This is a genomic window from Agrobacterium sp. CMT1 (assembly GCF_037203725.1).
Lineage (GTDB): Bacteria > Pseudomonadota > Alphaproteobacteria > Rhizobiales > Rhizobiaceae > Agrobacterium > Agrobacterium pusense.
On the sequence record NZ_JBBCAR010000017.1, the window covers coordinates 228575 to 343917 of the forward strand.

Genomic DNA, 115343 nt, shown 5'->3' on the forward strand with positions numbered 1-115343 from the left:
CGCCTTCCTTGAAGGTCAGGGTCGAGGTGTCGGACATGTGACCCTTCAGCGCCCGGATCCAGCCCTTCTGCGAGATAACGATGGTGACCGGTTCCTTCTCGATCATCGCCTGCTGAATGGCCTCGATATCGGCATCCGGAGCGTCGGCAAACTGCGTGCGACGGCGGCCGAGTTCGGTCGCCTTGGCATATTTCTTTTTGACCTCGCCGATTTCCCAGGCGATGGTTTGCCACTGTTTGTCATCAGAGGCGATCAGCGCTTCGATCTCGGCCTTCTCATTCGTCAGTTCGTCGAATTCCTTGCGGATTTCGAATTCCTCGAGCTTGCGCAGGTTGCGCAGCCGCATGTTGAGGATGGATTCGGCCTGCAGGTCCGTCAGCGACCATTTCGCCATCATCACCTGTTTCGGCTCATCCTCCTCGCGGATGATGCGGATCACCTCATCAAGATTAAGATAAGCGACGAGCAGGCCGCCCAGAATTTCCAGTCTGCGATCAATTGCCGCCAGACGATGGCGCGAGCGGCGGACCAGCACGTCCTTGCGGTGCGCCAGCCACTCCGTCAGCACCTCGTTCAGCGCCATCACCTTCGGCACCTTGCCGAGCGACAGCACGTTCATGTTGAGCGGCAGGCGGCTCTCAAGATCGGAGAGACGGAAGAGCGATTCCATCAACAGCGTCGCATCGACGGTGCGGCTCTTCGGCACCAGAACGATACGCACATCCTCGGCGGATTCGTCTCTGACATCCTCCAGAAGCGGCAGCTTGCGGGCAATCAGCAGCTCGGCGATTTTCTCGATCAGCCGCGATTTCTGTACCTGGAACGGAATTTCGGTAATGACGATCTGATAACCGCCACGGCCCAGATCTTCCGTTTCCCACTTGGCGCGCACGCGGAAACCGCCACGTCCCGTCTTGTAGGCGTCGAGAATATTTTCGCGGCTTTCAACAATCACGCCGCCGGTCGGCAGGTCGGGACCGGGAATGAATTCCACCAGCTTTTCAACGGTCGCATCGGGATGCTTGATGAGGTACAGCGCCGCGTCACATAGCTCATGTGCGTTGTGCGGCGGGATCGACGTCGCCATGCCCACAGCGATGCCGGAAGCACCGTTCGCCAGCAGATTGGGGAAAGCGCCGGGCAATACCACGGGCTCGGAATTGGATTCGTCATAGGTGTCGCGGAAATCGACCGCGTCTTCCCCGATACCTTCCAGCAGAAGCTCGGCCACCGCCGTCATCTTGCTTTCGGTGTAACGCATGGCGGCGGGGCTATCACCGTCAATGTTACCGAAGTTGCCCTGCCCGTCGACCAGCGGATAACGCAGCGAGAAATCCTGCGCCAGACGCGCCAGCGCATCATAGATCGCCTGGTCGCCGTGGGGGTGGTAGTTACCCATCACCTCACCGACAATCTTGGCACATTTGCGGAAGGCGGAATTGGGTCTCAGGCCCATTTCGCTCATCGCATAAACAATGCGGCGATGGACCGGCTTCAGGCCATCGCGAACATCCGGCAGCGCACGATGCATGATCGTGGACAAGGCGTAAGCGAGGTAGCGCTCTTCGAGCGCTGCCTTCAAATCGACCGGATGAATATTATCGTCTCCGCCGGACGGAGGTACAAGATTTTTTCCCATGGTGCTTGACTAGCGGAAATGGCGATTCCCGGCAAGAAACACAGGGGTCGCGGCTGTGGATGAAACCAGCCCTTCCATGCGGTTTTTTGTTAACCGCGCTGCAAATGCCGCAATGCCGCCGTCATGGGAATCGATCTAAATACCCTAGACCTTTGATTATCAGCGAATATAAGTATCACCATTAGCATTAAGGCTCGGTTTGCAGCCGTACGTTGAGGGAAGAAACATCATGAGACTGAAATCCACCCGGCAGGTTCTTTTTGCGAGCGCCGCGCTTCTTGCCCTTTCCGCGCCGGCTTTCGCGCTGGATGGTGGGGATGTGCTGAAGAAGATCAATGCGGCCTATGCCGCGCAGGGCGGTCAAATTGATGCAGGCTCCGTCGCCGTCAACGGCTCGACGGTCACGCTGAACGACGTGACCCTCAGTGCCGCTGCCGACCCGGCCAAGAAAATCCCGGTTGGCAATATCACGCTTGATGGCGTCGAGGAAAACAACGGCGGCTACAAGATCAAGAACGCCCGCTTCGACAATATCGACTACAAGCAGGACAAGGTCGAGATCAAGGCCAGCGACATCTACATGTCCGGCCTTGTCATCCCCGCTGATGCCACCACCGGCACGGTCGATGCGTTGATGTTCTACGACGAAGCCCATAGCGGCCCGATTTCCGTGTCCGTCGACGGGAAGCAGGCTTTCTCGCTCGAGGAAACCAGTGCGACGATGTCGGTCAGCGACGACAAGAACTCGATCGGCTTTGACCTCGACGCCTCCGGCTTCAAGGCCGACCTCAGCGACGTCACCGACCCCGCCACCAAGGATGCAATCGAAAAACTGAAGCTGCAGGCGCTTTCCGGCGACATGACCATGAGCGGCAGCTGGGAAGTGGCTTCCGGGACTGTCGATGTCGAGGAATACGCGATCGACCTCGATGATGTCGGCCGCCTGAACATGTCGTTCGGTTTCTCCGGCTACACGCTCGCCTTCATCAAGTCGATGCAGGAAACGGTGAAGGCGCAGGCTGCCAACCCGAACAAGGAACAGGCAGACCAGGCCGCGAGCCTTGCCATGCTCGGCCTGATGCAGCAACTCTCCTTCGTCAACGCCGAGATCAGCTTCGAAGACGCCAGCATCACCAAGCGCGCGATCGATTATGCAGCGAGCCAGCAGGGTATGACGGGCGACCAGCTTGCACAGACCATCAAGGGCATGGCGCCGATCATGATGGCCTCGCTCAACGTTCCCGAATTGCAGAACATGGTGTCGGCGGCGATCAACACCTATATCGACGATCCGAAGAACTTCTCGATCACGGCAGCGCCGGAAAAGCCGGTCCCCTTCCCCATGATCATGGGCGCTGCCATGGGCGCGCCGAACACCTTGCCGAAAATGCTCGGCGTCACGGTGACGGCAAACGAATAGGACGAAAGAGCCCCGGTCCATTGCACCGGGGCTTTCCTTTTGTGCTCAATTAACATCCGGGAATGTCGTCAGCTCCCGATAACTTATCTCACGATCAACGCCAAAAGCGGGTCGCAGCTTGCGTCCCGCTTTTGGGGGCGGCAGTGGCGCTCAGGCCGTTTCGCCCTGTGCGATTATCCTGCCCTCACCTGCAGTGCCCGCTCCCGACCAGTCAACGCGGCGCGTCGCAAACATTGTGGCGGTTATGGCGATGAACGAGATTACCGCGCCGGCCAACAGCGCATATTCATCTTCATTCAGCACCAGATACATGACGCTGTAGGCGAGTGAGAGCACGCCGAACAGGGCAATGCCGTTCCTTCGGCTACGGGTTGCGCTGCCGAGATAAAAGGAGATCAGGACCGCTGTTGAAAGTGCGGCGGCGACATAAGCAATGGTGAATCCCGTGTGCTCCGAAAGCGCCAGGAGAAGTACATAAAAAACGATCAGCGCCAGCCCTGTCAGCACATATTGTAGCCAGTGCACGATGGTGCCGCCCTTGAGTTCGACGATAAAGACGGCAAGGAAAACGAGAGAGATGAACCCGATCGAATATTTCAGTGTCCGCGCGATGATCTGGTAAAATTTCACTGGCTCTACGAGATTGATTGTCATCAGACTGTTGGAGAGCGGCAATCGCGGGCCTTCAACAACCCGATCCAAGCCCCGTGCGAGATACGGAATGGTCCAACTGGCACTGAACTCCGTGGCGGTGATCGTTTTTTCCTCCGGCAAAAACAGGCCTTCGAAACCCGGATGTGGCCAATTGGCTTTTGCGGCAAAACTCGTCGTCTGACCTGCCGGCGCGACGGCGAAACTGCCCGACCCGTTCAGCGAAAAGGCGATATCGAAGGCAAAGCCGGTTTCAATGAGGCTTCTGTCTATCTGCCTATGCACTCCGGCATCGGACATCATTCGCGCCTGCGGGTCGTCATGCGTTGCCGTTGCGGACATGTCCCGCATGCCGGGATCAAATGGCAGAACGGGCCCGCCGTCTATCCGGACGCCTGCGCTGGACCGGATGCCTGTCATGTCAGCGATATTGAGAACCAGGACGGCGTTATCGAGACGGGGCGTGCCAGCAAAACGGGCGAGATCCGTCAGGATGCCGGAACCAAAGCGACCGGCAAGCGCGAGATCGCCTTTATAAACGGGCAAGCTATAGATCGACAGCTGCTTTTCCTCGGTCTCGAGATCAGCCGTGACCTTTAGTGTTTCCGGCATGACAAGCACCCATTCCGTCACACGATCAACGACGCTTTGGCCATTGACCTCGCGGCGGCGTTCCACATCGAAGGGCACGGCAAGATAAGGTCCATTCACCACCTGATCGCCACCCCATCCATGGGCGATCCGTCCGGATACCTCTTGTGCACGCGAGGCGCGTTCTTCCGTCAATGCCCAGACCAGCAGGAGCGGCACCAGCAAGACCATCGAAATGAAGCCGATCATGACAAATTTCGCGCCCGGCGAGCGCAGCCCGGCCGCGAAATGAGTGCGGTGCGTGGCCGGATGCATATGCCCGGCCGCGATGGCAGAATCTTTTTCCGTTTGATGAACCATTCTGAAATCCTCACCAATATTATCGCGCGAACCGGATTCAACGTTCGGTCGGCGCCGTCCCAAGTTTAAAATCTGCGTTAGACTTGCATTCTCCTGGTGGACGCAGGGCTATACTGGGATCGGATTTCGGCTGATTATGTGCGGAAGTGGGTTCGACTCGCGGTAAAATTGTGTCTTTGCCGCGTTCGCGAGAAAAAGACGGAAAATTCCTCATCCACCAGTGGTGACGGCTAGAGTTTCAGCCGTTCGCGAAAGAAGACCAGCGCTACGGTGACACCGGTCGCGACACCCACGATCACGTCGATGAAGCGGACAAGGCCGGCAACCTGCGGCCCCATGAGGAGCACGAGCATGGCGGAAGCACCAGCCTGTATCGGTACGACTGGCGGCAGGCCGAACATGGAGGCGAGGATCATGGCGATGAAGGTCGCCGAGGCCAGCCTGATTTCGGCGAAATCATGCGGAACCAGGAGGGCTATTTCCCCGACGAGAATGCCGACGGTGACGCCCACCATCAAGCCGAGGCCCTGACGAACATGGCTTGGAATTCCCGGCGCCAGACAGATGAGCGCGCTGATTGCCGCGAAGACGGGTTGCGGATGGCCTAGCCAGCGATGCGCGACCCAGAACGCAAAAGCGGCCGCAAGTGCGGCCGCCAATGCACGGGTGAAGGCTGCGCGAACACGGTCGAGCAGCGTCTTCAACACGATCAGTCTTTCTTGGACGGAACGACGCGCAGCGCCAGTTCGCGAAGCTGCGTCGGCGTTGCCGGCGACGGCGCGTTCATCAGGAGGTCCTGCGCCTGCTGGTTCATCGGGAACAGCGTGATTTCGCGCAGGTTCTTCGCACCGACCAGCAGCATGACCACACGGTCGATACCGAAAGCGCAACCGCCATGCGGAGGCGCGCCATACTGGAAGGCGCGGTAGAGACCGCCGAAGCGCTCTTCAACGTCTGTCTGCGACAGGCCAACCTTTTCGAAAGCCTTGACCATCAACTCGGGCGACTGGTTACGGATCGAACCGGAGGCGATTTCGAAGCCGTTGCAGACGGCGTCATACTGGAAGGCCTTGATGGAGAGCGGGTCCTGCCCTTCCAGCGCTTCCAGACCACCCTGCGGCATGGAGAAGGGGTTGTGGGCGAAATCGATCTTCTTTTCTTCTTCGTTATATTCGAAGAAGGGGAAGTCGACGATCCAGCACATTTCGAAGCGGTCGCGATCGATCAGGTTCAGTTCATCGGCAGCGCGGGTGCGCGCCTCACCGGCAAACTTGTAGAACTTGGCGGGATCACCGGCGACGAAGAAGCAGGCATCACCTGCCTCGAGGCCGAGCTGCTGACGCAGCGCCTCGGTGCGTTCCTCGCCAATGTTCTTGGCGAGCGGGCCAGAGCCGCCGACCTTGCCGTCCTCTTCCTTCCAGAAGATGTAACCGAGGCCGGGCTGACCCTGAGACTGCGCCCAGGCGTTCATGCGGTCGCAGAATGCGCGCGAACCGCCGGTCTTGGCCGGAATTGCCCAGACCTGAACCTTCGGGTTGGAGGCGATCATGTTCGCGAAGACCTTGAAGCCCGAACCATCGAAATGCTCGGTCACGGCCTGCATGACGATCGGGTTGCGCAGGTCCGGCTTGTCGGAGCCGTATTTGCGGATCGCTTCATCATAGGGAATGCGCGGCCACTCTTTGGTGACAGGCTTGCCTTCGGCAAACTTTTCGAAGACAGCAGTCATCATCGGCTCCATCGTGGTCCAGACATCTTCCTGGGTCACGAAGCTCATTTCGACGTCGAGCTGGTAGAATTCGCCCGGCAGGCGGTCGGCGCGCGGGTCTTCATCGCGGAAGCACGGCGCGATCTGGAAGTAACGGTCGAAACCCGCCACCATCAGAAGCTGCTTGTACTGCTGCGGCGCCTGCGGCAGCGCGAAGAACTTGCCCTCATGAATACGCGACGGCACTAGGAAGTCGCGTGCACCTTCCGGCGAGGAGGCCGTGAGGATCGGCGTCGTATATTCGGCAAAGCCGGCATCGGCCATGCCGGTGCGCATGGCGGAGATGATCTGCGTGCGCTTGACAATGTTCTTGTGCAGCGTTTCGCGGCGCAGGTCGAGGAAGCGGTACTTCAGGCGAACGTCTTCCGGATAGTCAGGCTCACCGAAAACCGGCAGCGGCAGTTCCTTGGCGACGCCGAGAACCTCGATCTCCTGAGCGTAAAGTTCGATCTCGCCGGTCGCCATGCCCTTGTTGACGGTGTCTTCCGAACGCGCCTTGACGAGGCCGTCGATGCGGATGACCCATTCGCCGCGCACGGTTTCCGCAACCTTGAAAGCCGGGCTGTCAGGATCGGCAACCACCTGGGTGATGCCGTAATGGTCGCGAAGGTCGATGAAGAGAACGCCGCCATGATCTCGCACGCGATGAACCCAACCGGAAAGGCGAACGGTTTCGCCGACGTCGGACTTGCGGAGAGCGGCACAGGTGTGGCTGCGGTAACGATGCATTTTTTTATCCTGGAACGTGTCGTGGGCCCGTTGGAGGCCAGATGGGCGGCACTGTCGAAATTTGCCGGAAAAGCGCATGGCCAGCCTGATTTGTCAAGGCAAAGCGCAACAATGTCGCCTTCAGCCTGTCCTTTCCCCCGCCTTGGCTTTAGATAGTGCATATTCAGCCCGCCAAACCGAGTCGGCCCGCAATGAGCCAGATCAGACCCCTCATCCCGCTTCTCGTCACCGCCGGCATCCTGATCGGCGGCAACGGCCTGCAGGGAACCTATATTGCCCTGCGTGGCATCTCCGAAGGTTTTTCCGCCAGCACTATCGGCGTCATCAGCGCCGCCTACAGCATCGGATTCGCACTCGGCTGCATTTCAGTGACGCGGCTTCTGCGAAAGATCGGTCATATCAGAACATTTGCCACCATGGCAGCGGTCGCCTCGGCCGCTTCCATCGCCATGCCGCTCATCATCCACCCGCTATTCTGGATGCTGATGCGTTTCGTCATCGGCATTGCCGTCGCCTGTCTTTTTGCGGCCATCGAAAGCTGGATCAATGCGCAGGTGACGAATTCCAATCGCGCGCGGACGCTTTCCATCTATCGTTTCGTCGATCTCGGCTCCGTGACACTGGCGCAATATGTCATTGCCGTGATGGGTGTCGAAGGCCCGGTGGTGTTTTCGCTGATCGCAATAGCACTGGTGCTGTCTCTGGTGCCGATCTCGCTTGCCGACAAATCCAACCCTGCCCCGCCGAAGCAGATTCCCTTCGACCTTTTCGCCGTCTGGCGCATTTCCCCGCTTGCCGTCGTCGGTTGCGTGGCAGTCGGCCTCAGCATGGCGGCCTTCCGCAATATTGGCCCGATCTATGCCGAACAGATAGGCTTTTCCGTCACCGCCATCGCCACATTCATGAGTGCGGGCATTATTGGCGGTGTGGTGCTGCAATATCCGCTTGGCGTTTATTCCGACCGTTATGACCGGCGCATCATCATCCTCGCCACCACGGCGGCCTCTGTCGTCGTCGGGCTCTTTCTCGCTTTCTTCGCCGGTACTGATGAATGGAGCAATATCATCGGCGTCTTCATCTTCGGCGCCTTCGCCCTGCCGCTTTATTCGCTGAGTTCGGCGCATGGCAACGACCACGCCAGGGAAGGCGAACATGCGATGATGTCAGCCGGACTGCTGTTCTTCTGGTCGGTGGGCGCAACCGTGGGGCCGCTTCTCGCCTCCGTCCTGATCGATCAGTTCGGTCCGAAGGCACTCTTCAGCTATACCGCCGCGATCCAGATCGTTTTCATCGCCTACACCATATATCGGCTGCAGGTGCGCGAGGGCGTTCCGCTTGAGGAGAGGAACTGGCGTTTCAGTTCGCTGTTGCGCACCTCGGCCTATTTCCAGAAGCTCGCCGCACCCGCACCACCTAAAAAGAATGGGTCGGAGCCCAATCCGCCGGAGAAAAACGATCGTTAGGCCTTCAAAAACGGGCTTTGTATTGACATGCGCCCGGCAAAGGGAAAGTAAGACGGATAATTTTCACGAGTGGCCATTTGCAATGATTGAAACGACTGCCGCCCTCGCCGAGGCTTGCACGGAACTGGCGAAATCGGAATTCATCACCATCGACACCGAATTTTTGCGGGAAACCACCTTCTGGCCGGAACTCTGCCTCGTGCAGATGGCAAGCCCGACTCTCGAGGTGCTGGTCGATCCGCTGGCGAAGGGCCTCGATCTTACGCCGCTTTTCGAGTTGATGGCCAATCCCGACGTCGTGAAGGTTTTCCACGCGGCGCGACAGGACATCGAAATCATCTACCATCTCGGCGGGCTTATTCCGCATCCGATCTTCGACACGCAGGTCGCCGCCATGGTCTGCGGTTTCGGCGATTCGATCTCCTACGACCAGCTGGTTCAGAAGATCAAAAACGTGCAGATCGACAAATCCTCCCGTTTCACCGACTGGAGCCGCCGCCCGCTGACCGAAAAGCAGCTGGATTACGCGCTGGCCGACGTGACCCATCTGCGGGATGTCTATCTCTCGCTGAAAGCCCAGCTCGAGCGCGAAGGCCGCTCGCTGTGGCTGACCGAAGAGATGGATATTCTCGAGTCTCGCGACACGTATGACATGCATCCCGACGATGCCTGGCTGCGGCTGAAATCGCGCCTGCGCAAGCCGACCGAGCTTGCCATCCTCAAATTCGTCGCCGCCTGGCGCGAGCGGGAGGCGCGCTCCCGCAACGTGCCTCGCTCGCGCGTGCTGAAAGACGATGCGATCTTCGAAATCGCCCAGCAGCAGCCAAAGGATGCCGAGGCGCTGTCGCGGCTTCGCACCATTCCCAAGGGCTGGGAACGCTCCGCGTCCGGCAACGCCATCGTCGAGACGGTGAATGCGGCGCTGGCGCTGCCGAAAGAAGAAATGCCGAAGGCACCGCGTCACAGCCACGCGCCGGAAGGTTCGGGCGCTGCCGTGGAACTCTTGAAGGTTCTGCTGAAGCTGACAGCTGACAAGCACGGCGTCGCCGCCAAGGTCATCGCCAATAGCGACGATCTGGACAAGATCGCCGCCGAGGGCGAAAAGGCAACGGTGGCAGCACTGACCGGTTGGCGGCGGGAGCTTTTCGGCAATGTGGCGCTGAAGCTCATCAATGGTGAGGTCGCCCTGCGTTTTGCCGGCAAGAAGGTCGAGGCTGTAGAGGTTGCGGCGAACGAGTCGTAACGCTCGCTCTTTCCGCGACCTTCTCATACCGCGTGTCGCCTCATTCGCTAGCGCTGCATCTGAATGGCGCTGGCCGAACACCCGAATCGCCCGACAGCGCGTCGGGCGACAAAATCGGTGAAGCCATCGAATACACAATATAAACTTAGGCGGGGTGCGGGCCCCGTCCGTTGCGGCAACCGGGCAACAGGCTTTCCGATCCTTTATGCAACCTTACCGATTGCTCACTTTTTCCAGCGCTTTTTCCACATTAATGTCGCATATGACCTGAACAGAAGCTTTGCCCGCAAGGAGCGACGGGCCTGCCCTTCCCGAGATCAAGAATCGACATGAGAAAATTGCTGCCCATTCTGGATTACGTGGTGCTCTTCGTTGCCGTGGCCGGCAGCGGCGTGGCCTACGCATTCCTGGAATATGGCGGTGGCGCGCTCATCGGCGCGACCTATGCGCTGTTTGCCTGCGCGCCAATCCTCGCCTTCGAGCGCGGTTACATCATGCCCGGCCTGTCGCGGCAGGTCAGCGCCCTGCCGACACCGGTTTACATTGCCGTCGGTCTTGTCATCTATGCTGTTCTCGTCTTCTGCGGGTTCGGGCTGGGCGGCACGATCCTGTGGCTGAGTGGCATCTTTCCCGGCACCTGGAAACGCGCCGTTCATGCCGAAGTACAGACGCTGGTCTTCACGCTCATCGTCTGCGGCATCATCGTCTTCATCATGCGCGTGCGTGAACTTCTTGGCCGCGATATCTTCATCGACCTCATTCTCGGGCGTTATCGCAGACCGGTGAGCGAAGACCGTGTCTTCATCTTCATCGACCTTGTCGGCTCCACCTCCTTCGCAGAAACCCATGGCGACCTGAAGGCACAGGAGTTTCTCGGCGAAATCTTCGCGAGCTATGCCGCACCGGTCAGGAAACACGGCGGCGTCATCGACGATTACATCGGCGACGCCGCGATCATCACCTGGCCATACCATAGGGCGATACGGCGCGCCGCCTGCGTGCGCTGCGTTTTCGATATTCAGGCGACCATCGAGGAAAAGCGCGACATGTGGCTTTCCCGCTTTGGTGAAGTGCCGCGCCTGCGCTTCGCCATTCATGGCGGACCTGTCATCACTGCGGAAATCGGCGTTGACCATCACAAGATCACCTATTTCGGCGATACGGTGAACACGACCTCCAGACTCGAATCGCTGAGCAAGATGCTTGGCCACCCCGTGCTGATTTCCGCCGACCTCGCCCATCAGCTGGTGCTGCCCAAGGGCGTGCGCAGCGAATATCTCGGCGAGCACGCGGTCAAGGGCCGTGGTCAGACGCTCGGTGTCTGCACGCTCAGCCAGTATCAAGCCCCCGCCGCTTAGGGCGAAGCAACGTCGCCGTCACCTTTGCCAGCGGCCGCCGTCATCAAAATTCATCAAAGCTTCAAACGGCAATCACCTCTCTGTCATGTGCTGCCCCTATCGCGTCAATCCTGTCTTCAACAGGTACTGAGAGGGGTCTCAACATGAAGCACGTTCTTTTCGCCTCTTGCGCGGTTCTCGCGCTCGCTTCCGCATCGCAGGCAGCGGAAAAGGAGTTTCCGGCAAAGCTGGTTTCACATGCCATTCTGCCGGCCAACACCATCATCGCCGCGCCTGCCGATGCGCCGGCACATCTCAAGACCTCCGCCAAGTTCACCACAGCCGACCGCAAGCGCGCCGAAGGCCTCGGCACCGTGCCCGGCAAGGACGGCGCGCGCCTGACCGGCCTTTCCATGCCGTTCAACGGCCAGCCCATGCAGGGCTTTTCCGGCATCAAGGCCATGCCGGACGGCAGCTTCTGGAGCCTTTCCGACAACGGTTTCGGCTCCAAGCTCAATTCGAGCGACGCCATGCTGATGCTTCACCATCTGAAGTTCGACTGGGAAGCCGGCAAGGTCAATGCGCTTGAAACCGTGTTTCTCTCCGACCCTGACATGAAATCGCCCTTCCCCATCGTTCTGGAAGGCACGGAAAAGCGCTACCTGACGGGCGCCGATTTCGATGTCGAATCCATTCAGCCTGTTGCCGACGGTTTCTGGGTGGGTGAGGAATTCGGTCCTTACATCCTGAAATTCACCCGCGACGGCAAGCTGACCGATGTGATCTCCACCAAGGCCGGCGATATCGAGGTGAAGTCTCCCGACCATCCGGCTCTCACACTGCCTGGCAACCCGACTCAGAAAATGCCCGCTTTCAACCTGAAACGCTCCGGCGGTTATGAAGGCATGGCGCTCTCCAAGGACGGCTCAAAGCTCTACGGCCTTCTCGAAGGACCGCTCTATATGGCGGACGGGCAGGTAGAAAAGACCGAAGACGGCGCGACCGCGCTGCGCATCATCGAACTGGACACCGCCAGGAAAGAGTGGACCGGTCGCAGCTGGCTTTATCCGCTGGCGGAAGGCGGCGAGGCGATCGGTGACTTCAACATGCTGGACGAGACCACTGCCCTCGTCATCGAACGCGACAACGGCGCCGGCACGGCCGACAAGGCCTGCGCCGACCCGAAGGCTCCCACTGCGGACTGCTTCGCCCGCCCAGCCAAGGTCAAGCGCATCTACAAGATCGAATTCAACGACGCCAATGTCGGCAAGGCCGCCCGCAAGATCGGCTACATCGACCTGATGAAGATCTCCGACCCTGATAACAAGAAGCGCCAGGGCGGCGGCAATGGTTTCTACGACATGCCTTTCGTCACCATCGAGAATGTCGACCGCGTCGATGCCACGCATATCATCGTCGGCAATGACAACAACCTGCCTTTCTCTGCCGGGCGGGCGCTGGACAAGGCTGATGACAACGAATTCGTTCTGCTTGAGGTCAAGGACCTGCTCGAGGCGAAGTGAGGCCACGGCTGCCGTCATTTGCATTGACGGTCACCAATGATCCGGACGGAGCGCTGGCAGACACGAACGTCTGCGCGGCGCTCCTTTCCGATTTTCCGGCCGCGACAGAAACATGCTTGCGGAAAAGAAGACGTTTCATGCAGGACCATGCCGAAAGACTGTACTACGCCCTGAAGAGAAGCTGGTCGGGCGAGACCAGCGGCCTCTGGTCGCGCGAAAATCCAGCCAGGGGGCAAGGAAGCGTCACTGCCCTGGTGGTTCAGGACATTTTCGGCGGCGAACTTGCGAAAACCGCTGTCAGCGGCGCGCAACACTTCTACAATATCATTGATGGCGTCCGCTGGGATTTCACCTTCACCCAATTTGATCTGCCGGTGGGTTATCAGGATCATCCCGCCAATCGGACCGAAGTCATGGCGACGATAACGCCGCTGCAATATGCCTATCTCAGCGCCTGCATTCGAAAGGCACTCGGCCACGGCTGAACGGCTTGCAAAAAGGACAGCCCATTGCTGTCGATCCGCACGGCATGGAGGTCAACCGGCGCGCTACACTTCAAGACCAAGATTTATGTTTCCCGCAAAGCGGACACAATCCACGCGATAATATTGCTTGGCGAAATGGCTGTACCGACAGGAGAGACATTTAATGAGCGAGAGTTGTCCGGTTCTGACACCGGCAGAACGGCAGGTTCAGGATATATTGGAACGCAACGAAGCGGCGATGATGGCGAGTGTTCATGCAGCGGTTGAGCGCGCCAGCAAAGAAGTCGCCGAAGCATTCGAGGCGACCGGGTCAGACATGCAGCCACCACCCCGGGATTATTTTGCCGCGGTCGCGCATCAACAGCTCTTTTTGTTGTTATGCGGGGCCGACCCGCAGACCTTTGAGGGCGGCGACCCAGAAATCGCCGGTCATATCATTCGGAATGCTCAAAACATAACGGAGCACTATTGGAAACGATAATGCGCCCGAATGTCGCCGGCAGGTGACGCCGATCTGTAAGGAGAGAATGTCACACGAAGCAGAGACGTGGTCTGAACTTGAGAGGGTATGCCGGTCACGGACGGACTGCTCCGCCGTCTCACGTCATAGGGCCTTCATCATGCCCGGTTAAGCAGGCGCAGAATCGGGAGACTGCAATGGATTCGACCGCACAGATCAAGCGCCCTAAGCTCGCAGAGACCGTCATTCATGCAACAGCCAGCGCAAGAGACTCGAGCATCGGCAGATGCTGCGAGATTTTGGCCGATACCTCGCTGCATAATGTTGAGCTCGGAGACTACTCTTATCTTGGTCCCCGCTGCATGGTGGGGGATGCGATCATCGGGAAGTTCTGCGCCATCGCGGCGGAGGTCAGGATAGGCGCTCCCAACCATCCGATGGACCGGCCATCCATGCACCGTTTCAGCTACTGCCCGGAATATTACTCGGTCGATGCAGTGCGCGACGATGCCTTTTTCGCGCAGCGGAAGCAGGATCGCGCCGTTATCGGTCACGATGTCTGGATCGCGCACGGGGTCATCGTCCTGCCGGGCGTCAAGGTGGGACACGGCGCGGTGCTGGCCGCCGGCGCCGTGGTGACCAGGGACGTGCCGCCCTATACCATCGTCGGCGGCGTACCCGCAAAAATCATTCGCGAGCGCTTTTCACGATCGATTGCGCAGAAGCTTACCGCTATTGCCTGGTGGGACTGGCCCTTCGAGACGATCATGGCGCGGCTTGGCGACTTTCAGTCAAACGATATCGAAGCGTTCTGCGAGCGCTGGTCCTAGCACGGGGCCAATGTCGTTTCTGTCGTGAACAGAAACTCCGCCGCTCCTTATTCGAACACGAAGGCCAGCCGCTTGCCCGTCAGCTTCGCCAGTTGCTGCAAACGTCCGTCCAGCCGCTCGCCGGCAAAATCGCAATAATCATGCGGCACCACAAATTCCAGATCGAGATCCGGATTATCTGTCTTGCGGAATTTCAGGTGATCCACGACACCCGGCATGGAGGCTGAAAAAAGATATACGACGCGCAGCAGGCCGCCCAGCAGTTTGGCGAGTTCCTGCAGACGCTCCCCCGCCATGGCGGCAAGCGGCTCGGTGGTGCCGTTGTCGTTCAGGCCTTCAAAGCGGTAATAATTGGCAAGTGCAATATAGGCGCGCCCGGGATGGGTGATCGCCACGAAGGACGAGTGGGCGATGATATTGAGCGCCTGCAGACCGCGGTAATCGGGATGCGCGCGCCAGCTGATGTCGGCCAGCAGGCAGGCGGCCTGCCGATAGCGGCTTTCCTCTTCCGTCTCGTCGATGCCGAAAACCGGGAAGGTGCGACCGCTCCAGTCCGCCAGTTCTCGCGCATGCTCCGGAGAACGGGCGCGCAGAATGGCAAGTTCGTCGGCGGCCACCAGCAGCGGATCGGATTCGCGCTCCGCCTCCGTCAGCAGCGAATAAAGGTAACCCTCGCGTACGCCCTGTGCGGAAAAAGCGATCCTGGCCGGCTTCATCATCTTCAGAACTTCGCGCATGGCGATGGCACCGAATGGCAGGAGCGAGCGGCGGTTCTTGGAGACCGCCTGCCAGGCGGGATCCTTGCTATCCCGGGAGACGATGACCTCCTCGAGGAAATTCAGCATTTCCTCTAGCGGCAATTCATAACCCTGCATCATGTGCAGGGGATAACCGGATATCTCCATATGCAGCTTGGCGATATTTCGCCAGGTGCCGCCGACGGCGTAAAAGGTGCGCCCCTCACCCGCCGCCAGAAGTTTGCCGAAGGATTTGACGTGTTTTCTGGCAATAGTCGCCGCTTTTTCCAGCGAGCCGTCCGATTGCTCCGAAAGCCTCAGACCGCCAAGCGGCAGGGTGATGCCTTCGCCGCAGCTCTTGCCCTTGATGTCGATCAGCTCCAGCGAGCCGCCCCCGAGGTCGCCGGCGATGCCATCAGGATCATGGAAACCGCTGATCACGCCATAGGCCGAATAAAGCGCTTCCTTCTCACCCGACAGAACCTCGATCTCGCAGCCGAGGATGGCTTCGGCCTCACGAATGAAATCGGGACCATTTTCCGCTTCTCGGGCCGCGGCCGTGGCCAGCACATAAAGCTGCTGCGCCTGCGCCTGCTCGGAGAGGGCGTGAAAACGCCTGAGCGCCAGGAGCGCGCGGCTCACACCCTCCTCATGCATGCGCCCCGTCAGCGCCAAACCTTTGCCAAGCCCGCAAAGCACCTTTTCGTTGAACAGCACCGCAGGCGCGCGGGAAAGACCTTCATATACGACAAGACGAACGGAGTTCGAGCCAATATCTATGACGGAAACGGGGGCAAGGCCGGTCAGCCGCCCCTGTGCTTCTGATCGAGTCATTCAGCCTGTTTCTTGCGGGACGAAATCAACCCGGCAATCAATTTGGGCGCACTGGATTTCAGGGCTTCACCACGTCCGGAAAGGCTGGGATTGGTCATGAAATAGTGCTGCGCGTTGAACGGTTCTTCGCCTTTACGCACCTCGATGCGCCTCGACGTTCCGTCCGCAAGTATCTCGTAGCTCTGCTGGTTGTCAATGAGATTGCCCAGCATAATCTGTGAAAGAACCTGCTCATGCACGGTGGGATTGGTCAGCGGCACCAGCGTCTCCACGCGGCGGTCAAGATTGCGCGGCATCATGTCGGCGGAGCCGATATAGACCAGCGCCTTGTCCGACGGCAGGCCGAGACCATTGCCGAAGCAGAAGATGCGGCTGTGCTCCAGGAAGCGGCCGACGATGGATTTGACGCGGATATTGTCCGACAGGCCGGGCACCTGCGGGCGCAGGCAGCAGATGCCGCGCACGACAAGGTCCACCTCAACACCGGCGGCGCTGGCATGGTAGAGCGCATCGATGATCTCCGGATCGACAAGCGAATTCATCTTCATCCAGATCGCCGCCGGCGCGCCGCGCTTGGCGTGCTCGATTTCCTCGTGAATATGCTTGAGGATGCGCGCGCGTAGCGTATAGGGCGAGACCGCCAGCTTCATGCCCTCCTCCGGTTCGCCGTAACCCGTGATGAAGTTGAAGATATTCGCCATGTCGTGGGCGATCTTCGGGTTGCAGGTGAAGAAGGACAGGTCGGTATAGATCTTGGCCGTGATCGGGTGATAGTTGCCCGTGCCAAGGTGGCAATAGGTCCGGAGCTTGCCATCCTCGCGGCGCACCACCATCGACATCTTGGCGTGGGTCTTGAGTTCGATGAAGCCGAACACGACCTGCACGCCGGCGCGTTCCAGATCGCGCGCCCAGCGGATATTTGCTTCCTCGTCGAAACGCGCTTTGAGCTCGACCAGCGCGGTGACGGATTTACCTGCTTCCGCGGCATCGATCAGCGCGCGAACGATCGGGCTGTCGTTGGAGGTGCGGTAAAGCGTCTGCTTGATGGCGAGTACTTCGGGATCGCGCGCAGCCTGCAGGAGGAACTGCACCACCACGTCGAAGCTTTCATAGGGATGGTGAACCACCATGTCCTTTTCGCGGATAGCAGCGAGGCAATCGCCGGCATGTTCACGAACTCGCTCCGGGAAACGGGCATTGTAGGGCTCGAATTTCAGGTCGTCGCGCGGGGCGCGCACGATTTCCGAGATCGTGTTGAGCGCGAGAAGACCGGGCAGAACCGCGACGCGATTATCCGGCACACCGAGTTCATGCACCACGAACTGCCTGAGCGACTGCGGCATTTCACTGTCGGTCTCGATGCGGATGACGGAACCGCGGCGGCGGCGTTTCAGCGCGCTTTCAAAGAAGCGCACCAGATCTTCGGCCTCTTCCTCCACCTCGATATCGCTATCGCGGATGATGCGGAACGTGCCGGAACCGCGAACGGTATAGCCGGGATAGAGCCGGTGAATGAACAGACCGACCACATCCTCGAGCGTGATGTAGCGGATGGCGTTCTTCTCATCCGGCAGCCGCACGAAGCGGTCGAGCGCCGGCGGCAGGCGCAAAAGCGCCGTCATCGGCTCGCGGCCGTTGACGCTGTCCAGCTGCAGCCCCATGGAAAAGCCGAGATTGGGAATGAAGGGGAACGGGTGCGCCGGATCGATGGAGAGCGGCGTCAGCACCGGGAACATGCGTTCCTCAAACTCGGTCTCCAGCCAGTTGCGATCCTCATCCGAAAGCGCAGCCGGGCGTACGATGTAGATTTCTTCCTTGGCAAGATATTGCTGCAGAACGGCAAGCGAGGCCTGCTGCTCCATTTGCAGGTTGTCGATTTCCTTCAGAATATCTTCGAGCTGTTCTGCCGGGGTCTTGCCGTCCGGGGTCCTGACGGTGATCTTCTGGCGCACCTGGCCTTCGAGGCCGGCGACGCGAACCATGAAGAACTCATCGAGATTGGCCGCCGAGATGGACAGGAAACGCAGCCGCTCCAGCAGCGGGTGATCGGTGTTCAGCGTTTCCTCAAGGACACGGCGGTTGAACTGGAGCCAGGAGAATTCGCGGTTGATGAAACGCGCGGGGCTATCCCAGAGGTTCTCGCCCTCGGTCTGCGGCTGAACCTTGTTGAAATCTTCCTGCGCGACAGCGTCCATGCCCTGTTCCATCCCCTGACCAATTTCCAATCCGTGATCCTGCTGCATCCCGCGATCGTCCTTCTTGCCCGTATAACAGTTTGACGACGGAACTGTGACAGTCAATCGTCGTCCGGTCCGTTATGTATCTCGGCATTGTCCATCGCGTTGAGGACTTCCGCCACCAGTGGGCGGGTGATCCTCGTTCCGCGCGAAAGCGCCAGCCTGTCGATCCGCTCTACGATCGTCTGCGCCGTATCGAGCGAACGTTCCATTCTGTTGACGATGTAGCCTATGAGTTTGTCATCCATGTAAAGCTGCCGGTCAGCGAAGAGCTTCACCAGCACCTGCGCCAGCAGCGCCTCGTCCGGTTCACCCGTTTCCACCACCGTCACGGCCTTGAGGCGCGAGCGCAGATCCGGCAGCGCGACCGGCCAGGCCGACGGCCATTGTCGGCTGGTCATCAGAAGCGTCGTGCCATTCTGGCGTACGCTGTTGATGACATGGAAGAGTTCGGTATCGTCAAAATCACGCCGATCGGCATCCTCGAACAGCACCGCCCCCCTTTCGGCCGCGCGCGCGGCATCCGCGCCCGCTTGCGGATGAATCTCGCGGGCCTCGCTGATATTTTTCCAGATATTGGCAAGGTGCGATTTTCCGGAACCGGGCGGCCCTGCCAGCACGACCACCGGCGAGGGCCAGTGCGGCCATGCGTCAACGAGGCTGACGGCGGCCTCCAGCGAAGCCGACACGAGGAGATCGTCCCGGCCGGAGGCGGACGGATGCGAAAATGCGAGCGGCAGCTGCTCGGCCTTCGACCGGGCGTTGTCGGTTTTGATTGGGTCAGTCATTGTCAGCTCTGAGAGTCAACCTTGCCGGAGGACGTTTCCCTTTCTTCCAGGGTGAGGTTGGCTTCCCAGGGAAGGTTGGCGGCGTGCCCGTGGTAAAGATCGCTTTCAAGATACCGCGACAAGGCGAAGCGGACAAGCACGCCGACCGCCGCCGCAGCCGGCACCGCGACGAGAAGCCCGACGAAGCCGAAAAGCGCGCCGAAAGCGAAGAGGGCAAACATCAGCCAGACAGGATGCAGGCCGACGCTGCTGCCGACAAGTTTCGGCTGCAGGATGTTGCCTTCGATGAACTGGCCGGAAAAGAACACGACCAGGGTCAGTACGACATAGAGATAATCCGGCCAGAACTGCACGATGGCGACGCCAACCGCCAGGATCAGGCCGACCATGGAGCCGATATAGGGAATGAAGCTGATGAGGCCCGAAAAAAGGCCGATCAAAAGGCCGAAATTAAGCCCGACCAGCGACAGGCCGACGGCGTAATAAACCCCGAGAATGAGGCAGAGCGAGCCCTGCCCACGCACGAAACCGGCAATGGTCTTGTCCATGTCGCGGGCGATCTGGCGCACCGTGTGCACGTAATCGCGCGGTATCCAGCTGTCGACCTTGTCGATCATCCGGTCCCAGTCAAGCAACAGGTAAAAGGCGACGACGGGGGTGACCACCAGGAGCGACACGACATCGACCAGCGATTTCCCGGAATTCCATATCTGCGTCAGCAATGTGCCGATGAAACCCGCACCTTCGGTGAGGAGTTTCGAGAAGTTCTCCTTTACCGCATCGATCTGGCTGCTCACCCAGTCCGGCAGGAGATTGGTATCGGCGCCGGCGATCAGCTGCTGCAGCGACGAGATATATTGCGGTATGCGCGTGATGAATTCCGAGGCCTGGGCGGCGATGAGCGGAATGATGATGATGAGCGACAGCGCGAAGACCAGCACGAAGGAGATGAGAATGACGACTGTGGCCATCAGCCGGCTGAGGCCGCGCCTCTCCAGCCAATCGGCCACCGGATCGAGAAAATAGGCTAGCGCCATGCCAGCCACGAAAGGCAGGAGAATGGAGCTGAAGACCATCAGGAAGAGGATAAAGACGGCAAGTACGCCGATCCAGAAAAACACCTGCCGGCGCAGGCTGGTACCGCTTACATGGGGTTGCATCCGTTCATCCTTCTGTCACCGCATCGTCATCCCGCATCATGGAGATAGGATGGGCGTGGGCACATGGTCAAGACTGCGTCGGCAAAGGGATAAGGGGACTGAAAAAGCCGACAACGCAGAATATCCGGTCCCACCTTCGCCGCATTGCGGCAAATGCTGCCGAGAGCGACCATCGCGGAACGTCAAAGCCGTTAAAAACCGGAGGTTTTGCCACGCAAACCCTTGCATCAGGCCCCGTCCCGTGCGAATGGCGACGCCAAAGGAACCAGCGGAGACGAGAGCCATGAGCCAGTCGGGCAAGAACGGTCTTACCTATAGTGACGCAGGGGTGGATATCGACGCCGGCAATCTGATGGTCGAGAAGATCAAACCGGCGGTGCGTTCCACGCGACGTCCCGGCGCGGACGGCGAAATCGGCGGCTTCGGCGGCCTGTTCGATCTGAAAGCCGCTGGCTTCACCGACCCGGTTCTGGTGGCCGCCAATGACGGCGTCGGCACCAAGCTGAAGATCGCCATCGACGCAAACTATCACGACACCGTCGGTATCGATCTCGTCGCCATGTGCGTCAACGATCTCGTGGTTCAGGGTGCAGAACCGCTGTTCTTCCTCGATTATTTTGCCACCGGCAAGCTCGATCCCGACCAGGGCGCTGCGATCGTTTCCGGCATCGCCGCCGGCTGCCGCGAATCCGGTTGTGCGCTGATCGGCGGCGAAACCGCTGAAATGCCGGGAATGTACTCAGATGGTGATTACGACCTCGCGGGCTTTGCCGTGGGCGCGGCCGAACGCGGCCAGCTGCTGCCGGCCGGCGACATTTCCGAGGGCGACGTCATTCTTGGCCTGTCCTCATCCGGCGTCCACTCCAACGGCTTCTCGCTGGTGCGCAAGATCGTATCGATCTCCGGGCTCGACTGGGATGCACCTGCTCCCTTCGCCGATGGCAAGAAGCTGGGCGAAGCGCTGCTGACTCCAACCCGCATCTATGTGAAGCCGCTCCTGAAGGCGATCCGCGAGACCGGTGCGCTGAAGGCACTGGCACATATTACCGGCGGCGGTTTCCCGGAGAATATTCCGCGCGTTCTGCCCAAACATCTCGCCGCCGAGATCGATCTCGAAGCGATAGAGGTTCCCGCCGTCTTCTCCTGGCTTGCGAAAACCGGTGGTGTCGAAGCAAAGGAAATGCTGCGCACCTTCAATTGCGGCGTCGGCATGATCGCCGTGGTTTCGGCTGAAAATGCCGAAAAGGTCACCGAAGTTCTCACGGCCCAAGGCGAGACCGTCTTCCCGCTCGGCCGCATCGTCGCCCGTGAAGAAGGCGCGCATGGCACGATCTACAAGGGCGCCCTCGCCCTATGATGCCCGCCGCCCTGTCGTCCGGCCGCAAACGTGTCGTCGTTTTCATCTCCGGCAGCGGCTCCAACATGGTGTCGCTGGTAAAGGCCTGCCAGACGGCGGATTTTCCGGCGGAGATCGCCTGCGTGATCTCGGACAAGGCAACTGCCGGCGGGCTGGAAAAGGCACGGGGTTTCGGCATTCCGACCCTCGTCTTCGAACGCAGGACCTATGCGAGCAAGACGGAACATGAGGGCGCCATTCTGGCCGCTCTTGGGGAGATTGCGCCTGACATCATCTGTCTCGCCGGCTATATGCGGCTGATCTCGGGGGATTTCATTGCCCCCTATGAAGGCCGCATCATCAATATCCACCCTTCCCTGCTGCCGCTTTTCCCCGGTTTGCATACGCATGAGCGTGCCATCGACAGCGGCATGAAGATTTCCGGCTGCACGGTCCATTTCGTCACCGAAGGCATGGATGAGGGCCCGACGATTGCGCAGGGGGCTGTGCCGGTTCTTTCCGACGACACGGCCGATACCCTGGCTGCGCGGATCCTCACCGTCGAGCACCAGCTCTATCCACTGGCGCTGAAATTACTCGCCGAAGGCAAGGTACGGATGGAAGGCGGCAAAGCCGTTTTCGACAAGAGCGAAAGTAAAACCGAGTATTCCATCCTTGTTTCTGCCTCGTGATATAGCCGTTCCTAAAGTACATAGATAAATCAGAATTGGTATCTTCGGTGAAATAAACCGATCATTTACCATAATCGTCTTTAATGACCGCAACGGCCTCTACTTCAGGCCCTCCGGACGTTCAGGAGCGATTATGCGATTTTCGAGATTTCCCCTGCCGCTTTCTGCGGCTTTACTGATGGGTACCTGCCTGCCACTCGCCGCCGAACAAAACGGCATTACGGCTTCACTGGATGCCGGCGTTCTCAATCTCCGGGCGACGGAAACTGTTAATCTCGGTGGCCGCAAGGTGAGCGAACTGGAATGGGAAACGAAAAACGCCGTGGCGTTGCGCGGCTCGCTCGGCCTTGAACTAGCGCCCGGCTGGCGCGTCAAGGCGGAAGGCCGCATCGGTTTTGAAGGCGATGGCTACATGACCGACTACGACTGGGTATGGCCCTTTTCGAAAGACAGCTCCAAGGAGAATTGGAGCGATCGCTCCCAGCATGATGACACACGGCTCGACCATTATTTTTCGGGAGGCCTCGAACTCAATCGCACATTGCTGGAGGATCCGCAGCAATATCTCAGCGCGGGCGTCGGTTTTCGCTACACCGATGTGCAATGGTCGGCCTATGGCGGCAACGCCGTTTACAGTGTTTTCTCCCGCCGCGATTTCTCAGGCAAATTCAAGGATGGCCTCAAGGGAATCACCTATCGCCAACAGATACCGGTTTTCTACGGCAACCTGACGGGCGGCCAGAGATTCGGCAACTGGTCGCTCAATCTCGGTCTCGAAGGTGGCGCCATGGTCTACGCCAAGGCGACTGACGATCACTGGCTGCGCGACATGCGCTTCACTGACAAATTCGACGTTGCCGGCATGTTCGGGGTGAAGGCAGGCGTTGCCTATGACGTGACGGAAAACGCCTCGATCTACCTCGACGGCGCTTACGACTATACCAGCCTCGGGCGCGGGAACACGCATTATAGCGGCGCGGGCGCCGGAAGCCTGTCGTCGGAGAAGAACGCTGGTGGCGGCGACTTACAGTCGATTTTCGTGGGTGCCGGCGTCAGAGGGCGATTTTAGCGTTGATGGCCGTATCCGTGGGTTAGTTCACTGGATATGCTCAAGCCGCCCCGCCTTTAAAGCCGGTCGCGATTAAGCATCGCCCATTGCAGCAGAATGATCGTCTTCGAATCCGTGATTTCACCCGAGGCGATCATTCCGAAGGCTTCGTCGAGACCGTAAGTCAGAACCTCGATATCTTCGCCTTCATCCTCCAGTCCGCCACCGCTGCCGGCCTGCACGTCGAGATCGATGCGGGCGACGAAGAGACTGACCTTTTCAGTCAGCGTGCCAGGGCTGGCATACATGTCGAAGAGGTATTCAACCTTTTCGACGGCGTAACCGGATTCCTCCATCGCCTCACGGCGGATTGCATCAGCGGCATCGTCGCCATCGAGAAGCCCTGCCGGAACTTCGATCATGAAGTTCGGGTCGCCGTTGACGAAGGCGGCGGGGCGAAACTGGCGTACCATTACCACGCTGTCGCGTTTCGGGTCATAAAGGAGAATGGCGGCGGCGAGGCCGTGATCATGGACCTCCCTCACAATACGGATCATCTTGCCGTCAGGCATGCGCTGGTCAAAAACGAGCTTCTGCAAATGCACGAAGCCCTTCCAGACGGTTTCCTTTTCCACCAGCCGGATCCGGTCAGTCGCGGCAGCGGGCGACTTTAAGAGCGACACATTCATAATAGTCTCCGAAAGATGATGAAATCTCAGGCTGTCAGCGAGGCGCGGTTCAACGCCGCCCATTGCAGCAGCATGATCGTCTTGCCATCGCATATCTCGCCCGTCTCGATCATCTTCATGGCGTCGTCCAGCGGGATTTCCACGACCTCGATATCCTCGTCCTCATGGGCCGCACCGCCGCCTTCTTCGACACGATCCGAAGATTCGACAATCGCGGCGAAGAAATGAATGATCTCGGTGACAGAACCGGGCGACATGAACGATTTGAACAGGAACCGCACGTCCCTCACGACGTAGCCCGTTTCTTCCGTCACCTCGCGGCGAATGGCTTCGGCCGGGTTATCGCCGTCCAGCAGGCCAGCCGGGGCTTCAAGGAGCCAGCCGGGATGACCGTTCACATGGGCCGGCATGCGAAACTGCCGTACCAGAACAACCGTCTGGCGTCGTGGATCAAACAGCAGGATCGTCGCGCCGTTGCCACGGTCATAGGCTTCGCGCCTGATGACTTTCGTTTCGCCACGGGAATTGGTGTAATTGTAGGTTATGTTGCGGAGGTGATACCAGTTCTTTGAAAGCGTTTCGTCTTTCAGAATTTCAATTTTCACGTTCTCGAACTTCGTCATTCAAAATCTTCCGTCAGCTCTTGCGCAGCCAAACCTTGTTGTCGTGAAATGCCGCGCCGCCATAGGGAGCGACGGCGTCGGCACCGGTCAGCACGTTGATGCCCTCGCCGTCCAGATGCGCCTTGTTCGGCCATAGCCCTTCGGCAATGAGCACTCCCGGCCTAGCACCTTCCACGATTTTCGCGTGGAGCCGGACCTCGCCTCGCCCGTTGCCGATGCGGACGATGTCGCCATCAGAAATGCCGTTGATGGCGGCATCCTCAGGACAGATCATCAGTTCCGGGCGCCCTTCCTTCTGCACGGAGGTTTTGGTTTCCGCGAAAGTGGAATTCAGGAAGTTGCGCGCCGGCGATGTCGCCAGTCGGAAGGGATGGTCAGCATCCGCAACCTCGATGACATCGACCTGATCCGGGAATTTCGGAAATTCCGACACCGGCCCCATCACGCCGATGTTCTTCGGCGGTTTGTTGGGAGACGGCCCTGTTGCCCAATCGGGGCTGAAACGGAACTTCCCGTCACCGTAACCGAAGCCTTCAAGATAATGCGCGACCTCGAACGGTGGCTGCGCATCGATCCATTTCTCTTCGGCGAGCGTATCGAAGTCGCCCCAGCCACTGACTTTCAGCATATGATCGACATGATCGCGCGCTGAAAGGCCAAAGCCCGGCATGTGGTCGATCCCGAGACGCTTTGCCAGCTCCTCGATGACGAAGAGGTTGGTACGCACCGTTTCGGGCGGCTCCACCAGTTTAGGACCAAGCAAGATGTGATTCTGGCCGCCGGCGCGGTAAATGTCGTCATGTTCGAGGAACATGGTGGCGGGCAGCACGATATCGGCAAGCTCGGCCGTTTCCGTCATGAATTGCTCATGCACGGCGACGAAGAGATCATCGCGCAGGAAGCCCTGCTTCACCAGCCTCTGTTCGGGAGCGACATTGACCGGATTGGTGTTCTGGATGAGCAGCGCCGTCACCGGGCCGCCGTGGCGCAGCGCTTCGGCGTCCCCCGTCAGCACGCGGCCGATCTGCGACTGGTCGAGCTGGCGCACGTCGGGGTCGGCATAGGCCGTTCCCATGAGCTCCGCCTTGTTGAGCCGGAAGATGTCGCCATTATTGTGGAACGCGCCGCCGCCCTCATATTGCCAGGAACCGAGCACCGTGGCGATCGAAAGCGCTGCATGCATGGCGACCGCGCCGTTGCGCTGTCGGGCAAACCCATATCCGAGCCGGAAGAAGGTCTTTTTCGTGACGCCAACCAGCCTCGCGAAATCCTCGATCTCGTCGACCGAAAGGCCCGTGATCTCTGATGCCCACTGCGGCGTCTTCGTCTTCAAATGCGCCTCGAGCCCGGCCGGGTCGTCGGCGAAGCGCGCCATGTAACCACGGTCGGCGTAACCGTCGCGGAAGGCGATGTGCATTACGGCGCATGCCAGCGCCGCATCCGTGCCGGGTCGGACGACGAGGCGCATATCCGCCTGTTTCATGGTCGGATTGTCATAGATATCGACCACGACGATCTTCGCGCCGCGTTCCTTGCGGGCCTTGACCGCATGGGTCATGACATTGACCTGCGTGGCGACCGCATTGGTGCCCCAGATGACGACGACATCGGCCTTGCCGATCTCGCGCGGATCGGGGCCGCGCAAGGCGCCCGTGCCCATCACATAGCCGGTCCAGGCCATGTTGGTGCAAATCGAGCCGAAGAAGCCCGAATATTTCTTGGCGTGGCGCAGCCGCTCGATGGAGTCGCGCTGCACCTGCCCCATCGTGCCCGCGTAGAAATAGGGCCAGATGGCCTCCGCGCCGTGCCGGGCTTCTGCCTTCACAAAAGCGTCGGCGACCTCGTCCAGCGCCGCTTCCCAGGAAATTTCCTGCCAGTCGCCCGCCCCTTTTGCGCCCTTGCGGCGCTTCGGGGTCAGCAGACGACCGGGATGATAGATGCGCTCGGAATACCGCGCCACCTTGGCGCAGATCACGCCGGCGGTATAGGTGTTGGCATTGGCGCCGCGCACACGACCGATGCGGCCATCGGCATTGATATCGACCTCCAGCGCGCACGCGCTCGGACAGTCATGCGGGCAGACCGTGTGTCCGATACGGACTTCGGCCTTCAGGGTGGCTTTTTCAGCGGAAATCGGGGTCGCAACGTTCATGTCTTTTGTATATTGCATCAACGATGCGGCAAAAAGGCCGAAGTGACGTCCATCAAGAATATTCATCCTGACCATTCATCCGGATAAACGGCAAGCGAGACACATCCATGAACTACCGCCACATCTATCACGCCGGCAATTTCGCGGATGTCCTCAAACATGCCGTTCTCGCCCGCCTCGTGCGTTACCTGCAGAACAAGGACAAGGCCTTTCGGGTACTGGACACCCATGCCGGCATCGGTCTTTACGACCTGACGTCTGAAGAGGCGCAGAAAACCGGCGAATGGCAGACCGGCATCGGAAAGCTGATGGAGGGTGATCTGCCCAACCCTATCGCCGAGCTGCTGGAGCCCTATCTTGCCGCCGTGAAGGAACTCAATCCTGAAGGCGGTGTCAAATTCTACCCCGGCTCACCGAAACTCGCGCGTATGCTGTTTCGCCCGCAGGACCGGCTTTCGGCCATGGAACTGCACCCGGATGACAGCCGCGCGCTCGCGCGGCTATTCGAAGGTGACTATCAGGTGCGGGTGACCGAGCTCGATGGCTGGCTGTCGCTTGGCGCGCATCTGCCGCCGAAAGAAAAACGCGGCCTCATCCTCGTTGATCCGCCATTCGAGCTGGAGAATGAATATCAGCGCCTGGCCGATGGTTTGAACAAGGCGTACCGACGTTTTTCCACCGGTACATATTGCCTGTGGTATCCGCTCAAGAAAGGCGCGCCGATCAAGGATTTCCACGAGCGGCTGCAATCCTTCGAGATTCCGAAGATGCTATGCGCGGAACTTTCCGTCAGGAGCGACCGGCTGGATGGGCTGAGCGGCTCCGGCCTCATCATCGTCAATCCGCCCTACACGCTGAAAGAAGAGCTGCACACGCTGCTGCCTTACCTCAAGACAAGGCTGGCGCAGGACAGGTTTGCCTCGCAACGCGCCTTCTGGCTGCGCGGCGAAGAAAAGCCGGAAGACAGCTGAGTTACCTCAGCCCTTCCCTTTTCTGCGCCGCGGCAAGCTGTGATCGTTCGAAGAACAGGATCACGAACAGCGCCATGATGAAGGGGATGATGAGGTAAAACAGGCGGAAGACCAGGAGCGCTGCGATGACATCGGCCGGGTTCATGTCCGGCAGGCCGGTGACGAAGACGAGTTCCAGCACGCCCAATCCGCCCGGCGCATGCGAAATGAGCGCTGCGGAAAACGACACCAGAAATATGCCGAGAATGACCATATAGCCGGGATTGCCGGCTTCCGGCAGCGCGAAATAGATGATGCCCGCCGCGCCGATCAGCTCGATGGGGCCAATGACCAGTTGCTGCGCCACAAGCTTCGGCGCCGGGTATGGCAACACGAAGGAGCCGATCTTCAGAGGCTTCAGCCTGAGCAGGCTGCCGAGAACATAAAGGCTGACGAAAAAGAGCAGCACGACGCCTGTCGTGGTCGAGGCTTCGACCGGCAGTATGCCCGTGAACCGTTCAGTGATGTCAGGCTCGTAAAGCAGCACCAGTCCGATCAGCATGATCGTGCCGATGAGGAAGGTGAAAGAGCAGAGGCCGACGAGAACGCCCACTTCCGCCACACTTAGTCCCTTCGACGTATACGCCCGATATCGCACCACGGCGCCCGAAAACACCGACGCGCCGACATTGTGGGACAGCGCATAGGTGGTGAAGGAGGTGAGCGTTATGAAGAGCCAGTTCACCTTGCGGCCAAGATGCTGCAACGCGATGCGGTCATAACCGGCAAGCGCGGCATAGGCCAGCAGGGTGGAGAGACCCGAACACAACCAGTCCCGCACCCGAATGGCCTTCAGGCTGTCCCAGAGATCATCGAGCGACAGGCCGCGCAATTCGTGAAAGAGCAACCAGGCGGAAAAACCGATCGTCGCAAAGCCAACGACGGGCCAGATATATTTCTTGAATTTCATGCGGTCATGCCCGCCTATTTCCTCCAGCTTCACCCCAGCCTGTTCCGTCTTTTGCGGAGATTCGTTCGACTCTATTCGTTATGCGGCGAAGCTTTCAACCTTTTCATCAAAGATTGGCGGTTTGCCCCGTTCACAAGTTGATGTAAGACCGGATCGTCGCCTGCCGGCGATATGAGGTCGTCCATTTTCCGGGGAACGTACACCGAATGAAGCGTTATGCCGGTTTCATCGCCCTGGGCCTTCTGTCGCTCGGCGCCTTATGGTTCGCGCAGCAAAATCCGGCCCCAACCACACCGGCCGACCGGCAGACACAACCCCAATCGCAGACCGCCGGCAATTCCGGGCCGGACGCTCCAGGGCGCGCGGTTTCTCAAGCGAAGCCGGATAAGAGGCCTCCGCCGCGCGGAAGCGGCTTCGATTTTTATGTGCTCTCGCTTTCATGGTCACCGGCATTCTGCGCCAGTTCCGAAGGCTCGGGCAACCGACAGCAGTGCGGCAGCGACAGGCGTTACGGATTCGTGGTGCACGGGCTATGGCCGCAGAACGAAAACGGCTATCCCGAATTCTGCCGAAGCGACGAGCCTGAGCGTGTTCCAGACGCGATTGGCCGCACCATGTTCGACATCATGCCCTCCATGGGCCTGATCGGCCATCAGTGGCGCAAACACGGCTCCTGTTCCGGCCTGTCGCAGCGAGACTATTTCTCGGCGACGCGGGCCGCCTTCGAGGCCATCCGGCTGCCGGAGAGAATCGCTTCCGGCGCCGAAACAGCCACGCTTTCCGCCGATGCGATAGAAACCGCCTTTACCGATGCCAATCCCGGCCTGTCGAAACGCGGCATTTCCATCAGCTGCGATGGCAAGCGCCTCGAAGAAGTGCGCATCTGCCTTAACCGGGACATGACATTCCGCGATTGCCCGGAGCTTGACCGCAAGGGCTGCCGCGCGAGTTCAACTGAAATCATCCCCATTCGCTGATCAACCCACAGGGATCCAACCATGGAACTGCTCTATTCGCCCGCCTCCCCCTACTCCGCCAAGGTGCGCATGGCGGCCCGTCATCTCGACATCGACATAACCTCCGTTCGCGTTGACACCAACGCCGAGCCGGCCACGCTGATGGACAATAATCCGCTGGGAAAGATTCCGGTACTGCTGCTTGATGATGGCGGATCGGTCTACGACAGCGTGGCCATCATGCATTATCTCGACCGTCTTTCAGGCGGTAAACTCTACCCCAAAAAGAACGGCAAGCGCACGGATGTGGAAATTCTGGAGGCGCTGTGCGACGGCATCATGGATTGCCTGCTGGCCATCGTCTACGAGCGCCGTTTCCGACCGGAAGAGAAAATTCACCAGCCCTGGATCGACAAGCAGTGGAGCAAGGTGGTGCGCGGGCTCGACCATCTCAACGCCAACCTGCCGAAGACCGGCAAGAAGCTGCACGGCGGCCATTTCGCGCTGGCTGCGATGATCGGTTATCTAGACCTGCGTTTTGCGGGCGAGTGGGCCGAAGGGCGCGATGCGCTGGCGGCGTGGCCGGAAACCTTTGGCAAGCGATTCGAGGCCTATACGGAAATGAAGGCCGCCGCCTGACGTGACCGCGCAGAACACCCGGCTTTTTGCCGGGCGTTCAACGGCAAATTACAGACACAAAAAGCCGGGGCATGACCCCGGCTTTTCTTTGACCGATCCGGAAAGGATCAGAACTTGACGCCGATACCGGCCTTGACCGAGTGGTCGTCATAACCGCGCGAGAAGGCGTCGTTGCCGAGCGTATAGTCCTTTTTCTGGTAATCGCTGTAGCGATATTCCAGACGGGCGGTGATGTTGTCGGTCACCATGGCTTCCACACCGGCACCAACCGTGTAACCGAGAGCCGTGGCGCTGTCCTTGTTGACGCCGTCACGAACCTTGTTGTCGGAGACAGCAAGACCGGCCGTACCATAGAGCAGGAACGGGTTCATGTCGTAACCAACGCGGCCACGCAGCGAGCCATTGACGCCCTGCTTGCCTTCGACCGAGCGACCTGCAACCGTACCGGCGGAACCGCGCTCGTCACCCATGTTGACGTCAGCTTCGGCACCGTAAACGATCTGGCCATTCTGCCAGTTGTAACCGCCGTACAGACCGCCGCCAGCGCCCTTGGCGTCACGGCCGTCGTTGCTGGAGCTGAAACGGCCCCAATCGTAGTTGACGGTACCACCGAGGTAAGCGCCGGACCAGTCCTTGACCGGTGCTGGCTGGTCGTAGGAAACCGGTGCCTGCGGCACTTCGTTTACGGCGTCAGCGGCGTGAGCAGCCGAAAAGCCAGCGGCGGCCATGGTCGAAGCCATAAGGGTTGCTACGAAAATACGCATGTTATTCTCCTTTCAGGACCGCTCTGCACTCAAAACATTGTTTTCAGACGCGGCATAATTCGTCGGGTTGATCGCCCCTCTGGAAACCGAATTTGATGGGAGAATGCGGAGATCAAAGAGCCAAAATGTGAATTGTTTGGGGCAGACGCGTGACTAGAATTAGACGTTGCCTAATTGCCACAAGGGTTTTATTAACCCTAACAGAAGGCTAAACAAAAATAGATCGCCTTTAAACTTCGTTATATTAAAATTAAACCGAAATTGCATTGTGAATAAAAAATCGCCCAATTCTTTTCGGGCCGAGTGACAGCTTGCGATTTGCATTTATATCCAGCAAATAGGGCGTGTATGAGCAAATGCAGGTCCGCTGTGAAAGAAGATATACCGAAGACAGTCTTGATTACCGGGGCCGCGCGGCGGCTTGGGCGCGCTATCGCCACCGATCTGGCCAGCCACGGCTTTGCGATCGCGGTCCATGCCAATGAATCGATCGCGCAGGCGGAGGAATTCGCTAACGAAATAAGGCAGAAAGGTGGCAGGGCTGCAGCCGTTCAGGCGGACCTGACACAATCAGCCCCGACAGCGGCGCTCATCGAAAAGGCGTCTTCCGCCCTCGGCCCCATCGGCGTCGTCGTCAACAATGCGTCTGTTTTTCTCGGCGACACGGCGGAAGCTCCTGACCCTGATATCTTCGATGCGCATTTTGCCGTGCATGTGCGGGCGCCTTCCCTCATCGCCGCCGCCTTTGTCGAACAGTTGCCCGCCGATAAATCCGGGCTGATCGTCAATATCATCGACCAGCGTGTGCTTGCGCTCACGCCACGCTTTTATTCCTACACCCTTTCGAAATCAGCGCTTTGGACCGCCACACGGACGATGGCGCAGAGCTTCGCGCCGCGCGTCAGGGTGAATGCCATCGGGCCTGGGCCCACCTTCAAAAGCGAAAGACAAGCGCCTGAGGACTTTCAGGCGCAGATCGACGGCCTTATATTAAAGCGTGGTCCTGCGCCGGACGAGTTCGGGCGGACGATTCGCTTTCTTTACGACACGCCGTCGGTCACCGGACAAATGATCGCGCTCGACGGCGGCCAGCACCTTGGCTGGGAAACCCCTGACGTGGCGGAGATACCTGAATGAACGGAAAGAAGCTGCCTGATGGCGGTATTCTCTTCGATGACACCGACGACGAAGATGACGATGCAAGCCTTGCCGCAACGGAAACGGCCGAGGCTCCGCGCGACGTCGCCGGCATGGACTGGAATGCGGGATGGAAGAACGAATCCGGCCTGAAGGGCATGGACCTCATTGGCGAATTCGTCAAACACCTGCCCAATGCGCCGGGTGTCTATCGCATGTTCAACGAGGCGGGCGACGTGCTTTACGTCGGCAAGGCACGCTCGTTGAAGAAGCGCGTCGGCAATTATGCGCAGGGCCGCGTGCATTCCAACCGCATCGCCCAGATGGTGCGTCACACCACGCACATGGAATTCGTCACCACCCGCACGGAGACCGAAGCGCTTCTTCTGGAAGCGAATCTAATCAAGCGCTTGCGGCCGCGATTTAACGTACTTCTGCGCGACGACAAGTCCTTCCCCTATATTCTCATCACCGCCGACAACCGTGCACCAGCGATCTTCAAGCACCGGGGAGCAAGGGCGCGCAAGGGCGACTATTTCGGACCCTTCGCGTCCGCCGGCGCGGTTGGCCGCACGATCAATTCGCTGCAGCGCGCCTTCTTGATACGCACCTGCACAGACAGTGTGTTCGAAACCCGCACCCGTCCCTGTCTTCTGTACCAGATCAAGCGCTGTTCCGGGCCCTGTACGCATGAGATCAGCGACGAGGGCTACGCGGAGCTGGTCAAGGAAGCCAAGGATTTCCTGTCCGGCAAGAGCCAGAGCGTCAAGACCGCAATTGCGCGACAAATGAACGAGGCTTCCGAAGACCTCGATTTCGAGCGCGCCGCCATCTATCGCGACCGGCTGGCGGCACTTTCGCACGTCCAGAGCCACCAGGGCATCAACCCCGCCGGCATTGAAGAGGCGGATGTCTTCGCCATCCACCACGAAGGCGGCATTTCCTGTATTCAGGTGTTCTTTTTCCGCACCGGCCAGAACTGGGGCAACCGCGCCTATTTCCCCAAGGCCGATCCTTCCCTGCCCGGCTCGGAAATTCTCAACGCGTTTCTGGCGCAGTTCTACGACGACAAGCCGGTGCCGAAACAGATCCTGCTTTCCGAAACGGTGGAGGAACAGGAACTGCTGGCGGCCGCCCTCGGTGAAAAAGCCGGGCACAAGGTCACGATCAGCGTGCCGCAGCGTGGCGAGAAGAAGGACATTACCGATCACGTGCTTGCCAATGCCCGCGAGGCGCACGGCCGCAAGCTCGCGGAGACCTCGTCTCAGGCGCGGCTGCTGAAGGGCTTTGCCGAGACTTTCGGCCTTGCCTACGTGCCTCGGCGGATCGAAATCTACGATAACTCGCACATCATGGGCACCAATGCGGTCGGCGGCATGGTGGTGGCGGGGCCGGAAGGTTTCGTGAAGAACCAGTATCGCAAGTTCAATATCAAATCGACCGACATCACGCCGGGCGACGATTTCGGCATGATGCGGGAGGTGATGACCCGCCGCTTCTCACGCCTGCTGAAAGAAGAAGGAAAGCCGGATCGCGAGCGCATACCGACAGCAGAAGAAGCTGCCGACATGCCCTTCCCCGCCTGGCCGGACGTGATCCTGATCGATGGTGGTCAGGGGCAGATGACGGCGGTGCGGGCCATCCTCGACGAACTCGGCATTCGCGACTGCGTAACCGCCATCGGCGTCGCCAAAGGCATGGACCGCGAGGCGGGCCGTGAACGTTTCTTCGCGGACGGGCGCAGCGATTTTTCCCTGCCGCCACGTGATCCCGTGCTCTACTTCATTCAGCGCATGCGTGACGAGGCGCACCGTTTCGCGATCGGATCGCACCGGGCCCGGCGCAAGAAGGAAATGGTGCGTAATCCGCTGGACGAAATCTCGGGAATCGGACCGGGGCGCAAACGTTCGTTGCTGCAGCATTTTGGAACCGCCAAGGCGGTTTCCCGCGCGGGCCTCAATGACCTGATGGCCGTCACCGGCATTTCCGAGACGGTGGCGCGGCAAATTTACAATCACTTCCACGAGAGCGGCAGCGATTGACGCAGAACGGCGGGGCTGACCTGCTAAAAAAACATAATCACGTGTTGACGCTATGCCCTAGCGGCGGCATCAAGGCAGCTGATCTCAGACTGACAGGTTTCCCCATGGCTTCGCGCGCATACAGCATTCCCAACCTCCTCACCTATGGCCGGATTCTCGCTGTTCCGGTCATTGTCCTTTGCTTTTACGTTGAAGGAAAACTGGAGAGTTCGGATTTTGCGCGCTGGACGGCACTGTGGCTGTTCATCATCGCCTCGCTGACCGATTTCCTTGACGGTTATCTGGCACGCATCTGGAACCAGACGTCGAATATCGGCCGCATGCTGGACCCGATCGCTGACAAGCTGCTGGTCGCATCCGTCCTGCTTCTGATGGCGGCCGACGGCACCATTGCCGGCTGGTCGCTCTGGGCGGCCATCACCATTCTCTGCCGTGAAATTCTTGTTTCCGGCCTGCGCGAATATCTGGCGGCGCTGAAGGTCAGCGTTCCCGTCACCCGCATCGCCAAATGGAAGACCACCATCCAGATGGTCGCCATCGCTTTCCTGCTCGCGGGTCCTGCCGGCGACAAGGTTCTGCCATACACGACCGAGATGGGCATCACGCTTCTCTGGCTGGCCGCAGCGCTCACCATGTATACCGGTTATGATTACTTCAAGGCTGGCCTCAAGCACATCGTGGACGAAGAATGATGACACGGATCGTTTATTTCGCCTGGGTTCGCGAGAAGATCGGCACGGATGAAGAGGAGCTGGACCTCCCTTCCTCCATCACTACGGCCGGCGAGCTGATTGCCTGGCTTGCGACACGCGGTGAAAATTACGAGGCTGCCTTCGAATTTCCCAATGTCATCCGCGTTGCGGTCAATCAGGAACACGTCGAGCATGATGAAAGCATCGTCGGCGCGCGCGAGATCGGCATTTTTCCGCCGATGACGGGGGGATGAGCGAATGCAGCCGACCGTCCGTGTCCAGGCAGAGGATTTCGACGCAGCGGAAGAAACCCGCCGGCTGACGGAAGGTGACAGGAGCATCGGCGCGGTTGTCGCCTTCACCGGGCTCTGCCGGGATGATGGCGGCACGCTCGCGGCGCTGGAACTGGAACATTATCCCGGCATGGCGGAAGCGGAAATGACGCGCATCGCCAAGCTCGCGATGGAACGCTTCGGCCTGCTTGGCCTCACCGCCATCCATCGCCACGGCAAAATCGCCACGGGCGAAAATATCGTCCTCGTTATCGCTGCTTCATCGCATCGACAGGCAGCCTTCGATGGCGCGAATTTCGTGATGGACTACTTGAAGACATCCGCGCCGTTCTGGAAAAAGGAACATGGCAAGGATGGAAAGGCGGGCGAGTGGGTTGCGGCAAAGACAACCGACGATACGGCCAGGGAAAAGTGGCGATAACGCCTTGTTCTTCCCGCATGGTCCGGTGGAAGCGGGCATCGCTTTCGTCAATGCCCTAAGGCGCTTCAACCCTGCTGCGCATGATAACCAGCCAGCCGACCAGCATCGCGAGAACCATCGCATCCCGCCAGGCGGCCGGTCCGTAACCGACCCAGAAAGTTTCCGCAAAACCGACGGCGGCGGCCCCCAGCCCACAGATCAGCGGACTGGCATAACCGCCTGCCGCAGAAATCAGCACCACCTTCAGGCCAAAGACCAGACCGGCCCCGAAATCCATGGTGCCGTAATAAAATGTGGCCAGCACGCCCGCGATGGCGGCGACGAGCCCCGCCGCGCAATAGGACATGAGAAATATCCGGCCTGCATTTACCCCGCACAAGGCTGCAGCAAAAGCATCGTCCGACACTGCCTTCCAGCGCCTGCCGAAAGCGGAGCGGCCAAGATAAAACGATCCGGCGAGAATGATCAGGCTGAAGGCCATCGTATTCAGCATTTGCATCGGCGTCAGCGTCACGGCGAAGCCGCCATCGGCCCAGAAACGTATCGGCTCCGACAAAAGCGGCGGAAGCCATAATTGCCGTGTATCGGCGGCCAGCCTTGCACTTTCCGTCAGTGCTATCAACACCCCGATGGAAGCGACCGTCACCGCGTTGGGAGAGGCTTTCGCTAACGGCCGCATCACCACCCTGCCGATGAAACCCGCCGCCCACAGCCCGCCAAACAGGCCCGCCCCTGCCCCCAGCGCCAATGTCGCCGGCAGAACAAGCCACAGGCGGTTCCAGCCGAAATCGGCAAAAAGCAGGCATGTCTGGCCAGCAAAGGCGAATATGGCGCCATAGGTGACATCGGCGCGTCTGGTGACTGAAAAGGCGATGGCATAACCAAAGGCCAGAACCGCATAAAGCGCGGCGACCGGCACTGCATTCAGCAATTGTTGCAGGAAATAGGCCAAGCGCGTCCTCCCGCTGTGATTATAACTATTAAAACCAGTTTTGATAGTTATAATGTGCGGCATGACCTTTCGCTGGACAGAACATCGTTTCGCGGGCGGCGCATTGGCGTTGGATGTTGCCAACAGCGTGATCCTGCGTTCAGACGCCGCTAGATCGGTAGACCGCTTCGCCGTGGCCGGGCAGATCGCCACCTTTGCCGAAGCGGCGACACGGCTTGGTGCGGAGCGAGAAAGATTTCCCGCCCTCGTCGCGCCCGACGAAGAGAGACGGCCGGTTCTTTTCGATTTGCGCGAGGCAATCGACGATTATTTTCGCTCGTCCATCGCCGATGGCGGCGAGGACGACGGGAAACTGGCGCAGTTTCTCTTCGCTTGCGGCGCCGCCCTGCGCATGTTCCCGAAGGCAGAACATCTCGCCAATGCCACCGCCCACTCCGCACTGTCGCTGCTTGCGGACGAACCACGGCAGCGGTTGAGGATCTGCGGCAATTGCGGATGGCTGTTCATCGACCGCAGCAGAAACAGAAGCCGGATCTGGTGCGATATGGCGGTGTGCGGCAACCGGCAGAAAGCCAGCCGGCACTATCACCGCACGAAGGAGACGCGGTCATGAAAAGAACCGGCCTGCCATTGCTGGCAATGGTGGCGATACTCACCCTTTCCGGCTGTCAGCGCGAAGAACCGCGCGAGGTGGCGAAGGTTTCCGGCCGCATGTTCGTCTTCAACTATCGCGTGGCCATTGCCACCTATCTGGTGACGCTGCAGCGTATTGCCCCCATTCGCGATGGCAGCAGCGTTGAAGCAACATTCGAAAACCCTCGCGGAGGGCCCGACCTCACCACCCGCGAGAAGATTTTTCCGAAGGACGAAAGGATCACCGTTCAGAGCCCGCCGGTCGAATGTGTGAAGCAGGGCCGGCCCTACAGGGTCACCGTCCGCATCAAAGGGCCCGATGGCGATATTCTGCAGACGATCGAGACCATCATCCGCTCCGATACCGACCAGTCAGTTCTCCCCGCCAAGCCGCTGGTCGTCGGCCCGCTCTATACGCCCAATCCGGAGGTGTTTAAACCTGACGGAACGATTGATATGCGGCCGGCTCAGGGGTGCCCGGCGTCGTAGGGACTGACGGAGCGAGTGCAACCTCTCCTCGTGCCTGTGCTTGTCACAGGAATGATGATGGAGGCGGGTGCGGCATCCCCTTATCGCATCCAGAAACAAAAAAACGGAGCCTTTCGGCTCCGCTTCTTCGAGTCTTTTCAGCGGCTTCGAGCAATCGCCTGATAGAGCGATTCAAGCCGTTGAGACTTTGAATCAGCCGACGATTTCGGTTTCGGCGAACCAGTAGGCGATTTCCTGAGCGGCGGTTTCCGGAGCGTCGGAACCGTGAACGGAGTTTTCGCCGATGGAAAGCGCGAAGGTCTTGCGGATGGTGCCTTCAGCGGCCTGGGCCGGGTTGGTGGCGCCCATGATTTCGCGGTTCTTGAGGATGGCGTTTTCGCCTTCCAGAACCTGAACGATGGTCGGGCCGGAAGTCATGCCTTCAACGAGTTCGCCGAAGAAGGGGCGCTCCTTGTGGACGGCGTAGAAGCCTTCGGCTTCGCGCTTGCTCATCCAGACGCGCTTGGAGGCGACGACGCGCAGGCCGTTGTCTTCAAATACCTTGGTGATCGCGCCCGTGAGGTTACGCTTGGTTGCGTCCGGCTTGATCATCGAAAATGTGCGTTCAATCGCCATGTGTCCGTTTCCTTTTCCTTCAGAGAAAGTGGGCGGTCTTTACCCGCCCAAAGGCCCGAAAACAAGGGGGATCAATGAGATTGCGGCACTGACGGCAGACATTTCACGCCGCTGTCACACTGCGGCCCCTTGCATCGTAAAGATCGAGGCACCCTTCGAACCAGTCGCGCACAGGGTCATTATCAGAAAACAGATCAGCACCGGTGGTGATCCTCGCCCATTGCAGCGCGCCGAAAACGATGTAATCCGAAAAAAGCGGCGACGTGCCGCCGATGAAGGGCTGAAAACTCAGCATCCGGCGGATGGGAGCGAGCAAGGCAGGAAAGGCGGCGATCTCGTCTTCGCGGTTGGCGACGACATCCTCGAGCGGGCGGCCAAGCGCCCTTGTCCGGCTTTCGCGGAAATAACGACGATCCGGCTCATCCAGCATATTGTGGATATCCAGCACGGCGATACGGACGATGGCCGGATGCAGCTGGGTTTGGGACCAGCTTTCGATAAAGCGCGCCATGGCCTTGCCGCCCTCCCCATCGAACAATGACGGCCGCTCCGGGTAGGCCTCGTCCAGATAAAGGGCAATCTCGAAACTGTCGCTCACCAGCCGGTCGCCGTCCCGCAGGATCGGCACCGTCTTCGAAAAACCATCCTCCACGGTCGGGATGACGGTGAAGGGCAACGGACGCTCTTCGAAATCCAGTCCCTTATGCGCCAACGAAAACACGGTTTTCCAGCAATGGGGGGAAAATGGCCTGGAGACATCGCTTCCGCAGAGCGAATAGAGGGTTCGGGAATTCGTCATGGGCTGCACCTTCTCTGCAATAACGGCCAAGCGATATAAAATCGGCGGGAGCCGGAAATCAAATCAGCATTTGTCATGTTATCAATCAAAGGACGTTTGAAAGGTTCCGTTCGCCAAGGGCCGAAATAAAACCTGGAAGTGATGAATTTCGCTCGCTGGTTTAGCCAATTTTAAGCCGTCTCGCCTATGATTTGGCCATTCAGAAAACGGTTATTTCGTTCGATTGATAAGACCATCGATACTGGAGCTGACAGCGATGACATCTGCTGGCGATAAAAAACGCGAACAGGCGAGAAGTAGTCTTGTCCTTACCAAGGTCGCGCAATTCATCGCCAGGATGAATATTGCACCATTGCCGCGCAATTACGAATTGATCTATGAAATATTGTCGGGCCATAACCCGGCCATGGGCCGAGACATCCTGGCGCTCGGTAATGCGCCGCAACAGCACGAGATCGATCTGGTTGGCCAGAGGCACAATTTGCCCGGCTTCTCCCGCATCGAAGCGGAACAGATGGCCAGCGAGGCCTTTGAAACGCTGAAACAGATTTCCGCACGGCTGGAAGCTGGCCAGAGGCGCACGGAAGCCTTCATCGGACGCCTTGGCGAAGACGAAACTGTTGGGTCCCCGGCCACCGATCGCGTCGCCCGATTGCTGGACGACATCCACGAGGAACAGACCAGCCTAAGGCATTTCATCTCCATGGGGTTGATGAAAATACATGACGTCGAAAGGCGGCGCGCCGAACTGAAGGCCGGTTCCCTGCGCGACGTGCTGACGGCGCTGCCCAACCGGGCGGCTTTCCTCGAAAAACTCGGAGAGCTTTTTGCTGGAGACAGGGCCGCCTCCGCGACATCGCTGATGCTCCTCAATATCGACCATTTCCGCGAGATCAACGCCAAATACGGCCCCGCCGCCGGAGACAAGGCCCTGCGGCGGCTTGCTGGGCTCTTTCGCAAGACGATCAAGAAGGATGATTTTGTCGCCCGCATCGGCGGCAACGAATTTGCTTTCCTGTTTGCAGGCGTTGCGCAAAACACGGCTGAGGCGATCGCTGAACGTCTGCGGCAAAGCGTCGAAGCCTTGCGCTTCGTGACGAGTGAGGGCGGCGGCGAGCATCTGACGGTTTCAATCGGCGTCGCCTCGGTGGACGGCACCGCAACGCCCGCGGAATTCTTCAGCCAGGCTGAATTGGCCCTGCTTTGCGCCCGGTGCGGCACCCGGAACTGCGTCGTCGGTTATTGCAGGGACCTCGCGCAGCATAATCGCGACAGCTATCTCGCGCAGTTGGGTTGCTAGGACATTTCGGCAAGCCTTCAGGATGGGCTTATATCCGGAAAACGAGCTGCCATCCCGCGCCTTGTCCCCGTTTGCCGCCTCTTCATTTCCGACCTCATAACTGCCGCGGTGTGGCGTGCCTGCTCTTGCCTTGGTCACACAGTTCGGCCAAAACGACGCCATGATTACGATTACCGATCTTTCGGCCCGCATCGCCGGGCGTCTGCTCCTTGACCACGCCAGCGTGACGCTTCCCGCCGGTGTGAAGGCGGGCCTCGTCGGCCGCAACGGTGCCGGCAAATCCACCCTTTTCCGCATCATAACCGGCGATCTCGCGGCAGAGGGCGGTTCGGTGACCATTCCGAAACAGGCCCGCATCGGCCAGGTGGCGCAGGAAGCGCCGGGCACGGAGGAATCTCTCATCTCCATCGTGCTTTCCGCTGACAAGGAGCGTAGCGCGCTTTTAGCGGAGGCGGAGACCGCAACCGATCCGCATCGTATCGCAGAGATCCAGATGCGGCTTGTCGATATCGATGCCCATTCGGCGGAAGCGCGTGCATCGAGCATTCTTGCCGGTCTCGGTTTCGATCATGAAGCGCAGCTCCGCCCCGCCTCCTCCTTTTCAGGCGGCTGGCGCATGCGTGTGGCGCTCGCCTCGGTGCTGTTTGCCGAGCCCGATCTGCTGCTGCTCGATGAGCCGACCAACTATCTCGACCTTGAGGGCACGCTGTGGCTGGAAGAATATATCCGCCGCTATCCGCACACCGTCATCATCATCAGCCATGATCGCGATCTGCTGAACAACGCCGTCAACTCCATCGTGCATCTCGACCAGAAGAAGCTGGCCTTTTATCGCGGCGGCTATGATCAGTTCGAGCGGCAGAAGGCCGAGGCCGACGAATTGCAGATGAAAGCCAAGGCGAAAAACGACGCCGCGCGCAAACACCTGCAGAGCTTCATCGACCGTTTCCGCGCCAAGGCCACCAAGGCCCGTCAGGCGCAGAGCCGCATCAAGGCCCTGGAGCGCATGGGCACCGTCGCCGCCGTGATCGAAGATCATGTGCAGCCGATCACGTTTCCCGAGCCGGAAAAACAGCCGGCCTCGCCGATCGTTGCCATCAATGGCGGCGCGGTCGGCTATGAACCGGGCAAGTCCATTCTGAAACACCTCAACCTGCGCATCGACAATGACGACCGCATTGCCCTGCTCGGCTCCAACGGCAATGGCAAATCCACTTTTGCGAAGTTCATTTCCGGCCGTCTCCCCCCGCAGGCGGGTGATCTTCGCGTCGCGCCCGGCCTCAAGATCGGCTTCTTCGCGCAGCATCAGCTCGACGATCTGGTGCCGGATGAAACTCCGGTCGAACATGTGCGCAAGCTGATGCCGCTTGCACCGGAGGCGCAGGTGCGGTCACGCGTGGCGCAGATGGGGCTTGCGACGGAAAAGATGGCGACGGCTGCCAAAGACCTTTCCGGTGGCGAAAAGGCTCGCCTGCTGATGGGCCTTGCGGCCTTCCACGCACCCAACCTCTTGATCCTCGACGAACCGACCAACCATCTCGATATCGACAGCCGCCGGGCGCTGATCGAGGCACTGAATGATTATAATGGCGCGGTGATCCTTATTTCCCACGACCGCCATCTTATTGAGGCGACCGTTGACCGGCTGTGGTTGGTGGCCGACGGGACGGTCAAGACGTTCGAAGGCGACATGGAGGAATATCGCGATCTCGTCGTTTCCTCCGGTAAAAAGAAGGACGACAAGAGCGACACCGTTGCCGATCAGGCTTCCAAGGCCGATCAGCGCAAGGCAAGCGCGGAAAAGCGTGCCCAACTCGCGCCGTTGAAGAAAAAGATCAACGAAATCGAATCCCTGACGGCAAAGCTTGAGAAACTGATTCAGACGCTCGACACCGAACTGGCCGACCCGGCGCTATATGAAAAAGCCCCTGCCAAAGCCGCTCAGAAAGTCAAGGAGCGTGGCGAAGCCGCTGCCAGGCTATCGGATGCGGAAGAGCAATGGCTGATGCTTTCCAGTGAATACGAGGAAGCAATGGCCGGCTGATGCGCAACGGCACAGGAGCGGCGGCCTCTTGCGAAGCCGCCGTATCGCATTGACGAAACTTACTTCGCACCGATCGTATTGAGACCTTCACGCGCACATTCGGCATCGATTGCACCCGACGGCGCGCCTCCAACGCCAATACCGCCGACGAGCGCGTCGCCGATCTTGATCGGCAGCCCGCCTGCCTGAATGACCATGCGCTCATCCATGTTGCGGAGGCCATCATTGGCGGGCTTGGATGCGATGAATTCGGCAATCTCGCCAATATCACGGCCGAGCGATGCGGCAGCGAATGCCTTGCCGGTGGCGCTGGAGACCGTGTGCGGACCCGAACCATCTGCTTTCAGGACCGTCTTTACGGCGCCGTCGCGGGCGACGATGGCAACGGTGACAGCGTTGCCCTTGGCCGAGCAGGCCTGAAGTGCTGCACTGGCCGCCTTTTCCGCCAATTCGAGTGGCAGGTAAGGTGCGGTCGGCAGCGTCTGCGCCAGGGCGACCGAAGGAGCGAGCAGAGTGGAAACAACGAGAAGGTTGCGGATCATGAAAAGGTCCTCTTGCTTGATGAGGACTGTAGTTTAAGCGGATGGCGTTGAGCCGCGAATCCGTAAGACTTTCCGGCTGCTCGGTAGTTCTACCGATCCGCACCTGCTTCCAGCCAAAGTCTTGTCATTTCCGCCTGCGAGGTTGTGCCGAGCTTCAGGCCAATGGCGGCGCGATGGCTGTCTACCGTGCGCGGCGACAGACCAAGTCCGTCTGCGATCTGGCGCGAGGTAAAACCGAGCGCGATGCGTTCAAGTATCTCCCGCTCCCGCGCGGTCAGCAGCGACAGGAGCGCCAAATTCTCCGCCTGCAGCGCTTTTGCGTCAAGCGTGCGGGCCAATATCCGGTGCGCTTTCTGGATCGCGTCAATGAGATCCTGTTCGTCGACCGGCTTGGAGAGAAAATCCACCGCCCCATTGTGGAAGGCTCGGCGGCAGGCTTCGATGTTGCCGTGACCGGAAATGATGATGACCGGCCAGTCTATCCCCTCTTCCGTCAGTTTCTCCTGCAATTTCAATCCGGTTATGGCGGGCATGCGGATATCGAGGATCAGGCAGCCCGGCTCGAGGGCGGCAAGCTGGCTGAGAAACGCCACGGGATCAGCAAAGCCCTTCGCCTTTATGTTGACGGTGGAGAGAAGCAGGATGAGCGCCTTGCGCACGGCGTCATCGTCATCAACCAGATAGACGGGCAGCGTCATGGGTCCCGTGCCTCCGGTGCAAGCGGGAGGACAACCCGGAAATGGGCACCATTCTCACTCGCGACGTATCGGATTTCACCGCTGGCGCGTTCCACCAGCCTCTGGCTGAGGGCAAGCCCCAGCCCCATTCCGTTGTTTTTCGTGGTGGTGAAAGGTGTGAACAACCGGTCGCGCAGCTCGGGCGCTACGCCGGGGCCGTTATCGGCAACATCGAGAACGGCGAAATCACCGTTCCGGCTCAATCTTGCCGTGATCGCACGTCTGCCTTCAATGGCAGTGAGTGCGTCAAGCGCGTTGCGAAGCAAATTGAACATGACCTGTTCTATTTCGACGGGATCGACCCGCACCGGAAGCGGCACTTCCGGCATCGCGATATCAATGCTGGCCTCATGCCGGGCGGCTTCGCCGGCAAGCAGCGCATCGACATTGCGCAGGGCGGCGCGCAGGTCATGCGCCGCGACCGGCTGGCGGTGCGGCAGCGACCAGTTGCGGAACCGGTCGAGCATATTCGCGGCGCACCGCGCCTGATCGATCATATCGTCGAGAGCACCGGAAAGAGCCGTGACATCCTGACGGGCAAGCAGCCGTCTCCCCGCCTGCGCCTGCGCCAATATCGCCGTCAGGGGCTGGGTAAGCTCGTGGGCAAGGCCGCTCGCCATTTCTCCGAGAGCGTTAACCCGCGAGGCGTGGGTCAGTCTCGCTTCCATGCCGCTCAGTTCGGCGCGTCTCTCGGCGGCGCGCATGCGCGTCCTCTGTCTTGTCATGACAATACAGAGCACGAAAACGACGCTTGCGCCAGCCACGCCCGCCAGCAGGGCGCGGCCGGGCAATAGGTCCCGCCAGGTGATTGCGAGCGCGACTTCCAGCGTCAGAGGCTGGCTGGCGCTGCTGAGCTGCCGGACATATTGCGGCGCTTCCGGCATCGTGGGTGGGCCGAGAAGGACTGTTCCGCCAGGCATTTTAAGACGGATCACCGCCTGTTTTTCCGACCAGAACGCAGCGTCGGACGCGAGAAGCCGCCCGGCATCGACGGCAAGCACCAGCACCTTCGAGGCCGACCCGCTATTGGGGCTGCGCTTGACGATCATGTAATGGCCGGGTCTGAGATCGCTCGCCACCAGAGCCGGCCGGCCGGTAAAGACCGATGCCGCCTCGCGGATCGTCGCTGCCAGCTCGCTCTCCAGCGGCCGTGTGCCGACAACAGGCCCCGCCTCGTTGAGGGAAACCAGCTGGACCTCGTCAATACGCGGGTAAAATTGCAGAATGGGTGCCGCGACATCGAGCAAGAGGCGATAATCCGCCCCCTGCTGCGCCTGCGCCACCGCCGAAAGCGCCGTCACATGGGCATCATGCTGATCGGCCCGGCGGGATGCCTCAGCCTGCAACGCATCGCTCTGCCGTGCCAATTCGCCGAGCAGGCTGACATATTGATAAGCCGCCAGTCCGGACACGACGGCTGCCATAAGCAGTGCCCAGACCAGAAACAACTTGAGAAACGGCCGCCCCGACAGCGGCCATGGCGCGTGCGCCATGCGCCGGCTGCCGGAAAGGGAATGGGCGGTGGCATCAAGTGAGCGGCCGGCCGCAGCAGCGCCCCTGGCCGCTTCGTTCAGTCGGCGCTCGACCGGCGTTCCGGGCATGTCGTTCCATGCATCGTTTTTTTCAAGCATCGGCTCGCCCGCATGACCGACAGAGCGGATCATGACATTCGTTTAACAGGTGACTTTTCTCAGCACAGACAGTGAGAACATTCAATCCGGCCCCAGCCGAATTTACCCCTGATCATCATTGGCGCGGGAAGATGTGGGCGGTGCCCTTGGCGCTAGGCACACGCCCTGCGGGACTGCAGCCGCGCGAGCGGCACGGCGGGGGAATAAAGATAACCCTGCCCGAAGCGAATGCCCATCTGCATGAGAAGCCTGCTCTGCTCCTCGGTTTCTATACCTTCCGTCACCAGCTTAGCGCCATAACGCTCCGCGCTCTCGAAGGCGAGCGCAATGGCCTCCCGGAACCGCGATTGATCCAGCCTCGACGTCATCCAGTGATCGATCTTGACCTCTTCAAACGGGAACCGCGCCAGCAAAGTGAGCGCGGCATAACCGGTCCCGAAATCATCGAGCGCCAGCCGCACGCCGGCGGCGAACAGCGTATCGAAATTCTGCTGCACGACGTCGTTGGTCGGAATCCTGCTCATCTCCGTCACTTCGATCGCCAGGCGATGCGCCGGCACCGCCATTTCCTGCAGCAGCGCCACGACCCGGTCAGCAAAGTGCACGGTTGCGAAGGACGAAGCGGAAATATTCACCGCGAGATGAAAATCCGCATCGAGATCATGCAGATCGCGAAGGTCGTGCACCACGGCTTCGATCGTCGACCATTCGAATTCCGCCAGCAACCGATGACGTTCGGCGATCTCCAGCACATAATAGGGCGAAAGCGCCTGCCCCCGCGCATCGACCGCGCGCAGCAGCGCCTCAGCACCGATCATGCGGCGATTGCGCATTTCGAATTTCGGCTGATAGCAAATGGGCGGCCTGCCGGATTTGATCCAGTTGACGAGCATCTGCCGCACCGTCTCGTCCCGTGTCGCCTTCTCGGCAAACGAAAAGGGGAAAATCTGCACGGGATGATCGCTTCCCTTGAGCGCCAGGCTGAGATGTCTGAAGAACGAGGCCACGTTCTGCCGGGAAAGCCTGTCCAGACTTGCCGCGCCGATTTTGAGATGCGGTACCGGCCCCGCTTCCGCCGAGCGGCAAAAGGTGCTCAACCCCTCATGCAGATGCATCATGAGTTTTGTACCTTCGGACTTCTCCAGCGAAATCTCCCGCATGACAACTGCAAGTGTCGTATCACCGAACATGAAGCTGCAAGGTGCATGGGCGCTGCACAGCAGGCCGTATTCCCCATCGCAGATTTCCCGCGCCAGCCTGGGCCAGAAAATATCGCTCCAGTCCTCCCCCTCGCAGGCGGCGACATCGGCAATATTGACGATCTCGATCAGAACGAGGGCGCGCGAAACGGCCGGCTCCTGCCGCATGACCGTTTCCATATGGTCCTTGAGGGCGCGCCTGTTGGGCAGTCCGGTCAATGAATCCGTCCGCGCCGCCACCTCGCGTTTCTTTGCCTCGTCGCGCGCGCGCGCCTCGCTGCGCAGCAGGATGAACAGGCAGACGATCATCGGCAGGCCAACGGCGACAGCTCCCAGCGTTCGGCGGCCTATTGCGCTCAAGAACAGCGTCTGGTCGATCAGACCAAACACGAACGAGATTGTGATGGCAAGCAGCGCGGCCATGAATCTGACGGCGAAGACGGTGAGAATATCCCGAGTTCCGAGATCGGCGAGGCGTCGGTCGCGCATCCAGCCATACATGATGATGCCGCAGGCCGAAATGACGACCATGTCCTGCAGGGCCGCAAAAAATAGCACGGGGCCGCCGAACACGAAACGCCCGGCCGCGACGAGGGACAGGCTGATAAGCCCACCCTGCCATGAGCCCAGCACCCCCGCGAGAAACAGCAGATCGGAGCGGATGTAAGGCTTGGAGGGCAGCTTGATGAATTCGGAAACAAGCAGCGTCAGCAGAAAACCTGTCATTCCGAAGACGAGGCCATAGTAGATTTTATAGCGGGGATCCTCGAGGGCGATGTTCCGCCGCAGAAGGATCAGCACGGACACCATGCCAACCACCGCGGCCGCCTGAAGCAGCAGGAATGGAAGTTCGGCAGCGGACGCTGCCGCTTGTGCGGCGATCAATTCCATCATCTGCATTCCCCGATTATTATATGTTCTTGCCCCGGAATTCCGGTGCCGGTCTTCAACAATCCCGCTTGCGCGGGGCAAAATTTATGGCGCCGCCAAGCCATCAGCCCTATCCGGACATCATGGCCTCGACCCCGTACAGCTCCGCCGGCATTCCCATATGCCCGGAGGCCAGCACCAGCCGGTCGCGGCCCTGGCGCTTTGCCTCGTAAAGCGCCATATCGGCCCGGTTCACCATCTCGTATATGATTTCCCTGCCGTCGCCGGAAACGGCAATGCCGAGGCTGACCGTGACGATTTTCTGTCTGTCTGGACGGTTGAGATGGGGGATGGCCTCGTCGATTACGGCCAGTCTCAGTCTTTCGCCAATGGCAAGCGCAGCGGAAGCGGTACAATCGGCAAGCAGAACGACAAATTCTTCCCCACCGTAACGGGCTATGAAACTTCTGTCGCCATCGTCCCTGCGCAGGGCGCCACGCAGCCTACCGGCAATCCTGCGCAGGCAGTCATCGCCGGCGACGTGGCCTTCTGCGTCATTGTAGTTCTTGAAATAATCGACATCGAGAAGGATGAGCGCCCGCGGCCGGCCGCTACCGACCGATGCCTCGTTCGCCGCCTCCTCGAAGCTGCGGCGATTGCGAATTCCGGTGAGCTGGTCGGTATTGGAAAGCTGCTGAAGCTCGTGATTTGCACTTTGAATCCGCTGCAGCAGGGTCTTCTCCCGCAGAGAGGCCAGATAGTCCTTTCTTTCCACCTGCTCGATGCGGTAGGCCGCAAACAGCGAGACGGCGCTGATGCCAGCGGAACACATGATGGCCGGTAGCTTGGCCACCTCGCTCGTGACCGTGACATATTCCATGCCGACGATGAAAACCGCCATGCAGCCAACCGTGCCCATGACCGCAAGCGAAAACGGTTTGCGATGTATCGTGTTCATATAAAGGACGACGGTGACGATACCCACGTAATATTCGCTCGCCGACGAGGTTTGCGCATTGGCATAGATGAACATGATCGAGGCGACGACCAACATGCAACCCAGCCCGTGCAGGACCTCATGCGCCACGCCGTCCGGCCGCATCCTGATCGCATAATATCGCGCGGGGAAATAAAGAAAGAGAAGCGGTGTGATGATCATCAGGCGGACTGTCAGATCCAACCAGATGATTTCCGGCACCAGACTGATGTCCACGAATACGTAGAGATTGTAGAGGATGATGCCGAAGATCAATCCGTATGTATTGAATTGCCGGCTGCTTTCGTTGACTTTCTGAACGAAGCCAGACAGACGGTCAGCCTTGAATAAAACCACCACGACCCGCTCTTTAAAATATACTCAAGTTAAAAATACATAAAACTCTAACAAAATGAGAATATACCTAAAAAATTGGATTAAGACAGCCCGGCCATCGAAAACATCACTGAAAATTACAAAGAAATATTTTCATGATCAAGCATTGCACGGTCGATAATGTGTATCGAAAGTTTCCGTGAAGTCATCGTCTGGAAAAGACGCGTCGCGCCGAAACGATCACCTTGCTCCTGCGGGCGTTTCTGCTAAAAACCTGTAAAAATCACACTTTATCTTAGGCAGCACTCACACACGGGTTCCACTTCATGTCAGCCACCAAGCTTGCCATCGTCGGCGTCGGCAAAATCGTTCGCGACCAGCATCTTCCCGCCATTGCAGGCAATCCGGATTTTGAATTGATCTGCACCGCAAGCCGCCATGGCACGGTGGATGGCGTCGCATCCTACGGCACCATCGAGGCGATGCTCGAGGCCGTACCCGATATCAACGCCGTCTCTCTGTGCATGCCGCCGCAATATCGTTATGAGGCAGCCTATGCGGCACTGAATGCCGGCAAGCACGTCTTCCTCGAAAAGCCGCCGGGCGCGACGCTCTCGGAGGTACAGGATCTCGTCCGCCTCGCGGATTCTAAAGGCCTGTCACTGTTTGCAAGCTGGCATTCGCGTTATGCACCTGGCGTCGAGGCTGCCAAGGCGTTTTTAGCCTCCACGACGATCAACAGTGTTCATGTGATCTGGAAAGAAGATGTGCGCCACTGGCATCCGAACCAGGAATGGATCTGGCAGGCGGGTGGTCTCGGCGTGTTCGATCCCGGCATCAATGCGCTTTCCATCATCACCCATATCCTGCCGCGCGCGCTGTTCCTGACCAGGGCGACGCTTGAATTCCCGGAAAACCGCGACGCGCCGATCGCGGCCGACCTGCATTTCTCCGACGTGACGAAAATGCCCGTCCATGCCGAATTCGACTGGCGTCAGACCGGCAAGCAGAGCTGGGACATCGTGGCCGAGACCGCCGCGGGGCGGATGGTGCTTTCGGAAGGCGGGGCGAAGCTCTCGATCAATGGCGAGGAAAAACTATCCCAGCCGGAGCGGGAATATCCGGCCCTTTACGAGCGCTTCGCCGAGATCATCAAGTCAGGCCGCTCGGACGTCGATCTTGCGCCGCTGACTCATGTGGCCGATGCTTTCCTGCTCGGCCGCCACAAATTCGTGGATTCTTTCTACGACTGAGCAGCGAAACGCTTCTCAAGGCAATCTTTCAGAGGGCGCGGCTGACAAACCGGTCGCGCCCCGATTTTTTGGCCTGATACAGGGCTTCATCGACGCTCCGCAGCAGCGTCGCGCGATCCGCGCCTGCCTGCGGCGCGATAGCGCCGCCGATGCTAAGGCGCGCAAGCACGCTCTCACCCTCCACATGAAACGGTTGCCGAAACGCGTGGAGCAGTTTTTCCGCAAGGCCGTTGATGAGCGTGGATGAATCCGGACGCGGCACGAATATTGCGAATTCGTCGCCCCCCATGCGCACCACCACATCATCTTCTCTTACAGCATCGCGGATTCGGGTGGATGCCTCGACCAGCACCCTGTCTCCTGCCGCATGGCCAAGCGTGTCATTGATGGTCTTGAAGCCGTCGAGATCGAGATAGAGAACACCGAAAGTGTCCTTCTCGCAAAGCGCGGCGCCAAGTTCCAGATCAACGATCGCGTCCAGAGCCTTGCGATTATAAAAGCCCGTCAGCGGATCGGTCATGGCCGCATCGCGCAGTTCCCGGGCGGCAAGGCTCATGGTGAAGTTCGCTTTCTGCAATCTCAAAAGCGCGCCCGCGAGTGTCGCAAAATACTGGAGATTATCGACCTCCGCAGCGGTGTACTCCCGAACGTGCGGGTCGAGCAGACAAAAAGTCCCGACCACCAGACCGGGTTCGAGTTCGATCGGGGCGCCTGCGTAGGACCGCAGGTCGGGCGCGCCCTTTACATAAGGCAAAGAGCCGAATTCAGGATGAGCGCTCAGATCCGTAACAGTCAGAATATTCTGCGTGACGACCACACGGTCGCAGATCGCAATGTCACGGGGGCATTCCTGGAATTGCAGCCCTGCCTGCTCGGCAATGTGGAGCCAGTCCTCATCCAGAATATGCACGGCCGCGCGTGCCACCCCGAATACGCCCTGCGCCAGTTGCGAGATCGCCTTCAATTCAGCGGTTTCCGCATTCTTGAAAGCCACAACGGACCGCACTGCTACCAGTCGTTCCAGCTCCAGATCCGGTCGTGGCATCATCTGTCCCATCGCATATCCCCTCTGTCTGCTGATAACGCGTCTGAAAGCGTACATGTTGCATGCGTTCATAAAACAACCGCCACGGGCGACACCACATGCGATTTCTTACCGGCCATTTTCCCGTTGCAAAGGTAGTCAGACGGGGGACGGGTCATGCCTTTTTCTGCCAGCGCCCTTCCGGCGATTGCTGCCAGTAGGTCAGCGAATGCCCCTCAGTTTTCAGCCTTTTCCAGTGGTTTCGCGCAATTTCGGTTTGGTAGGCATCGTATCCGTCGAACATGAAGACGATGCGTTCATAAGCCTCCACTGCCGGGGGCTCGGCGCCATCGACGAGAAAACGAACACTCGCGGCGTTGGCGTTCCCGTCCGATGCCGTCAGGAGAATCGGCTGGTTTTGCGGTACTGGCGAAGTGTCGGTGGCGTGCGGAAGGAAGCTGTCGTCGCGGAACGTCCAGAGATGCGTGTCGAGGAAGTCCCGGCGCTCCTCGCCCACTGTCTGGACCGCGACCTTCCAGCCGCGTTCCAGCGATTTCTCGAGCAAGGGCGGCAGCGCGTCCTCCAGCTTCGATTCCGTCAGGTGATAGAACAGAATTTCAGTCATGCGCTGGCGTGCCGCTCCGCTCGTCTCAATCTTCGTAATGGGCGCGAACGAGTTCGTTCAGAAGACGCACGCCGTAACCCGATCCCCAGGACTGGTTGATCTCGGTCAGCGGCGAGCCCATGGCTGTCCCGGCGATATCGAGATGCGCCCACGGTGTTTCACCCACGAAGCGCTTGAGGAACTGCGCAGCGGTGACGGAGCCCGCCAGGCGGCCCGAGCTGTTCTTCATGTCGGCAAATTTGGAATCGATGATCTTGTCGTAATCCTTGTGGAGCGGCATGCGCCACAGTTTTTCAGCTGTCACCTCGCCGGCCTGCGAAAGCCGCGTTGCCAGTTCATCGTCGTTGGAGAACAATCCGGCCTGCAGATTGCCGAGCGCCACGGTGATCGCGCCCGTCAGTGTTGCGAGATTGATCATGAATTTCGGGTTGAAACGCTCCTTGGTGTACCAGAGCGCATCGGCCAGAACCAGCCGTCCTTCGGCGTCGGTATTGATGATCTCGATGGTCTGGCCGGACATGGAAGTCACGATGTCGCCGGGGCGCTGGGCGTTGCCATCAGGCATGTTCTCGACAAGGCCGATGACACCGATAACGTTTGCCTTGGCCTTGCGGGCCGCAAGCGCATGCATCAAGCCGGTTACGGCTGCAGCACCACCCATGTCACCCTTCATGTCTTCCATGTTGAGGCCGGGCTTCAGCGAAATGCCGCCGGTATCGAAAACGACCCCCTTGCCGACAAAGGCAACGGGTTCATCCTTTTTGGAGCCGCCGTTCCATTGCATGACCGCAAGCCGCGGCGGACGGGCCGAACCCTGCGCCACGCCGAGAAGGGCATTCATGCCAAGCTTCTTCAGTTCCTTTTCGCCAAGGACCTCCACCTCGACGCCGAGTTTGCGCAACTCTTCCGCCTTTTCGGCGAATTCGACCGGGCCGAGAACGTTCGGAGGGAGATTGACGAGATCGCGCGCCAGTATAACGCCGCCCGCAACCGCCTCGGAGACGGCAAAAGCCTTTTCCGCTTCCTGATGGGCGACCGTGACGATGATGATCTCCACCTTCTTCGGCGTCTTTTCGTCCTCGGACTTTTTCTTGGTCTTGTAGGCATCGAAGCTGTAGGCGCGCAGCAGAAGACCAAGCGCGAAATCCGCCGCCGCCTGAGCGCCAACCTCGACGCCCGGCGCATCGAGATAGACAACGACCTTGTCCGCCTTCTTGAAATGGGCAGCCGCCGTACCGCCGGCACGCAGCCAGTCATGGGCGACCAACTTCGACGGCTTTCCAATTCCGATGACCAGCAGCCGGTCGGCAGCGGAACCCTGCGGCGCGATAACATCGAGCGTCGTCATGGATTTTGCTGAAAAGCCCGCGATCTTCGCCGCCCTTTCGATCACACCACCCGGATCGGCTTCGGAAGCACCGGCGACGGCCTTCGCATCACCCGAGGCCTGCAGCATCACGGCCAGGGCATTTTCCAGCGAGGCGGAATTGGCGAAAGATATATCGAATTTGGCGGACATGTTTTCCTGCTCTTCTTCTACGACTTGCACGATGCGCATGATCATGGCCTTTTCGGCCCCGGGCGCAACCCCGCATTCTTTAAAGCCCCACAGCCGTTAAAGGAAATGCATTTTTAGTGAATGCGAACTCACGTCATGAAACCGACAGCTTGTTCCACAAAAAGACACAGGCGGCGGAAAAATTGTCGCGCAAAACATATTTGTGAGCCTGCCGGAATAGCCAATTGCAAACGATGCGATTAGATAGGCGGAAACTCGGCGAGCGATCGCAGGGAAAAACAATGTCGAACAGGGCCGTATGAAGCTTCTCGAGAACTATATCCTGCGGCGGACAACGCAGATGTTTCTGGTCGCGCTGTTGCCGGTGCTGGCCATCATCTGGACCATCCAGGTTCTCCAGAGAATCAATCTCGTGACCGATACGGGCCAGTCGATGGGTTCCTTCATGGCGCTCGCGACGATGATCCTGCCGACGCTCATTCCCGTCGTGCTGCCTTTCGCGCTCGTCATCGGCATCACCCAGATTTTCACGACGATGAACAATGATTCCGAGCTCGCGATCATCGATGCGGCCGGATCTCCGCGTTCGATCATGTATCGCCCGGTTCTCATTCTGGCCGCCGTCCTGAGCGCGCTTTCCTTCACCATCACCAATTTCGTCGAGCCGCCTGCCCGCAGTTCGGCGCGACAGATGGTGGCTGCGGCCTATGCCGACCTTCTCTCCTCCGTGATCGAGGAGAAGACGTTCCGTACCATCCAGGACGGCCTTTACGTGCAGATTGCCCAACGGCAGGGCCGTATTCTCAAGGGACTGTTCGTTGCCGACCGCCGCGATCCGAATTTCGATCTCATTTATTATGCCAAGGAAGGCATGATCGACGAAAGCGGTACGTCGCTCACCATGCGCGACGGCGAGGTGCAGCAGAAGACGCCTGACGGCAAGGTCTCGATCGTCAAGTTCCTGTCCTATGCCTTCGACCTTTCGACCATGTCGGAAAAGCAGGATTCGGAGCCTTCGCTCTCTCCGGGCGACGCCAGCCTCGGTTTCCTTCTCTCGCCCGATGAAAACAATGCGAGCTACAAGCGCTCGCCGGAGACGTTCCGCAGCGAATTGCACAAGCGACTGTCGGACTGGATGTTCGCCTTTTCTTTTGCGCTGATATCGCTGGTCATCGCCGCCGACGCCCGTTCGCACCGCGAGGCGCGCATGCATCCGATGGTCGCGGCGCTGGTGACGGCTTTCGTGCTTCGCTGGCTCGGTTTTTACGTTACGAACCAGGTGAAGCAGAGCGCAGCCTTCATTCCTCTGGTCTATGCCGTTCCGGGCCTCAGCGGTGCTGCGGCCGCCTTCGTGCTGATCACCGGCCGTAAACCGAAAATGCCGAGGATGGTAACCGATGCGGCGGGCCGGTTGCGCCGTCTCTTCTCCAGCCGGCTGGCGCGCAATTCGGGGAGCGGCAACGCATGATCTTCAACACGCTCGCCCGGTACTTTCTGAAACGATATCTCATCACGGCCATCTGGTTCGTGATCGGCGTATCCTCGATCATTTACCTTGCCGACTTCAGCGAAACGGCGCGGCGCATGTCCGGCCTGCCCGGCTATTCCGTTCCGGCCGCGCTTGGCCTGACAGCGCTTCGCCTGCCGTTGATCCTGCAGCAGACCATACCATTCATTGCGCTGTTCGTCGGCATGACGACGCTGATCTCGCTCAACCGGCGCTACGAACTGGTCGTGACGCGCGCCGCCGGCATTTCCGCCTGGCAGTTCATTCTCCCCTTCGTGCTCGGCGCGGTCCTCATCGGCATCCTGTCGGTCACTGTCCTGAACCCCATCGCAGCGTGGGGCCAGAACAAGTCGCTCGCCATGGAGGCCGGTCTGCGCAACGAAGCGGGCGGCGGACGCCAGCAGCAGATCATTCCGTGGATGCGCCAGTCGAGCGGCGGCCAGGATACGATCATCGGCGCCAAGAGCTTCGAAGACAACGGAACGATGCTTCTCGACGTGGTTCTCATCGACCTCGACAAGGACGGAAACATCGTCTCGCGGAAGGATGCGAAGTCGGCTAAATTGGAAGATGGTTACTGGCTTCTTAACGGCGTTTCTGAAACGCGGGCCGGACATGTGCCAGTTCGGCAAGAGAGCATGCAGATCAGTACCAATCTGAGACGGGAATTTGTCCAAGAGCGCATGACGCAGACGGAAACCGTTGCTTTCTTTGACCTTTCTCACAAGATCGAAGTTGCAAAGTCCTTTGGACTATCTTCAAAGGCGCTTGAGACGCAGTATCATTTCCTGCTATCGACGCCCCTGCTTCTGGTTGCGATGACCTTGATCGCCGCGACCGTTTCATTAAAGTTCAGCCGCTTCGCCCAGTCGCGCTCCGTGATTATGGGTGGAATCGTTTCCGGCTTCGTGCTTTATGTAGTAACCGTGCTCGTAAGGGCATTCGGGAGTGGTGGTGTTGTCCCTCCCACCGTCGCGGTCTGGGTTCCAGTCATCGTGGCGTTGGCTTTGGGGGCAACCATTCTGCTTCATCAGGAGGACGGCTAAGTGGCGGTAATTGACCGCGGGAATATCAGGCGGCTTTGGACGGCCCTTCTGACAGGTGCCGCTGTGTGCGCGTATTTGGCATCCAGCCCGGTCGCTTTCGGCCAGGATGGTTTGCTTGCGTCGGCAAGCCAAGACGATTCGAAACTCCTGCTTACAGCAAATGAACTGACCTATAACCGCGATTCCCAGCGCGTCATCGCGAAGGGCGTGGTTCGCATGAAATATTCGGGCTACCGTATGGTGGCCCAGCAAGTGGAATATAACCAGCAGACCGGTCGCGTGGTCGCCCATGGCAACATCGAGCTGATCGAGCCGGGCGGCAACAAGATCTATGCCGACGAGATGGACGTGACCGACGACTTCGGTCAGGGCTTCGTCAACGCATTGCGCGTCGAGACCACGGACAATACCCGTATTGCCGGGGAAAGCGCCGAGCGCCTTGAAGGCGACCTGATGGTCCTCAACAACGGTGTCTACACCGCGTGTCTGCCCTGCGCCGAGCGCCCGGAAAAGGCGCCGCTGTGGCAGGTAAAGGCCGAGCGCGTCATTCAGGACGGCAAGACCCATACGGTGCGGCTGGAAAAAGCACGTCTGCAGCTTTTTGGCCATTCGATCGCCTATATCCCGTTCCTGACGGTGCCGGACAATACGGTGAAGCGGAAGTCGGGCTTCCTTTTCCCGCAGATGAGCATGACCAACAAGCTCGGCTTCGGTATCGGTGTCCCCTATTTCCAGGTTCTTTCCGATACGTCCGACCTCACGGTCACACCGACCTACTACACAAAACAGGGCCTGCTTCTTCAGGCCGAGTTGCGCCAGCGTTTCGAAACCGGCATGCACACGCTGACGATCGCCGGCATCAGCCAGCAGTCCTCGGACACGTTCATTGCCGGAACGAGTGACGCGCTGAACGATCAGCGCGGCATGGTTGCCAGCAAGGGCGATTTCAGCATCAACCCGCGCTGGGCCTTCGGCTGGGACGCCATGGTGCAGTCGGATAACAATTTTTCGCGTACCTACAGCCTGAAAGGCTACAAGAACGACGTCCAGACCAATCAGATTTATCTGACAGGCACTGGCGAACGTAACAGCTTCGACGCCCGCGGTTATTACTTCAACGTTCAGGACACGGATAATTCAGAGCTCAAGGAACGTAAGCAGGCGATCGTTCATCCGGTCGTTGACTATCGTTACTTCCTGCCGGATCCGATCTATGGCGGCGAGCTCTCGCTGACCACGAACTTCACGAGCATCAGCCGTTCGACGCAGGATTCCTACGCGATGGGCGGCTTCCCGCGCTTCAACGGTCTGGAAGGCTCTTACACGCGCTGGACCACGGAAGCGGAATGGAAGCGCACCATCACGATGGATAGCGGTCTTCAGATCACGCCGATCCTTGCGGCGCGCGGCGACGCATTGTGGACCGACATGACTGCGGCAAGCTTCACCTCCGGCGGCACATCCTATGCCTATGAAGGCATGATCCATGACGATGCTGCCTTGCGCGGCATGGTCACCGGTGGCCTTGAGGTGCGTTATCCCTGGCTGTTCACCGCTCTCAACAGCAGCCACGTGATCGAGCCCATCGCGCAGATTTTCGTGCGGCCGAACGAGCAATATTCCGGTCGTTTCCCGAACGAGGACTCACAAGCCTTTGTGTTCGACGCCACAAACCTGTTTGAGCGCGACAAATTTTCGGGCTTCGACCGGATCGAAGGCGGCACACGAGCCAATCTCGGCTTCCGTTACAACGGTACTTTCGACAATGGTTACGGTGTTCGCGCCATTGCTGGTCAGTCCTTCCATCTCGCTGGCGATAATTCCTTCGCCTCCTATGATCTTCTGAATGTCGGCGCCGATTCCGGCCTCGAATCCGATCGTTCGGATTATGTCGCCATGGCTGCATTCGATGCACCTATCGGTCTTTCGCTGTCCTCGAGCCTGCGTCTCGACAAGGACAATTTCGAAATCAACCGGTCTGAAACGGGCATCAGCTATTCGGATCGCCGCATCAACGGCAGGCTCAGCTATACGCAGGTCAAGGCGCAGCCGAAATACGGCTATAACGAAGACCGCGATATCATCCAGGCATCCGGTTCACTGCGCATGGACGATAACTGGTCGCTGTTCGGCTCGATCAACTACGATCTGAACGGCAAGTTTGCCGCCGAACGCCGGATTGGTATCGCCTATCAGGATGAATGCACGATCTTGACGGTCAGCTATTCCGACGAAGGCAACATCAACTCCAGCCGCCAGGCCGCCAATGACTGGTCGATCAATGCCCGTCTTGCCTTCCGTACCCTTGGCGATATCAGCGTCGGCTCCGCGAACGAAGACTGGAACGACATGGATATTGGCTGGAAGCCGAACAATTACTGAGTTTAAAGGCGGGCCGCACAGCATTGTGGCCTGCCTTTTTGCTATCAGACCAGTAGTAGTCACGGTTTTGCCGCAACAACGCGCCAGTGTCGACCCGGCATGACAGTATCGGGTTTCTTTCAACAAACCGACACATTGCCGTTTTGCGGATCACGATGATATATACGTGGCAAATTCGCGGTGCGGATGCACATGTGCAGGTCTGAAAGGCGGGGGAAGGCAAAATCCCTGTTACCAGACGAACAGATTGGCGGGACAGGGCAACAGGACCTGCCTGACGAAAGGGAGAAGGATATGATGAATTTCGGAAAGTCGGCTTTGCGTGGCGCTGCTTTTGCCTTTGCGATATTCGCCGTTCCCATGGCCATCGTGCCTTATGCCGGTCAGGCCTTTGCCGATAACACAGTGAAGATCGTCGTCAACAAGACCCCGATCACCAATGACGACATTTCCAAGCGCGTCGCCTTCCTGAAGCTGCAGCGCCAGTCCGGCAACCTCAATGAAAAGGCGCGTGAGCAGCTCGTCGATGAAGCGCTGAAGCGCGAAGAAATCGCCCGCGTCAAAATGTCGGTCAGTACGGAGGATGTCGATGCTGCCTTCGCGCGATTTGCCGGCAACAACAAGATGAAGCCGGAGCAGTTGACGAAGGTGCTGGCGCAGGCGGGTGTTGGCGCCGACCACTTCAAGGCCTTCATCGCCGTTCAGATGAGCTGGCCGCGCCTTGTGAACGCCCGTTATGGCGCGCGCGGCAAGATGTCAACGCAGGATCTGGTCACCCGCCTGAAGGAGCGAGGCGACAAACCGGTCACCACGGAATATTTCCTGCAGCAGGTCATCTTCGTTATCCCGGAAGCAAAGCGCAACGCCATCACTGGCAAGCGCAAGGCGGAGGCTGAAGCCTCGCGCAAACGTTATCCCGGCTGCGACCAGGCGATGAGCTTTGCCGCGACCATGCGCGATGTGGCAATCAAGGACCTCGGCCGCATTCTGGCGCCTGAGTTGCCGGAAGACTGGAAGGCTCTGGTAGAAAAGACCAAGGAAGGCGGCACCACCGGCACACGCGTGACCGAAAAGGGCGTCGAATATCTGGCCATCTGCAAGCAGCGCCAGGTTTCCGACGACTATGCGGCGGAAATGGTGTTCAAGTCCGAAGACCTGATGAAGGCCAAGGAAGGCGAAAACCCGAACGAAAAGAAGTACATGGATGAGCTGCGCAAGAAGGCGCAGATCGTCAACACCTGATATTGATACAAGAGCCGGGTCTTTCCGTGACATATGCATCCCTGCCGCTTGCCCTGACACAGGGAGATCCAGCCGGTATCGGCCCCGATATCGCCATTACCGCCTGGGCGAAGCGCCGGGAAAACGGTGTGTCCCCCTTCATCTTTATCGGCGACCCCGATGTGGTGGCAAGCCGTGCGGCGCTGATCGGCGTGCCGCTCAATATCGAGACCTGCGATGCGGACAGTGCCGTTGGCCTTTTCGAAAACGCGTTTCCGATCTTACCTCTTCCCGTCGGCTTCGACGTGCAGGCGGGGCAACCGCATGTCGGCGCTGCCCATGCCACGATCAAGGCCATCGAAACCGCCGTTTCGCTGACGGTCGAGGGCAAGGCTGCGGCCGTTGTCACCAATCCCATCGCGAAATCGGTGCTTTACGAGGCTGGCTTCGGTTTCCCCGGTCATACGGAGTTTCTGGCTGATCTCGCCTTGCGCCAGACCGGTGAACAAGTCACGCCTGTCATGATGATCGCCGGCCCCAAGGTCCGTGTCGTGCCGGTGACGATCCATATTCCCGTGAAAGACGTGCCGGCCGCGCTGACGGAAGAATTGATCGTCACGACCTGCCGGATCATCGATGCCGATCTGCGACGGAAATTCGGCATCGAAGCTCCGCGTCTGGCGGTTGCCGGGCTGAACCCGCACGCGGGTGAAGACGGCGCACTCGGCACGGAGGATCGCGATATCGTTCACCCCGCGACCATGCGGCTGCGCAAGGACGGGATCGATGCGTTCGGCCCCCTGCCCGCCGACACCATGTTCCACGATGCCGCCCGCAAGCGTTATGACGTGGCAGTGTGCATGTATCACGATCAGGCGCTCATTCCCGCCAAGGCGCTGGGCTTCGACGATTCGGTCAACGTCACACTCGGGCTGCCGTTCATCCGCACCTCGCCAGACCATGGCACTGCCTTTGGTATTGCCGGCCAGGGCATCGCCAATGAGGCGAGCCTCGTGGCGGCACTCAAGATGGCGGCGGACATTTCCCTCCGCAGCCGGGCCGGCGCATAATGGCGGCCATCGACGGACTACCACCGCTACGGGACGTCATCCAGCGCCACGGGCTCGACGCGAAGAAATCGCTCGGACAGAACTTCCTGTTCGACCTCAACCTTACCCAGAAGATCGCCAGAACGGCGGGACCGCTCGAAGGTGTGACTGTCATTGAGGTCGGGCCCGGTCCCGGCGGCCTCACCCGCGCTATACTTTCGCTCGGGGCGAAAAAGGTCATCGCCGTCGAACGGGACAGTCGCTGCCTGCCGGCACTGGCGGAAATCGAGGCGCATTATCCCGGACAGCTTGAGGTCATAGAGGGAGACGCCCTGCAGACCGATTTCGAGGCTCTGGTCCCCGTCGGCGAGCCGGTGCGCATCATCGCCAACCTGCCTTACAATGTCGGCACGCAATTGCTGGTCAATTGGCTTCTGCCGAAGCAATGGCCGCCCTTCTGGCTCTCCATGACGCTGATGTTCCAGAAGGAAGTCGGGCAGCGCATCGTGGCGGAAGAAGGCGACAACCATTATGGCCGCCTTGGCGTTCTCGCCGGCTGGCGTACGGTTGCCGAAATGGCCTTCGATGTCCCGCCACAGGCCTTCAGCCCGCCACCGAAGGTAACCTCCACCGTCGTGCATCTGCTGCCGAAGGACAAGCCGCTGCCCTGCGACGTCGCCAAGCTCGAAAAAGTGACCGAAGCCGCCTTCGGTCAGCGCCGCAAGATGTTGCGCCAGAGCGTGAAAAGCCTTGGCGGCGAGGCGCTGCTGGAAAAGGCTGGTATCGATCCCACGCGCCGGGCGGAAACGCTCTCAGTGGAGGAATTCGTGACACTGGCGAATTGCCTGTAACATCTGGCAGATGTTCGCCGTTCCGAACGGAAGCAACGGTTCCTGGACACCTGCGAATGGAGGAGCAAGTGCGTGGAGAATGCCGGTTTTCACTATAAGCTTGATATTCCCGCTGAAACGCCGGATTGCGCTGTCATCTTGCTGCATGGATCGGGACGAACGGAAGACGACCTCATTTCTTTTGGCCGCGCCGTCTTTCCCAAGGGTGCGTTATATGCGCCGAGGGGCGCGGTTCCCTGGGAGAATGGTTTCGCATTTTTTCGCAGAAAACCCGACAGAGAACTCGATATCGACGATCTGAAACATCAGGCAACCAGACTGTGCGGCTTCGTTGCCTTTGTATGTCAGCAGACGGCACAGGAACCCCTTCTCGTCGGATACTCGAACGGCGCGATCGTCGCGGCTGAAACCATGTGCCAGGCGCATCATCTGTCGAAAGGCGCCATCCTGCTTCGTCCGTTATCTCCGAGAAAAGACCAGCGTCTTCCGAACCTCGCGGGGTACCCCGTACTTTTGCTTGCAGGCGTCAACGACGACCGGCGTCACCCCTCCGACGCTCCGCATTTGGCCGAGCAACTGGTCTCAGCCGGCGCTGATGCCGTGCTCGAAACGATCAATACAGGTCATGGCTGGGCGGAAGACGCGGCTGACGAGCGATTGTCACGGCGATGGCTGGCGCGCGGACTCATCGCATAAATCAGAGCTTCGGCTCTTCCTCCAGCAAAGCCCGCACGAAATCGAACATGCCATGGCGGCGGTCTCGGCGGACGCGTTCGGCTTTGACGATTGCTTCGACGGCCTCGAAAGCGGCCTGAAGGTCGTCATTGAGGATGACGTAGTCATAGTCGCGCCAGTGCTCGATTTCGGCGCGGGAATTGAGGAGCCGCGTCTTGATCACCTCTTCGGTGTCTTCGGCCCGGCGGTGCAGACGCGATTGCAGTTCGGTCATGGTCGGCGGCAGGATGAAGATCGAGACCACGTCTGCCTTCATCTTGTCCTGCAACTGCTCGGCACCCTGCCAGTCGATATCGAACAGCATGTCGCGGCCGGCGGCCATGGCATCTTCCACCGGCTCGCGCGGCGTGCCGTAGAAATTGCCGTGAACCTCGGCCCATTCCAGCAATTCCTCATTATCACGCATGCGCTCGAAATCGCGCTTGGAGATGAAGTGGTAATGAATGCCCTCGATCTCGCTCTGCCGGCGAGCGCGTGTGGTGACGCTGACGGAAAGGCTGATATTCTTGTCTTTCTCAAGCAGGTTGCGCGCGATCGTGGATTTGCCCGCGCCGGAAGGCGAAGAAATCACCAGCATCAGCCCCCTGCGGGCGATCGTGACGGGAGAAATATTCACCGGGGCCATGCGTCTACTCCAGATTTTGGACCTGCTCGCGGAACTGGTCGATAACCACTTTCAGCTCTAAACCTGCTGCGGTTACCGCACTGGCGTTCGATTTGGAACAGATTGTATTCGACTCACGGTTAAATTCCTGTGCAAGAAAATCGAGCTTACGGCCAGCCGGACCGCCATTGGCCAAAAGCTCTCGCGAGGCCTGCACATGGGCATGCAGCCGATCGATCTCTTCGCGCAGATCCGCCTTGGTGGCGATCAGCGCCGCCTCGGCATGAAGGCGGTCACGATCAAGCCCGTGCATGCCATCGCCAATCAGCGCAATCTGCTGAGCAAGCCTCGCCGCGATCTGCTCCGGGTGACGGGAGGGATCGCTTTCAATGATGTTCACAAGCTGCTCGATCCGGTCGATATGACCGGAAAGGATGGCGAACAGAGATGCCCCTTCCCGCTCGCGCATGTCCTTCAGCTTTTCGACTGCAACAGCGAAGCCAGCCAGCACATCGCCGTTGCGCGCAGCCAGCGCCTCCGCATCGTCTTCCGCCTCGCGAAAATCGACCAGACCGCGCAACGTAAGCAGCGTATCGAAGCTCAATGGCTTGTTGTCGACGACATCGCCCAGTTCCTTCTTGAGCGCCAGAACCGCGGCGAGAGCATCGCGATTGATGACCGCCTCGAGCCGGTTCTCGGCAACTGAGAGCGCCAGTCCCGCCTGGATATTGCCGCGGGAAAGATGCGCGCCCGCGATTTCCCTCAGCCCGGTTTCCAAGGCTTCCAGACCGGCAGGCAGACGCAGGCGCAGATCCAGCCCCTTGCCGTTTACCGAGCGTAATTCCCACGCCCAGCGGTAGCGGCCGGAGGTGCCTTCGCTGCGCGCGAAGCCGGTCATCGATTGCAACGTCATATATGGAATCCCCCCGTCACGCCGCACAAAACCGGGCCTTGTGGTCACAAGGCCCGGCCGTGATTTATCAGTTAGTTATTGGCCGGTTTTTCCGCCTCTGCACCACCAGGCTGACCATCCACGACAACTTCGGGATTCGCTCCGGCAGCCGCCTTTTCGGCCTCGATTTTGCGCCACCGGCGCACATTGGCATTGTGCTCGTCCAGCGTCTTTGCGAACACATGACCGCCCGTACCATCGGCCACGAAATAAAGATCATCCGTGCGCCATGGGTTGGCAACCGCCTCCAGTGCGGCCCGGCCGGGATTGGCGATGGGCGATGGCGGCAGGCCCTTGATCACGTAAGTGTTGAACGGCGTCTGTTTCTGGAGATCCGATTGATAAATCGGCCTATCCGAAGGTTTGCCGTCACCGCCGAACAGACCATAGATGATCGTCGGGTCGGATTGCAGACGCATGCCCTTTTTCAGGCGGTTGTAGAAGACCGAGGCAACATGGGCGCGCTCGTCATCCTTGCCGGTTTCCTTTTCGACGATCGAGGCCAGCGTCACGAACTCCTCGACGGTCTTGATCGGCAGGTCGGGATCACGCCGTTCCCAGATCATGTCGATCAGCTTGTCCTGCGCCGCGCTCATCTGATTGATGATTTCTTCGCGCTTGGTGCCACGGGTGAAGCGGTAAGTATCCGGACGCAGACTACCCTCCGGTGGCAAGGTGGCGGGAAGTTCACCATCCAGAACCTCGTCGGCAGCAAGGCGGGCGAACATCTGCTTGACCGTCAACCCTTCAGGCAGCGACACGGAATAAAGGATCGACTTGCCCGATTCCAGCAGCATCAGGATGTCCTTCATCGATGCGCCGGCCTTGATCTCATATTCGCCGGTCTTCAACGTCTGGTCCTTTTGCAGATAGCTGCCGGCCATCAGACGGAAAACGCGTGCGTTGGAAATGATGTCCTTGCGCTCGAGGTTATTGGCGATCTCAATGAGACCGGCACCATTACGCACGGTGAAATGTGTATTCGTTTCAAGCGGCCCCGGCTCCTGAAACGCATTGATCATGTAATAAAAGGCGGCGATCGCCAGGACGCAAACGGCAACGGCAAGCGTCATCAGGAAGTTCAGGAAGATGACAAGCTGGCCATGGGCCTTGCGGGAGCGCTTCGGCGGCGCCGGCACCTTTTCCGGCCGCAAGGCTTCCGTCGGGGATTTCGGAATGATCGGACCGCGATTGCCTTCGCCCGCGCCGTTTTGTCCGTATGGTCCCTGGCTGTTCTGGTTCGTGTCGCTCACCGTCGGTCCTTTTCAGTTCGGCGTTGTCAGCGCTTTTTGCGCAGGTAATGCGGCAAAAACAGGTTCGGAATGGCTTCCTGCACCACATAAAGACACCGTGAAGCCTTCTTGTTCTGCCTCACGAATATCACCTCGGACAAAGCCGATGGGGGAAAGATACCTGTGGTCCGAAATCGAGCAGACCGGCAAACTCTCCCAATCAATGACTACAATATCGGCGCGAAAACCGGAATGGCTTTCGCAAGCCGAACCACGTTCTTCTAAGGAAAGAACATTCTTTTAAAGCGTCCGGTAGGAGAGCGCCGCACCGCCGGGGACGGTATTCGGCGCGGACGCCATCGCGACGGCCACAGCCGCCGCGACTTACGCTTCGTAACGGCGCAGCACGAGGGAGGCGTTTGTGCCACCGAAGCCGAAGGAATTCGAAAGCGCCACATTGACCTGCCGCTTGCGCGCCTTGTGCGGCACAAGATCGATCTTGGTCTCGACATCGGGATTGTCGAGATTCAGCGTCGGCGGAACGATGTTGTCGCGGATTGCAAGCGTAGCGAAGATCGCCTCTATGGCGCCCGCCGCACCGAGCAGATGGCCGGTGGCCGACTTGGTGGAAGACATGGAAATCTTCGAGGCCGATTCGCCGACAAGACGCTCGACAGCTCCAAGCTCAATGGTATCGGCCATGGTGGATGTGCCGTGGGCATTGATATAGTCGATATCGTCAGGCGTCAGGCCCGCCCGCTTCAGCGCCATCGACATGCAGCGGTAGGCGCCTTCGCCATCTTCGGACGGTGCCGTGATGTGATAGGCATCGCCAGAAAGGCCGTAACCGACCACTTCCGCATAGATTTTCGCGCCGCGCGCCTTGGCGTGCTCCAGCTCTTCCAGAACGACGATGCCAGCACCCTCACCCATGACGAAACCATCGCGGTCGCGGTCATAAGGGCGCGAGGCTTTTTCCGGATTGTCATTGTGCTGGGTGGAAAGGGCCTTGCATGCCGCAAAACCGGCAAGCGCGATGCGGCAGACCGGCGATTCGGCGCCACCGGCGACCATGACATCGGCATCGCCGAGGGCGATCAACCGGGCGGCGTCGCCGATAGCGTGTGCGCCGGTCGAGCAGGCCGTCACCACGGCATGGTTCGGTCCGCGCAGCTTGTGGCGGATGGAAACCTGGCCGGATACGAGATTGATCAGGCGGCCGGGAATGAAAAACGGGGAAATGCGACGCGGGCCCTTGTCGCGCAGCGTATAACCGGCCTCGACGATGCCTTCCAGACCACCGATGCCGGAGCCGATCAGAACGCCGGTTGCGATCTGGTCTTCGTCGGTTTCAGGATGCCAGTCTGCATCAGCAAGCGCCATGTCGGCGGCAGCCATGCCATACAGGATGAAGGGATCGATCTTGCGCTGTTCCTTCGGCTCCATCCAGTCATCGGCATTGAAGGTGCCGTTGGAACCATCGCCCACGGGAACGCGGCAGGCGATCTTTGCAGGAAGGTCTTCGACTTCGAATTCAGTCACGAGACGGGCGCCGTTCTGGCCGGCCAACAGCCGTTCCCAGGTCACTTCCGTTCCACATCCAAGAGGAGATACCATGCCGGTACCGGTGATAACGACACGCCTCATCGCCATGCTCCGCCCTTATCCAAATCATCGGTCTTCTGCGACATCGGGCACCACGGGGTGTTCACGCAATGGCGCAGCATTTCAAATCACGGCATGAGAATCGCGGCTACCGTTCCGGGCCGTAACCTCATGCATCGCCGGGAAACGAGCACCTGTCGGAGCACGTGCCACCGGCCGATAAAACATTGGCCCGGACAAGCCGGGCCAAGACGGGAGGATATTGCACCTCCCCATGCGGGTCGATCAGGCCTGGGCCTTCTCGATGAACTTGACAGCGTCGCCGACGGTCAGGATCGAATCCGCAGCGTCGTCGGGAATTTCAACGCCGAACTCTTCTTCGAAAGCCATGACCAGTTCAACGGTATCGAGCGAATCAGCGCCCAGATCGTCAATGAAGCTGGCGCCTTCAACAACCTTGTCGGCGTCAACGCCAAGATGATCAATTACAATTTTCTTTACGCGTTCTGCGATATCGCTCATGTCGGTTTCCTCGACCTTTATTTTGAAGGGAATGCCTCGCGGCACCCTGCCCTGTTAGAAGCCCTCATGCGCCGTTCAAATCCGGCACTGCGGGCAAACCCGTTCAACCCGGTCCAAGCTAGACATCGTCACGCAAAATCGCAACGGCTTCCTGTCTCTCCGGGACGACTGTTCACAGTCTTGGCCCGCTTAACATGGTTTCAATCGGTCGAAAAGCCTGAAAACGCGCTAAGCACAGCGTATGACAGGCAATTTCGCCGAAAACCGGTCAGCGGGGCCTTGCGGCGCCAGCTACCCAAGAAAGTGCTTAAACAGCGCCGCAATCCTTTTCATGACGGACTTGCGTGCCGTCAGATCATCGCCATGCCGCCGTTGACGTGCAGGGTCTGGCCGGTCATGTAGGCCGCTTCGTTGGAAGCGAGATAAAGCACGGCAGAGGCGACTTCGGCACCCGTGCCCATGCGCTTCATGGGAATGGCACCCATGATGGCGTCTTTCTGCTTGTCGTTCAGCTTGCCGGTCATCGCGCTTTCGATGAAGCCCGGGGCTACGCAGTTGACGGTAACGTTGCGGGTGGCGATTTCCTGCGCCAGCGACTTGGAAAAGCCGATCATGCCGGCCTTGGAGGCGCAATAGTTGGCCTGGCCGGGATTGCCGGTAACGCCGACGATGGAGGTGATGTTGATGATGCGGCCAAAACGGCGGCGCATCATCGGATGCGTCAGCTCGCGCGTCAGGCGGAACATCGCCGTCAGGTTCACTTCGATGACGTTATCCCAGTCTTCGTCGCTCATGCGAACGAACAGGCCATCCTTGGTGATGCCGGCGTTGTTGACGAGGATATCGACGCCTTCCAGCTCGGCTTCAGCCTTTTCACCGAGCGCTTTGACTTCAGCGCGGTCGGCAAGGTTGGCCGGGAAAATCTTGACGCGGTCGCCAAGTTCCGTCGCCAGCGCCTCAAGCTTTTCAACGCGGGTGCCGTGCAGGCCGACAGTTGCGCCCTGTTTGTGCAGAAGGCGGGCGATTTCTTCGCCAATGCCGCCGGTCGCGCCGGTTACGAGGGCCTTGCGGCCTGTCAGATCAAACATGTCCTATTCCTTCTTTAGAGCTTCGGACTGAAAATGTTGAGCGTTGTTGCGCCCTGAGGAATGCGGCTGCGGGAGAAATCCCGCCTCAGCCGATAAGCGTGGCGAGAAGCTGATCGATATCGGCAGCACCGTTGACGGCAACGCCATTCACCGTCTTGTCGATACGGCGGGCAAGGCCCGTCAGCACCTTGCCGGAACCGATTTCGTAAAGCTGGGTCACGTTGTTGGCGGCAAACCATTCCACCGTCTCACGCCAGCGCACCTGGCCCGTCACCTGCTCGACCAGCAGGCCGGCGATCTCATTGGCGTCGGAAACGGGGGCGGCACGCACATTGGCGATGACAGGAACGACCGGATTGTGCTTTTCGACTTTGGCCAGCGCCTCGCGCATGGCTTCCGCCGCCGGCGCCATCAGCGCGGAGTGGAAGGGAGCGGAGACCGGCAGCATGATGGCGCGCTTGGCGCCCTTTTCGGAAGCGATTGCCGCTGCCTTTTCGACAGCCGCCTTGCTGCCTGACATAACCAGCTGGCCACCGCCATTGTCGTTGGCGATCTGGCACACGCCGAGAATGCCAGCCTCGTCGCAAATGCCGGAAACGGCATCGTGCTCAAGCCCGATGATTGCGGCCATCGCGCCCTCACCCACCGGCACGGCGGCCTGCATGGCATTGCCGCGGATGCGCAGAAGACGGGCGGTATCGGCAACCGAGAAAGTACCGGCGGCACAGAGCGCCGAATATTCGCCGAGGGAGTGGCCCGCGACATAAGAAACAGTATCGGACAGTTTTAATCCACGCGCCTCAAGAACGCGCATGACCGCCATGGAGACGGCCATGAGGGCCGGCTGGGCATTGGCCGTCAGCGTCAGCGTCTCTTCAGGGCCGTTCCACATGATGTCGGAAAGCTTCTGGTCGAGCGCTTCGTCGACTTCCTGAAACACGGCGCGTGCTTCCGGATAGGTATCCGCCAGCTCCTTGCCCATGCCAACAGCCTGGCTTCCCTGACCGGGAAATGTGAATGCAATACCCATGGGATGTCGTCCTTCTTGTCTGGCCTTGCCTTTATTCTTGTCGACTTCCATTCACATTCCCACCAGCGAAGTCAAGGCTTGAGGCCGCCTGCCGGCCCGGTGTGAGGGGTTTTGTCGTGCTGTTTTCCCCTTTCTTTTCATCATATTTTTTCTTGCACTGCGGCAATTCCCCATTACTTTCACACCACCTTCCAAACTATCTGGCCAAGCACCGGGACATTTCCATGAAACAGAGACTATTGGGCCGCACGGATATTTCCGTGTCTGAAATCTGCCTCGGCACCATGACATGGGGCACACAGAATACCGAAGCCGAAGCGCATGCGCAGATGGATTACGCCGTCGAGAACGGCGTGAATTTCTTCGATACGGCAGAGCTTTACCCCACCACGCCCGTTTCCGCGGAGACCCAGGGCCGGACGGAAGATTATATCGGCTCGTGGTTTGAAAAGACCGGAAAGCGCGATCAGGTCGTGCTCGCGACCAAGGTTGCCGGCTCAGGACGCGATTACATTCGTGGCGGTCGCGATATCGACGCAGCCGCAATCCGTGAGGCTGTCGATACCAGCCTCCAGCGCCTGAAGACCGACTATATAGACCTCTACCAAATCCACTGGCCGAATCGCGGCACCTATCATTTCCGCGGCGCATGGAGCTTTGACGCTTCCGGTCAGGACACGGCGCGCACGCTTGCCGAAATCACCGAAAAGCTGGAAACGCTCGGCGAACTGGTAAAGGCCGGAAAAATCCGCGCCATTGGCCTTTCCAACGAAAGCGCCTGGGGCACGCAGAAATATATCGACATCGCCGAAGCCAAGGGCCTGCCGCGCGTCGCCACGATCCAGAACGAATATAACCTGCTCTATCGCAGCTTCGATCTGGACATGGCGGAAGTTGCCCACCATGAAGATGTCGGCCTGCTCGCCTATTCGCCGCTGGCGGCAGGGCTGCTGACCGGCAAATACCAGAACGGCGCCCGTCCCGCCGGTTCACGCGGAACCATCAACAAGGATCTCGGTGGCCGCCTGCAGCCGCTTCAGGAAGCACCGGTCAAGGCCTATCTGGAGCTTGCCGCCGCGCATGGTATCGACCCCGCAAAACTCGCCATTGCCTTCTGCCTGACGCGCCCCTTCATGGCCTCCGTCATCATCGGCGCCACCACGATGGAACAGCTGAAGGTTGATATCGCGGCAGCGGATGTCACTCTTTCCGAGGACGTGCTGAAGGGCATCGCAGCCATTCACCGGCAATATCCAATGCCAATCTGATGATCGAACGGCGCGCTTTTTCGCCTCTGCCCTTGCATTCCGGGCAAAAATCCGTATAAGCGCGCTGTTCACAACACCCGGTCCAATTGGCTGGTGGCTGAACGGAGGGCTGGTTCCGGTGACGGAACAGCAGGAACCATAAGGTTTTTCCGGCCTCCCGTGTCTCCGCTCTCGACCGTCTCGAACAACGCTTTTCTTGCTTTAAGGCTCACGCCTTTTCAGGAGCAGTCGTTGAGGCTTAGCGCCATTGCCGGGTGAAGGACGAAACGCAAGAAAGGCAAAGCTTAAATGGCTCTTTACGAACACATCTTCCTTGCCCGGCAGGATATTTCTGCCCAGCAGGTCGACGCACTTGTCGAGCAGTACAAGGGCGTTATCGAATCGTTCGGCGGCAAAGTCGGACGTATCGAGAACTGGGGTCTGAAGTCCCTCACCTACCGCATCAAGAAGAACCGCAAGGCTCACTACGCTCTCATGGACATCGACGCTCCGGCGGCCGCCATCCATGAAGTCGAGCGCCAGATGCGCATCAACGAAGACGTTCTTCGCTACATGACCATCGCCGTCGAAGCCCACGAAGAAGGCCCGTCCGCGATGATGCAGAAGCGCGACCGTGACGACCGTCCGCGCCGCGATGGCGACCGTCCGGACCGTGGCCCGCGTGAAGATCGTGGTCCCCGCGAAGACCGTCCGCGCCGTCCGCGCGAAGACCGTGCATAAGGAGAATTGACCAATGGCTGACGCATCCTCTTCCCAGGCACGCCGCCCGTTCCACCGTCGTCGCAAGACGTGCCCCTTCTCCGGCGCCAACGCTCCGAAGATCGACTACAAGGACGTACGTCTCCTGCAGCGCTACATTTCCGAGCGTGGCAAGATCGTTCCTTCCCGCATCACGGCCGTTTCCCAGAAGAAGCAGCGCGAACTCGCCCAGGCGATCAAGCGCGCCCGTTTCCTCGGCCTGCTGCCCTACGTTGTAGCGTAATGAATTGAAGCGGGGCTGCGTTTAGCGCGGCCTCGCTTTTCCAGATCCTTCCGCGTTGGGCGCGGATCGATACTCTAAATCCCATGTTGGGGATGAGGCTCTCACGAGCGATCCTCTAACTGCTCAGTTTCAGCAGGACAGCGAAGTGCAAAAGTTGAACCAGACAGTGCTGATCTCCGGCGTTCTCGCCGGCATATGCGCCGCGTTTTTAACGCTTGGCGCAACGGCACAGTCGTCCTTTTCCTTCCTGCTCTATGCCGGTTCCGCCATGCCGATCCTGATCGCAGGCATGGGCTGGGGTAATCGCGCCGCCATCGTCGCCATCATCACCACCGCCATCATCGGTGCGCTCGTCATGTCGCCGCTGTTTGCGCTGACCATCGCGATCTTCACGCTGATCCCGGCGGGCTGGCTTTCGCATCTCGCCAATCTGGCGCGCCCGGCTTCCGAAATCGGCGGCCCGGATGATCTGCTTGCCTGGTATCCGCTCTCCGGCATCGTACTCCACCTGTGCATTCTGGTTTCGGTCGCCGTCGTCATTCTTGGCTGGATGATCGGTTACGGTCCTGATCTGGTCGCGCGCATGGTCGATATCATGATGACATCGGTGCAGAACCGCGAACCGCTGTTCGAGCCCAATGCAGAGGCGCTGGCGCAAACGAAATCGCTGCTGGTGCTGATGCTGCCGATCGTTCAGGGCGGCCTCTGGGTCATCCTTCTGTTTGCGGCCTATTATTTCGCGACCCGGCTGGTCGGCTCTTTCGGCAAGGGCCTGCGCCCGCGTGAGGACATTCCCTCGGCACTGCGCATGCATCGCAACGCGATCTTCATTTTCCTGGCCGGCATTCTCGCCATGTTCCTTGGCGGCGTGGCGGCCATGATCGGCGCGGTCATCTGCGGCACCTTTGGCGCGGGCTTCCTGATGGCGGGTTATGCCTCGCTGCACAAGCGCGCCCGCGGCAAGGACTGGCGCTTGCCGGTCCTCATTCTCGCATATCTCTCGGCGGTCTTTGTCTTTCCGCTGTTCATCATTCTCGTGTTCGGCCTCAGCGACGTGCGCAGCACGATCTCCCTGACGCCGGCGCGGAAAACCGACACTACGAACGAAACCAAACCATAGAAAGGATCAAGAAGATGGACGTTATTCTTCTCGAACGCATCAACAAACTCGGCCAGATGGGCGAAACCGTCAAGGTTCGCGACGGCTATGCCCGTAACTTCCTGCTGCCGCAGGGCAAGGCGCTGCGCGCCAACGCCGCCAACAAGACCCGTTTCGAAACCGAGCGCGCAACGCTCGAAGCTCGTAACCTCGAGCGCAAGTCGGAAGCCCAGAAGGTTGCCGAAGCACTCGAAGGCAAGTCCTTCATCGTTGTCCGTTCGGCTGGCGAAACCGGTCAGCTGTACGGTTCTGTTGCCGCCCGCGACGTCGTTGAAATCCTCGCTGCCGAAGGCTTCAACATCGGCCGCAACCAGGTGGAGCTGAACACGCCGATCAAGACCATCGGCCTGCACAACGTTACCCTGCACCTGCATGCCGAAGTCGAGCTGCAGGTCGAGCTGAACGTTGCCCGTTCGGCTGAAGAAGCAGAGCGTCAGGCCAAGGGCGAAAGCCTCACCTCCGCTGACGCCATCTACGGCGTTGACGAAGACGCGCTGCGTCCGGAAGACTTCTTCGATCCGGAAGCTGACCGCGACGGCGACGACGAGTAAGATCTGGCCTAACGGTCAAAGGAAAACCCCGGATGGCGACATCCGGGGTTTTCTGTTTGCGTGGTCTGAGTTTGCGGAGGGGTTATCCCTCCGCAAACTCAACGCCAGACTACCTCGCCGCCGTCTCCGCCCCATCGGGCGCCTTGCTCTTGTCCACATGCACCACCACAGACATGCCCGGCGAAAGATCTGCCGCCAGCGGCTGATCCGCGTCGATGGTGATGCGCACACCGAGACGCTGGGCGATTTTCACGAAATTGCCGGTCGCATTGTCGGGCTTGATGACGGCGAATTCCGAACCCGTGGCGGGCGAAAAACGCTCCACATGGCCGGTCAGTTTGCGGCGATGCAGCGCATCGACGGAAATCGTCACAGGTTGGCCGACCTGCATGCCCGCAAGCTGGGTTTCCTTGAAATTGGCGATAACCCAGACATCATGCGGCACAACGGCCATCAGCTGCGTGCCGGCGGTGACATATTGGCCAGTGCGCACGCCGATTTCGCCGAGCCTGCCATCCACGGGCGCACGGATCTCGGTATTGGCGAGGTCGATCCGGGCAAGCTCGACGGCCGCTTCGGCATTTGCGACCGCAGCCTGCAGCGAACTGCGGTTAACGATGATGGTCTGCAGATCCTGCCGTGAAACCTCAAGGGCGGCTTTCGCCTGCGAGAGCGATGCCCGCGCCTTTTCCAGTGCGGCATGGGCTTCTTCCTGAAGGCTGGAAGTTCCCACGCCGCTTTTTATGAGATTATCCTGCCGGTCGGATGCCAGTTGGGCCTGTTTCAGCGAGGCTTCGGCGCTGTCGACCGCGGCCTGGCTGGAAAGAATATGGGCATTGGCTGCATTTTCCTGCTGGCGGGAATTATCGAGAGCCGCCTTTTGCGTATCGAGCGTTGCTTCCGCCTGCGCCTGTTTCTGGCGATAGATACGGTCATCAATCTTCGCCAGCAAAGCACCCTGCTTCACCTCCTGATAATCCTTCACCGGCACATCCACGACATATCCACTGACCTGCGGGCTCATGGTCGTGACGTAACCGCGCACGAAGGCGTTGTCGGTCATTTCCACGGTGGAGAGAAAGGGCGGCAGCCGCCAGGCGTAAAGCACGAGCGCAACGCCGGCGAAACCGCCGAGCAGCACGAGAATGGAAACGGGAGTAAAAAACTTCTTCAACATTTTGGCACTCTTGGAAGGTTCAAGACTGGGGGGCCGGTGCGGCATCGATGTCCTCCGGGAAAAGGAAGGGGCGGATGCGCAACCATGCGAGGTGGATCAAAAGCGCGGCCAGCGCCAGCGCGGAAACGACGGAGATGAGCAGGAACGTGTCATTATAGGCAAGCACATAGGCTTCCCGGCTGACCTGCTGGCCAAGCAGCGACAACCCCTCCGCCTTCAGCAATGCCGGATCGGTGATGACATGGCTGTAAGCACCGGAAAGCTGGGAGACACGCTGGGCAACGAGAGGGTTGGTGAGCAGGATGTTCTCCACCAGCACATTGGAGTGGAATTTCTCCCGCAGCGTTACGAAACTGCCGAGCAGGCCCGTCATCAGCATGGAACCGGTGATCTGCGTAAACAGGAAGATGGTGATGAAGTTCACCAGATAAGGCGCACCCCGGGCCAGTGCTGCGCCGAAACCCTTCGCCATGACAGGCGGCAGGAACATGGCCGCACCGAAGGCGATCATCATCTGGCTGAGATACATCTGTTCGGGGCGGGTGAGGTTCGTCGACTGGCTGTCCATAAATGAACCAGCCGCGATCAGTGTCAGCGCAATGACATGGGCGGTTTCGACATATTTCGTCAACATCAGCCATGCGCAGGCCGCCCCGCCAAGAATGGTGGCAAGCAGCACGAGGGCATAAAGCATGGTGGTCTGGTCGTTGAGCAAGCCAAGCTGCTGATAGAAGCTGACCGCGGTGGAGGATTGTTCCGACGAGACCGCCCGGTAGACAAGCAGGACGGCAATGGCGTGCAGGTTGGTTTTGGAGAAAATCCAGCGCAGGTCGAGCAACGGGTTCTTACGCGGCAATTCGATGAAAGCCATTAGTGTCAGAAGCGCGATGGATGTCGCCAGCAGCGCGCCAAGCCACCAGGTTTCGAACCACCAGTAGAACCGGCCGAGCGTCAGCATGACTGCAAGGCAACCGAGACCGCCCGCAAACAGGAGATAGCTGAGGATATCCATACGCTCGATCACCTTCGCACGCGGCGGCGGTGTGACCTTGAGGACGTAAATCATGGCGAAGGAAATCAGCGCAAAACCGACTTCCATCGAATAAAGGGCATTCCAGCCATCGATCGCCAGCAGCGAGGGTGACACCATGCGCGCAAGCGGCGCCGACAACAGCGTACCTGTCAGTGCAATGCTGAATCCCAGCGAGAATTTTCGTGCGGGCGGAAAGGCCTCAAGAATATAGAGAAAGCCGAGCGATGAAATCGGCGCGGCCGCCATGCCGCTGACGAACCGGATGACGATGGCCGAATGCAGGTCCGTCACGAAGAGGTTGAGGCAGGAAGCAACCACGAAGGCGATGATCGAAAGTTCGGCGAAGGGCCGCAGGCCATATTGCGCGCGCACCTTGAACAAGGCGATGGAAAAGGTGGCATAGGGTGCCATATAGGCAGCGGATAACCAGGCGACCTCGGCCACCGTCGCCGAAAACTCGCCCTGCAGCTGGTAGATATTGGCCATGACGAGGTTCATGCCCAGGCCCTGCGTAATGAAAAACGACAGGCCTGCAAAAATGAAACACAGCCGCAGCCACAATGGCCGCTCCACCGGCTGAGGTGCAGCTGCGGCAGACGGAGCCTGCGTGCCGCTCCCGGCGCCGGCGTCCGGTGATTGAGCCGGGCCCGTCGTCTCTGTGGGGCCATTGGCGGGCCTGTCCTTTTCGGCGGCGTCCGACGCTGCCGTTAGCGGTAAAAAGGTGCTCACGATTGCGCCCTCCCCGCTGCAAGATTTTGCAGATTGGCTGAAAGCCGCCGCATGACATCCAGCGCCATTGCCAGCTCCTGCGAGGAGATATCGGCGGCGATTTCCGAACGCAGCGACTTTGCCATTTCCTGCACCGTCTGCGAGGTTTCTTCGCCCTCCGCCGTCATGTGAATACGTTTGGCACGCCGGTCGTTCTCATCGGATCGGCGTTCGATGAGGTTCTGCTTCTCCATGCCATCAAGCACCCGCACCAGTGTCGGTGTCTCGATTTCCATTTCCTCCGCGAGCTCCGTCTGCGTCAACGGTCCGCGCCGCGAGAGCGCGAAAAGCGCACGCGCACGCGCCAGCGTCAGCCCGCTTTCCCCTACCCGCGCATCGAAAAACGCGCGCAGTTTGCGGGTAAAAGCGGAAACTTCATCGAGAAGCTGTTCCTTGTCGGTCTCGCGGGACATGTCAGCAAGCCTTATAATTAGTACACTACTTATTTTCTGCCTATTTATTCGTAAGGCTGACGATTTTCAAGTTTCTTTCGTGCCGGGTCTGCCATGCGGTAAACTCATGGCGGCGAATCACGTTGCCGGGAAATTTCCCGCTTTGTCCCCATCCCGCCTGTGGATTGCTGGGGACAACTGAAGATGTGATCCGACTTCGCTCAGCGGACGTCGGCCTGCCATGGAGTGTTGCAACAATATCATTGACTGCAATGGCACAGAAAGCCAAACCCGAGGTGTAAGAACAGGCAAAGGGAGATCGCGCAAACCATGAACGACGCTGTGAGAAAGATCACCCCCGCGCAACCGGCGGAACCGCATTACCGCGAAGCGCCGAACAATATCGAGGCCGAACAGGCGCTGCTCGGCGCCATCCTCGTCAATAACGACGCCTATTACCGCGTATCGGACTTCTTGAAGCCCGTGCACCTCTACGAACCGCTGCACCGCAAGATTTTCGAGGTGGCAGGCGATATCATCCGCATGGGCAAGACCGCCAATCCGGTGACGATCAAGACCTTCCTGCCGGCCGACGACAAGATCGGCGACCTGACGGTGGCGCAGTATCTCGCGCGTCTGGCGGCAGAAGCCGTGTCGATTATCAACGCGGAAGATTACGGCCGGGCGATCTATGATCTGGCGCTGCGCCGAGCGCTGATCCAGATCGGCGAGGATGTCGTCAACATCGCCTATGACGCGCCGCTCGACATGCCGCCGCAGGCACAGATCGAAGACACCGAACGGCGCCTGTTCGAACTGGCGGAAACCGGCCGTTACGACGGCGGCTTCCAGTCGTTCAACGATGCGGTGGCGCTGGCGATCGACATGGCGGGCGCGGCCTTCGAGCGCGACGGAAACCTCTCCGGCATCTCCACCGGCATCCACTCGCTTGACGCCCGCATGGGTGGCTTGCAGCGTTCCGACCTTATCGTGCTTGCCGGTCGTCCGGGTATGGGCAAGACCTCGCTTGCGACCAACATCGCCTACAATATCGCCGCCTCCTATGAGCAGGAAGTGCAGCCGGACGGCTCGTTCAAGGCGAAAAATGGCGGCGTTGTCGGTTTCTACTCGCTCGAAATGTCCTCCGAACAGCTGGCAACGCGTATCATTTCAGAGCAGACCGAAGTTTCCTCGTCGAAAATCCGTCGCGGTGACATCACCGAGGCCGATTTCGAAAAACTCGTCGCCTGCTCACAGATGATGCAGAAGGTGCCGCTTTACATCGACCAGACCGGTGGTATCTCGATTGCCCAGCTTTCCGCCCGCGCCCGTCGCCTGAAGCGCCAGCGCGGTCTAGATGTTCTGGTGGTCGACTACGTTCAGCTGATGACCGGCTCCGGCAAGAGCGGCGAAAACCGCGTGCAGGAAATCACCCAGATCACCACGGGCCTGAAGGCGTTGGGCAAGGAACTCAACGTCCCGATCATCGCGCTGTCACAGCTCTCCCGTGCGGTGGAAAGCCGCGAAGACAAGCGCCCGCAGCTTTCCGACCTGCGTGAATCCGGCTCCATCGAGCAGGACGCCGACGTGGTGCTTTTCGTGTTCCGCGAGGAATATTACGTCAAGAACATGGAGCCGCGCGATATTTCCGATCCCAAATATGCCGAATGGGAAGCGCTGTTCGACAAGGTGAAAGGCACGGCCGACGTCATCATCGCCAAGCAGCGTCACGGACCGACCGGCACGGTGAAGCTTGCCTTCCAGTCCGAATTCACCCGCTTTACGGATCTGGCCGATCCGAGCTTCAGCCAGTACGAAGAACATTGAGGCGGCAATAATGGCCGAGAGGGTATGTTTACCGTCTCGGCTATTTCCCACGTTCCGGAAACAAGGCTCGAGTCCTTTCAAGACGTTGGTGGCTTTTTCTTACAATCCGATTCCACGCAGCAGCGCCACGCCAGCAACACCGAGCGTTGCGGCCGGCAGAAGGCTGAGGCGCAGCGCCGCAACCGCGGTGATTGCGCAGGCGATAGTTTCCGCCGGCCCGCTGGCGAGCGCCGTCGGCGTCACCACGGCCATCAGGACGGCGGGCGGCACCACGCTAAGCGCCTTTTTCAGGCGCGGTGTCAGCGTAAAATGAGTGACCAGCAACAGGCCGCCAAGGCGCGTGGCGACGGTTGCCGCCATCATGGCAAGGATTGTCAGCAGCGTATTCGGGTCGAGCGTCATGCCGGCTGCTCCGCCTGTTCCTCGTGGCCGAAGGCGGCGACGGCGAGACCCGCCAGCGCGCCGGCGGCGATATACCAGGCGCCGGGAACCAGCGCGTGGGTGAGACAGGCGGCGGCGGCGCTTGCCAGAAGCACGAAGCCGGTTTCCCTGCCCTTCCAGAACCCCATGAGCAGCACGATGAAGACGGCGGGAAAGGCGAAATCCAGACCGATTACCGACATATCCCCCACCACTGAGCCGAGCAGCGCGCCGGCAAGGGTTGCGAGGTTCCAGACGAGATAGATCGAGAGCGCAGCGCCGGTGAAAAAGGCCACCGTTAGCCTGTTTGCAATGACACGAAACTCCGACAACGCCCAGGATTCATCCGTCAGCACCAGCATGGCCGCATATTTCCGCCAGCCCCGGAAATCGTCCAGCTTGCCGGCGATGGAAGCGCTCATCAGCACGTGGCGCAGATTGACGAGCAGCGCCGCAAAGCCGAGCGCGCTCCAGCTAGCCGGATGGGTCCATAAGTCCATCGCCACGAATTGCGAGCCGCCGGCGAAGACCAGCAGCGACATCAGCGAGGCTTCGAGCGGCGACAGGCCCTTGCCGATGGCGACCGCGCCAAACACGACGCCGATCGGCACCATGGCCACGAGCAATGGCGCGGCGGCCCGTAATCCCGCGACGAATTCCGTCCTTTTGTCCCATATCGACATCGCTTTCTCCCTTTCAGGAGAGCGATTACGCGTAAGACATCCACCGGTCTTGTACGAAAGTGACGTCACACAGGAATGCGTGTGCCGGCATCACCCCATGCGAAACTGGCCCGGGGTAATGCCGGTGCGCGCCTTGAAATGCCGGGTGAAATGCGCCTGGTCCGCAAAACCGCACATCGCCGCCACCTCGGCCGGCATCTCGCCGGCGCGCAGAAGCCGACGCGCCCTGCGGATGCGCACGTCGGTCAGATAGGCGTGCGGGGTGATGTGGAACTCTTTCCTGAAAGCACGGATAAGATGTGCGCGACTGAGACCGGCAATGGAAGCCAGTTCCTCAAGGCCGATATCGGTCTCGTAATTGTCGGAAAGGTAGTCGCGGGCGGTGTAAACCGCCGTTTTCTCGCGCGTTTCGACCGGCAGGATAATGGCGCTGCCATGCCTGCCGAAAAGGGCGGCGAGAACCGAGAACATGCCCTCATCCGCCTCGAGGGCACCGGATTTCTCCTCCAGACGCCGGTGCGCCATCTGAAAGGCGGCCGCCATCTGCGGATCGCGCGGCAGAAACTTCGGGAATGACGGCGTACCGTGGAAGGCCCTGCCCGTCACATCCTCGATGATATCGCGCAGCAGTGCCGTGTCAGGATAGATCATCCGGTAACGGTAACCGCCGCCGCCTGGTGCACCATCGTGAATCTCGTCGGGATTGATGAGATAGAGATGCCCCGGCCCCGTCTGTTCGGTGGTGCCCTGAATGGTGGAAATCTGCGAGCCGCTTTCGATGGCGCCTATCGAAAACGTGTCATGGGCGTGAGGCGAATATTCATGGGTGAGAAACGTAGCACTCAGGCATTCCATGCCGCCAAAACGTCCGTCTCGCCAGAAACGCGTGGTTTCCGTCGTGGCGACGGGCATGAAATCGAGGGCCTGTTCCTGCGAAACATTGTGCATGAGCGAAGTTTAGAGCATTCGATCCTTACCGTCTTGAACAAAAGTGCTAGGGTCTGGTCGGTTCCAAAATCAACCGGACGCATGGCATGACAGACGACTTCGAGGATAAATTCGCTGAAACCGAAACCGACGCTTTCGAACACGCGCCACTGCGGCTGACCGTCGATCTCGGTGCGCTGGCCGATAATTGGCGGGACATGAGGAGACGCTCCGGCAAGGCGCGGACAGCGGCCGTCGTGAAGGCCGATGCCTATGGCCTCGGCATCGAGGATTGCGGCGCAGCGCTCTACCATGCCGGCGCGCGCGACTTCTTCGTGGCAACGGTTGCCGAGGGTGAGACCCTGCGTTCCTATGCACCTGAAGCACGCATCTTCGTCCTGTCAGGCATCTGGCGGGGCCAGGAACGGCAGGTCTTCGACAATGATCTGGTGCCGGTTCTCGCCTCCGAGGAGCAGCTTTCCTTCTGGATGGTGACGGTGGCCGAGCGTGGTGATCACCCCTGCGCACTGCATGTGGACACCGGCTTCAACCGTCTCGGACTGCCGCTCGACGATGCGCTGTTTCTGGCCGACGACGTGACCCGGCCGGCAAGTTTTGACCCGGTTCTGGTGCTGTCCCATCTCGCCTGTGCCGATACGCCCTCCTCGCCGATGAACAGGGCTCAGCTCGAATCATTCCGGATGGTTAGCACTGCTTTCGAAGGTATCGAATCAAGCCTCTCGGCTTCCGCCGGTATCTTTCTCGGCCCGGATTATCATTTCGACCTTACCCGTCCCGGCATAGCGCTCTATGGCGGAGAGGCGGTCAACGACGTTGCAAATCCCATGCGGCCGGTCGCCAAAGCCGAAGCGCGCATCATCCAGATCCGCGATGCGGGCGAAGGCCAGACCGTCAGTTATGGCGGCACCTTTCTGCTGAAACGCGCAAGCCGCCTCGCCATCGCGACTGTCGGTTACGCGGACGGATACCAGCGTTCGCTGTCCGGTTCCGGCATTCCGCTGCGCGAAATGGGCCATGGCGGCGCATACGGTGTCGTCAACGGCTACAAGGTGCCGGTTGCTGGCCGCGTCACCATGGACCTCACCATCTTCGACGTGACGGATGTTCCGGCCAATGCCATTCGAACCGGAGACTATGTCGAGCTTTTCGGTCCCAATGTGCCCGTAGACGAGACTGCACGGGCGGCAGGAACGATCGGCTATGAGATGTTGACAGGACTTGGTCTGCGATATGAGCGGCAATATCTGATGGCGGATGACTGAGACGCGCCTTTAGCGCTTGGAAAGCTCACGCGACCTGTGTTAAAAGAGAACAAAAGGAGATCGAAATGCCCGAAATCCATTTGAGCGAGCAGGACGAGAAGTTCATCGAGGAGCAGGTGGCGGCTGGCGTTTATAGCGACGCGGATGCAGTGATTTCTGCTGGACTTCGTTTGCTGGGCAGCGATGAGGGAAAGCTTGTAGAGCTTCAAAGGAAGATTCAGGAAGGGCTTGACGATGTCAAGGCTGGCCGGATGATGGAGTTTTCTACGGCGGACGATTTAACAGCGCACATTATCAAGCTTGCGGAGGAGCGGAATGAAGCGAAGGCGTCTGGTGGTCACCGCTCAGGCGTTGAACGATCTTCTGGCCGACCATGATTATATCTCCCAATTCAATCCTGTTGCTGCCAGACGCTTTCTGGACGACGTCAACGGCAAGATGATCTCGCTGGCGCGAAACGGGATAACCGGCGTTCCTCGGAGCTTCGCGCCGAATTTGCGGGCGTTCCCCTATCGCGAGCGATGCATCTATTTCATCGTCGATGATGATAAAATGTATGTCCTGCGCGTCGTCCACGGCCACCAAGACATCTCCGCAGATCATTTCAAACAAGAAGAAAACTGACATAGATGGCCAAAGCCAAGACTCAATTCGTGTGCCAGAACTGCGGCACGGTTCATACCCGATGGGCGGGAAAATGCGAAGGCTGCGGCGAGTGGAATACCATCGTCGAGGAAGACCCGATGGGCGGCATCGGATCCGGCCCGGGCAAGGCTCCCAAGAAGGGCCGGCCAGTCACACTCACCTCGCTTTCCGGTGAAATCGAAGAAGCCCCCCGCATCCCGACCGGCATCAGCGAACTTGATCGGGCGACCGGCGGCGGTTTCGTGCGCGGTTCGGCCGTTCTGATCGGTGGAGATCCCGGCATCGGCAAATCGACGCTCCTCATGCAGGCGGCCGCCGCCCTTTCGCGGCGCGGCCATCGCATCATCTATGTCTCCGGCGAAGAGGCGGTGGCGCAGGTGCGTCTGCGTGCGCAACGTCTGGGGGCTGCTGAAACCGATGTGCTTCTGGCGGCGGAAACCAATGTCGAGGATATTCTGGCGACGATTTCCGAAGGCAAGCGGCCCGATCTCGTCATCATCGATTCCATCCAGACATTGTGGAGCGATACCGCCGATTCCGCCCCCGGCACGGTGACACAGGTGCGCACCGGCGTGCAGGCGATGATCCGTTTCGCCAAGCAGACAGGCGCGACCATGGTGCTTGTCGGCCATGTCACCAAGGAAGGCCAGATCGCTGGCCCGCGCGTGGTGGAGCACATGGTCGATGCCGTCCTTTATTTCGAAGGTGACCGCGGCCACCATTACCGCATTCTTCGAACCGTCAAGAACCGCTTCGGGCCGACCGATGAAATCGGCGTGTTCGAAATGTCGGATCGCGGCCTCAGGGAAGTGTCCAATCCATCCGAACTGTTTCTGGGAGAACGCAACGAAAAATCACCGGGCGCTGCGGTTTTTGCCGGCATCGAGGGGACACGCCCCGTGCTCGTTGAAGTGCAGGCGCTGGTCGCGCCCACCTCGCTCGGTACACCGCGCCGCGCGGTGGTCGGCTGGGATTCGTCGCGACTCGCCATGATTCTCGCGGTATTGGAGGCCCATTGCGGCGTGAAGCTCGGTCAGCACGATGTCTATCTCAACGTCGCCGGAGGCTACCGGATTTCCGAGCCGGCCGCCGATATGGCTATTGCTTCTGCGCTGGTTTCCTCGCTTGCCGGTCTTGCCCTGCCCGCCGATTGCGTCTATTTCGGCGAAATCAGCCTGTCGGGCGCGGTGCGTCCGGTCTCGCATACGGGCCAGCGATTGAAAGAAGCTGAAAAACTCGGCTTTTCCGCCGCACTTCTGCCTTCTGCTTCGGCTGAATTGCCGAAAGGCGGCAAGGGGCGCTGGACGGAAATCGAAAGCCTTCCGGACCTCGTGGCCCGCATCGCCGGCTCCGGCAACCGGTTCAAACAGGTTGAGGACGACGAATATTGATCCTTTCGCCAAAGGAAACAGTGGTGTAAGAGGATCGCAAAATTGGCAAGGCAGCGCCTGACAGGGCGTCGCACCTCCGGAGTTGGTATATGCCCATTACAATTTTCGACGGCATCGTCATCGCCGTTGTTCTTTTCTCCGCCATTCTCGCGATGGTCCGCGGTTTTTCCCGCGAAATCCTGTCGATTGCGAGCTGGGCCGGTTCGGTCGCCGCCGCCTATTATCTTTATCCGGTCCTGCTGCCCTATGCGCGCAACTATACCGATGACGACAAGATCGCCATTGCCGGTTCGGCGGGCGTCGTTTTCCTCGTCTCGCTGATCGTGATTTCCTTCATCACCTCGCGTATTGCCGATTTCATCATCGACAGCCGCATCGGCGCACTGGATCGCACGCTGGGCTTCCTGTTCGGCGCGGCGCGCGGCATCCTGCTTCTAGTGGTCGCCGTCGCCTTCTGGAACTGGCTGGTGGATGTGAAGACACAGCCGGAATGGGTGACGCAGGCGAAGTCCAAGCCCTTCCTTGACGGGCTGGTTGGCAAGCTGGAAGCGGTTCTGCCTGACGATATCGAGCCGCAGATCCGCGCTCGCATCCTTGGAAAACCGCAGGAACAGACGACCACGCAGGCGCCTGCCGAAGATGTGCCGGCAACAAATCCGCCGGCAACGAATAATTGACACAGTGTCGCGTCTTGCAATGCATGCAAGGCGCGCTATTTGTGCTAAATATCAAGCACGACACAGACGGACCGACCGGGGGAAACACTCACCGGAATGGTCTTTCTTTTTTCTCGGTAGAGAGCAAGGGCAAGCCGGATGATTGAGCCGCTTTCGCATTCCAAGTTTCCTGAGGCCACTTTCAAGGAAGAGATCGACGGCGATACGCTGCATGAAGAATGCGGCGTTTTCGGCATTCTCGGCCATGCCGACGCCTCGGCGCTGACCGCGCTTGGCCTGCATGCCCTGCAGCATCGCGGCCAGGAAGCAGCCGGCATCGTCTCCTTCGATGGCAAGCGCTTTCATCAGGAACGCCATATGGGCCTCGTCGGTGATCATTACACCGATCCGGCAACGCTTGCCCGCCTGCCCGGCTCCATCGCCATCGGCCACACCCGTTATTCCACCACGGGCGAAGTGGCGATGCGCAACGTACAGCCGCTGTTTGCCGAACTGGAAGAAGGCGGTATTTCGATTGCCCATAACGGCAACTTCACCAACGGCCTGACACTGCGCCGCCAGATCATCGCGACAGGCGCCATCTGTCAGTCGACCTCCGATACCGAAGTCGTGCTGCACCTCATCGCCCGCTCCCGTCATTCCTCCACCGCCGACCGTTTCATCGATGCCATCAGGCAGATGGAAGGCGGTTACTCGATGCTGGCGATGACCCGCACCAAGCTGATTGCCGCGCGTGACCCGATCGGTATCCGCCCGCTGGTCATGGGCGAGCTGGACGGCAAGCCTATCTTCTGCTCGGAGACCTGTGCTCTCGATATCATCGGCGCGAAATTCGTGCGCGACGTTGAAAACGGCGAAGTCATCATCTGCGAGATCCAGCCTGACGGTTCGATCACCATCGATGCGCGCAAGCCGTCGAAGCCGCAGCCCGAGCGTCTCTGCCTGTTCGAATATGTCTATTTCGCCCGTCCCGATTCCGTCGTTGGCGGCCGCAACGTCTACACGACGCGCAAGAACATGGGCATGAACCTTGCCAAGGAAGCACCGCTCGAAGCCGATGTGGTGGTGCCCGTTCCCGATGGCGGCACGCCCGCAGCGCTCGGTTTTGCGCAGGAAAGCGGCATTCCCTTCGAATACGGTATCATCCGCAACCATTATGTCGGCCGCACCTTCATCGAGCCGACCCAGCAGATCCGCGCCTTCGGCGTCAAGCTCAAGCATTCCGCCAACCGGGCGATGATCGAAGGCAAGCGCGTGGTGCTGGTGGATGATTCCATCGTGCGCGGCACGACCTCGGTCAAGATCGTGCAGATGATCCGCGAGGCTGGCGCCAAGGAAGTGCATATCCGCGTCGCCAGCCCGATGATCTTCCATCCGGATTTCTACGGCATCGACACGCCTGATGCCGACAAGCTGCTGGCGAACCAGTATGCGGATGTCGAGGCGATGGCGAAATATATCGGCGCCGATTCGCTGGCGTTCCTGTCGATCGACGGGCTTTATCGCGCGGTGGGCGGTGAAAACCGTAATCCGGCGCGGCCGCAGTTCACCGACCATTATTTCACCGGCGATTATCCGACCCGCCTCCTCGACAAGAACGGCGAGGCGATGGGCAGCAAGATTTCCATGCTGGCCAGCAACGGCTGATAATCCCGACAGAACAAGCGGCCACCGGTCTCCGGTGGCCGCTTTTTTCTTGCCTTTTATTCCGCACGCCAGTTGCGACAATTTAATTGCTTGCAGCGGGCGGCTGCGGCTTCGTAGAAGAAGGCGCAATCATTTCGGGGGAGACCATGACTATCGATCTCAAGGGGCGCATCGCTCTCGTCACCGGCGCATCACGCGGCATTGGCTATTTCACGGCGCTGGAGCTGGCCAAGGCGGGTGCGCATGTCATCGCCTGCGCCCGCACGGTGGGCGGCCTTGAGGAACTGGACGACGCCATAAAAGCCGTCGGCGGCACCGCGACACTGGTTCCCTTCGATCTCTCCGACATGAAAGCCATCGATGCGCTGGGCGCCAATATCTACGAGCGCTGGGGCAAGCTGGATATTCTGGTCGCCAATGCCGGTGTCCTCGGCGTCATCTCGCCGGTCGGCCATATCGAGGCAAAGGTTTTCGAAAGGGTCATGACCATCAACGTCACCGCCACCTGGCGGCTGATCCGCTCGGTCGAGCCGCTGCTTCTCAAATCTGACGCCGGTCGGGCATTGATCCTGTCCTCGGGTGCCGCTCATAGCTGTCGTCCCTTCTGGGGCGTCTACTCCACCTCCAAGGCAGCTGTGGAAGCACTTGCCCGCACCTGGGCGGCGGAGACGCAGAAGAGCGCGCTTCGCGTCAACAGCATCAATCCCGGCGCCACGCGCACGGCAATGCGCGCGCAGGCCATGCCCGGCGAAGATCCCGCCACCGTGCCGCATCCGTCAGAGGTGGCCGCAGCCATCCTGCCGCTTGCTTCGCCCGATCTCAAAGAGACCGGCAAGCTCTTCCTGGTCCGGGAAAACCGGTTCGTGGATTACCGTCCGCCGGAGTGATGCCGGTCGGCGGGTCAGCCAACGTCACGAGAGAAACGCTTGACCGCGCATGACCGCCGCGCCATAACGCAAGTCATGAAAACGACGATCTGCACCTGCTGCTGAAATAATTTTGCTGGTTCGCCACCGGCCGGCTCGTTTTCGTCTCCCGCAAGGTCTTACAGACAAACGGCCCGGTCAGGACAACTGACTGCCTTTAGGGAATTGCCGCATGTCCTTGCGCCTGAAACTTCACAACACGCTGACCCGCGAAAAGGCGGAATTTGCGCCCATCGATCCTGAAAACGTGCGCATGTATGTCTGCGGCCCGACGGTCTATGATTTCGCCCATATCGGCAACGCGCGACCCGTCATCGTGTTCGATGTTCTCTTCCGGCTGCTGCGCCATGTCTATGGCGAAAATCACGTCACCTATGCTCGCAACATCACTGACGTTGATGACAAGATCAATGCGCGGGCGCTGCGGGACTATCCGCATCTGCCGCTCAACGATGCTATTCACGCCGTGACGGAAAAGACGGCTGACCAGTTCCATGCGGACGTCGCGGCGCTGGGCTGCCTTCAGCCAAGTGTCGAACCGCGCGCGACCGACAATATCGCACAGATGATCGACATTATCGAGAAACTGATCACACGCGGCCACGCCTATACGGCCGGTGGCGAGGTCTTGTTCGACACTCGCTCCATGGCGGATTACGGGCAGCTTTCGAAGCGTCCGCTGGACGAGCAGCAGGCGGGCGCGCGCGTGGCGGTGGATGCCCACAAGAAGAACCCCGGCGATTTCGTGCTTTGGAAGCTTTCCTCCCACAACGAGCCCGGCTGGGAAAGCCCTTGGGGCCGCGGCCGTCCCGGCTGGCATATCGAATGCTCCGCTATGTCCGGCCGCTACCTCGGTGACGTTTTCGACATTCACGGCGGCGGGCTCGACCTCATCTTCCCACATCACGAGAACGAAATCGCCCAGTCCCGTTGCGCGCACGGCACGCATGTCATGGCGAACGTGTGGATGCATAACGGCTTTGTGCAGGTGGAAGGCCGCAAGATGTCGAAGTCCGAGGGCAACTTCGTGACGATCTATGAATTGCTGCACACGGAGAAATTCGGCGGCCGGAAATGGCCGGGCGAGGTTCTGCGTCTTGCGATGCTGATGACGCATTATAGAGAGCCGATCGATTTTTCGGTAAAGCGTCTGGAAGAGGCCGAACGCCTGCTCGCCAAATGGCCGGCGGCGGAAGCCTCCGATGCCGCGCCGGATGAAACCGTGCTTGAGGCGCTTGCCGACGATCTCAACACCGTTGCGGCCGTGCAGGCGCTGCACGCATTGGCGCACGCGGCCAATGTGGACCCATCCAAGCTGCCGGCCTTCGCGGCGAGTGCTGCCCTCTTGGGCGTGCTGCCGAAGAAAACTGAAATGGACGAGGCCATCGTTTCGGCGGTCAACGCTCTGGTGGAATTGCGTCTGGAAATGCTGAAGGCGAAGAACTTTGCAGAGGCCGATCGGTTGCGCGATGAGCTTTCGGAGAAGGGCATTCAGTTGAAGGATGGCAAGGACAAGGAGACCGGGGAGCGGACGACGACCTGGGAGTTGAGGCGGTAGGGCTTGCGTCCAGCGCTTGAGGCTGCGGCTTGCGGTTTACCCCCCTCTGCCCTGCCGGGCATCTCCCCCACAGGTGGGGAGATCGACTCGTTGTTAGGCCCCGCATTTCTCTTCGGTCGAAATGGAGCGACGCAGGCGCGTCATGCCGATCTCCCTCCTTGTGGGGGAGATGCCCGGCAGGGCAGAGGGGGGTATCCTCGCCCACCACAATACGCTTGCGATTTTAAGTTCCCTCAACCAATCTAAGGCGAGGCACTAAACGGCGAGCCAGATCATGCCGCATGCAGATGTAGACCCAATGCATCGCAAATACGCGAAGCAAATGCGGAAAGTAATGACGGATGCCGAGCTGAAACTCTGGAACGCAATTCGCGCCCATCGCCTTGAAGGCTTGAGTTTCCGCAGACAAATGCCGATTGCCGGTTTTATCGTCGATTTCGCCTGTTCCGATCATCGACTTATTATCGAGATCGATGGCTCTCAACATACATCCGAGGCAGCTTTACACTACGATCATGAAAGAACCGTGCGGCTTGAAAAAGACGGCTGGACCATCCTCCGCTTCTGGAACCATGACGTCCTCACAGACTTAGATAATGTCTGTCTCCACATTATCAGAACGATCCGGGAGGACCGAAGATGACGACATATACCGGCGGATGCCAATGCGGCGCGGTCCGTTTTCGCGCCACTGGCGACCTGAAAGACAGTTCCATCTGCCATTGCCGCATGTGCCAGAAGGCTTTCGGGGCTTATTACGCGCCACTGGTTTCAGTTCGCAATGTGGAGTTCACATGGACGCGCGGCGAGCCGAAACGCTTCCAGTCCTCCAGCGTCGTGAAGCGCGGCTTTTGCCCCGAGTGCGGCACGCCGCTAACCTATGAGGCCCCGGATGGCATTGCGTTGGCGGCCGGCGCCTTCGACGATCCCGCCGCGCTGCCGCCAACCATCCAATGGGGCGTGGAACGGAAGATCGATTTTGTCGACAACCTCCACACCCTGCCCGCCGTTGCGACCGAGGACGACCTGACGCAGGTGGACTATCTTGCCAATCTCGTTTCCTATCAACACCCCGACCACGACACCGAAAACTGGCCACCGGAGAACAGACAATGAGCGAAACGGGTTTTTCCGGCGGCTGCCAGTGCGGCGCCGTGCGGTTCCATGCGGGCAAGCTCGGCAGGGCCTCCATCTGCCACTGCCGCATGTGCCAGAAACATTTCGGCAATTTCTTTGGCGCACTTGTGACTGCCGATCAGGCACATCTGACCTGGACACGCGGCCAGCCTGCCCTCTTCCGCTCGTCGCGGAAAATCCATCGCGGTTTCTGCAACAAGTGCGGCACACCGCTGACCTATCATTATCCCGGCGGCGTGGAGATCGCGATCGGCGCTTTCGACCATCCCGAGAAGATAGAGCCGCAGGTGCAGGTGAACATCCACAAGCGTATGCCGTGGATCGAGCAGCTCTTCGCCAAACCGGCAGTCGAACAGGGCGTCGATGAGGCCGAGATCACCTCCTACCAACATCCGGATCATGACACGGCCGAATGGCCGCCTGAGGAACGATAAAACATGACTGACGAACTGCGCGGCTTTTATCCAGAGATCGAACCCTTCGAGACCGGCACGCTCGACGTGGGTGACGGCCACACGATCTATTGGGAGCGGGTGGGCACACGCGGCGCTAAGCCGGCGGTCTTCCTGCACGGGGGCCCGGGCGGCGGGGTAAATCCCACCCATCGCCGGGTATTCGATCCCGATCTTTACGATGTCATCCTGTTCGATCAGCGCGGTTGCGGTCGCTCCACGCCACACGCGGAACTCGAAGCCAACACCACATGGCATCTGGTTGCCGATATTGAACGGCTGCGTGAACTCTGCGGCTTCGAGAAATGGCTGGTGTTCGGCGGCTCCTGGGGTTCGACGCTGGCGCTCGCCTATGCCGAAACCCATCCGGACCGCGTCAGCGAACTGGTCCTGCGCGGTATCTACACCGTCACCCGGCCGGAACTCGACTGGTACTACCAGTTCGGCGTCTCTGAAATCTATCCGGATCAATGGGAAAAATTCATCGCACCCATTCCCGAAGCCGAACGCAGCGAGATGATGCAGGCCTATAATCGCTATCTCACAGGCACTGACGAAACGAAGAAGCTGGAATGCGCGAAAGCATGGAGCCAATGGGAGGGCGCGACCATTGCACTCGTCACCGATCCCGACCGCGTCGAGGATTTCGGTGAAGACAAATACGCGATTGCCTTCGCCCGCATCGAAAACCACTTCTTCGTTAATGGCGGCTGGCTTGAGGAAGGACAATTGCTGCGCGATGCCGGCAAGCTCAGGAATATTCCCGGTGTCATCGTGCATGGACGTTACGATATGCCCTGCCCGCTGAAATATGCCTGGCAGCTGGCCAAGGCTTGGCCGGACGCGGATTTCCACATTATCGAGGCTGCGGGACATGCGATGAGCGAGCCCGGCATTCTCGATCAACTGATCCGCGCTAACGACCGTTTTGCCGGAAAATAGTATTTATTTCAGCACGTTGTGGCGGCAGGATAAGATGATGATTCACGCAGGGGTTTCCTGCGGGAATCATTTACCCGGCGCTGATCAGCACGTTTGTAAGGCAAAGCGCCTTTTATTCATGCAGTTTTTCTCATGAACCCTTCACGGAAATGAATTGGCCGCCATTGTGCCGATCCGTTATAAAACGCCATCCGAACAATTGGCGGTACTCCCATGGCACTCGACAAAACGCTTCCAGCCCAAGAGGGCGGCGACAGCGCGCGCGGTTTTGCTTTCGCGCTTTCCGCATATCTTTTGTGGGGTTTCCTGCCCTTCTACATGAAGGCAGTTGCACATATTTCACCGATCGAGGTCATCGTGCATCGCGTCGTCTGGTCGGTGCCGATCGCAGCGGTGGTGCTGATCGTGCTCGGGCGTACGGCTGAAATCCGTACGGCGCTGAGAAGTCCGAAGATGCTTGCGATGGCGAGTCTTACGGCTGCGCTCATCAGTATCAACTGGGGCGTCTACATCTGGTCGATCGGCGCGGGCCGCGCACTTGATGCCGCGCTCGGCTATTTCATCAATCCGCTGTTCAGCATCTTCCTCGGTGCCGTACTGCTGAAGGAAAAACTCTATCCGGCGCAGATCGCCGCCATCAGCCTCGTGGCGGTTGCGGTGGCCATCCTCACCTGGCATGCGGGCAGCCTGCCATGGGTTTCCATAGCGCTCACCGTTTCCTGGGGCTTTTACGCCTTTTTCCGTAAAACCCTGCCCATAGGCGCGACGCAGGGCTTCCTGCTGGAAGTCATGCTGCTGTCTATTCCCGCCGTGCTGGTCATGATCTGGCTTGCGTTCAGCGGACAGGCGCATTTCATGGGCGGCAATTCCGCCGATACCTGGCTTCTGGCGGCAAGCGGTCTCATCACCGCCGTTCCCCTCATTCTCTATGGCAATGGTGCGAAACTGCTGAAGCTCTCCACCATCGGCATCATGCAATATATCGCGCCGACGATGATCTTCCTGATAGCCATTTTCGTCTTCAAGGAGCCGTTCGACATGGTGCGTCTGGCGGCTTTCGCAATGATCTGGGTGGCGCTTGCGATCTACACCGGCTCAAGCCTGCTGCGGCTCAAGCGATGACCAAATCCTTTCTCACTCCTGCTCCCTGAACAGGAGTGAGGTAGCCAGGCGTCAGTAATCCACCAGCAATTGCGGGTTTCCCTCATAGCCGAAGCGCGGCTTGACACCGAGGAGGCCCGCCGTCTGGGCGATGATCTCGCGCGTCATGGGGGCCGCTGTCGAGGCTGCCGTGCGGCCGCCGTTCACGCCGGTCCTTGGCGCATCGATCATGGTCAGCACGACATATTTCGGCTTGTGCATGGGAAAACCGGCCACGAAGGCGTTGAAATTGATGTCCTTGGCGTAACGGCCATTGATCACCTTGTCTGCCGTCCCCGTCTTGCCGCCGACATGAAACCCCTCCACCTGTGCGCCACGGCCGGAACCCTTGATGCCGTTCCAGTTGAACAGGTAACGCATGTCGGCGCTCGTCCTGTCGTTGATGACGCTGCGCGCAAGCGATGCCGCAGTCTCTTTCGAACGCGGCAGAAAGGTCGGAGAGATCAGGCTTCCGCCATTGATAAGGGCTGCAGCGGCCACCGCCGTCTGCAACGGAGTGGTAGCAACGCCATGGCCGAAGGAGATGGTGACGGAATTGATTTTCTTCCAGTTTCTCGGCTGGGTCGGCGTGGCAACGCCGGGCATTTCCGTGTCCATTCTGGTCAGCAGACCAAGCTTCGTCAGGAATTGTTGATGGCCCTCGACACCGACCCTGTCAGCCACCGCCGCCGTGCCGATATTCGATGAAAATTGAAACACTTCCGGAATGGAGAGCGGCCGGTTTCTTCCCTTGAAATCCCTGATGGTGAAGCCGCCCATGCGGATCGGCCGCGACGCATCCACCACCGAATTGAGCGTAATCGCCCCGGCATCCAGACCCATGGCGAGCGTGAAGCTCTTGAATGTGGAGCCCATCTCGAAGGTGGCGTTGCTCATCCTGTTGAACCAGCCTTTTTCATACTCCTTGTCGACGCTGCCATCAGCGAGGGTGCGGGAAGGTTCGTTCGGATCGTAATCCGGGACGGAAGCCATGGCCAGCACTTCGCCCGTCTCCACATCCAGGATCACCGAGCCGGCGGCTTCGGCCTGATAGGCACTTTTCGCCTTCACGACCACGTCGCGAACGATGTTCTGTACCCTGAGATCGATGGACAGCCGCACCGGTTCCAGTGGCGTGCCGCTGGCAAGACCCACAGCGCGCAGATCGGCCAGCCCCTGCTGGTCCAGGTAACGTTCCATGCCGGCGAGACCCTGATTGTCGACATTGACGTGGCCGATAATATGCGAAGCGGTTGGGCCGCCCGGATAAAACCGCCGTTTTTCCGGACGGAAACCGATACCCGGTATGCCGAGATTGAGAATATCCGCCTGCTGCCGCGGTGTCAGCTGGCGTCGCAACCACTGGAAGCCTGTATCCGAACGCAATCTACGATGCGTCTCGCGCCAGTCCAGATTGGGAATAACGGTCGCGAGTTTTTCCACCACCTCGTCCGGATCGACGATCCTGCGCGGATCCGCATAAAGCGATACCATGTTGAGATCGGTCGCCAGAAGCGTGCCGTTGCGGTCGACGATGTCAGGCCGTGAGGCGATGGCGTTGACGCCGGAATTGATCCATGCGGTGGAAACGGGTTCGGCGAGCCCATATTGAACGAGGCGCGCAGCGGCAACGCCATAGATCGCAATGAAGACGGCGATGACGATTGCAAGCCGCGTCTTTGCCTCCGCCCGGCGGCGGGCGACCGAACCGAAGACGACCTCCCTGCCCCGCAGCGGGTTTCTCTTGATAATGAAATGCGTCCGGCTCTTCAGCCGCATCACGAAAGCAATCATTGCCGATGACACCCACCCGAGGCGGCGGAGCAAAATTCCGCGATAACCAACGCCTGGGAAACGGTGACACAGGATCAGTCGCCGGGCCACGAAAAGGACGGGCGGAAGGATGCCGCCGTTAAATCTATATTAATATACATTTAAAATTGTAACGAGCCGCCCGAGCGGCCGTTAACAATCGCCGGGCCTACAGGCGCGAAATCACCGAAGGGTCGCCTTCAGGGTTCTGCTGGGCCAGCGCGCGGTCGATGATGGCGGGGACGATGTCCTTCACCTCGTCAATGATGAGCGGATTGAGAAGATGCGCACGGTGGATGAAGCCCTGGTCGCGCATATGTTGCACGAGTTCTAGCATCGGGTTCCAGAAACCGTTGATATTGGCAAAGACCATTGGCTTCGCGTGACGGCCGAGCTGCGCCCAGGTCATGATCTCCACGATCTCTTCCAGCGTGCCGACACCGCCCGGCAGGGTGACGAAAGCATCCGAGCGCTCGAACATCATGTGTTTGCGCTCGTGCATGTCCTTGGTGATGACAAGCTCGTTCAATTGTCCGAGAGAATGGCGTGTTGCCTCCATGTCGACCAGAAATTCCGGTATGATGCCCGTCACTTCGCCGCCATTGGAAAGAACGCCGCTGGCAACTGCGCCCATGATGCCCTTGGTGCCACCACCATAAACCAGGCGAATGCCGTTTTCGGCAATGGATTTCCCAAGCGCACGGCCTGCTTCCATGTGGGCGGGATCACGTCCGGGCTGGGAGCCGCAATAAACGCAGATGGATCGAATCGCTGTATTTTTGTCCGTCATGAAGGGAAGGAACTATGTGCAATGCGGCACGTCAAGAAAATTTGGGAAATCCCTTGCAAATATGGCCTTTTGGCCACTCACCGCTTGTCTGGCGCAAGGTAAGACGCTAGCAATCTCAACTCGTGTGAAAAGCTTGAATTATCCGGAGCACCCAGGATGAAAAACAATAAAGCCGGTTTGCTGGCGCTGATCGTGTTGGGGATTGCATCCCTGCTCATGATCTTTTTCGTCCTGCCGCGGATTTCAAACGACGGCAAGCCGATCGGCGACGCCATCAACGAGGCGGGCAACGCCGTGAAGAACAGCGTGGAAATGGGCGCCGACAAGGCGGGCGACATCCTGTCCGATGCGGCAGAAGAAACCGCCAATATCGCCGACAAGGTCGGCCGTCTGGCGGCTTCCGCCACACAGTCGATCAAGGATCTGACCACGCTTTTCGCCGACAGCAAGGTCCCCTCCGACGCCGATTTCGCAGCGGCGCGCAAGAAGGTCGAGACCTCGCTCAAGGAACTGACGAATATCGAAATTCCCGAGTCGCTGGATGAAACGACGTCGCGGCTCATCACCACGGCCCGCACCGCCGCCGAGCGCACCACGGCCTTCCTGCGCGGCCTGCCTGACAATGCGGCGGCAGCGGCGGCGCAGGTGCGTCGTCTCGCGGGCGTCTTCGCCGGCACCGACGATGGCGCGCCCGAAGCGGCGAAGCCGGCGGCGGCGCCAGCCGATGCCACGCAGACCTCTTCCGGCGCGCCGACTTTCGACGTCCTGCGCGTCGAGCCTGATGGTTCGGCGGTTGTTGCCGGCAAGGCGCAGCCGGGTGCGAAACTTGAAATCCTGAGCAACGGCAAGGTCGTCGCCCAGACAACGATCGACGGCTCCGGCGATTTCGCAGCCGTTTTCGACAATCCCCTGCCGCCCGGCGACCATGAACTGGTGCTGCGTTCGACCGATACCGCCGGCAAGGCGACGCAGTCTGAGGAAGTGGCGACGGTTTCCGTTCCGGAAGGCAAGGCCGGCGAGCTTCTGGCCATGGTTTCAAAGCCCGGCAAGGCAAGCCGGGTCCTCGCCATGCCGGAGGCGGCCCCTCCGGCGCTTCAGCCGCAAACGCCATCACAACAGCCTGCGGCAACGGCTGCGACCAACGCCAATGCGGCCTCCGTACCGCTTGCCGGCGCGGCCGCTGCCGCCGCTCCGTTGACGTCGAGCGTCCAGGTCACTGCCGTCGAGTTCGAGGGATCGAAGATTTTCGTCGCGGGTTCCGCGCCCGCCGGTTCGACGGTTCGCGCGCTGGTCGATGACAGGGAAATCGGCAAGGCCACGACGGAAGCCTCCGGGCATTTTGTCATCGAAGGCGAGGTCGATCTCGCCGTTGGCAGCCACATCATCACCGTCGAGGAGCTGAATGCCGACGGCACCGCGAAAGTGCGCGTGCGCGTTCCGTTCGAAAGGCCGCAGACCGACCAGGCAACCGTCGCGATGCAGACGCCGTCTGCTTCTTCGTCAGCGGCGACGACTGCAGTGCCGGCCGAAAACCAGAGCACGGCAAGCGACCGCGCCGCTTTCGAAAAGCTGCGCACCGATGTCGCCAAGGCCTTCGGCATCCTCTCCAATCTCTACAGGGACCAGCCGACACCGGCGCTCGATCAGGCAATAGCCGGCCGCTCTGCCGTGGTGATTGCGCTGAAATCGCTTTCGGAGTTCCGCACCGCGGCAGCCACCGAGCCGGACTTCACAGCCTTCGCCGGCGACATCGCCGCCAAGGCGCGCCAGCTGCTGACATCGGTCGAAGCCTGGCCGAATGACGTGGCGGCAATCGGCAAGGGGCTGGCTTCGCTGGCCAGCAGGCTTGCCGAACTCCACATCACCGCGCCGCCCGCTCCCACGCCACAGGCGCCAGCCGGTCCGCAGACCTTCGAGCAGGCGCCGCTGGCCGAAAGCCAGAACAGCGTCATCATCCGCCGTGGTGACACGCTGTGGCAGATTTCGCGCCGCGTCTATGGCCAGGGCGTCCGTTATACCACGATCTATCTCGCCAATGAGGACCAGATCAAAAACCCTGACCTGATCGAGCCCGGCCAGATTTTCGGCGTGCCGAAAGAGGCCCTGCCGAATGCGGAAGAACTTCACCGCAAGCGGCTGAAAGGTGGCTCTTGAGCAACTGAACCGTTGCGGTAAATCCGCAACGGTCCTATCTGTGACGCGCGCGGCGGCTTGACCAAAGCCGCCGTCATGCTGTCGGCTTCCGGCAGTGACCGGAGAGTATGATGGCCACGAAGAAAAAAACCATTTCTGCGGATTCCAGCAATCCCACCCAGACGCTGATCAATCTCTGGCCCTATATGTGGCCGGAGGGGCGGTGGGATCTGAAGATGCGGGTGGTCTGGGCCACCGTATACCTTGTTGTCGCCAAGCTGGTCCTCATCTCCGTCCCCTATTTCTTCAAATGGGCGACAGACGCGCTGAATGGCAGGCTCGATATGGCGGGGCTGGTCCCGGTCTTCCTGCTGGGCGCGGTCGCCCTTGTCATCGCCTATAATCTGACGCGGCTGATACAGGTCGGGCTTAACCAGCTGCGCGATTCGCTTTTTGCCAGCGTCGGTCAGCACGCGGTCCGCCAGCTGGCCTACAGAACATTCGTACACATGCACCGGCTTTCGCTGCGCTTCCATCTGGAGCGCAAGACCGGCGGGCTCTCGCGGGTTATCGAGCGTGGCACCAAGGGCATCGAAACCATTGTCCGCTTCACCATCCTCAACACCGCGCCGACCTTCATCGAATTCCTGCTGACGGCAATCATCTTCTGGGCGTCCTACGGCTTTTCCTACGTTCTCGTCACGGTCATCACCGTCTGGGCCTATATCTGGTTCACTGTCCGGGCCAGCAACTGGCGAATCTCCATCCGCCGCGCGATGAACGACAGCGACACCGATGCCAATACCAAGGCAATCGACTCGCTGCTGAATTTCGAAACCGTCAAATATTTCGGCAATGAAGAGATGGAGGCGCAGCGCTTCGATGTCGCAATGGCGCGTTACGAAAAATCGGCGATCTCGATCTGGACCTCACTCGGCTGGCTGAACTTCGGCCAGGGTGTGATTTTCGGCCTTGGCTCCACCGTCATGATGGTGATGTCGGCGCTTGCCGTGCAGCGCGGCGAACAGACGATCGGTGATTTCGTCTTCATCAATGCACTTTTGCTGCAGCTTTCCGTGCCACTCAATTTCATCGGTTTCGTCTATCGCGAAATCCGTCAGGGCCTCGCCGATATCGAGCAGATGTTCGAGCTTCTGGAAGTGGAAGCCGAGGTTACCGACAGGCCGGGTGCGACGCCGCTCGCCGCCGGTCCCGGCGCGATCTCGTTCCGCGACGTGCATTTTGCCTATGATGCCGAGAGACCGATCCTGAAGGGCATTTCCTTCGACGTGCCGGCGGGCAAGACAGTCGCCATTGTCGGGCCTTCAGGTGCAGGAAAATCAACGATCTCGCGGCTGCTCTACCGTTTCTACGATATCCAGGAAGGGGCGATCACGATTGACGGGCAGGATGTCCGCGACGTGACGCAAAAGAGCCTCCGTTCCGTCATCGGCATGGTTCCGCAGGATACGGTGCTGTTCAACGATACACTGGCCTACAATATCCGTTACGGCCGCCCTTCGGCGAATGACGAAGACATCACGGCGGCAGCGGATGCAGCCCAGATCAGCGCCTTCATCGGAAAGCTTCCGGATGGCTACGCCACCATGGTCGGGGAGCGCGGGCTGAAGCTCTCCGGTGGCGAAAAGCAGCGTGTGGCGATTGCCCGGACGATCCTCAAGGCACCGCCGATCCTGATCCTCGACGAGGCGACCTCGGCGCTCGATACGCATACGGAGCAGGAAATCCAGAGCGCGCTTGATATCGTTTCGAAAAACCGCACCACACTGGTCATCGCCCACCGGCTCTCCACGGTGATCGGCGCAGATGAAATCATCGTGCTGAAGGAAGGGCTGATCGCGGAGCGCGGCACGCATACATCCCTGATGGCCCAGAACGGTCTTTACGCCTCGATGTGGAGCCGCCAGCGCGAAGCTATCCGGGCAGAAGAGATGCTGCGCCATGTTCGCGAAACCGACGATCTCGGTGTCGTGGACCGCGGCGAACCAGCGCATTGAGGCGCATAAACGCCTGATAACGGCCCCCGCATGGCAAGGGGACCATTGCCGGGCGGTCCGTTTGGCTGTAACCAGCTAGGCAAAATTTGTCGCACGTCCGTATGGATCATGTCGTATCACGACCACATATAGACGCGACAGACAAAACCGGAGCAAGGAACCATATGAATCTGTTCGACACCATTCGCAACACCATCGTACCGATCCACAAGGAAGGTTATGTCTTCGTAGCCGCTTTCTTCGTGGCATCGCTGGTGCTCGGCTGGATCGCCGAACCGCTGTTCTGGGTCGGCCTGGTGCTGACGGCCTGGTGCGCCTATTTCTTCCGCGATCCCGAGCGCGTGACGCCGCAGGATGACGACCTGATCATCAGCCCCGCCGATGGCAGGGTTTCCGCCGTACAGACCGTCATCCCGCCGCTGGAACTGGAGCTGGGCAAGGAGCCGATGGTGCGCATCTCGGTGTTCATGAACGTCTTCAACTGCCACGTGAACCGTTCGCCGGTCCGCGGCCGCATCGTCAATGTTGCCTACCGCCCCGGCCTGTTTCTCAATGCCGAGGTGGACAAGGCTTCCGAGGACAATGAGCGCAACGGCCTCGTCATCGAAACGTCGCATGGCAAGGTCGGCGTGGTGCAGATCGCCGGCATGGTCGCTCGGCGCATCGTCTGCTGGGTCAAGCCAAACGAGCCCGTCGATGCCGGCGAGCGTTTCGGCCTTATCCGCTTCGGCTCGCGCCTTGACATCTTCCTCCCGGAAGGCTTCCAGCCGCGTGTATCCGTGGGTCAGACGGCAATCGCCGGCGAGACCGTGCTGGCAGAGTTCGGTTCCGCCAAGGGTCCGCTCCTCAGCCGCCGCGGCTGATGACGATCAGGAAAGACATGCGCCATGGAAACGCCGATCGCCGAACCGCCGCAGAACGGAAAACATGAGGGCAGAAAGGATAGCGGCCGCGGGCCGCGCCTGAGAGAAATTCCCTTTCGCCTGCTTGTTCCCAATCTCATCACCGTTCTGGCCATCTGCGCCGGCCTCAGCGGCGTGCGGCTGGCCATCGAAGGGCGTTTCGAACTCGCCGTTGGCATGGTGCTGCTCGCGGCCTTCCTCGACGGCATAGACGGGCGCATCGCCCGCATGATGAAAGCGACGTCCAAATTCGGCGAACAGATGGATAGTCTGGCCGATATCGTCAATTTCGGTGTCGCGCCCGCGCTGGTGGTCTATGCCTATCTTCTCGATCAGGCGCGGTCGATCGGCTGGATCGCCGCCCTCATCTATGTCATCGCCGCGGGTCTGCGCCTGGCGCGCTTCAACGTGATGATCGAACGGCCGGTCAAGGCGCCATGGCAGAACGAGTTTTTTGTCGGCGTCCCTGCCCCGATGGGTGCCATGCTGGTGCTGCTGCCGGTCTATCTCGGCTTCCTCGGCGTCGAGCCGGACAAGCCATTCGCTTATGTCGCTGCCGCCTATACCGTGCTGATCGGTTATCTCCTTATCAGCCGCCTCCCGGTCTGGTCGGGAAAATCAGGCACAAGCCGTATCCGCCGCGATCTCGTGCTGCCGATGATCCTCGTCGTCGTTCTCTATGTGGCCATGCTGATGAGCTTCACCTGGGAGGTGCTGGTTCTCACCGTTGCCGCCTATCTCGTCTTCATTCCCATCAGCGCGCGGCTCTGGCACCGCCGCTACGGTACGCTTACGATCGAAGAGGACGCGCATGACGACGGAAATGGCGGCAATGGCCTCGATCGCAGCATTTAAAACCGCAGGTATCATTTTTCTTGCTTCACCTATCTGCGCCGTGGCGCAAAATGTCGCACCCTGAACGGCCGGCTTCGCGTTTTCCGCCTCGAATCCGTCAAGATTAGCCGCGAAAGAAGGGGCTCACACGCATCGCAACGGCGTTTGGCGTGAATTGTGGAGAGAGAAAATGACGAACGAGACGAAGGCACAGCCGCAGGCAAAGCCGGACCTCAAAAGCCACTACCGCCCGCTCGGACTGAAGGCCGTCGCGGCCGCAGCGCTGATGTTGAAGCGCAAGCCCGCAGCCAAAACCGCTTGAAAATAAACGATTTTTCTTAAATCGGACAGGTCGGCGCCTGATAGGTCAGCTGACCGAAGACGGTCAATCCGGGATAACCGAGCACAACACGGCGCTATGAATGGCGCCGTTTTCTTTTGCTACCGTCATGCGCCATTCCGGCCAGGACCATGGAGCCGATCCGTTATAGTGTAACGTGACTGCAACAAAACCATGCTAAAGTATTCGACTTCCACGAGACGACTGTACGGACAGTCTCGCATCAATTACTGAGAAATTACAAATTTTCTACTTTAGAGATTCATTCCTCTGCGGTTACCAAGATTTTCAATACCGTGACGTGCGGTGGCGAAAGAATGAAGTTTCGTGGAGACATCATGAAGACGGCCATGGGGGGCTTGGGCGGCATGCAGGATAAAATCCTTCTGATTGAAGATTCCGTTGCTCTGTCCATGCTGCTGAAGACGCGCCTTTTGGAAGAGACGCAGGCCGAGGTGATCCACTGCGACAGCATGGCCGCGGCCGATACCCTGCTGCGCGCCCATGATTTCACGCTGGCGCTGACGGGTCTCAATCTTCCCGACGCTCCGAAGGGTGAAATTCTGGCGCTGCTCTCCGAACGCAAAGTGCCCGCCATCGTCTTCACCGCGACAGTGGATGAGGAGGCCCGCAAGCGTTATGCCGAGAAGAAGATCATCGACTATATCGTCAAGGACGGTCACCGCACCGTCGACGCGGTGGTCAAAACCGTCGACAGGATTCTGACCAACAGGCAGTTTTCCGTTCTGGTGGTCGATGATGCGCGGACCGCGCGCTCCGGCCTCGTGGAAATTCTGGAACGGCAGAACTTCAAGGTCAGCGAGGCGCATTCGGGCAATCGCGCGCTGGAAATCCTGGCGCAGGACCCGTCCATCCAGCTCGTCATCACCGATTATCACATGCCCGATATGGACGGCTACGAACTTACGCGCCGCATTCGCGACAGCCGCTCCTCGGAGGATCTGCGCGTGATCGGCATATCATCCTCCACGGACCGGCTGCTTTCAGCAAGCTTCCTGAAGGCGGGCGCGTCGGATTTCGTCTATCGCCCCTTCGTGCCGGAAGAGTTGCAGTGCCGTATCGACAACAACATAGAAACGCTGAAACAGCTCAAGCGCCTGCGCGAACTGGCCGAGCGCGATCATCTGACAGGCTTGCCGAACCGCCGCTCCTTCTTCGAGCGCACCCGTGCACTCATGGACGTTATCAATGACAATGACGAAAATGGCGCCGTCGCCATCCTCGACATCGATCACTTCAAGAAGATCAACGACACGCTGGGGCACGATGCGGGCGACCGGGCTCTAAAAAAGCTGGCGGAGCTTCTGCATGACAAGTGCGACGCGCACCGCCACATTCCCGCCCGTCTGGGCGGCGAGGAATTCGCGGTCTTCCTGCGCGGCCTGGATGCCCACGCCGCCTATGCATTCTGCGAAGAATTACGCGCCCATGTGGAAAAAAGCGGCCGACAATTGAGCGGCAGCAGCCTCGCACTGACGATTTCGCTCGGCGTCGTAGAGATCGAGAAGGGCGAGCCCTTCGACAACCAGTTGAATGCCGCCGATCAGCTGCTCTATCTCGCCAAGGCGAACGGCCGCAACCGCGTCTATTCCGATATCATGATCCAGGAAGGTTTGCAGAAGATCGGGTGGAACGGCTGAGTTTCTTCCGGAACTGAGGCATGGGGAGCGAGCGGATGAGGCTTGTTCTTCTCCCCGCCGGGGAGAAGCCCGCGGCAGCGGGATGAGGGGCAAGTCCACCGTATATCTCTGCCGTAGCCCCTCATCCGACCCTTCGGCCACCTTCTCCCCCTCGGGGAGAAGAATTGGCGGCAATGTCAGAGCTTAGATAACCAGCCTCACACGCTGCGCAAAGACGTCAAAACAGCGACATCTGCCCCTCGTCCTTCGCCGGTTTGATCTTTGCCAGCGGCACGCTTTCCGGCACTGGCTCGATGAGATCGGCGCCGACATTGGCGACCTTGTTGACCTTGTCCGAGACGGGAATCATCTCAAAGAAATCATCCTGAACCGGCCGCATCAGATCCGCGACCTCGCGTGGTTCCTGGGTCTTGCAGTCGAGCCAACGGCTGAAATCCTCAGGCGCGATGACAACGGGCATGCGGTCGTGAATGCGCCCGATGGCGGCATTGGCGGCCGTGGTGAGGATAACGCCGGTATCGACCTCCGAACCATCGGCCGAAGACCATGTCTCCATGAGACCGGCGAAGGCGACGATGCCGCCTTTCTTCGGGCGAATGAAATAGGGCTGGGGTTTGCCGCCCTCTTCCTTCGGCGGACGTCGCCATTCATAAAAGCCGGTCGCAGGCACGAGCACACGGCGATGGCGCATGGCGGCGCGGAAGGAGGCCTTGCCGATTGCCGTTTCCGAACGCGCGTTGATGAGCAGCGGAAAATCCTTCGGGTCCTTGACCCATCCGGGCAGGAAACCCCACCGAACCAGCACTGCCCGGCGATTGGGCAGGTTGCTGCCGCGCTCCTGCCGTTCACCCTCCATGACAATCAGTATCGGCTGCGTGGGCGCGATATTGAAGCGGGCGGGGAAATCCTCTAGCCCGATCAGGTCAAGATAATCGGCAATCTCTTCCGGCGTCGCTTTCAGGACGAAACGTCCGCACATATGTTTCTCCTCAACCCCGCGGCCCGAACAGGATGATGGTGGCCCCTGCGAGACAGACGGCGCCGCCGGCGATATCCCATTTGTCCGGCGCGTGGCCCTCGACGCCCCAGAGCCACAAAAGCGAAGCGGCAATATAGATGCCGCCATAAGCGGCATACGCCCTGCCTGCGGCCTCCGCTGGCACCAGCGTCAGGAGCCAGGCAAAGGCGGCCAGCGACAACATGCCCGGCAACAATATCCACGCCGTTCTGCCAAGTTTCAGCCAGGCCCAGAAGGAAAAACAGCCGGCAATTTCGGCAAGAGCCGCCAACGCATAGATAAGATAGATCTTCATTCCACCGTCTTCTGCCTGCACAATCGAACCGATTCTGGACTATAACATCGGCGCAGAAACCGGAATCGATTTTTCCAGACCGTCCGACCGAGACACGCGAAACCTTACATGACCGTTCGTATCAAGCCCCGCCTCGCCTCCTCCGCCATCGTCAGAAATGGCGACCGGCTTTTGCTCGTGCGCCGCATCAATCCGCCCTCGAAGGACATGTTCGCCTTTCCCGGCGGACGGGCCGAGGAAGGCGAAACGCCGGCCGAGACGGCGCTACGTGAACTGCACGAGGAAACCGGCATTGTCGCACGCGATCCGCAACTTTTCGCGACCTACGATCTTCCCTCGCACGATGCAAATGGGACCCTGACGAGCCATTTTTTGCTCTCCGTCTTCACCGTGGAAACGGATGCCGATCCGCTTGTGACCGTCGGTGATGATGCAGCGGACGCAGGCTGGTACACGCTTGCGGAAATCCGCCGACTGCCGGCCCCGGAAAGCGTGGTGGAATGCGCCGAGCGGCTGCTAGCATGATTGCCAGCAGGGCAGAATCGCGATTATCTAGACCCGTCCGCCCGCCGGATGTTCACGAGTATGTGTGGGGCAGAATAAAATTTTGATACGACCAACCATTTTCCTGTCTCTTTTCCTGACCATGCTGCCGACCGGGCAAAACGGCGCCGTTTACGCGCAGCCTTCCAAGGCAGCATCCGAGGCACGTCCTGCGGAAACGGCACCTCCCAAACCCGCGCCCTATGACGACAAGCTGGCACGGCTGTCGGAAATATTGGGTGCGGTGCAATATCTGAGAACGCTGTGCCCTTCTTCCGGACCGGAGGACTGGCGCAAATCGATGGGCGACCTTCTGGCTGCGGACACGGCCAACGAACCTGAACGACGTCAGCGCATGACGGCTGCATTCAACCGTGGATACCGCTCCTTTGCGGCCATCCACACCAGTTGCACACGTGCCGCCATCATGGCAGAAGAGAACTACCGTAACGAAGGGGCAACACTCGCTCAGGAAATCGCGTCCAGGTTCGGAAATTAGAGGATTATTAACCTCTTTTCGCCGCAGCCCGTGCCGTTTTGATAAAAGGCTGCTAGTGTTGTTAACAGGGTGGTAAGGACTTGCCCGCCCTGTCGAGGATGAAAAATGCAGACAAGCCGTAACGAAATCGACGATATGATCGTGCATGAAAAGATGCAGGTCGCTCTGGAACACCAGAACGAGGCATGGGCTGACGGCATGGCCGACGGCATCGAGCCGGAGATCATCGCCGATGCTGCAATCGCTCTGGCCATGCGCGAAACCATCCGGATCCACGGCGAGGCTGGCGCGGAAGCAATGCTGGAATCGCTGCGTCAGCGCATGCTTCAAGGCGAATTTTCTCCGCAGCGGGTGATACAGTAAAGCCGGGGTCTATCATGTCTTGCCTGAGCAAGGGGCTTTTGCGCTCTTCCGCCCTGCTATCCATCGTGCTCGCTCTGACCGCCGGGTCGATTGGCCTGCCGGGCCAAGCCTTTGCGCTTTCCGAGCTGAAGCCGGCCCAGAACAACGAAGGCGAGCCACAGGCTCAGAAGGGCGAACAGCCTGAGCAGACCGCGCCCGCCGAGCCGGAGGAAATCGAGGGCGATTCGGAAGGCATTCCCCTGCCCGACCCTCTGGTCGACCGATCTGCCGCCCAGACGAACCTGCAATCCTCCAAGCCGGACAATACCCCCGAAATGTCAGTGGTCATCGAGCACGATATTTCCAAGGCACCGGAAGCCGTACGCAAGCTGCGCCAACAGATCATCGACGCGGCAGCGACGGGCGATATTGAAAAGTTGCGGCCATTCATCGCTGCCGGCCAGAAAGAATTCCGCATCGACAGCAATGACGGCGAAGACCCGATCGCAGCACTGAAAAGCTATTCAGGAGATACCGACGGGCTGGAAGTGCTGGCGATCATCATCGACCTCCTGTCGACCGGTTACGCCCATATTGATGCCGGCACGCCGGACGAAGCCTATGTTTTCCCCTATTTCGCCGGAAAGCCGCTCAATACGCTGACACCGCCTGAAAAAGTGGAACTGCTGCGCATCATCACTGCCGGCGACCTTGCGGACATGCAGGAATACGGCAATTACAGCTTCTATCGCATCGGCATCTCGCCTGATGGCAAGTGGAAGTTCTTCACCGCCGGCGATTGATCCTATCCCGGCGCTTGCCGTTCTTTTGCAAAAATCCTAACTGTGCGGAATGAGCGTCCGGCACCGGTACATGTGCTGTTGCCCAGACGCATAGTCTCGACGAACCGAACGGTGACGCCATGCCTTCCGCTTTTCTTGCCGACCGCCGCCTGATCCGGGTTTCCGGCACCGGCGCCGAGGAGTTTCTGAACAATCTCATTACCACCGATGTGGAGCATCTGCCTGTAGGGGAAGCCCGCGCCAGCGCCCTTCTGACCCCTCAGGGCAAGATTCTGTTCGATTTCCTCATCGCGCGCGACGGAACGGACTATCTCATCGAGATCACCGCTTCCGAACAGGAAGCGCTGTTGCGCCGCCTGACGATGTACAAGCTGCGCGCTCCCGTCGATCTGAAAGCGGAAGCCGCCGAAGGTGTGAGCGTTTTCTGGGGGGAACAGGCACCTCAGCCGGCGTTAAGGGACGGGCGTTTCGCCAAGGCGGGTCTCGATCTATTCCGCGTTCCGGGCGCAACTGCCGCTGGCGACGCAGCCGTCTATGATGTGCTGCGTGTCGAATACGGCATTGCCGAAGCTGGCCGCGACTATGCGCTGCAGGATGCCTTTCCGCATGACGTGCTGATGGATGTGAACGACGGGGTGTCATTCAAGAAGGGCTGCTTTGTCGGCCAGGAAGTTGTATCGCGCATGAAACATCGCGGCACGGCAAGGCGGCGTGTTGTCCTTGTTTCAGCGCAGGACGCCCTCCCCGGCAGCGGCGTGGACATTACCGCACAGGGCAAATCCGTCGGCACGCTCGGCACCGTCTGCGGCAACAAGGCACTCGCCGTCGCGCGCATCGACCGCATTGCCGAGGCGCTCGCGTCCGGCACGCCGCTTCTCGCGGAAACTGTTCCCGTCGCCGTTGCCCTGCCCGCCTGGAGCGGTCTTTCCTTCCCGGCGGCCGATCCGGCGGCACAGGCGGAGGAATAGAGGTGGCCTCCGTCAAAGGCCCGCGCGCCTGGCAGCGCATGCTGTCCGGACGGCGGCTCGATCTGCTCGACCCTTCGCCGCTCGACGTGGAAATCGCCGATATTGCCCATGGGCTTGCCCGCGTTGCCCGCTGGAACGGCCAGACGCGTGGCGACCACGCCTTTTCAGTCGCTCAGCACTGCCTCATCGTCGAGACGATCTTCTGCCGCATGTGCACGGCCGCGACCCCCGATGAAATGCAGATGGCGCTTCTGCACGATGCGCCGGAATATGTGATCGGCGACATGATCTCTCCGTTCAAATCCGTGGTCGGCGGCGGTTACAAGACTGTGGAAAAGCGGCTTGAGGCCGCCGTGCATCTGCGCTTCGGCCTGCCGCCGCATGCATCGCGCGAGTTGAAGGACCGCATCAAGAAGGCCGACACGGTCGCCGCCTTTTTCGAGGCGACGGAGCTTGCCGGTTTTTCCACGGCCGAGGCGCAAAAATTTTTCGGCCTGCCACGCGGTATTACCCGCGACATGTTCGACATCACGCCGCTTCCCTCCACGGAAGCGCAAAAGCTGTTCATCCAGCGTTTTGAGGCCATCGAGGCCATGCGCGGGACGAATCCCGGGGGTGCCAAATGACGGCCATCGTGGTTTCGCCGCTCGGACGGATCGCGGAAATGGCCGTGAAGCACAAGGCCCGGGAAATGGTGACATTGATCGCCAGGGAGCAGACATTTCACCGCCCCGCGGTCATTGCCGCCGAACGTCATCTGACGCTTGCGATGAACGACATCTCCTTCAAGGGCACCGGCAATCTTATCGCCCCTGACGATGCGCATGTGCTGAAGCTCATCGAGTTCGCGCATGAATGGGATCAGACGGCCCCGTTGCTTATCCATTGCTGGATGGGCGTTTCGCGCTCGCCTGCGGCTGCCGTCATCGCCGCGCTCAGTCTTTACCCTGATCAGGATGAGACTGAACTTGCGCTGCGTCTGCGCGCCGCCTCGCCCTATGCCACGCCGAATGCCCGCATCATCGCCATCGGCGACCGGCTGCTCGGCCGGAAGGGTCGTCTGGAGGCGGCTATCAAGGCGATTGGCAGGGGCGCGGACACAGATGGCAATGTGCCTTTCGTGCTGCCACTTCGCAGTTGACAACCGGTTTTGGCGGAACCCCTTCGGAACGCAGTCGTTACCAACCCTGAACGCAAATAAAATCACGGGACGATTCATGGAACAACAGGCAACGGATATCATTGTCGCATCGCAAGCGGCCGTAAGACAGGCGAGCGCACTGGCGGTGCAATATTCCTTTTCGGTGATCGGTGCACTTCTGCTGTTAATCGTCGGCTGGCTGGCCGCTGCCTTTCTTCAACGCTGGGCCTTTCAGGGCCTGTCGCGCATTCGCGGCTTCGATGCGACGCTCGCCGGATTCTTCGCGGGCGCCATTCGTTATGTCGTCCTCATTCTCGTCATCGTGATGGTGCTGGGCCAGTTCGGGGTGCAGACGGCCTCAATTCTGGCGGCCCTCGGCGCCGCCGGTCTTGCCATTGGCCTCGCACTCCAGGGAACGCTGCAGAACATTGCCGCCGGCATCATGCTGCTGGTGCTGCGTCCCTTCCGGGTCGGGGAATATATCGAAACCAGCAGCGTCAGCGGGACGATCATCGAGATCGGGCTGTTTGCGACCGAGCTGAAGACCAGCGACGGCCTTTACCGTCTGGCGCCCAACTCGACGCTCTGGAACGTGCCGATCACCAATTTCAGCCGCTTTCCTTCTCGCCGTCACGAATTGAGCCTGACGGTGAAAAACGATGAGAATCTCGCCGCTGCGCAGGACATGCTGATGAATGTCGTACGCTCGGAAAGCCGGGTGCTGCTTGACCCAGCCCCTGTCACCTTTGTCGATTCGGTGAGCGCCGACAGCGCCACCGTAAAATTGCGTTACTGGGTGCGTAGCGACAGCTATTTCGTGACGACCCGCGATGTGACGAAAGCGATGAAACTCGCGTTCGACGAGCGTAAGGCGGAAGTGAGCGCACAGCCGGCCTGAGACGTCACCCCCATTTTTCTGCAAGCGCGATGGTTGCAAGAGCCGTCGCGCTTTTTCGGTGCCTCGCGCTGTAGCGCACTTGCATCCGGCTGATGCGATCTCTATAGCTTCATACGTAATGTTATTACGTAACTTGTCTTAGGAGAGAGCCGAAACAATGCAGAAGACAATCACCCGCCTCACCGGCGCTGTCGCACTTGGTTCCATGCTGTTGGCGGCGACCACGGCAATGGCTGCCGGTGGCGACAAATCCGCAGCCCACAGTCATGAGCACGGGCACGATCACGGCCATCAGATGACCGAAGCTGAAAAGCAGATCTACAAGGGTTATTTCGAGGATGCCCAGGTGAAACCACGCACACTTTCCGATTGGGAAGGCGACTGGCAATCCGTTTATCCCTACCTGCTGAACGGCTCGCTCGATCCCGTCATGGCGGAAAAGGCGGCTCATGGCGACAAGACGGCCGCCGAATACCGCGCCTATTACGAGGTCGGCTACAAGACTGACGTGAACCGTATCGTCATCAAGAGCGACAGCGTGGCGTTTTATAAAGATGGCAAACCCGCTGAAGGCACCTATGTCAGCGACGGCCACGAAATCCTGACCTACAAGAAGGGCAATCGTGGTGTCCGCTACATCTTCAAGAAAACCGGCGGCGATGAGGCCGCACCGCAATTCATCCAGTTCAGCGATCACTCCATCGCCCCGGTCAAGGCCGGCCATTACCATCTCTATTGGGGCAACGACCGCAAGGCATTGCTGGACGAAGTGACCAATTGGCCAACCTATTATCCGTTCCTGATGGACGGCGCCGATATCGTCAAGGAAATGGCGGCGCATTGAGCTATAGCAGGCTCGCGGCTTTCCGGAGCGTGAGGAATGCCGAGCAAGCAGGTCTTTCGCCTTCTCCCCGCCGGGGAGAAGGTCGCGGCAGCGGGTTGAGGGGGCAAGCTCTCCGCATATCTCTGCCGTCGCCCCCCTGATCTGGCCCTTCGGGCCACCGTCTCCCGGGCGGGGAAAAGAAAGACTCACTGCCCCATGGTGGAGCGATGCGCCCAGCCCGTCATGCGCTTTTCGAGCCAGGCCATGATGGCATACATGACGATGCCTTCCACCGCGAGCATCAGCAGGCCGGCAAAGACCAGCGGCACATTGAACTGGCTCTGCGCCGAACTCATCATGTTGCCGAGGCCATAATTGGAGGCGACGGTTTCCGAGACGACCGAGCCGACGAAGGCGAGCGTGATGGCGATTTTGAGTGAGCCGAAGAAATAGGGCATGGACCGCGGAATACCGACCTTCAACATGATGTCCATCTTCTTGGCACCGAGCGCCCGCAGCACGTCTTCGGTTTCCGGCTCAATGGTGGCAAGCCCGGTCGCCACATTAACGACGATCGGGAAGAAGGAGATCAAAAAGGCTGTCAGAACGGCGGGAACCGTGCCGATGCCGAACCAGATGACGAGGATGGGCACCAGCGCCACCTTGGGGATGGCGTTGAAACCGATCATCAGCGGATAAAGCCCGGCATAGATGGTTTTCGACCAGCCAATGAACAGGCCAATAGAAAGACCGGCGACCACGGCAAGGGCAAAGCCCAGTGTCGTCGTATAAAGCGTCTGCAGCGAGTTTTTCCAGATCGGCGACCAATATTGCATGATGGCCTGGCCCACCCTTACCGGGGATGGCAGGATCGTGGGCGGCATTTTCAGCGCATGGACGAGCAGTTCCCACACCACGAAGAGCGCCAGCGTATAAAGCCAGGGAGCGGCTTTCACCCAGTTGACGCGGGCAATCAGCGGCTTCGGCGGTTCGGCCGCCACGGTGCTTTCCACGATCGCGCTCATGCCGCCACCCTCGCCTGCGCGATTTCGCCATGCAGTTCCTGCACCATGTCGTTAAAACCCTTGTCATACATGATGTCGAGCTGGCGCGGGCGTGCAAACGGCACGCGGTGTTCGGCGAGCACCCGGCCCGGCCTCGCACTCATTACGAAAATCTTGTCGGCCAGAAATGTCGCCTCGCGCAGATCGTGGGTCACCAGGATGATAGTGACGCGCTGCGCGGCGTGCAGGTCGCGTATGACGCACCACAATTCCTCGCGGGTGAAGGCATCGAGCGCACCGAAAGGTTCGTCCAGCATCAGCAGTTCCGGTTCGTGAATCAGCGCACGGCAAAGATTGGCGCGCTGCTGCATGCCGCCGGAAAGCTGCCACGGATACTTCGAGCCAAAACCTTTCAGGCCGACGATTTCCAGAAGGCGCTCGGCTTTCGCGACATATTCCGCCTTGTGGGCGCGCAGACGACGGCGATGTTTTTCGACGATCTCCAGCGGCAGCAGGATATTTTCGAGCGTCGTGCGCCAGGGCAGCATCGTCGGGTTCTGAAACGCCATGCCGACAATGGAAACCGGCTCCGTGACCTGCCGTCCGGCGACGATGACATTGCCCTTCTGCGGAATATGCAGCCCCGTCACCAGTTTCATCAGGGTCGACTTACCGCAGCCAGACGGGCCGACCACGGCCGCGAATTCACCCTTGTCGACCGTCAGGTTCAAGCCGGAGACGGCCAGCGTGCCGGCCGACCCGCCGTAGCGCATGTCGACATTATCTATTTCCACGAGATGTGACATCGCGATCCCCATTTTCAGGCTGGAACGGGCGCTTATGGCCTTCGTTACTCCCGCCGCAATTCCTTAGGCTGCCGGCCATACCCGGCGTTGCCGCTTGTTTCTTCTCCCCGAGGGGGGGGGAAGGTGGCCCGAAGGGTCGGATGAGGGGGAAACGTCAGCGGTAGACCGAGAGCTTGCTCCCTCATCCCGCTACCGCGGACTTCTCCCCGGCGGGGAGAAGAAACCTGCGGCACCCACTCATTTTACCCATCAGGGAAGCATGCGTTCTGCCTTGGCCGGCAGGTAGGTCGCGTCGAACACCTGCTCCGCCTTGACGTTGCCCTTCAGGCCCATGGACACCTTGAGCGTCTCCAGCGAGGCGGCAAGCCGGGTCGGCTCGACGCCGCCCATGCCGTTTTCCACCACATAGGGCGTCTTGATGTTCATGCTGTTGGCCATGTTTAGGCGTTCAAGCTCAATGGCGCTGTCGAGTGTCTCGTTGCGCTTGAGAACAGCAGCCACGCCCTCTTCGGGGTTCTTGACGGAATCAGCAAAGCCCTTGGCCAGCGCTTTCAGGAAACCTTTCACTGCTTCAGGGTTTTTCTCAGCGAAATCAGTGTTTACCAGCACTGCATTGCCATAGAGATTCAAGCCGTGCTCGGCCATCAGAATGGTCGAGATATCATCGTCACCGATGCCCTGCTTCTTGAGATTAAGGATCACCGAAAAGGCAAAACCGAAAACCGCATCGACATCACCCTTGGCGAGCATCGGCTCACGCACCGGAAAACCGATCGATTCGATCTTGATCTTGCTGTCATCGAGACCGGCGACCTGCTTGAAAGCCGGCCATTGCGCAAAAGCGCCATCCGGCGGCGGGGCGCCGAGCTTCTTGCCTTCCAGCGATTTGGGATCGCCGGTGACGCCAAGCGACTTGCGGCCAACAACGGCAAAAGTGGGCCGCTCATAAACCATATAGACGGCCTTGACCTTCTGGCTCGGATCCTCATCGAGGAACTTCATCACCGAGTTGATGTCGCCGAAACCCATCTGGTAGGCGCCGGTCGCGACACGCGGAATGGCTTCGACCGAGCCGTTGCCGCTGTCGATGGTGACGTCGAGGCCCTCGGCCTTGAAGTACCCCTTGTCGAGTGCCAGCAGGAAACCGGCGGCCGGACCTTCGAACTTCCAGTCGAGCGTGAATTTCACCGGCGTTTCTGCCCGCGCCTCCCCCGCTGGCAGCGAAAAGCCGGCGGATACACCGATGGCGGTAATGGCCAGAGCTCTGGTCAACAACCTGCGCGTTAAAATCATCTGTTCCCCCTGATGGTTTTGTTGGATTGGTTGCATAAGACCCAATTCCGACCTGCAAGGCAAGATAAAATTGCATACAAAATAGCCGTTATTTTGTATGCTTATTTTATACGCACAAATGCTCGCGAGCCAGGCAAAAAGCCGGCATTCTGCCCATCGCGCATGCAACGAAGCGAGAGCAGCATCGTTCACGCAGAGAACACAGCGTTCTCATTTGCCGGGGTTGCGGATCAGGGGCAGCGTGAGACAAATAGGCCACGAACAGCAGGCGACTACAGCGGGGGCAAGATGAATTCTGCACTGGGCATACACCACATCACGATGATCACCCGAAAGGTGCAGGCGAATGTGGATTTTTACGCCGGCTTTCTGGGCATGCGGCTGGCCAAACGCACGGCGGGCTTCGAAGACGCCATGCAGCTTCATCTGCTCTACGGCGATGATATCGCCTCGCCCGGTTCCCTGCTGACTTTTCTGGTGTGGGAGGACGGTGGCCAAGGCCGTGTGGGTTATGGCCAGACGCTGGAAATTTCCGTGGCGATCGATCCTGCCGCCATCGGCTTCTGGCTGACGCGGGCGCTGAGATTCGGCATCCGGGCGGAAGGTCCCTCCGACGAATTCGGGGAGCCAGTCATTCGGCTGAAAGACCCTGACGGCCTGATCGTCAAGCTGGTCGGCACTCAGGCGTTTGACGACGCTACGCCGCACGTGACGAAAGACATTTCCGAAGAGGACGCCATTCGCCGCATCTACGGTGCAACCGTGCTGAGCGAAGTGCCGGAAGAAACCGTGGCTTTTCTCGAAAAACACTTCGGATATAGGCAGGTAAGCCAGACGGGCGCAATTCGCCGGCTCGTTTCCGATAGCGGCGACATTATCGATGTGCGCGACGCCACGGGCTTCTGGTCCAGCGCGCCGGGCACCGGCACGGTTGATCACATAGCCTTCCGCGCGAAAGACATGGATGAGCTGAACTCGGTTCTAACCGGGCTGAAATCACTGAATTCCAGCACCACCAACGCCCATGACCGTAAATATTTCCATTCGCTCTACGTCCGCGAACCGGGCGGGGTATTGATCGAAATGGCGACCGACGGGCCGGGTATGACAGTGGACGAACCGCTGGAATCGCTCGGCGAAAAACTGTTCATCCCGCCGCTCTTCATGAAGGATGAGGCGGATGTGCGTGTCGCCCTGCCGCAATTTGCGATGCCTGGCGAAGAGCGCATCGTCTATCGCGACCTGCCCTTTGTACACCGTTTCTACACGCCCGAAGAGCCTGATGGCAGCACCATGATTCTGCTGCACGGTTCCGGCGGAAGTGAAACAAGCCTGATGCCGCTGGCGCACCGGGCAGCACCGGGCGCGACGCTTCTCGGCGTCCGTGGCCGCAGTACGGAAGAAGGGATTGCCCGGTGGTTCCGGCGTTATCCCGATTTCAGCTTCGACCAGAAGGATATCGTCTCGGAAGCGGAAGCCTTCGCCGCATTTGTGGAAGGGGCAATCCGCTCCTATGGGCTCGATCGTTCGAAACTGCGGTTTATCGGCCATTCCAATGGGGCGAACTTCTATGCGGCCTTTGCCGCGCTTTATCCGGAGCTTGCCGGGGACGCCCTGCTGTACCGCCCGATGCCTGTTCTCGAAACATGGCCGGAGAGTGATCTTTCCGGCCGCAGCTTCATGCTTGTTGCGGGAGAACGCGACAAATACCGCGACGGGGCGAGCGTGCTGCGGGACAGGCTTGCGGCAAACGGCGCAAGGGTTGAGGTGGAAACGCTGGAAGATGGGCACGAACTCGGGCTCACGGATATCGAAGTGGCGCGGCGCTGGCTGGCGGATGTTCCCTGATTTTCGGGGGATGCGCATGAGGCGAGCGGATGCCGCCCACTTCTTCTCGCCGAGGGAAGAAAGTGGTCTGAAGGGTCGGTTGAGGGGGCAAGCTCTCGGTTTATTTCTACCCTCGCCCCCTCATCCCACTGCCGCAGATTTCCCCCTCGGGGAGAAGAAGCGGATGCGAGCGCTCGCTCCCCCGTTACCCACAACCTCATCAACCGGGCCTTGCATAAATTCACCAAAAGGGCTTTAAAAACAGCTTCATAATTGGAGAGTCCGTTTGGAAATCCCGCTGTTTATCCTCGTCCTTGTCGCGGCCTTCATCTACACGCTCGTCGCAAGCATCCGCAATTCAAGCCGCATCAAGTCGCTCGAACGGGAGGTTCACAGCCTCAAGCGGCTGATGGCGGCGGGCGTGGCCGCTCCTGCTGCGGCACTGGCGGAAAACACGGAAACCGCCGAAAAGACTGATTTCGCAGCAGAGACGGAAGGCCAAACGGCGCTGGAACCAGCGGGCATCCGGGATGAAGACGCCTTCGAGCGTTCAGAAGCCAGCACCGCTGCGGCGGATCAAG

Annotated in this window: 111 protein-coding genes (2 of these 111 running past the window's edge); 67 read left to right on the forward strand and 44 right to left on the reverse strand. The window is 59.6% G+C overall.

What is annotated here, in order from left to right; translation table 11 throughout:
* Nucleotides 1-1639: the 5' portion of a DNA topoisomerase IV subunit A gene (gene parC, locus WA845_RS20550; RefSeq protein ID WP_112555061.1), read on the reverse strand. Its footprint begins 614 nt before the window's first position; only the first 1639 of its 2253 coding nucleotides appear in the window; its start codon is at nt 1637-1639; the stop codon falls past the left edge of the window.
* 229 nt (nt 1640-1868) lie between these two features.
* Here parC and WA845_RS20555 point away from each other — a divergent pair, with 229 nt between their 5' ends.
* A complete protein-coding gene (locus WA845_RS20555) occupies nt 1869-3059 on the forward strand; it encodes a hypothetical protein (protein WP_004441154.1) in 1191 nt (396 codons plus the stop codon).
* A gap of 150 nt (nt 3060-3209) precedes the next feature.
* Here WA845_RS20555 and creD read toward each other — a convergent pair whose 3' ends face one another.
* The 3 genes from creD to aspS all read right to left on the reverse strand — a co-directional run bounded on the left by creD (nt 3210) and on the right by aspS (nt 7158).
* Nucleotides 3210-4661 carry a cell envelope integrity protein CreD gene (gene creD, locus WA845_RS20560; RefSeq protein ID WP_337322546.1) on the reverse strand — a complete coding sequence of 484 codons (1452 nt, stop codon included), beginning with the start codon at nt 4659-4661 and terminating at the stop codon, nt 3210-3212.
* A 230-nt stretch (nt 4662-4891) separates the two neighbouring features.
* A complete protein-coding gene (locus tag WA845_RS20565; RefSeq protein ID WP_022555974.1) occupies nt 4892-5368 on the reverse strand; it encodes an FUSC family protein in 477 nt (158 codons plus the stop codon).
* Nucleotides 5369-5370: 2 nt separating this feature from the next.
* On the reverse strand, nt 5371-7158 hold the full coding sequence (aspS, locus tag WA845_RS20570; RefSeq protein WP_004441151.1) for an aspartate--tRNA ligase: 1788 nt from the start codon (nt 7156-7158) through the stop codon (nt 5371-5373).
* 191 nt (nt 7159-7349) lie between these two features.
* On the opposite strand from aspS, the gene WA845_RS20575 reads away from it, so the two are divergent.
* The 7 genes from WA845_RS20575 (at nt 7350) to WA845_RS20605 (ending at nt 14499) form a co-directional block, all read left to right on the forward strand.
* The gene (locus tag WA845_RS20575; protein WP_004441149.1) at nt 7350-8621 is read left to right on the forward strand and encodes an MFS transporter; all 1272 of its coding nucleotides are present in this window, start codon (nt 7350-7352) and stop codon (nt 8619-8621) included.
* An 82-nt stretch (nt 8622-8703) separates the two neighbouring features.
* Nucleotides 8704-9864 carry a ribonuclease D gene (gene rnd, locus WA845_RS20580; protein WP_004441147.1) on the forward strand — a complete coding sequence of 387 codons (1161 nt, stop codon included), beginning with the start codon at nt 8704-8706 and terminating at the stop codon, nt 9862-9864.
* A gap of 329 nt (nt 9865-10193) precedes the next feature.
* Nucleotides 10194-11222, forward strand: a complete 1029-nt coding sequence (locus WA845_RS20585; protein WP_004441145.1) for an adenylate/guanylate cyclase domain-containing protein — start codon at nt 10194-10196, stop codon at nt 11220-11222.
* 143 nt (nt 11223-11365) lie between these two features.
* Nucleotides 11366-12724: an esterase-like activity of phytase family protein gene (locus WA845_RS20590; RefSeq protein WP_035207701.1), complete on the forward strand. Its 1359-nt coding sequence runs from the start codon at nt 11366-11368 to the stop codon at nt 12722-12724.
* Between the two features lie 137 nt (nt 12725-12861).
* Entirely contained in the window at nt 12862-13209 is a 348-nt protein-coding gene (locus WA845_RS20595; RefSeq protein WP_072494902.1) for a YunG family protein, read from the forward strand.
* A gap of 163 nt (nt 13210-13372) precedes the next feature.
* On the forward strand, nt 13373-13690 hold the full coding sequence (locus WA845_RS20600; protein ID WP_072494276.1) for a hypothetical protein: 318 nt from the start codon (nt 13373-13375) through the stop codon (nt 13688-13690).
* 176 nt (nt 13691-13866) lie between these two features.
* Entirely contained in the window at nt 13867-14499 is a 633-nt protein-coding gene (locus tag WA845_RS20605; protein WP_072494275.1) for an acetyltransferase, read from the forward strand.
* Between the two features lie 47 nt (nt 14500-14546).
* Here the strand turns inward: WA845_RS20605 and ppx are convergent, their stop codons facing one another.
* The 4 genes from ppx to WA845_RS20625 form a co-directional block, all read right to left on the reverse strand.
* The gene (gene ppx, locus WA845_RS20610; protein ID WP_112555065.1) at nt 14547-16070 is read right to left on the reverse strand and encodes an exopolyphosphatase; all 1524 of its coding nucleotides are present in this window, start codon (nt 16068-16070) and stop codon (nt 14547-14549) included.
* Nucleotides 16067-18265 (reverse strand): RNA degradosome polyphosphate kinase, encoded by a 2199-nt coding sequence (locus tag WA845_RS20615; RefSeq protein WP_112555150.1) that lies wholly within the window; start codon nt 18263-18265, stop codon nt 16067-16069. Before WA845_RS20615 ends, ppx begins: the two co-directional genes overlap by 4 nt.
* A gap of 101 nt (nt 18266-18366) precedes the next feature.
* The gene (hdaA, locus tag WA845_RS20620; protein ID WP_112555067.1) at nt 18367-19095 is read right to left on the reverse strand and encodes a DnaA regulatory inactivator HdaA; all 729 of its coding nucleotides are present in this window, start codon (nt 19093-19095) and stop codon (nt 18367-18369) included.
* Between the two features lie 2 nt (nt 19096-19097).
* Entirely contained in the window at nt 19098-20255 is a 1158-nt protein-coding gene (locus WA845_RS20625) for an AI-2E family transporter (protein ID WP_004441130.1), read from the reverse strand.
* Between the two features lie 283 nt (nt 20256-20538).
* On the opposite strand from WA845_RS20625, the gene purM reads away from it, so the two are divergent.
* From purM to WA845_RS20640, 3 genes are all read left to right on the forward strand, one after another.
* Complete coding sequence (gene purM / locus WA845_RS20630; RefSeq protein ID WP_112555069.1) at nt 20539-21612, forward strand: phosphoribosylformylglycinamidine cyclo-ligase; 1074 nt, start codon at nt 20539-20541, stop codon at nt 21610-21612.
* Entirely contained in the window at nt 21609-22283 is a 675-nt protein-coding gene (gene purN / locus WA845_RS20635) for a phosphoribosylglycinamide formyltransferase (protein ID WP_112555071.1), read from the forward strand. Before purM ends, purN begins: the two co-directional genes overlap by 4 nt.
* A 133-nt stretch (nt 22284-22416) precedes the next feature.
* Nucleotides 22417-23352 (forward strand): omptin family outer membrane protease, encoded by a 936-nt coding sequence (locus tag WA845_RS20640; protein ID WP_112555073.1) that lies wholly within the window; start codon nt 22417-22419, stop codon nt 23350-23352.
* A gap of 56 nt (nt 23353-23408) precedes the next feature.
* On the opposite strand, the gene WA845_RS20645 is transcribed toward WA845_RS20640, so the two are convergent.
* Genes WA845_RS20645 through WA845_RS20655 form a run of 3 tightly spaced genes read right to left on the reverse strand, consistent with a single transcriptional unit; the run spans nt 23409 to nt 26861 of the window.
* The gene (locus WA845_RS20645; protein ID WP_112555152.1) at nt 23409-24020 is read right to left on the reverse strand and encodes an NUDIX domain-containing protein; all 612 of its coding nucleotides are present in this window, start codon (nt 24018-24020) and stop codon (nt 23409-23411) included.
* A gap of 26 nt (nt 24021-24046) precedes the next feature.
* The gene (locus WA845_RS20650) at nt 24047-24643 is read right to left on the reverse strand and encodes an NUDIX domain-containing protein (protein WP_337322547.1); all 597 of its coding nucleotides are present in this window, start codon (nt 24641-24643) and stop codon (nt 24047-24049) included.
* A gap of 13 nt (nt 24644-24656) precedes the next feature.
* The gene (locus WA845_RS20655) at nt 24657-26861 is read right to left on the reverse strand and encodes a molybdopterin-containing oxidoreductase family protein (RefSeq protein WP_162719209.1); all 2205 of its coding nucleotides are present in this window, start codon (nt 26859-26861) and stop codon (nt 24657-24659) included.
* A gap of 41 nt (nt 26862-26902) precedes the next feature.
* Here WA845_RS20655 and WA845_RS20660 point away from each other — a divergent pair, with 41 nt between their 5' ends.
* Nucleotides 26903-27766: a 23S rRNA (adenine(2030)-N(6))-methyltransferase RlmJ gene (locus WA845_RS20660; RefSeq protein WP_112555075.1), complete on the forward strand. Its 864-nt coding sequence runs from the start codon at nt 26903-26905 to the stop codon at nt 27764-27766.
* Between the two features lies 1 nt (nt 27767).
* Here the strand turns inward: WA845_RS20660 and WA845_RS20665 are convergent, their stop codons facing one another.
* Nucleotides 27768-28715: a lysylphosphatidylglycerol synthase domain-containing protein gene (locus WA845_RS20665; protein WP_004441121.1), complete on the reverse strand. Its 948-nt coding sequence runs from the start codon at nt 28713-28715 to the stop codon at nt 27768-27770.
* A 206-nt stretch (nt 28716-28921) separates the two neighbouring features.
* On the opposite strand from WA845_RS20665, the gene WA845_RS20670 reads away from it, so the two are divergent.
* Both WA845_RS20670 and WA845_RS20675 read left to right on the forward strand, forming a co-directional pair.
* Nucleotides 28922-29692, forward strand: coding sequence for a ribonuclease T2 family protein (locus WA845_RS20670; RefSeq protein WP_112555077.1), 771 nt, complete (start codon nt 28922-28924; stop codon nt 29690-29692).
* Nucleotides 29693-29713: 21 nt separating this feature from the next.
* Entirely contained in the window at nt 29714-30310 is a 597-nt protein-coding gene (locus WA845_RS20675; RefSeq protein ID WP_006700180.1) for a glutathione S-transferase, read from the forward strand.
* A gap of 107 nt (nt 30311-30417) precedes the next feature.
* On the opposite strand, the gene WA845_RS20680 is transcribed toward WA845_RS20675, so the two are convergent.
* On the reverse strand, nt 30418-31074 hold the full coding sequence (locus tag WA845_RS20680) for an outer membrane protein (RefSeq protein ID WP_004441118.1): 657 nt from the start codon (nt 31072-31074) through the stop codon (nt 30418-30420).
* A 348-nt stretch (nt 31075-31422) separates the two neighbouring features.
* On the opposite strand from WA845_RS20680, the gene WA845_RS20685 reads away from it, so the two are divergent.
* From WA845_RS20685 to WA845_RS20705, 5 genes are all read left to right on the forward strand, one after another.
* Nucleotides 31423-32211 carry an SDR family oxidoreductase gene (locus WA845_RS20685; protein WP_051634340.1) on the forward strand — a complete coding sequence of 263 codons (789 nt, stop codon included), beginning with the start codon at nt 31423-31425 and terminating at the stop codon, nt 32209-32211.
* Nucleotides 32208-34253, forward strand: a complete 2046-nt coding sequence (gene uvrC / locus WA845_RS20690) for an excinuclease ABC subunit UvrC (RefSeq protein WP_022555955.1) — start codon at nt 32208-32210, stop codon at nt 34251-34253. The genes WA845_RS20685 and uvrC overlap by 4 nt, the downstream gene beginning before the upstream one ends.
* 104 nt (nt 34254-34357) lie before the next feature.
* On the forward strand, nt 34358-34945 hold the full coding sequence (gene pgsA, locus WA845_RS20695) for a CDP-diacylglycerol--glycerol-3-phosphate 3-phosphatidyltransferase (protein WP_004441114.1): 588 nt from the start codon (nt 34358-34360) through the stop codon (nt 34943-34945).
* Nucleotides 34945-35199 carry a molybdopterin converting factor subunit 1 gene (moaD, locus tag WA845_RS20700; RefSeq protein ID WP_006700176.1) on the forward strand — a complete coding sequence of 85 codons (255 nt, stop codon included), beginning with the start codon at nt 34945-34947 and terminating at the stop codon, nt 35197-35199. Before pgsA ends, moaD begins: the two co-directional genes overlap by 1 nt.
* Before the next feature lie 4 nt (nt 35200-35203).
* Nucleotides 35204-35659, forward strand: a complete 456-nt coding sequence (locus WA845_RS20705) for a molybdenum cofactor biosynthesis protein MoaE (protein WP_112555079.1) — start codon at nt 35204-35206, stop codon at nt 35657-35659.
* Between the two features lie 55 nt (nt 35660-35714).
* Here the strand turns inward: WA845_RS20705 and WA845_RS20710 are convergent, their stop codons facing one another.
* The gene (locus WA845_RS20710; RefSeq protein WP_035207680.1) at nt 35715-36611 is read right to left on the reverse strand and encodes a branched-chain amino acid ABC transporter permease; all 897 of its coding nucleotides are present in this window, start codon (nt 36609-36611) and stop codon (nt 35715-35717) included.
* Nucleotides 36612-36663: 52 nt separating this feature from the next.
* Here WA845_RS20710 and WA845_RS20715 point away from each other — a divergent pair, with 52 nt between their 5' ends.
* Nucleotides 36664-37224 (forward strand): CGNR zinc finger domain-containing protein, encoded by a 561-nt coding sequence (locus WA845_RS20715; RefSeq protein ID WP_309759673.1) that lies wholly within the window; start codon nt 36664-36666, stop codon nt 37222-37224.
* Entirely contained in the window at nt 37221-37733 is a 513-nt protein-coding gene (locus WA845_RS20720) for a hypothetical protein (protein WP_112555081.1), read from the forward strand. Before WA845_RS20715 ends, WA845_RS20720 begins: the two co-directional genes overlap by 4 nt.
* A 192-nt stretch (nt 37734-37925) precedes the next feature.
* Here WA845_RS20720 and ndk read toward each other — a convergent pair whose 3' ends face one another.
* Nucleotides 37926-38348 carry a nucleoside-diphosphate kinase gene (gene ndk / locus WA845_RS20725; protein WP_003496769.1) on the reverse strand — a complete coding sequence of 141 codons (423 nt, stop codon included), beginning with the start codon at nt 38346-38348 and terminating at the stop codon, nt 37926-37928.
* Nucleotides 38349-38451: 103 nt separating this feature from the next.
* A complete protein-coding gene (locus tag WA845_RS20730; protein ID WP_077987777.1) occupies nt 38452-39147 on the reverse strand; it encodes a glutathione S-transferase family protein in 696 nt (231 codons plus the stop codon).
* Between the two features lie 256 nt (nt 39148-39403).
* On the opposite strand from WA845_RS20730, the gene WA845_RS20735 reads away from it, so the two are divergent.
* Together WA845_RS20735 and WA845_RS20740 are read left to right on the forward strand one after the other, a co-directional pair.
* Entirely contained in the window at nt 39404-40447 is a 1044-nt protein-coding gene (locus WA845_RS20735; RefSeq protein WP_337322548.1) for a GGDEF domain-containing protein, read from the forward strand.
* A 160-nt stretch (nt 40448-40607) separates the two neighbouring features.
* Nucleotides 40608-42491, forward strand: a complete 1884-nt coding sequence (locus WA845_RS20740; RefSeq protein ID WP_112555084.1) for an ATP-binding cassette domain-containing protein — start codon at nt 40608-40610, stop codon at nt 42489-42491.
* A gap of 59 nt (nt 42492-42550) precedes the next feature.
* Here WA845_RS20740 and WA845_RS20745 read toward each other — a convergent pair whose 3' ends face one another.
* From WA845_RS20745 to WA845_RS20765, 5 genes are all read right to left on the reverse strand, one after another.
* Nucleotides 42551-43033 carry a GlcG/HbpS family heme-binding protein gene (locus WA845_RS20745; protein ID WP_004441094.1) on the reverse strand — a complete coding sequence of 161 codons (483 nt, stop codon included), beginning with the start codon at nt 43031-43033 and terminating at the stop codon, nt 42551-42553.
* A gap of 89 nt (nt 43034-43122) precedes the next feature.
* A complete protein-coding gene (locus tag WA845_RS20750; protein ID WP_112555086.1) occupies nt 43123-43731 on the reverse strand; it encodes a response regulator transcription factor in 609 nt (202 codons plus the stop codon).
* Nucleotides 43728-45434 (reverse strand): ATP-binding protein, encoded by a 1707-nt coding sequence (locus WA845_RS20755; protein WP_107339802.1) that lies wholly within the window; start codon nt 45432-45434, stop codon nt 43728-43730. The genes WA845_RS20750 and WA845_RS20755 overlap by 4 nt, the downstream gene beginning before the upstream one ends.
* Nucleotides 45435-45553: 119 nt before the next feature.
* Nucleotides 45554-47494 (reverse strand): EAL domain-containing protein, encoded by a 1941-nt coding sequence (locus WA845_RS20760; protein WP_337322549.1) that lies wholly within the window; start codon nt 47492-47494, stop codon nt 45554-45556.
* 106 nt (nt 47495-47600) lie between these two features.
* Nucleotides 47601-48806 (reverse strand): GGDEF domain-containing protein, encoded by a 1206-nt coding sequence (locus WA845_RS20765; protein ID WP_234904866.1) that lies wholly within the window; start codon nt 48804-48806, stop codon nt 47601-47603.
* A 302-nt stretch (nt 48807-49108) separates the two neighbouring features.
* On the opposite strand from WA845_RS20765, the gene WA845_RS20770 reads away from it, so the two are divergent.
* The gene (locus WA845_RS20770; RefSeq protein WP_004441083.1) at nt 49109-50035 is read left to right on the forward strand and encodes a Gfo/Idh/MocA family protein; all 927 of its coding nucleotides are present in this window, start codon (nt 49109-49111) and stop codon (nt 50033-50035) included.
* Nucleotides 50036-50063: 28 nt separating this feature from the next.
* On the opposite strand, the gene WA845_RS20775 is transcribed toward WA845_RS20770, so the two are convergent.
* The 3 genes from WA845_RS20775 to WA845_RS20785 all read right to left on the reverse strand — a co-directional run bounded on the left by WA845_RS20775 (nt 50064) and on the right by WA845_RS20785 (nt 53203).
* Entirely contained in the window at nt 50064-51092 is a 1029-nt protein-coding gene (locus tag WA845_RS20775; RefSeq protein WP_035207673.1) for a GGDEF domain-containing protein, read from the reverse strand.
* A gap of 142 nt (nt 51093-51234) precedes the next feature.
* Nucleotides 51235-51684: a DNA polymerase III subunit chi gene (locus tag WA845_RS20780; RefSeq protein ID WP_112555088.1), complete on the reverse strand. Its 450-nt coding sequence runs from the start codon at nt 51682-51684 to the stop codon at nt 51235-51237.
* 25 nt (nt 51685-51709) lie between these two features.
* A complete protein-coding gene (locus tag WA845_RS20785) occupies nt 51710-53203 on the reverse strand; it encodes a leucyl aminopeptidase (protein WP_112555161.1) in 1494 nt (497 codons plus the stop codon).
* Between the two features lie 298 nt (nt 53204-53501).
* On the opposite strand from WA845_RS20785, the gene WA845_RS20790 reads away from it, so the two are divergent.
* From WA845_RS20790 to WA845_RS20820, 7 genes are all read left to right on the forward strand, one after another.
* Nucleotides 53502-54671: an LptF/LptG family permease gene (locus tag WA845_RS20790; RefSeq protein ID WP_004441075.1), complete on the forward strand. Its 1170-nt coding sequence runs from the start codon at nt 53502-53504 to the stop codon at nt 54669-54671.
* Complete coding sequence (gene lptG, locus WA845_RS20795) at nt 54668-55756, forward strand: LPS export ABC transporter permease LptG (protein ID WP_112555090.1); 1089 nt, start codon at nt 54668-54670, stop codon at nt 55754-55756. Before WA845_RS20790 ends, lptG begins: the two co-directional genes overlap by 4 nt.
* Nucleotides 55757-58138, forward strand: a complete 2382-nt coding sequence (locus tag WA845_RS20800; protein WP_022555938.1) for an LPS-assembly protein LptD — start codon at nt 55757-55759, stop codon at nt 58136-58138.
* 294 nt (nt 58139-58432) lie between these two features.
* A complete protein-coding gene (locus WA845_RS20805) occupies nt 58433-59380 on the forward strand; it encodes a SurA N-terminal domain-containing protein (RefSeq protein WP_006700162.1) in 948 nt (315 codons plus the stop codon).
* A 26-nt stretch (nt 59381-59406) separates the two neighbouring features.
* On the forward strand, nt 59407-60429 hold the full coding sequence (pdxA, locus tag WA845_RS20810) for a 4-hydroxythreonine-4-phosphate dehydrogenase PdxA (RefSeq protein WP_112555163.1): 1023 nt from the start codon (nt 59407-59409) through the stop codon (nt 60427-60429).
* Nucleotides 60429-61259 (forward strand): 16S rRNA (adenine(1518)-N(6)/adenine(1519)-N(6))-dimethyltransferase RsmA, encoded by an 831-nt coding sequence (gene rsmA / locus WA845_RS20815; RefSeq protein ID WP_112555092.1) that lies wholly within the window; start codon nt 60429-60431, stop codon nt 61257-61259. Before pdxA ends, rsmA begins: the two co-directional genes overlap by 1 nt.
* A gap of 72 nt (nt 61260-61331) precedes the next feature.
* Nucleotides 61332-61955, forward strand: coding sequence for an alpha/beta hydrolase (locus WA845_RS20820; protein ID WP_112555094.1), 624 nt, complete (start codon nt 61332-61334; stop codon nt 61953-61955).
* Nucleotide 61956: 1 nt separating this feature from the next.
* On the opposite strand, the gene gmk is transcribed toward WA845_RS20820, so the two are convergent.
* From gmk to fabD, 7 genes are all read right to left on the reverse strand, one after another.
* The gene (gmk, locus tag WA845_RS20825; protein WP_004441063.1) at nt 61957-62619 is read right to left on the reverse strand and encodes a guanylate kinase; all 663 of its coding nucleotides are present in this window, start codon (nt 62617-62619) and stop codon (nt 61957-61959) included.
* 4 nt (nt 62620-62623) lie between these two features.
* The gene (locus tag WA845_RS20830; protein ID WP_112555096.1) at nt 62624-63511 is read right to left on the reverse strand and encodes a YicC/YloC family endoribonuclease; all 888 of its coding nucleotides are present in this window, start codon (nt 63509-63511) and stop codon (nt 62624-62626) included.
* 71 nt (nt 63512-63582) lie between these two features.
* Entirely contained in the window at nt 63583-64803 is a 1221-nt protein-coding gene (gene mltG / locus WA845_RS20835; protein ID WP_337322550.1) for an endolytic transglycosylase MltG, read from the reverse strand.
* Nucleotides 64804-65166: 363 nt separating this feature from the next.
* Complete coding sequence (fabF, locus tag WA845_RS20840; RefSeq protein ID WP_112555165.1) at nt 65167-66429, reverse strand: beta-ketoacyl-ACP synthase II; 1263 nt, start codon at nt 66427-66429, stop codon at nt 65167-65169.
* Between the two features lie 243 nt (nt 66430-66672).
* Nucleotides 66673-66909, reverse strand: a complete 237-nt coding sequence (locus tag WA845_RS20845; RefSeq protein ID WP_003502080.1) for an acyl carrier protein — start codon at nt 66907-66909, stop codon at nt 66673-66675.
* 350 nt (nt 66910-67259) lie between these two features.
* Complete coding sequence (fabG, locus tag WA845_RS20850; protein WP_037088954.1) at nt 67260-67997, reverse strand: 3-oxoacyl-[acyl-carrier-protein] reductase; 738 nt, start codon at nt 67995-67997, stop codon at nt 67260-67262.
* Nucleotides 67998-68082: 85 nt separating this feature from the next.
* Complete coding sequence (gene fabD, locus WA845_RS20855) at nt 68083-69027, reverse strand: ACP S-malonyltransferase (protein WP_112555167.1); 945 nt, start codon at nt 69025-69027, stop codon at nt 68083-68085.
* 224 nt (nt 69028-69251) lie between these two features.
* Between fabD and WA845_RS20860 the strand changes: the two genes are divergently transcribed.
* The 5 genes from WA845_RS20860 (at nt 69252) to rplI (ending at nt 72987) form a co-directional block, all read left to right on the forward strand.
* Nucleotides 69252-70295 carry an aldo/keto reductase gene (locus WA845_RS20860; protein ID WP_072494254.1) on the forward strand — a complete coding sequence of 348 codons (1044 nt, stop codon included), beginning with the start codon at nt 69252-69254 and terminating at the stop codon, nt 70293-70295.
* Nucleotides 70296-70583: 288 nt separating this feature from the next.
* Nucleotides 70584-71015 (forward strand): 30S ribosomal protein S6, encoded by a 432-nt coding sequence (rpsF, locus tag WA845_RS20865; RefSeq protein WP_004441041.1) that lies wholly within the window; start codon nt 70584-70586, stop codon nt 71013-71015.
* A gap of 13 nt (nt 71016-71028) precedes the next feature.
* Nucleotides 71029-71277 carry a 30S ribosomal protein S18 gene (rpsR, locus tag WA845_RS20870; RefSeq protein ID WP_003502063.1) on the forward strand — a complete coding sequence of 83 codons (249 nt, stop codon included), beginning with the start codon at nt 71029-71031 and terminating at the stop codon, nt 71275-71277.
* A gap of 145 nt (nt 71278-71422) precedes the next feature.
* A complete protein-coding gene (locus WA845_RS20875) occupies nt 71423-72397 on the forward strand; it encodes a hypothetical protein (RefSeq protein ID WP_004441038.1) in 975 nt (324 codons plus the stop codon).
* Nucleotides 72398-72411: 14 nt separating this feature from the next.
* Nucleotides 72412-72987: a 50S ribosomal protein L9 gene (gene rplI, locus WA845_RS20880; protein WP_004441037.1), complete on the forward strand. Its 576-nt coding sequence runs from the start codon at nt 72412-72414 to the stop codon at nt 72985-72987.
* Between the two features lie 109 nt (nt 72988-73096).
* Here rplI and WA845_RS20885 read toward each other — a convergent pair whose 3' ends face one another.
* From WA845_RS20885 to WA845_RS20895, 3 genes are read right to left on the reverse strand one after another with little or no spacing between them, the layout of a single operon-like run.
* Nucleotides 73097-74164 (reverse strand): efflux RND transporter periplasmic adaptor subunit, encoded by a 1068-nt coding sequence (locus tag WA845_RS20885; RefSeq protein WP_112555169.1) that lies wholly within the window; start codon nt 74162-74164, stop codon nt 73097-73099.
* A 19-nt stretch (nt 74165-74183) separates the two neighbouring features.
* A complete protein-coding gene (locus WA845_RS20890) occupies nt 74184-75926 on the reverse strand; it encodes an MFS transporter (RefSeq protein ID WP_162719210.1) in 1743 nt (580 codons plus the stop codon).
* Nucleotides 75923-76378, reverse strand: a complete 456-nt coding sequence (locus WA845_RS20895) for a MarR family winged helix-turn-helix transcriptional regulator (RefSeq protein ID WP_004441032.1) — start codon at nt 76376-76378, stop codon at nt 75923-75925. The genes WA845_RS20890 and WA845_RS20895 overlap by 4 nt, the downstream gene beginning before the upstream one ends.
* 309 nt (nt 76379-76687) lie before the next feature.
* Here WA845_RS20895 and WA845_RS20900 point away from each other — a divergent pair, with 309 nt between their 5' ends.
* Nucleotides 76688-78184 carry a replicative DNA helicase gene (locus WA845_RS20900; protein WP_112555098.1) on the forward strand — a complete coding sequence of 499 codons (1497 nt, stop codon included), beginning with the start codon at nt 76688-76690 and terminating at the stop codon, nt 78182-78184.
* Between the two features lie 99 nt (nt 78185-78283).
* Here WA845_RS20900 and WA845_RS20905 read toward each other — a convergent pair whose 3' ends face one another.
* The 3 genes from WA845_RS20905 to WA845_RS20915 all read right to left on the reverse strand — a co-directional run bounded on the left by WA845_RS20905 (nt 78284) and on the right by WA845_RS20915 (nt 80235).
* Nucleotides 78284-78586 (reverse strand): AzlD domain-containing protein, encoded by a 303-nt coding sequence (locus WA845_RS20905; protein WP_112555100.1) that lies wholly within the window; start codon nt 78584-78586, stop codon nt 78284-78286.
* Nucleotides 78583-79287, reverse strand: coding sequence for an AzlC family ABC transporter permease (locus WA845_RS20910; protein WP_112555102.1), 705 nt, complete (start codon nt 79285-79287; stop codon nt 78583-78585). Before WA845_RS20910 ends, WA845_RS20905 begins: the two co-directional genes overlap by 4 nt.
* Before the next feature lie 90 nt (nt 79288-79377).
* The gene (locus tag WA845_RS20915) at nt 79378-80235 is read right to left on the reverse strand and encodes an AraC family transcriptional regulator (RefSeq protein ID WP_042936814.1); all 858 of its coding nucleotides are present in this window, start codon (nt 80233-80235) and stop codon (nt 79378-79380) included.
* 86 nt (nt 80236-80321) lie between these two features.
* Between WA845_RS20915 and alr the strand changes: the two genes are divergently transcribed.
* From alr to rarD, 13 genes are all read left to right on the forward strand, one after another.
* Nucleotides 80322-81497: an alanine racemase gene (alr, locus tag WA845_RS20920; protein ID WP_112555104.1), complete on the forward strand. Its 1176-nt coding sequence runs from the start codon at nt 80322-80324 to the stop codon at nt 81495-81497.
* A 65-nt stretch (nt 81498-81562) separates the two neighbouring features.
* A complete protein-coding gene (locus tag WA845_RS20925; RefSeq protein WP_112555106.1) occupies nt 81563-81874 on the forward strand; it encodes a type II toxin-antitoxin system ParD family antitoxin in 312 nt (103 codons plus the stop codon).
* Nucleotides 81849-82121 (forward strand): type II toxin-antitoxin system RelE/ParE family toxin, encoded by a 273-nt coding sequence (locus WA845_RS20930; RefSeq protein ID WP_337322551.1) that lies wholly within the window; start codon nt 81849-81851, stop codon nt 82119-82121. Before WA845_RS20925 ends, WA845_RS20930 begins: the two co-directional genes overlap by 26 nt.
* Before the next feature lie 5 nt (nt 82122-82126).
* Nucleotides 82127-83533, forward strand: coding sequence for a DNA repair protein RadA (radA, locus tag WA845_RS20935; protein ID WP_004441018.1), 1407 nt, complete (start codon nt 82127-82129; stop codon nt 83531-83533).
* Nucleotides 83534-83622: 89 nt separating this feature from the next.
* Nucleotides 83623-84210, forward strand: coding sequence for a CvpA family protein (locus WA845_RS20940; RefSeq protein WP_004441017.1), 588 nt, complete (start codon nt 83623-83625; stop codon nt 84208-84210).
* Nucleotides 84211-84348: 138 nt separating this feature from the next.
* The gene (gene purF, locus WA845_RS20945) at nt 84349-85857 is read left to right on the forward strand and encodes an amidophosphoribosyltransferase (RefSeq protein WP_006700146.1); all 1509 of its coding nucleotides are present in this window, start codon (nt 84349-84351) and stop codon (nt 85855-85857) included.
* Between the two features lie 146 nt (nt 85858-86003).
* Nucleotides 86004-86744 carry an SDR family NAD(P)-dependent oxidoreductase gene (locus tag WA845_RS20950; protein WP_004441013.1) on the forward strand — a complete coding sequence of 247 codons (741 nt, stop codon included), beginning with the start codon at nt 86004-86006 and terminating at the stop codon, nt 86742-86744.
* 211 nt (nt 86745-86955) lie between these two features.
* Complete coding sequence (cysS, locus tag WA845_RS20955) at nt 86956-88341, forward strand: cysteine--tRNA ligase (RefSeq protein ID WP_112555110.1); 1386 nt, start codon at nt 86956-86958, stop codon at nt 88339-88341.
* Between the two features lie 274 nt (nt 88342-88615).
* Nucleotides 88616-88984 carry an endonuclease domain-containing protein gene (locus WA845_RS20960; protein ID WP_004441009.1) on the forward strand — a complete coding sequence of 123 codons (369 nt, stop codon included), beginning with the start codon at nt 88616-88618 and terminating at the stop codon, nt 88982-88984.
* The gene (locus tag WA845_RS20965) at nt 88981-89457 is read left to right on the forward strand and encodes a GFA family protein (protein WP_112553584.1); all 477 of its coding nucleotides are present in this window, start codon (nt 88981-88983) and stop codon (nt 89455-89457) included. The genes WA845_RS20960 and WA845_RS20965 overlap by 4 nt, the downstream gene beginning before the upstream one ends.
* On the forward strand, nt 89454-89912 hold the full coding sequence (locus tag WA845_RS20970; protein WP_112553582.1) for a GFA family protein: 459 nt from the start codon (nt 89454-89456) through the stop codon (nt 89910-89912). Before WA845_RS20965 ends, WA845_RS20970 begins: the two co-directional genes overlap by 4 nt.
* A gap of 3 nt (nt 89913-89915) precedes the next feature.
* Nucleotides 89916-90872: a prolyl aminopeptidase gene (gene pip / locus WA845_RS20975; RefSeq protein WP_112553580.1), complete on the forward strand. Its 957-nt coding sequence runs from the start codon at nt 89916-89918 to the stop codon at nt 90870-90872.
* A gap of 213 nt (nt 90873-91085) precedes the next feature.
* Nucleotides 91086-91994 (forward strand): EamA family transporter RarD, encoded by a 909-nt coding sequence (gene rarD / locus WA845_RS20980; protein ID WP_034495824.1) that lies wholly within the window; start codon nt 91086-91088, stop codon nt 91992-91994.
* A gap of 51 nt (nt 91995-92045) precedes the next feature.
* Here rarD and WA845_RS20985 read toward each other — a convergent pair whose 3' ends face one another.
* Together WA845_RS20985 and WA845_RS20990 are read right to left on the reverse strand one after the other, a co-directional pair.
* Nucleotides 92046-93806, reverse strand: coding sequence for a peptidoglycan D,D-transpeptidase FtsI family protein (locus tag WA845_RS20985; RefSeq protein WP_045534183.1), 1761 nt, complete (start codon nt 93804-93806; stop codon nt 92046-92048).
* A gap of 187 nt (nt 93807-93993) precedes the next feature.
* Nucleotides 93994-94614 (reverse strand): TIGR00730 family Rossman fold protein, encoded by a 621-nt coding sequence (locus WA845_RS20990; RefSeq protein ID WP_006700139.1) that lies wholly within the window; start codon nt 94612-94614, stop codon nt 93994-93996.
* A 156-nt stretch (nt 94615-94770) separates the two neighbouring features.
* On the opposite strand from WA845_RS20990, the gene WA845_RS20995 reads away from it, so the two are divergent.
* The 6 genes from WA845_RS20995 to WA845_RS21020 all read left to right on the forward strand — a co-directional run bounded on the left by WA845_RS20995 (nt 94771) and on the right by WA845_RS21020 (nt 102502).
* Complete coding sequence (locus WA845_RS20995) at nt 94771-96768, forward strand: LysM peptidoglycan-binding domain-containing protein (protein ID WP_112553578.1); 1998 nt, start codon at nt 94771-94773, stop codon at nt 96766-96768.
* A 110-nt stretch (nt 96769-96878) separates the two neighbouring features.
* Nucleotides 96879-98765, forward strand: a complete 1887-nt coding sequence (locus WA845_RS21000; protein ID WP_077987762.1) for an ABCB family ABC transporter ATP-binding protein/permease — start codon at nt 96879-96881, stop codon at nt 98763-98765.
* A 101-nt stretch (nt 98766-98866) separates the two neighbouring features.
* Nucleotides 98867-99628 (forward strand): phosphatidylserine decarboxylase, encoded by a 762-nt coding sequence (locus WA845_RS21005; protein WP_153775372.1) that lies wholly within the window; start codon nt 98867-98869, stop codon nt 99626-99628.
* A gap of 24 nt (nt 99629-99652) precedes the next feature.
* Nucleotides 99653-100522 carry a CDP-diacylglycerol--serine O-phosphatidyltransferase gene (gene pssA, locus WA845_RS21010; RefSeq protein ID WP_004440987.1) on the forward strand — a complete coding sequence of 290 codons (870 nt, stop codon included), beginning with the start codon at nt 99653-99655 and terminating at the stop codon, nt 100520-100522.
* A gap of 169 nt (nt 100523-100691) precedes the next feature.
* Nucleotides 100692-100823 (forward strand): hypothetical protein, encoded by a 132-nt coding sequence (locus WA845_RS21015; protein WP_004440985.1) that lies wholly within the window; start codon nt 100692-100694, stop codon nt 100821-100823.
* 386 nt (nt 100824-101209) lie between these two features.
* On the forward strand, nt 101210-102502 hold the full coding sequence (locus WA845_RS21020) for a GGDEF domain-containing response regulator (RefSeq protein ID WP_337322565.1): 1293 nt from the start codon (nt 101210-101212) through the stop codon (nt 102500-102502).
* Between the two features lie 217 nt (nt 102503-102719).
* Here WA845_RS21020 and WA845_RS21025 read toward each other — a convergent pair whose 3' ends face one another.
* Complete coding sequence (locus tag WA845_RS21025) at nt 102720-103481, reverse strand: SOS response-associated peptidase (RefSeq protein ID WP_045534179.1); 762 nt, start codon at nt 103479-103481, stop codon at nt 102720-102722.
* Nucleotides 103482-103491: 10 nt separating this feature from the next.
* Nucleotides 103492-103815: a YnfA family protein gene (locus WA845_RS21030; RefSeq protein ID WP_006699408.1), complete on the reverse strand. Its 324-nt coding sequence runs from the start codon at nt 103813-103815 to the stop codon at nt 103492-103494.
* Nucleotides 103816-103923: 108 nt separating this feature from the next.
* Here WA845_RS21030 and WA845_RS21035 point away from each other — a divergent pair, with 108 nt between their 5' ends.
* The 9 genes from WA845_RS21035 to WA845_RS21075 all read left to right on the forward strand — a co-directional run bounded on the left by WA845_RS21035 (nt 103924) and on the right by WA845_RS21075 (nt 109853).
* On the forward strand, nt 103924-104340 hold the full coding sequence (locus WA845_RS21035) for an NUDIX hydrolase (RefSeq protein ID WP_035210146.1): 417 nt from the start codon (nt 103924-103926) through the stop codon (nt 104338-104340).
* A gap of 82 nt (nt 104341-104422) precedes the next feature.
* Nucleotides 104423-104857, forward strand: a complete 435-nt coding sequence (locus tag WA845_RS21040) for a TIGR02301 family protein (protein ID WP_037088929.1) — start codon at nt 104423-104425, stop codon at nt 104855-104857.
* A 105-nt stretch (nt 104858-104962) separates the two neighbouring features.
* Complete coding sequence (locus WA845_RS21045) at nt 104963-105220, forward strand: hypothetical protein (RefSeq protein ID WP_003501987.1); 258 nt, start codon at nt 104963-104965, stop codon at nt 105218-105220.
* A gap of 14 nt (nt 105221-105234) precedes the next feature.
* Nucleotides 105235-106002, forward strand: a complete 768-nt coding sequence (locus tag WA845_RS21050; protein ID WP_112553576.1) for a hypothetical protein — start codon at nt 105235-105237, stop codon at nt 106000-106002.
* Nucleotides 106003-106121: 119 nt separating this feature from the next.
* Nucleotides 106122-106970 (forward strand): CAF17-like 4Fe-4S cluster assembly/insertion protein YgfZ, encoded by an 849-nt coding sequence (ygfZ, locus tag WA845_RS21055; RefSeq protein ID WP_112553574.1) that lies wholly within the window; start codon nt 106122-106124, stop codon nt 106968-106970.
* 2 nt (nt 106971-106972) lie between these two features.
* On the forward strand, nt 106973-107596 hold the full coding sequence (locus WA845_RS21060) for a YfbR-like 5'-deoxynucleotidase (protein ID WP_006699404.1): 624 nt from the start codon (nt 106973-106975) through the stop codon (nt 107594-107596).
* On the forward strand, nt 107593-108111 hold the full coding sequence (locus tag WA845_RS21065; protein WP_004440958.1) for a tyrosine phosphatase family protein: 519 nt from the start codon (nt 107593-107595) through the stop codon (nt 108109-108111). Before WA845_RS21060 ends, WA845_RS21065 begins: the two co-directional genes overlap by 4 nt.
* A 76-nt stretch (nt 108112-108187) precedes the next feature.
* Nucleotides 108188-109009, forward strand: a complete 822-nt coding sequence (locus WA845_RS21070) for a mechanosensitive ion channel family protein (protein ID WP_072494232.1) — start codon at nt 108188-108190, stop codon at nt 109007-109009.
* A 157-nt stretch (nt 109010-109166) separates the two neighbouring features.
* Nucleotides 109167-109853 carry a ZinT family metal-binding protein gene (locus WA845_RS21075; RefSeq protein ID WP_004440952.1) on the forward strand — a complete coding sequence of 229 codons (687 nt, stop codon included), beginning with the start codon at nt 109167-109169 and terminating at the stop codon, nt 109851-109853.
* Between the two features lie 185 nt (nt 109854-110038).
* Here WA845_RS21075 and WA845_RS21080 read toward each other — a convergent pair whose 3' ends face one another.
* The 3 genes from WA845_RS21080 to WA845_RS21090 all read right to left on the reverse strand — a co-directional run bounded on the left by WA845_RS21080 (nt 110039) and on the right by WA845_RS21090 (nt 112935).
* Nucleotides 110039-110857, reverse strand: coding sequence for an ABC transporter permease (locus WA845_RS21080; protein WP_045534171.1), 819 nt, complete (start codon nt 110855-110857; stop codon nt 110039-110041).
* Nucleotides 110854-111642, reverse strand: a complete 789-nt coding sequence (locus WA845_RS21085; protein WP_004440947.1) for an ABC transporter ATP-binding protein — start codon at nt 111640-111642, stop codon at nt 110854-110856. The genes WA845_RS21080 and WA845_RS21085 overlap by 4 nt, the downstream gene beginning before the upstream one ends.
* Before the next feature lie 249 nt (nt 111643-111891).
* A complete protein-coding gene (locus tag WA845_RS21090; protein WP_035210154.1) occupies nt 111892-112935 on the reverse strand; it encodes an ABC transporter substrate-binding protein in 1044 nt (347 codons plus the stop codon).
* 288 nt (nt 112936-113223) lie between these two features.
* On the opposite strand from WA845_RS21090, the gene WA845_RS21095 reads away from it, so the two are divergent.
* Both WA845_RS21095 and WA845_RS21100 read left to right on the forward strand, forming a co-directional pair.
* Entirely contained in the window at nt 113224-114783 is a 1560-nt protein-coding gene (locus WA845_RS21095; protein WP_112553572.1) for a VOC family protein, read from the forward strand.
* Between the two features lie 265 nt (nt 114784-115048).
* On the forward strand, nt 115049-115343 hold the 5' portion of the coding sequence (locus tag WA845_RS21100; protein WP_337322552.1) for a DUF2339 domain-containing protein. 2501 nt of this gene lie beyond the right edge of the window; only the first 295 of its 2796 coding nucleotides appear in the window; it begins with the start codon at nt 115049-115051; the stop codon falls past the right edge of the window.

Coding starts and splice junctions, on each gene's coding strand:
- pssA (WP_004440987.1), top strand. CDS start 99,653: ATGGAAACGCCGATCGCCGAACCGCCGCAGAACGGAAAACATGAGGGC.
- cysS (WP_112555110.1), top strand. CDS start 86,956: ATGTCCTTGCGCCTGAAACTTCACAACACGCTGACCCGCGAAAAGGCG.
- purN (WP_112555071.1), top strand. CDS start 21,609: ATGATGCCCGCCGCCCTGTCGTCCGGCCGCAAACGTGTCGTCGTTTTC.
- WA845_RS20845 (WP_003502080.1), bottom strand. CDS start 66,909: ATGAGCGATATCGCAGAACGCGTAAAGAAAATTGTAATTGATCATCTT.
- WA845_RS20645 (WP_112555152.1), bottom strand. CDS start 24,020: ATGAATGTGTCGCTCTTAAAGTCGCCCGCTGCCGCGACTGACCGGATC.
- WA845_RS20590 (WP_035207701.1), top strand. CDS start 11,366: ATGAAGCACGTTCTTTTCGCCTCTTGCGCGGTTCTCGCGCTCGCTTCC.
- pip (WP_112553580.1), top strand. CDS start 89,916: ATGACTGACGAACTGCGCGGCTTTTATCCAGAGATCGAACCCTTCGAG.
- WA845_RS20740 (WP_112555084.1), top strand. CDS start 40,608: ATGATTACGATTACCGATCTTTCGGCCCGCATCGCCGGGCGTCTGCTC.
- WA845_RS20780 (WP_112555088.1), bottom strand. CDS start 51,684: ATGACTGAAATTCTGTTCTATCACCTGACGGAATCGAAGCTGGAGGAC.
- WA845_RS21035 (WP_035210146.1), top strand. CDS start 103,924: ATGACCGTTCGTATCAAGCCCCGCCTCGCCTCCTCCGCCATCGTCAGA.
- WA845_RS20745 (WP_004441094.1), bottom strand. CDS start 43,033: ATGATCCGCAACCTTCTCGTTGTTTCCACTCTGCTCGCTCCTTCGGTC.
- WA845_RS20885 (WP_112555169.1), bottom strand. CDS start 74,164: ATGTTGAAGAAGTTTTTTACTCCCGTTTCCATTCTCGTGCTGCTCGGC.
- WA845_RS21000 (WP_077987762.1), top strand. CDS start 96,879: ATGGCCACGAAGAAAAAAACCATTTCTGCGGATTCCAGCAATCCCACC.
- purF (WP_006700146.1), top strand. CDS start 84,349: ATGATTGAGCCGCTTTCGCATTCCAAGTTTCCTGAGGCCACTTTCAAG.
- WA845_RS21080 (WP_045534171.1), bottom strand. CDS start 110,857: ATGAGCGCGATCGTGGAAAGCACCGTGGCGGCCGAACCGCCGAAGCCG.
- WA845_RS20760 (WP_337322549.1), bottom strand. CDS start 47,494: ATGATGGAATTGATCGCCGCACAAGCGGCAGCGTCCGCTGCCGAACTT.
- uvrC (WP_022555955.1), top strand. CDS start 32,208: ATGAACGGAAAGAAGCTGCCTGATGGCGGTATTCTCTTCGATGACACC.
- WA845_RS21025 (WP_045534179.1), bottom strand. CDS start 103,481: ATGTGCGGACGTTTCGTCCTGAAAGCGACGCCGGAAGAGATTGCCGAT.
- alr (WP_112555104.1), top strand. CDS start 80,322: ATGACAGACGACTTCGAGGATAAATTCGCTGAAACCGAAACCGACGCT.
- WA845_RS21015 (WP_004440985.1), top strand. CDS start 100,692: ATGACGAACGAGACGAAGGCACAGCCGCAGGCAAAGCCGGACCTCAAA.
- WA845_RS20925 (WP_112555106.1), top strand. CDS start 81,563: ATGCCCGAAATCCATTTGAGCGAGCAGGACGAGAAGTTCATCGAGGAG.
- WA845_RS20735 (WP_337322548.1), top strand. CDS start 39,404: ATGACATCTGCTGGCGATAAAAAACGCGAACAGGCGAGAAGTAGTCTT.
- WA845_RS21030 (WP_006699408.1), bottom strand. CDS start 103,815: ATGAAGATCTATCTTATCTATGCGTTGGCGGCTCTTGCCGAAATTGCC.
- WA845_RS20895 (WP_004441032.1), bottom strand. CDS start 76,378: ATGTCCCGCGAGACCGACAAGGAACAGCTTCTCGATGAAGTTTCCGCT.
- WA845_RS20860 (WP_072494254.1), top strand. CDS start 69,252: ATGAAACAGAGACTATTGGGCCGCACGGATATTTCCGTGTCTGAAATC.
- aspS (WP_004441151.1), bottom strand. CDS start 7,158: ATGCATCGTTACCGCAGCCACACCTGTGCCGCTCTCCGCAAGTCCGAC.
- rnd (WP_004441147.1), top strand. CDS start 8,704: ATGATTGAAACGACTGCCGCCCTCGCCGAGGCTTGCACGGAACTGGCG.
- moaD (WP_006700176.1), top strand. CDS start 34,945: ATGACACGGATCGTTTATTTCGCCTGGGTTCGCGAGAAGATCGGCACG.
- WA845_RS20940 (WP_004441017.1), top strand. CDS start 83,623: ATGCCCATTACAATTTTCGACGGCATCGTCATCGCCGTTGTTCTTTTC.
- lptG (WP_112555090.1), top strand. CDS start 54,668: ATGATCTTCAACACGCTCGCCCGGTACTTTCTGAAACGATATCTCATC.
- WA845_RS21020 (WP_337322565.1), top strand. CDS start 101,210: ATGCAGGATAAAATCCTTCTGATTGAAGATTCCGTTGCTCTGTCCATG.
- WA845_RS20640 (WP_112555073.1), top strand. CDS start 22,417: ATGCGATTTTCGAGATTTCCCCTGCCGCTTTCTGCGGCTTTACTGATG.
- rpsR (WP_003502063.1), top strand. CDS start 71,029: ATGGCTGACGCATCCTCTTCCCAGGCACGCCGCCCGTTCCACCGTCGT.
- WA845_RS21085 (WP_004440947.1), bottom strand. CDS start 111,642: ATGTCACATCTCGTGGAAATAGATAATGTCGACATGCGCTACGGCGGG.
- rpsF (WP_004441041.1), top strand. CDS start 70,584: ATGGCTCTTTACGAACACATCTTCCTTGCCCGGCAGGATATTTCTGCC.
- ygfZ (WP_112553574.1), top strand. CDS start 106,122: ATGCCTTCCGCTTTTCTTGCCGACCGCCGCCTGATCCGGGTTTCCGGC.
- WA845_RS21075 (WP_004440952.1), top strand. CDS start 109,167: ATGCAGAAGACAATCACCCGCCTCACCGGCGCTGTCGCACTTGGTTCC.
- WA845_RS20585 (WP_004441145.1), top strand. CDS start 10,194: ATGAGAAAATTGCTGCCCATTCTGGATTACGTGGTGCTCTTCGTTGCC.
- WA845_RS20915 (WP_042936814.1), bottom strand. CDS start 80,235: ATGCACAATGTTTCGCAGGAACAGGCCCTCGATTTCATGCCCGTCGCC.
- rarD (WP_034495824.1), top strand. CDS start 91,086: ATGGCACTCGACAAAACGCTTCCAGCCCAAGAGGGCGGCGACAGCGCG.
- WA845_RS20960 (WP_004441009.1), top strand. CDS start 88,616: ATGCCGCATGCAGATGTAGACCCAATGCATCGCAAATACGCGAAGCAA.
- WA845_RS20730 (WP_077987777.1), bottom strand. CDS start 39,147: ATGACGAATTCCCGAACCCTCTATTCGCTCTGCGGAAGCGATGTCTCC.
- WA845_RS20655 (WP_162719209.1), bottom strand. CDS start 26,861: ATGAATATTCTTGATGGACGTCACTTCGGCCTTTTTGCCGCATCGTTG.
- WA845_RS20665 (WP_004441121.1), bottom strand. CDS start 28,715: ATGAAATTCAAGAAATATATCTGGCCCGTCGTTGGCTTTGCGACGATC.
- gmk (WP_004441063.1), bottom strand. CDS start 62,619: ATGGCCCCGGTGAATATTTCTCCCGTCACGATCGCCCGCAGGGGGCTG.
- WA845_RS20985 (WP_045534183.1), bottom strand. CDS start 93,806: ATGATTGCTTTCGTGATGCGGCTGAAGAGCCGGACGCATTTCATTATC.
- WA845_RS20905 (WP_112555100.1), bottom strand. CDS start 78,586: ATGACGCTCGACCCGAATACGCTGCTGACAATCCTTGCCATGATGGCG.
- creD (WP_337322546.1), bottom strand. CDS start 4,661: ATGGTTCATCAAACGGAAAAAGATTCTGCCATCGCGGCCGGGCATATG.
- fabD (WP_112555167.1), bottom strand. CDS start 69,027: ATGGGTATTGCATTCACATTTCCCGGTCAGGGAAGCCAGGCTGTTGGC.
- WA845_RS20600 (WP_072494276.1), top strand. CDS start 13,373: ATGAGCGAGAGTTGTCCGGTTCTGACACCGGCAGAACGGCAGGTTCAG.
- WA845_RS20990 (WP_006700139.1), bottom strand. CDS start 94,614: ATGACGGACAAAAATACAGCGATTCGATCCATCTGCGTTTATTGCGGC.
- WA845_RS20715 (WP_309759673.1), top strand. CDS start 36,664: ATGTGCGGCATGACCTTTCGCTGGACAGAACATCGTTTCGCGGGCGGC.
- pgsA (WP_004441114.1), top strand. CDS start 34,358: ATGGCTTCGCGCGCATACAGCATTCCCAACCTCCTCACCTATGGCCGG.
- WA845_RS21045 (WP_003501987.1), top strand. CDS start 104,963: ATGCAGACAAGCCGTAACGAAATCGACGATATGATCGTGCATGAAAAG.
- WA845_RS20950 (WP_004441013.1), top strand. CDS start 86,004: ATGACTATCGATCTCAAGGGGCGCATCGCTCTCGTCACCGGCGCATCA.
- purM (WP_112555069.1), top strand. CDS start 20,539: ATGAGCCAGTCGGGCAAGAACGGTCTTACCTATAGTGACGCAGGGGTG.
- WA845_RS20680 (WP_004441118.1), bottom strand. CDS start 31,074: ATGCGTATTTTCGTAGCAACCCTTATGGCTTCGACCATGGCCGCCGCT.
- WA845_RS20625 (WP_004441130.1), bottom strand. CDS start 20,255: ATGCAACCCCATGTAAGCGGTACCAGCCTGCGCCGGCAGGTGTTTTTC.
- WA845_RS20790 (WP_004441075.1), top strand. CDS start 53,502: ATGAAGCTTCTCGAGAACTATATCCTGCGGCGGACAACGCAGATGTTT.
- fabG (WP_037088954.1), bottom strand. CDS start 67,997: ATGTTTGATCTGACAGGCCGCAAGGCCCTCGTAACCGGCGCGACCGGC.
- radA (WP_004441018.1), top strand. CDS start 82,127: ATGGCCAAAGCCAAGACTCAATTCGTGTGCCAGAACTGCGGCACGGTT.
- ppx (WP_112555065.1), bottom strand. CDS start 16,070: ATGACTCGATCAGAAGCACAGGGGCGGCTGACCGGCCTTGCCCCCGTT.
- WA845_RS21065 (WP_004440958.1), top strand. CDS start 107,593: ATGACGGCCATCGTGGTTTCGCCGCTCGGACGGATCGCGGAAATGGCC.
- WA845_RS21005 (WP_153775372.1), top strand. CDS start 98,867: ATGGATCATGTCGTATCACGACCACATATAGACGCGACAGACAAAACC.
- WA845_RS20775 (WP_035207673.1), bottom strand. CDS start 51,092: ATGGGACAGATGATGCCACGACCGGATCTGGAGCTGGAACGACTGGTA.
- WA845_RS20670 (WP_112555077.1), top strand. CDS start 28,922: ATGAAGCGTTATGCCGGTTTCATCGCCCTGGGCCTTCTGTCGCTCGGC.
- WA845_RS20770 (WP_004441083.1), top strand. CDS start 49,109: ATGTCAGCCACCAAGCTTGCCATCGTCGGCGTCGGCAAAATCGTTCGC.
- WA845_RS20605 (WP_072494275.1), top strand. CDS start 13,867: ATGGATTCGACCGCACAGATCAAGCGCCCTAAGCTCGCAGAGACCGTC.
- hdaA (WP_112555067.1), bottom strand. CDS start 19,095: ATGACTGACCCAATCAAAACCGACAACGCCCGGTCGAAGGCCGAGCAG.
- WA845_RS20995 (WP_112553578.1), top strand. CDS start 94,771: ATGAAAAACAATAAAGCCGGTTTGCTGGCGCTGATCGTGTTGGGGATT.
- WA845_RS21090 (WP_035210154.1), bottom strand. CDS start 112,935: ATGATTTTAACGCGCAGGTTGTTGACCAGAGCTCTGGCCATTACCGCC.
- WA845_RS20910 (WP_112555102.1), bottom strand. CDS start 79,287: ATGTCGATATGGGACAAAAGGACGGAATTCGTCGCGGGATTACGGGCC.
- WA845_RS20750 (WP_112555086.1), bottom strand. CDS start 43,731: ATGACGCTGCCCGTCTATCTGGTTGATGACGATGACGCCGTGCGCAAG.
- WA845_RS20650 (WP_337322547.1), bottom strand. CDS start 24,643: ATGACGAAGTTCGAGAACGTGAAAATTGAAATTCTGAAAGACGAAACG.
- WA845_RS21050 (WP_112553576.1), top strand. CDS start 105,235: ATGTCTTGCCTGAGCAAGGGGCTTTTGCGCTCTTCCGCCCTGCTATCC.
- fabF (WP_112555165.1), bottom strand. CDS start 66,429: ATGAGGCGTGTCGTTATCACCGGTACCGGCATGGTATCTCCTCTTGGA.
- WA845_RS20615 (WP_112555150.1), bottom strand. CDS start 18,265: ATGGACGCTGTCGCGCAGGAAGATTTCAACAAGGTTCAGCCGCAGACC.
- WA845_RS20705 (WP_112555079.1), top strand. CDS start 35,204: ATGCAGCCGACCGTCCGTGTCCAGGCAGAGGATTTCGACGCAGCGGAA.
- WA845_RS20805 (WP_006700162.1), top strand. CDS start 58,433: ATGATGAATTTCGGAAAGTCGGCTTTGCGTGGCGCTGCTTTTGCCTTT.
- WA845_RS20660 (WP_112555075.1), top strand. CDS start 26,903: ATGAACTACCGCCACATCTATCACGCCGGCAATTTCGCGGATGTCCTC.
- rplI (WP_004441037.1), top strand. CDS start 72,412: ATGGACGTTATTCTTCTCGAACGCATCAACAAACTCGGCCAGATGGGC.
- WA845_RS20595 (WP_072494902.1), top strand. CDS start 12,862: ATGCAGGACCATGCCGAAAGACTGTACTACGCCCTGAAGAGAAGCTGG.
- WA845_RS20965 (WP_112553584.1), top strand. CDS start 88,981: ATGACGACATATACCGGCGGATGCCAATGCGGCGCGGTCCGTTTTCGC.
- ndk (WP_003496769.1), bottom strand. CDS start 38,348: ATGGCGATTGAACGCACATTTTCGATGATCAAGCCGGACGCAACCAAG.
- rsmA (WP_112555092.1), top strand. CDS start 60,429: ATGGCGGCCATCGACGGACTACCACCGCTACGGGACGTCATCCAGCGC.
- WA845_RS20970 (WP_112553582.1), top strand. CDS start 89,454: ATGAGCGAAACGGGTTTTTCCGGCGGCTGCCAGTGCGGCGCCGTGCGG.
- WA845_RS20900 (WP_112555098.1), top strand. CDS start 76,688: ATGAACGACGCTGTGAGAAAGATCACCCCCGCGCAACCGGCGGAACCG.
- WA845_RS20785 (WP_112555161.1), bottom strand. CDS start 53,203: ATGTCCGCCAAATTCGATATATCTTTCGCCAATTCCGCCTCGCTGGAA.
- WA845_RS21095 (WP_112553572.1), top strand. CDS start 113,224: ATGAATTCTGCACTGGGCATACACCACATCACGATGATCACCCGAAAG.
- WA845_RS20720 (WP_112555081.1), top strand. CDS start 37,221: ATGAAAAGAACCGGCCTGCCATTGCTGGCAATGGTGGCGATACTCACC.
- WA845_RS20830 (WP_112555096.1), bottom strand. CDS start 63,511: ATGACGTTGCAATCGATGACCGGCTTCGCGCGCAGCGAAGGCACCTCC.
- WA845_RS20555 (WP_004441154.1), top strand. CDS start 1,869: ATGAGACTGAAATCCACCCGGCAGGTTCTTTTTGCGAGCGCCGCGCTT.
- WA845_RS20685 (WP_051634340.1), top strand. CDS start 31,423: ATGAGCAAATGCAGGTCCGCTGTGAAAGAAGATATACCGAAGACAGTC.
- WA845_RS20675 (WP_006700180.1), top strand. CDS start 29,714: ATGGAACTGCTCTATTCGCCCGCCTCCCCCTACTCCGCCAAGGTGCGC.
- WA845_RS20755 (WP_107339802.1), bottom strand. CDS start 45,434: ATGATCCGCTCTGTCGGTCATGCGGGCGAGCCGATGCTTGAAAAAAAC.
- WA845_RS21070 (WP_072494232.1), top strand. CDS start 108,188: ATGGAACAACAGGCAACGGATATCATTGTCGCATCGCAAGCGGCCGTA.
- WA845_RS20575 (WP_004441149.1), top strand. CDS start 7,350: ATGAGCCAGATCAGACCCCTCATCCCGCTTCTCGTCACCGCCGGCATC.